This window comes from Streptomyces sp. NPDC029041 (assembly GCF_040637515.1).
Lineage (GTDB): Bacteria > Actinomycetota > Actinomycetes > Streptomycetales > Streptomycetaceae > Streptomyces.
Map to the genome: position 1 here is coordinate 414479 of NZ_JBEZWO010000007.1, position 113719 is coordinate 528197.

Annotated in this window: 102 protein-coding genes and 4 pseudogenes (2 of these 106 cut by a window edge); 56 read left to right on the plus strand and 50 right to left on the minus strand. The window is 71.0% G+C overall.

Annotated features, from left to right (window positions below; all coding sequences use genetic code 11):
- The 6 genes from AB0F04_RS20505 to AB0F04_RS20530 all read left to right on the plus strand — a co-directional run.
- Positions 1-186, plus strand: partial view of a hypothetical protein gene (locus tag AB0F04_RS20505; protein WP_362043379.1) — the 3' end only. The gene continues 252 nt to the left of window position 1, outside the view; only the last 186 of its 438 coding nucleotides appear in the window; its start codon lies off the left edge, out of view; the stop codon is at positions 184-186.
- On the plus strand, positions 183-995 hold the full coding sequence (locus AB0F04_RS20510; RefSeq protein WP_362043380.1) for a hypothetical protein: 813 nt from the start codon (positions 183-185) through the stop codon (positions 993-995). The genes AB0F04_RS20505 and AB0F04_RS20510 overlap by 4 nt, the downstream gene beginning before the upstream one ends.
- Before the next feature lie 38 nt (positions 996-1033).
- The gene (locus AB0F04_RS20515) at positions 1034-1555 is read left to right on the plus strand and encodes a roadblock/LC7 domain-containing protein (RefSeq protein ID WP_362043381.1); all 522 of its coding nucleotides are present in this window, start codon (positions 1034-1036) and stop codon (positions 1553-1555) included.
- A gap of 61 nt (positions 1556-1616) precedes the next feature.
- Positions 1617-1991 (plus strand): hypothetical protein, encoded by a 375-nt coding sequence (locus AB0F04_RS20520; protein WP_031136637.1) that lies wholly within the window; start codon positions 1617-1619, stop codon positions 1989-1991.
- A gap of 107 nt (positions 1992-2098) precedes the next feature.
- Positions 2099-3223 (plus strand): FAD-dependent monooxygenase, encoded by a 1125-nt coding sequence (locus AB0F04_RS20525; RefSeq protein ID WP_362043382.1) that lies wholly within the window; start codon positions 2099-2101, stop codon positions 3221-3223.
- Positions 3220-3612 (plus strand): hypothetical protein, encoded by a 393-nt coding sequence (locus AB0F04_RS20530; protein WP_362043383.1) that lies wholly within the window; start codon positions 3220-3222, stop codon positions 3610-3612. The genes AB0F04_RS20525 and AB0F04_RS20530 overlap by 4 nt, the downstream gene beginning before the upstream one ends.
- 34 nt (positions 3613-3646) lie before the next feature.
- On the opposite strand, the gene AB0F04_RS20535 is transcribed toward AB0F04_RS20530, so the two are convergent.
- The 5 genes from AB0F04_RS20535 to AB0F04_RS20555 form a co-directional block, all read right to left on the minus strand.
- Positions 3647-4141: a lamin tail domain-containing protein gene (locus AB0F04_RS20535; RefSeq protein WP_362043384.1), complete on the minus strand. Its 495-nt coding sequence runs from the start codon at positions 4139-4141 to the stop codon at positions 3647-3649.
- A gap of 153 nt (positions 4142-4294) precedes the next feature.
- On the minus strand, positions 4295-5659 hold the full coding sequence (locus AB0F04_RS20540; RefSeq protein WP_362043385.1) for an FAD-dependent oxidoreductase: 1365 nt from the start codon (positions 5657-5659) through the stop codon (positions 4295-4297).
- Positions 5660-5787: 128 nt separating this feature from the next.
- Positions 5788-8523, minus strand: a complete 2736-nt coding sequence (locus tag AB0F04_RS20545; protein WP_362043386.1) for a SpoIIE family protein phosphatase — start codon at positions 8521-8523, stop codon at positions 5788-5790.
- A gap of 128 nt (positions 8524-8651) precedes the next feature.
- The gene (locus AB0F04_RS20550) at positions 8652-9197 is read right to left on the minus strand and encodes a hypothetical protein (RefSeq protein WP_362043387.1); all 546 of its coding nucleotides are present in this window, start codon (positions 9195-9197) and stop codon (positions 8652-8654) included.
- Between the two features lie 28 nt (positions 9198-9225).
- A complete protein-coding gene (locus tag AB0F04_RS20555) occupies positions 9226-9852 on the minus strand; it encodes an ATP-binding protein (RefSeq protein WP_362043534.1) in 627 nt (208 codons plus the stop codon).
- A gap of 206 nt (positions 9853-10058) precedes the next feature.
- Here AB0F04_RS20555 and AB0F04_RS20560 point away from each other — a divergent pair, with 206 nt between their 5' ends.
- Entirely contained in the window at positions 10059-10289 is a 231-nt protein-coding gene (locus AB0F04_RS20560; RefSeq protein WP_362043388.1) for a DUF397 domain-containing protein, read from the plus strand.
- A gap of 151 nt (positions 10290-10440) precedes the next feature.
- The gene (locus AB0F04_RS20565) at positions 10441-11355 is read left to right on the plus strand and encodes a helix-turn-helix transcriptional regulator (protein ID WP_362043389.1); all 915 of its coding nucleotides are present in this window, start codon (positions 10441-10443) and stop codon (positions 11353-11355) included.
- A 49-nt stretch (positions 11356-11404) separates the two neighbouring features.
- Here AB0F04_RS20565 and AB0F04_RS20570 read toward each other — a convergent pair whose 3' ends face one another.
- Positions 11405-12232, minus strand: a complete 828-nt coding sequence (locus AB0F04_RS20570; RefSeq protein ID WP_362043390.1) for an SAM-dependent methyltransferase — start codon at positions 12230-12232, stop codon at positions 11405-11407.
- 240 nt (positions 12233-12472) lie between these two features.
- Here AB0F04_RS20570 and AB0F04_RS20575 point away from each other — a divergent pair.
- Together AB0F04_RS20575 and AB0F04_RS20580 are read left to right on the plus strand one after the other, a co-directional pair.
- A pseudogene (locus AB0F04_RS20575) lies at positions 12473-12787 on the plus strand (molybdopterin dinucleotide binding domain-containing protein); the annotation flags it as partial.
- A gap of 2 nt (positions 12788-12789) precedes the next feature.
- Positions 12790-13071: pseudogene (locus tag AB0F04_RS20580) on the plus strand (hypothetical protein); the annotation flags it as partial.
- 9 nt (positions 13072-13080) lie between these two features.
- Here AB0F04_RS20580 and AB0F04_RS20585 read toward each other — a convergent pair.
- The gene (locus tag AB0F04_RS20585; RefSeq protein ID WP_362043391.1) at positions 13081-14460 is read right to left on the minus strand and encodes a GH1 family beta-glucosidase; all 1380 of its coding nucleotides are present in this window, start codon (positions 14458-14460) and stop codon (positions 13081-13083) included.
- Between the two features lie 138 nt (positions 14461-14598).
- Here AB0F04_RS20585 and AB0F04_RS20590 point away from each other — a divergent pair, with 138 nt between their 5' ends.
- The 3 genes from AB0F04_RS20590 to AB0F04_RS20600 all read left to right on the plus strand — a co-directional run bounded on the left by AB0F04_RS20590 (position 14599) and on the right by AB0F04_RS20600 (position 20110).
- Positions 14599-16281 carry a hypothetical protein gene (locus AB0F04_RS20590; RefSeq protein ID WP_362043392.1) on the plus strand — a complete coding sequence of 561 codons (1683 nt, stop codon included), beginning with the start codon at positions 14599-14601 and terminating at the stop codon, positions 16279-16281.
- A 111-nt stretch (positions 16282-16392) separates the two neighbouring features.
- Positions 16393-16566 carry a CsbD family protein gene (locus AB0F04_RS20595; protein WP_078885282.1) on the plus strand — a complete coding sequence of 58 codons (174 nt, stop codon included), beginning with the start codon at positions 16393-16395 and terminating at the stop codon, positions 16564-16566.
- Positions 16567-16927: 361 nt separating this feature from the next.
- On the plus strand, positions 16928-20110 hold the full coding sequence (locus tag AB0F04_RS20600; RefSeq protein WP_362043393.1) for a glycoside hydrolase: 3183 nt from the start codon (positions 16928-16930) through the stop codon (positions 20108-20110).
- A gap of 67 nt (positions 20111-20177) precedes the next feature.
- On the opposite strand, the gene AB0F04_RS20605 is transcribed toward AB0F04_RS20600, so the two are convergent.
- On the minus strand, positions 20178-21623 hold the full coding sequence (locus AB0F04_RS20605; protein ID WP_362043394.1) for a glyceraldehyde-3-phosphate dehydrogenase: 1446 nt from the start codon (positions 21621-21623) through the stop codon (positions 20178-20180).
- Positions 21624-21784: 161 nt separating this feature from the next.
- Between AB0F04_RS20605 and AB0F04_RS20610 the strand changes: the two genes are divergently transcribed.
- From AB0F04_RS20610 to AB0F04_RS20625, 4 genes are all read left to right on the plus strand, one after another.
- Positions 21785-22657: a hypothetical protein gene (locus tag AB0F04_RS20610; RefSeq protein WP_362043395.1), complete on the plus strand. Its 873-nt coding sequence runs from the start codon at positions 21785-21787 to the stop codon at positions 22655-22657.
- Between the two features lie 179 nt (positions 22658-22836).
- Complete coding sequence (locus AB0F04_RS20615; protein ID WP_053668911.1) at positions 22837-23274, plus strand: Fur family transcriptional regulator; 438 nt, start codon at positions 22837-22839, stop codon at positions 23272-23274.
- An 83-nt stretch (positions 23275-23357) separates the two neighbouring features.
- Positions 23358-25583 (plus strand): catalase/peroxidase HPI, encoded by a 2226-nt coding sequence (gene katG, locus AB0F04_RS20620; RefSeq protein ID WP_362043396.1) that lies wholly within the window; start codon positions 23358-23360, stop codon positions 25581-25583.
- Positions 25584-25747: 164 nt separating this feature from the next.
- Positions 25748-26533, plus strand: a complete 786-nt coding sequence (locus tag AB0F04_RS20625) for a carbonic anhydrase (protein ID WP_362043397.1) — start codon at positions 25748-25750, stop codon at positions 26531-26533.
- 50 nt (positions 26534-26583) lie between these two features.
- Here the strand turns inward: AB0F04_RS20625 and AB0F04_RS20630 are convergent, their stop codons facing one another.
- Positions 26584-27975: a Tat pathway signal sequence domain protein gene (locus AB0F04_RS20630; protein ID WP_362043398.1), complete on the minus strand. Its 1392-nt coding sequence runs from the start codon at positions 27973-27975 to the stop codon at positions 26584-26586.
- Between the two features lie 116 nt (positions 27976-28091).
- Positions 28092-29810 carry a VanW family protein gene (locus AB0F04_RS20635; RefSeq protein ID WP_362043399.1) on the minus strand — a complete coding sequence of 573 codons (1719 nt, stop codon included), beginning with the start codon at positions 29808-29810 and terminating at the stop codon, positions 28092-28094.
- A gap of 216 nt (positions 29811-30026) precedes the next feature.
- Here AB0F04_RS20635 and AB0F04_RS20640 point away from each other — a divergent pair, with 216 nt between their 5' ends.
- The 3 genes from AB0F04_RS20640 (at position 30027) to AB0F04_RS20650 (ending at position 33008) form a co-directional block, all read left to right on the plus strand.
- Complete coding sequence (locus tag AB0F04_RS20640) at positions 30027-31292, plus strand: glycosyltransferase family 4 protein (protein ID WP_362043400.1); 1266 nt, start codon at positions 30027-30029, stop codon at positions 31290-31292.
- On the plus strand, positions 31289-32158 hold the full coding sequence (locus tag AB0F04_RS20645) for a transferase (protein ID WP_362043401.1): 870 nt from the start codon (positions 31289-31291) through the stop codon (positions 32156-32158). Before AB0F04_RS20640 ends, AB0F04_RS20645 begins: the two co-directional genes overlap by 4 nt.
- 190 nt (positions 32159-32348) lie before the next feature.
- Positions 32349-33008, plus strand: a complete 660-nt coding sequence (locus tag AB0F04_RS20650; RefSeq protein ID WP_362043402.1) for a YceI family protein — start codon at positions 32349-32351, stop codon at positions 33006-33008.
- 15 nt (positions 33009-33023) lie between these two features.
- Here AB0F04_RS20650 and AB0F04_RS20655 read toward each other — a convergent pair whose 3' ends face one another.
- The 6 genes from AB0F04_RS20655 to AB0F04_RS20680 all read right to left on the minus strand — a co-directional run bounded on the left by AB0F04_RS20655 (position 33024) and on the right by AB0F04_RS20680 (position 38112).
- Positions 33024-33521, minus strand: a complete 498-nt coding sequence (locus tag AB0F04_RS20655) for a molybdenum cofactor biosysynthesis protein (RefSeq protein ID WP_362043403.1) — start codon at positions 33519-33521, stop codon at positions 33024-33026.
- Positions 33522-33628: 107 nt separating this feature from the next.
- Positions 33629-34639 carry an MASE1 domain-containing protein gene (locus tag AB0F04_RS20660; protein WP_362043404.1) on the minus strand — a complete coding sequence of 337 codons (1011 nt, stop codon included), beginning with the start codon at positions 34637-34639 and terminating at the stop codon, positions 33629-33631.
- Between the two features lie 51 nt (positions 34640-34690).
- Positions 34691-35521 carry a PP2C family protein-serine/threonine phosphatase gene (locus AB0F04_RS20665; protein WP_362043405.1) on the minus strand — a complete coding sequence of 277 codons (831 nt, stop codon included), beginning with the start codon at positions 35519-35521 and terminating at the stop codon, positions 34691-34693.
- A 127-nt stretch (positions 35522-35648) separates the two neighbouring features.
- Positions 35649-36452, minus strand: a complete 804-nt coding sequence (locus tag AB0F04_RS20670; RefSeq protein ID WP_362043406.1) for a DUF817 domain-containing protein — start codon at positions 36450-36452, stop codon at positions 35649-35651.
- A 27-nt stretch (positions 36453-36479) separates the two neighbouring features.
- Entirely contained in the window at positions 36480-37094 is a 615-nt protein-coding gene (locus AB0F04_RS20675; protein WP_362043407.1) for a hypothetical protein, read from the minus strand.
- Between the two features lie 19 nt (positions 37095-37113).
- The gene (locus tag AB0F04_RS20680; RefSeq protein ID WP_362043408.1) at positions 37114-38112 is read right to left on the minus strand and encodes an inorganic phosphate transporter; all 999 of its coding nucleotides are present in this window, start codon (positions 38110-38112) and stop codon (positions 37114-37116) included.
- Between the two features lie 138 nt (positions 38113-38250).
- Between AB0F04_RS20680 and AB0F04_RS20685 the strand changes: the two genes are divergently transcribed.
- Entirely contained in the window at positions 38251-38850 is a 600-nt protein-coding gene (locus tag AB0F04_RS20685; protein WP_362043409.1) for a DUF998 domain-containing protein, read from the plus strand.
- A gap of 91 nt (positions 38851-38941) precedes the next feature.
- Positions 38942-40147 (plus strand): glycoside hydrolase family 64 protein, encoded by a 1206-nt coding sequence (locus AB0F04_RS20690; protein WP_362043410.1) that lies wholly within the window; start codon positions 38942-38944, stop codon positions 40145-40147.
- Between the two features lie 194 nt (positions 40148-40341).
- Here AB0F04_RS20690 and AB0F04_RS20695 read toward each other — a convergent pair whose 3' ends face one another.
- Complete coding sequence (locus AB0F04_RS20695) at positions 40342-40767, minus strand: DUF6003 family protein (RefSeq protein ID WP_362043411.1); 426 nt, start codon at positions 40765-40767, stop codon at positions 40342-40344.
- 325 nt (positions 40768-41092) lie between these two features.
- Positions 41093-41887: a restriction endonuclease gene (locus tag AB0F04_RS20700; protein ID WP_362043412.1), complete on the minus strand. Its 795-nt coding sequence runs from the start codon at positions 41885-41887 to the stop codon at positions 41093-41095.
- A gap of 423 nt (positions 41888-42310) precedes the next feature.
- Between AB0F04_RS20700 and AB0F04_RS20705 the strand changes: the two genes are divergently transcribed.
- A complete protein-coding gene (locus AB0F04_RS20705; protein WP_362043413.1) occupies positions 42311-42526 on the plus strand; it encodes a hypothetical protein in 216 nt (71 codons plus the stop codon).
- Positions 42527-42796: 270 nt separating this feature from the next.
- Here AB0F04_RS20705 and AB0F04_RS20710 read toward each other — a convergent pair whose 3' ends face one another.
- Positions 42797-43768: a WYL domain-containing protein gene (locus tag AB0F04_RS20710; protein WP_362043414.1), complete on the minus strand. Its 972-nt coding sequence runs from the start codon at positions 43766-43768 to the stop codon at positions 42797-42799.
- A gap of 135 nt (positions 43769-43903) precedes the next feature.
- Between AB0F04_RS20710 and AB0F04_RS20715 the strand changes: the two genes are divergently transcribed.
- Both AB0F04_RS20715 and AB0F04_RS20720 read left to right on the plus strand, forming a co-directional pair.
- Positions 43904-44299 carry a RidA family protein gene (locus AB0F04_RS20715; protein WP_362043415.1) on the plus strand — a complete coding sequence of 132 codons (396 nt, stop codon included), beginning with the start codon at positions 43904-43906 and terminating at the stop codon, positions 44297-44299.
- A 74-nt stretch (positions 44300-44373) separates the two neighbouring features.
- Positions 44374-44856 (plus strand): DUF488 domain-containing protein, encoded by a 483-nt coding sequence (locus AB0F04_RS20720; RefSeq protein ID WP_362043416.1) that lies wholly within the window; start codon positions 44374-44376, stop codon positions 44854-44856.
- 179 nt (positions 44857-45035) lie between these two features.
- Here the strand turns inward: AB0F04_RS20720 and AB0F04_RS20725 are convergent, their stop codons facing one another.
- A complete protein-coding gene (locus tag AB0F04_RS20725) occupies positions 45036-45434 on the minus strand; it encodes a nuclear transport factor 2 family protein (RefSeq protein WP_362043417.1) in 399 nt (132 codons plus the stop codon).
- Between the two features lie 103 nt (positions 45435-45537).
- Here AB0F04_RS20725 and AB0F04_RS20730 point away from each other — a divergent pair, with 103 nt between their 5' ends.
- Positions 45538-45834, plus strand: coding sequence for a hypothetical protein (locus AB0F04_RS20730; RefSeq protein ID WP_362043418.1), 297 nt, complete (start codon positions 45538-45540; stop codon positions 45832-45834).
- Between the two features lie 37 nt (positions 45835-45871).
- Here AB0F04_RS20730 and AB0F04_RS20735 read toward each other — a convergent pair whose 3' ends face one another.
- Positions 45872-46618: a dienelactone hydrolase family protein gene (locus AB0F04_RS20735; RefSeq protein ID WP_362043419.1), complete on the minus strand. Its 747-nt coding sequence runs from the start codon at positions 46616-46618 to the stop codon at positions 45872-45874.
- A gap of 111 nt (positions 46619-46729) precedes the next feature.
- Between AB0F04_RS20735 and AB0F04_RS20740 the strand changes: the two genes are divergently transcribed.
- Both AB0F04_RS20740 and AB0F04_RS20745 read left to right on the plus strand, forming a co-directional pair.
- A complete protein-coding gene (locus AB0F04_RS20740) occupies positions 46730-47212 on the plus strand; it encodes a MarR family transcriptional regulator (RefSeq protein ID WP_362043420.1) in 483 nt (160 codons plus the stop codon).
- Between the two features lie 77 nt (positions 47213-47289).
- Entirely contained in the window at positions 47290-48057 is a 768-nt protein-coding gene (locus AB0F04_RS20745; protein WP_362043421.1) for a class I SAM-dependent methyltransferase, read from the plus strand.
- A gap of 172 nt (positions 48058-48229) precedes the next feature.
- Here AB0F04_RS20745 and AB0F04_RS20750 read toward each other — a convergent pair whose 3' ends face one another.
- Positions 48230-48397: a hypothetical protein gene (locus AB0F04_RS20750; protein ID WP_362043422.1), complete on the minus strand. Its 168-nt coding sequence runs from the start codon at positions 48395-48397 to the stop codon at positions 48230-48232.
- A 58-nt stretch (positions 48398-48455) separates the two neighbouring features.
- Between AB0F04_RS20750 and AB0F04_RS20755 the strand changes: the two genes are divergently transcribed.
- The gene (locus AB0F04_RS20755) at positions 48456-49022 is read left to right on the plus strand and encodes a hypothetical protein (protein WP_362043423.1); all 567 of its coding nucleotides are present in this window, start codon (positions 48456-48458) and stop codon (positions 49020-49022) included.
- A 51-nt stretch (positions 49023-49073) separates the two neighbouring features.
- On the plus strand, positions 49074-49367 hold the full coding sequence (locus AB0F04_RS20760) for a hypothetical protein (RefSeq protein ID WP_362043424.1): 294 nt from the start codon (positions 49074-49076) through the stop codon (positions 49365-49367).
- A gap of 15 nt (positions 49368-49382) precedes the next feature.
- Here the strand turns inward: AB0F04_RS20760 and AB0F04_RS20765 are convergent, their stop codons facing one another.
- A complete protein-coding gene (locus tag AB0F04_RS20765) occupies positions 49383-49976 on the minus strand; it encodes a dihydrofolate reductase family protein (RefSeq protein ID WP_362043425.1) in 594 nt (197 codons plus the stop codon).
- A 220-nt stretch (positions 49977-50196) separates the two neighbouring features.
- Here AB0F04_RS20765 and AB0F04_RS20770 point away from each other — a divergent pair, with 220 nt between their 5' ends.
- The 3 genes from AB0F04_RS20770 (at position 50197) to AB0F04_RS20780 (ending at position 53085) form a co-directional block, all read left to right on the plus strand.
- Positions 50197-50964, plus strand: a complete 768-nt coding sequence (locus AB0F04_RS20770) for a peptidase E (RefSeq protein WP_362043426.1) — start codon at positions 50197-50199, stop codon at positions 50962-50964.
- Between the two features lie 48 nt (positions 50965-51012).
- Positions 51013-51774, plus strand: coding sequence for a ZIP family zinc transporter (locus tag AB0F04_RS20775; RefSeq protein ID WP_362043427.1), 762 nt, complete (start codon positions 51013-51015; stop codon positions 51772-51774).
- A 102-nt stretch (positions 51775-51876) separates the two neighbouring features.
- Entirely contained in the window at positions 51877-53085 is a 1209-nt protein-coding gene (locus AB0F04_RS20780) for an acyltransferase family protein (protein WP_362043428.1), read from the plus strand.
- Positions 53086-53097: 12 nt separating this feature from the next.
- Here AB0F04_RS20780 and AB0F04_RS20785 read toward each other — a convergent pair.
- Positions 53098-54039, minus strand: a pseudogene (locus tag AB0F04_RS20785) (NAD(P)-dependent oxidoreductase); the annotation flags it as partial.
- 89 nt (positions 54040-54128) lie between these two features.
- Between AB0F04_RS20785 and AB0F04_RS20790 the strand changes: the two are divergent.
- Positions 54129-54722 (plus strand): TetR/AcrR family transcriptional regulator, encoded by a 594-nt coding sequence (locus AB0F04_RS20790; RefSeq protein WP_362043429.1) that lies wholly within the window; start codon positions 54129-54131, stop codon positions 54720-54722.
- Between the two features lie 29 nt (positions 54723-54751).
- On the opposite strand, the gene AB0F04_RS20795 is transcribed toward AB0F04_RS20790, so the two are convergent.
- Positions 54752-55282 carry a GNAT family N-acetyltransferase gene (locus AB0F04_RS20795; RefSeq protein WP_362043430.1) on the minus strand — a complete coding sequence of 177 codons (531 nt, stop codon included), beginning with the start codon at positions 55280-55282 and terminating at the stop codon, positions 54752-54754.
- 362 nt (positions 55283-55644) lie between these two features.
- On the opposite strand from AB0F04_RS20795, the gene AB0F04_RS20800 reads away from it, so the two are divergent.
- The 3 genes from AB0F04_RS20800 to AB0F04_RS20810 all read left to right on the plus strand — a co-directional run bounded on the left by AB0F04_RS20800 (position 55645) and on the right by AB0F04_RS20810 (position 61606).
- Positions 55645-57021, plus strand: coding sequence for an MFS transporter (locus AB0F04_RS20800; protein ID WP_362043431.1), 1377 nt, complete (start codon positions 55645-55647; stop codon positions 57019-57021).
- Between the two features lie 181 nt (positions 57022-57202).
- Positions 57203-59284 carry a SpoIIE family protein phosphatase gene (locus AB0F04_RS20805; RefSeq protein ID WP_362043432.1) on the plus strand — a complete coding sequence of 694 codons (2082 nt, stop codon included), beginning with the start codon at positions 57203-57205 and terminating at the stop codon, positions 59282-59284.
- A gap of 171 nt (positions 59285-59455) precedes the next feature.
- The gene (locus AB0F04_RS20810; protein WP_362043433.1) at positions 59456-61606 is read left to right on the plus strand and encodes a SpoIIE family protein phosphatase; all 2151 of its coding nucleotides are present in this window, start codon (positions 59456-59458) and stop codon (positions 61604-61606) included.
- Between the two features lie 73 nt (positions 61607-61679).
- Here AB0F04_RS20810 and AB0F04_RS20815 read toward each other — a convergent pair whose 3' ends face one another.
- Both AB0F04_RS20815 and AB0F04_RS20820 read right to left on the minus strand, forming a co-directional pair.
- The gene (locus AB0F04_RS20815) at positions 61680-62867 is read right to left on the minus strand and encodes a type III polyketide synthase (protein WP_362043434.1); all 1188 of its coding nucleotides are present in this window, start codon (positions 62865-62867) and stop codon (positions 61680-61682) included.
- A 1236-nt stretch (positions 62868-64103) separates the two neighbouring features.
- Positions 64104-64988: an NAD-dependent protein deacetylase gene (locus tag AB0F04_RS20820; RefSeq protein ID WP_362043435.1), complete on the minus strand. Its 885-nt coding sequence runs from the start codon at positions 64986-64988 to the stop codon at positions 64104-64106.
- Between the two features lie 238 nt (positions 64989-65226).
- Here AB0F04_RS20820 and AB0F04_RS20825 point away from each other — a divergent pair, with 238 nt between their 5' ends.
- On the plus strand, positions 65227-65505 hold the full coding sequence (locus AB0F04_RS20825; RefSeq protein ID WP_362043436.1) for a GlsB/YeaQ/YmgE family stress response membrane protein: 279 nt from the start codon (positions 65227-65229) through the stop codon (positions 65503-65505).
- A gap of 112 nt (positions 65506-65617) precedes the next feature.
- On the opposite strand, the gene AB0F04_RS20830 is transcribed toward AB0F04_RS20825, so the two are convergent.
- From AB0F04_RS20830 to AB0F04_RS20870, 9 genes are all read right to left on the minus strand, one after another.
- Entirely contained in the window at positions 65618-66442 is an 825-nt protein-coding gene (locus AB0F04_RS20830; protein ID WP_362043437.1) for an endo alpha-1,4 polygalactosaminidase, read from the minus strand.
- The gene (locus AB0F04_RS20835; RefSeq protein WP_362043438.1) at positions 66439-67101 is read right to left on the minus strand and encodes a spherulation-specific family 4 protein; all 663 of its coding nucleotides are present in this window, start codon (positions 67099-67101) and stop codon (positions 66439-66441) included. The genes AB0F04_RS20830 and AB0F04_RS20835 overlap by 4 nt, the downstream gene beginning before the upstream one ends.
- A complete protein-coding gene (locus AB0F04_RS20840; RefSeq protein WP_362043439.1) occupies positions 67098-68000 on the minus strand; it encodes an NAD-dependent epimerase/dehydratase family protein in 903 nt (300 codons plus the stop codon). The genes AB0F04_RS20835 and AB0F04_RS20840 overlap by 4 nt, the downstream gene beginning before the upstream one ends.
- Positions 68001-68007: 7 nt before the next feature.
- Positions 68008-68721 (minus strand): sugar phosphate nucleotidyltransferase, encoded by a 714-nt coding sequence (locus AB0F04_RS20845; RefSeq protein ID WP_362043440.1) that lies wholly within the window; start codon positions 68719-68721, stop codon positions 68008-68010.
- Positions 68722-68789: 68 nt separating this feature from the next.
- Entirely contained in the window at positions 68790-69791 is a 1002-nt protein-coding gene (locus tag AB0F04_RS20850; RefSeq protein ID WP_362043441.1) for a GDP-mannose 4,6-dehydratase, read from the minus strand.
- 53 nt (positions 69792-69844) lie between these two features.
- A complete protein-coding gene (locus AB0F04_RS20855; RefSeq protein WP_362043442.1) occupies positions 69845-71263 on the minus strand; it encodes a hypothetical protein in 1419 nt (472 codons plus the stop codon).
- Positions 71260-72780 carry a GT4 family glycosyltransferase PelF gene (gene pelF, locus AB0F04_RS20860; RefSeq protein WP_362043443.1) on the minus strand — a complete coding sequence of 507 codons (1521 nt, stop codon included), beginning with the start codon at positions 72778-72780 and terminating at the stop codon, positions 71260-71262. The genes AB0F04_RS20855 and pelF overlap by 4 nt, the downstream gene beginning before the upstream one ends.
- A 97-nt stretch (positions 72781-72877) precedes the next feature.
- Positions 72878-75007: a hypothetical protein gene (locus tag AB0F04_RS20865; protein ID WP_362043444.1), complete on the minus strand. Its 2130-nt coding sequence runs from the start codon at positions 75005-75007 to the stop codon at positions 72878-72880.
- Positions 75008-75402: 395 nt separating this feature from the next.
- Positions 75403-75927 (minus strand): hypothetical protein, encoded by a 525-nt coding sequence (locus tag AB0F04_RS20870; protein ID WP_362043445.1) that lies wholly within the window; start codon positions 75925-75927, stop codon positions 75403-75405.
- Positions 75928-76378: 451 nt separating this feature from the next.
- On the opposite strand from AB0F04_RS20870, the gene msrA reads away from it, so the two are divergent.
- From msrA to AB0F04_RS20890, 4 genes are all read left to right on the plus strand, one after another.
- Positions 76379-76888 carry a peptide-methionine (S)-S-oxide reductase MsrA gene (msrA, locus tag AB0F04_RS20875; RefSeq protein WP_362043446.1) on the plus strand — a complete coding sequence of 170 codons (510 nt, stop codon included), beginning with the start codon at positions 76379-76381 and terminating at the stop codon, positions 76886-76888.
- 186 nt (positions 76889-77074) lie between these two features.
- Positions 77075-77266 carry a hypothetical protein gene (locus AB0F04_RS20880; RefSeq protein WP_362043447.1) on the plus strand — a complete coding sequence of 64 codons (192 nt, stop codon included), beginning with the start codon at positions 77075-77077 and terminating at the stop codon, positions 77264-77266.
- A 335-nt stretch (positions 77267-77601) separates the two neighbouring features.
- Entirely contained in the window at positions 77602-80214 is a 2613-nt protein-coding gene (rph, locus tag AB0F04_RS20885; RefSeq protein WP_362043535.1) for a rifamycin-inactivating phosphotransferase, read from the plus strand.
- A 104-nt stretch (positions 80215-80318) separates the two neighbouring features.
- Positions 80319-81005 (plus strand): hypothetical protein, encoded by a 687-nt coding sequence (locus AB0F04_RS20890; protein ID WP_362043448.1) that lies wholly within the window; start codon positions 80319-80321, stop codon positions 81003-81005.
- Positions 81006-81057: 52 nt separating this feature from the next.
- Here the strand turns inward: AB0F04_RS20890 and AB0F04_RS20895 are convergent, their stop codons facing one another.
- The gene (locus tag AB0F04_RS20895; protein ID WP_362043449.1) at positions 81058-82041 is read right to left on the minus strand and encodes a helix-turn-helix domain-containing protein; all 984 of its coding nucleotides are present in this window, start codon (positions 82039-82041) and stop codon (positions 81058-81060) included.
- 71 nt (positions 82042-82112) lie between these two features.
- On the opposite strand from AB0F04_RS20895, the gene AB0F04_RS20900 reads away from it, so the two are divergent.
- Complete coding sequence (locus AB0F04_RS20900; RefSeq protein WP_362043450.1) at positions 82113-83423, plus strand: MFS transporter; 1311 nt, start codon at positions 82113-82115, stop codon at positions 83421-83423.
- Positions 83424-83551: 128 nt separating this feature from the next.
- On the opposite strand, the gene AB0F04_RS20905 is transcribed toward AB0F04_RS20900, so the two are convergent.
- The 3 genes and pseudogenes from AB0F04_RS20905 to AB0F04_RS20915 all read right to left on the minus strand — a co-directional run bounded on the left by AB0F04_RS20905 (position 83552) and on the right by AB0F04_RS20915 (position 85700).
- Positions 83552-84733 carry a serine hydrolase domain-containing protein gene (locus AB0F04_RS20905; protein WP_362043451.1) on the minus strand — a complete coding sequence of 394 codons (1182 nt, stop codon included), beginning with the start codon at positions 84731-84733 and terminating at the stop codon, positions 83552-83554.
- A 124-nt stretch (positions 84734-84857) separates the two neighbouring features.
- Positions 84858-85013, minus strand: a pseudogene (locus AB0F04_RS20910) (FAD-dependent oxidoreductase); the annotation flags it as partial.
- 75 nt (positions 85014-85088) lie between these two features.
- Complete coding sequence (locus AB0F04_RS20915) at positions 85089-85700, minus strand: TetR/AcrR family transcriptional regulator (RefSeq protein WP_362043452.1); 612 nt, start codon at positions 85698-85700, stop codon at positions 85089-85091.
- 379 nt (positions 85701-86079) lie between these two features.
- On the opposite strand from AB0F04_RS20915, the gene AB0F04_RS20920 reads away from it, so the two are divergent.
- The 3 genes from AB0F04_RS20920 to AB0F04_RS20930 all read left to right on the plus strand — a co-directional run bounded on the left by AB0F04_RS20920 (position 86080) and on the right by AB0F04_RS20930 (position 89650).
- Entirely contained in the window at positions 86080-86751 is a 672-nt protein-coding gene (locus tag AB0F04_RS20920) for a pyridoxamine 5'-phosphate oxidase family protein (RefSeq protein WP_362043453.1), read from the plus strand.
- A gap of 109 nt (positions 86752-86860) precedes the next feature.
- Positions 86861-89065, plus strand: coding sequence for a helix-turn-helix domain-containing protein (locus tag AB0F04_RS20925; protein WP_362043454.1), 2205 nt, complete (start codon positions 86861-86863; stop codon positions 89063-89065).
- A 27-nt stretch (positions 89066-89092) separates the two neighbouring features.
- A complete protein-coding gene (locus AB0F04_RS20930) occupies positions 89093-89650 on the plus strand; it encodes an XRE family transcriptional regulator (RefSeq protein ID WP_362043455.1) in 558 nt (185 codons plus the stop codon).
- A 215-nt stretch (positions 89651-89865) separates the two neighbouring features.
- Here AB0F04_RS20930 and AB0F04_RS20935 read toward each other — a convergent pair whose 3' ends face one another.
- From AB0F04_RS20935 to AB0F04_RS20945, 3 genes are all read right to left on the minus strand, one after another.
- Complete coding sequence (locus AB0F04_RS20935) at positions 89866-90342, minus strand: ATP-binding protein (protein ID WP_362043536.1); 477 nt, start codon at positions 90340-90342, stop codon at positions 89866-89868.
- 114 nt (positions 90343-90456) lie between these two features.
- Positions 90457-90948 (minus strand): DUF2975 domain-containing protein, encoded by a 492-nt coding sequence (locus AB0F04_RS20940; RefSeq protein WP_362043456.1) that lies wholly within the window; start codon positions 90946-90948, stop codon positions 90457-90459.
- Positions 90949-91051: 103 nt separating this feature from the next.
- Positions 91052-92869, minus strand: coding sequence for a S8 family serine peptidase (locus AB0F04_RS20945; RefSeq protein WP_362043457.1), 1818 nt, complete (start codon positions 92867-92869; stop codon positions 91052-91054).
- Positions 92870-93842: 973 nt separating this feature from the next.
- Here AB0F04_RS20945 and AB0F04_RS20950 point away from each other — a divergent pair.
- On the plus strand, positions 93843-94838 hold the full coding sequence (locus tag AB0F04_RS20950; protein ID WP_362043458.1) for a phosphotransferase: 996 nt from the start codon (positions 93843-93845) through the stop codon (positions 94836-94838).
- An 88-nt stretch (positions 94839-94926) separates the two neighbouring features.
- Here AB0F04_RS20950 and AB0F04_RS20955 read toward each other — a convergent pair whose 3' ends face one another.
- The 3 genes from AB0F04_RS20955 to AB0F04_RS20965 form a co-directional block, all read right to left on the minus strand.
- A complete protein-coding gene (locus tag AB0F04_RS20955; RefSeq protein WP_362043459.1) occupies positions 94927-97668 on the minus strand; it encodes a hypothetical protein in 2742 nt (913 codons plus the stop codon).
- Positions 97669-97976: 308 nt separating this feature from the next.
- On the minus strand, positions 97977-98858 hold the full coding sequence (locus AB0F04_RS20960; RefSeq protein WP_362043460.1) for an alpha/beta hydrolase: 882 nt from the start codon (positions 98856-98858) through the stop codon (positions 97977-97979).
- Positions 98859-99029: 171 nt separating this feature from the next.
- On the minus strand, positions 99030-99608 hold the full coding sequence (locus AB0F04_RS20965) for a TetR/AcrR family transcriptional regulator (RefSeq protein WP_362043461.1): 579 nt from the start codon (positions 99606-99608) through the stop codon (positions 99030-99032).
- 244 nt (positions 99609-99852) lie between these two features.
- On the opposite strand from AB0F04_RS20965, the gene AB0F04_RS20970 reads away from it, so the two are divergent.
- Positions 99853-100287 carry a VOC family protein gene (locus AB0F04_RS20970; RefSeq protein WP_362043462.1) on the plus strand — a complete coding sequence of 145 codons (435 nt, stop codon included), beginning with the start codon at positions 99853-99855 and terminating at the stop codon, positions 100285-100287.
- Positions 100288-100342: 55 nt separating this feature from the next.
- On the opposite strand, the gene AB0F04_RS20975 is transcribed toward AB0F04_RS20970, so the two are convergent.
- Positions 100343-101218 (minus strand): alpha/beta hydrolase, encoded by an 876-nt coding sequence (locus tag AB0F04_RS20975; protein ID WP_362043463.1) that lies wholly within the window; start codon positions 101216-101218, stop codon positions 100343-100345.
- A gap of 503 nt (positions 101219-101721) precedes the next feature.
- Between AB0F04_RS20975 and AB0F04_RS20980 the strand changes: the two genes are divergently transcribed.
- From AB0F04_RS20980 to AB0F04_RS20995, 4 genes are all read left to right on the plus strand, one after another.
- Positions 101722-102642, plus strand: coding sequence for a glutathione S-transferase C-terminal domain-containing protein (locus AB0F04_RS20980; protein WP_362043464.1), 921 nt, complete (start codon positions 101722-101724; stop codon positions 102640-102642).
- Between the two features lie 183 nt (positions 102643-102825).
- On the plus strand, positions 102826-104148 hold the full coding sequence (locus AB0F04_RS20985; protein ID WP_362043465.1) for an aldehyde dehydrogenase family protein: 1323 nt from the start codon (positions 102826-102828) through the stop codon (positions 104146-104148).
- A 230-nt stretch (positions 104149-104378) separates the two neighbouring features.
- A complete protein-coding gene (locus tag AB0F04_RS20990; protein ID WP_362043466.1) occupies positions 104379-105815 on the plus strand; it encodes a protein kinase in 1437 nt (478 codons plus the stop codon).
- Between the two features lie 102 nt (positions 105816-105917).
- Positions 105918-106373 carry a hypothetical protein gene (locus AB0F04_RS20995; RefSeq protein WP_362043467.1) on the plus strand — a complete coding sequence of 152 codons (456 nt, stop codon included), beginning with the start codon at positions 105918-105920 and terminating at the stop codon, positions 106371-106373.
- Between the two features lie 72 nt (positions 106374-106445).
- Here AB0F04_RS20995 and AB0F04_RS21000 read toward each other — a convergent pair whose 3' ends face one another.
- The gene (locus AB0F04_RS21000) at positions 106446-107174 is read right to left on the minus strand and encodes a beta-glucanase (RefSeq protein ID WP_362043468.1); all 729 of its coding nucleotides are present in this window, start codon (positions 107172-107174) and stop codon (positions 106446-106448) included.
- Between the two features lie 847 nt (positions 107175-108021).
- Here AB0F04_RS21000 and AB0F04_RS21005 point away from each other — a divergent pair.
- Complete coding sequence (locus AB0F04_RS21005; protein WP_362043469.1) at positions 108022-109380, plus strand: NlpC/P60 family protein; 1359 nt, start codon at positions 108022-108024, stop codon at positions 109378-109380.
- An 87-nt stretch (positions 109381-109467) separates the two neighbouring features.
- On the plus strand, positions 109468-109704 hold the full coding sequence (locus AB0F04_RS21010) for a hypothetical protein (RefSeq protein WP_362043470.1): 237 nt from the start codon (positions 109468-109470) through the stop codon (positions 109702-109704).
- A 437-nt stretch (positions 109705-110141) separates the two neighbouring features.
- Here AB0F04_RS21010 and AB0F04_RS21015 read toward each other — a convergent pair whose 3' ends face one another.
- Positions 110142-111650 (minus strand): DUF4246 domain-containing protein, encoded by a 1509-nt coding sequence (locus AB0F04_RS21015; protein ID WP_362043471.1) that lies wholly within the window; start codon positions 111648-111650, stop codon positions 110142-110144.
- A gap of 692 nt (positions 111651-112342) precedes the next feature.
- Positions 112343-112489, minus strand: coding sequence for a hypothetical protein (locus AB0F04_RS21020; RefSeq protein ID WP_362043540.1), 147 nt, complete (start codon positions 112487-112489; stop codon positions 112343-112345).
- A gap of 211 nt (positions 112490-112700) precedes the next feature.
- On the opposite strand from AB0F04_RS21020, the gene AB0F04_RS21025 reads away from it, so the two are divergent.
- Positions 112701-113150, plus strand: coding sequence for a VOC family protein (locus AB0F04_RS21025; RefSeq protein WP_362043472.1), 450 nt, complete (start codon positions 112701-112703; stop codon positions 113148-113150).
- A gap of 81 nt (positions 113151-113231) precedes the next feature.
- Positions 113232-113719 carry the start of an APC family permease gene (locus AB0F04_RS21030; RefSeq protein ID WP_362043537.1) on the plus strand. Its footprint extends 838 nt past the window's final position, so the window shows 488 of its 1326 coding nt (coding positions 1-488); its start codon is at positions 113232-113234; its stop codon lies off the right edge, out of view.

Genomic DNA, 113719 nt, shown 5'->3' on the forward strand with positions numbered 1-113719 from the left:
GGCAAGGAACCCCCGGTACAGGACCTGATCATCACGAACGCCGACTCGTACCACCTGCTCAGGTTCGTCACGACGACCTTCGACAGCACCGTGTTCGTGCACCTGTGGCTCGACCGCAGCGAGGGGAACCTGGCCCTGGCCCGCATCCGGCTGGCCGAGCTGACGGACCGGCTGGTGCTCGGATGACCACTCCGACCCGGGTCCCGCGCACGGACGAGCCCGCCTCGGCCCGGCTGCGCACCCTCGCCGCACAGGGGGCGACCGGTGCCCTGTCCACCGAGTCGGGGATCGTCTACCTCGCGACCGGACACGTCGTCCACGTCGAATCCGCCGTCACACCAGACCTCGGCGACCTGCTCACCCACAGCGGTGCGCTCGCCCCGGACGGCTGGTGGGAGGCGATCGACCGTGCCGGGCGCCGCTGCCGCGTCGGACGGCAACTGGTGGACAGCGGTCAGCTCGCCGCCGGCGCGCTGGAGCTGTGCCACCTGGGCGCCCTCTTCGACGCGGCGTACTTCGTCCTGGCCCACGACGGACCGGCTCTCCGGTTCCGCCCCGGAGCCGCACACTGGCTCGGCGCAGTCCGGTCCGTGCCGGTGGACACCGTCCTGCGCGAGTCCAGACGCCGCCGCGAACTGCTGCACCGCATATGGCCCGAACCCGCCGTCGACCGCGTGCCGCTCGCCCGTCTGCCCGGCCCGGACGCCGCCGACCTGCCGGCCCGCCGCGGCCGGGCCCTCGCCCAGGTCGACGGAGTCCGCACCGCCGCCCAGATCGCGACGGCCCTGGCCTGCCGCACCTTCCACACGCTCGTCGAACTCCGTCGCCTCGCCGCCGCCGGACTGGTGGCTCCCGTGGCCCCCGCCTCTTCCCCCACCCCAGTCCCTCCCGCCCCCGTGTCCGCCGAGCCGGGCCCCTCTCCTCGTCCCGCCGCACCGGACGAGCCCGACACCGCACTGCTGCGACGGCTCCTGCACGCCTTGGAGGCACTGTGATCCGCGCGCGAAGACAGCGTGCCGAAAGGAGACTGCTCATGGCCGTCGAGACCGACGTCCTGGACGAACTGCGTCGGCTCCGCACCCGCGTACCCCGGCTGACGGGCTCCCTCGCCGCCACCGTCGACGGACTCGTCCTCGCCCACGACGTGCCCGACACCGAGCCGGAGGGACTCGCGGCGCTCACCGCCGCCGCCCTCGGCGTCGCCCACCGCATGACCGACGCCGCCGCCCGCGGCGACTTCCGGGAACTGCTGGTGCGGGGCTCCGGAGGCTACGTCGCCACCTATGCCGCCGGCACCACCGCCGTACTCACCCTCCTCGCCGAGGACCGCGTCAACGTCGGCCGCCTCCACCTCGAAGGCCGCCGCAGCGGCGCCCGGATCGCCGACCTGCTGGCCACAAGCGTGGGTCCGGGCACCGGCCGTCACGCCGACCGCCCGGCGCCCGAAGAGCACCTCGCCACGGTGCCCCCGGCCACGGAACGCCCCATCGGCACCCTCCCGGTCCGCAGTCCGCAGCGGCCCACGCACCTGCCGCGCCCGCAGACCGGCATCTGAGCCCACCCGAACTTCCCGACCCGCCGAAGCAGAAGAAGACCGAAGGAAAGGAACCGAGCGCATGGCCAACACGGAGACCGCGCTGAAGGAATGCCTGAGCTCCATCGACGGAGCGACGGCCGTCGCCCTCGTCGACTACACCAGCGGCATGGCCCTCGGCACCCTCGGCGGCGGCAAGGACTTCAACCTGGAAGTCGCCGCCGCGGGCAACACCGACGTCGTGCGGTCCAAGCTGCGCACCATGGAGCACCTGGGCCTGAAGGAGGAGATCGAGGACATCCTCATCACCCTGAACACCCAGTACCACCTCATCCGCCTCCTGAAGGGCCGCGGTGGCAGCGGACTCTTCCTCTACCTCGTGCTCGACGGGAGCAGGGCCAACCTCGCGATGGCCCGCCACCAGCTGCGCCGCATCGAAGCCGATCTGGAGGTCTGAACCGGCACCACCGGACGGGAGCCCTCCGCCACGCATGCGTCGCGGAGGGCCCCGGCGTGCCGCACGGCGACGGCACGCCTCCGCCGGCCGCGTCTACGGTGAGTGTCATGACGGCACCCCTGGACGTGCTCGTGGTGGGCGCGGGTCCCACCGGACTCGCGCTCGCGACCCAACTGCGCTCCTGCGAAACCCCGTTCCGGATCGTGGACCGCTCACTTCACCGCGCCCGGGAGTCACGCGCCCCGGCGATCCAGCCCCGGACCCTGGAGATGCTGTCCGCGTTCGGTGTGGCGGACGATCTCGTCGACCGGGGCAACACGACGGTCGGGCTGTACCTGCACCTGTCCCGGCGGGTGCTGCGCGTGCCGGTGTTCGACGTGGGCTGCGACGACTCGCCGTACCCGTTCCTGCTCTTCCTCCCGCAGTCGGAGACCGAAGCCACCCTGACGGCTCATCTGGCCGCGCGGGACGTGACGGTCGAGCGCGGCACGCAGTTGCTCAGCGCCGAGCCCGAGGGAGAGTACGTCAGCTGCCGCCTGCGGCACCGGGACGGGAACGAGGAGACCGAACGGGCCCGCTACGTCGTCGGCTGCGACGGCGCACACAGCACCGTGCGCTCCCAGGCGGGTATCGGCTTCGAGGGGTACGCCTATCCGCAGACGTTCCTGCTCGCGGATCTGGAGGCCGACGGACTCGAGCCGGGTGCCGCGCACACGTTCATGACCGCGGCCGGGCTGCTGTTCTTCTTCCCCCTGGGCACTCCGGCCACGTGGCGGATGATCGCGATGCATCCGCCGGGCGCCCCCGGCGACGAGGTGAGTCCGGACCTCCTCCAGAGGATCGCGGACGACTGGACCCCCGGCAGGCTGTCCTTGCGCGATCCGGTCTGGATGACGAGCTTCCGCATCCACAACCGCGGCGCCACCCACTACCGCAGGGGCCCCTTCTTCCTCGCCGGCGACGCGGCGCACATCCACAGCCCGGCCGGGGGACAGGGCATGAACACCGGCATCCAGGACGCGCTCAACCTGGGCTGGAAGCTCGCCCAGGTCTGCCGCGGCGCGGCGCCCGAGGAGTTGCTGGCGACGTACGAGGCGGAGCGCGCCCCGTCGGCCACGGGGTACGCCGCCTCACCGACCGTGCCTTCACCGTCGGGACGAGCAGTCACCCGGCCCTACGGCTGGCTCGCGGGCATCTCGCCCCGCACGTGGCTCCGTTGCTCCTGCATGTGACCGGCGCCCGAGCACGTCTGTTCCGTACGGTGTCCGAACTGGGCGTCCACTACCGCCATGGACCCGCGTCCGTCACCGGGCGACACCGCCCGCGGCAGGGCCCACGCGCCGGAGACCGCCTGCCCGACGCTCCGGCCGGACTCCAGCGACGCGTCGCCGGAGCGGGCTACCACCTGCTGCTCTCCGGCCCCGCCCCTCTCTGGCCCGAGGACCTGGCCCCGGCCGGACGGCCCGGCCTGCTGACCGTGCACCACCTGGGCCCGCGAAGTCCGTGGCCCGGCCTCACCCACGCCCTCGTGCGGCCCGACGGATACGTGGCATACGTGGCCCGGGGCACCGACCTCGCGGGCCTGCGCGCCTACCTGGACCGCTGGCTGCCGGCCCCCTGAGGACGGCGGGCCGGGCGGCGGCCCGGCGAAGGGATCAGCCGTGGTACGTGATGTACCCGTTGCGGTCCGGGTCGGAGCCGCTCCTGGTGTACGAGTGCACGTCGGCACGGGCGCCGGACGGCTTGTACACGTAGATGGTGTCCTTGTCGTTGTTCCACATGAAGTTGCAGTTGTCCCGGTACACGACGTTCTTGGTGTCGGAGTCGGCCCCGTTGCCGCCGCGCAGCTTCACGTAGTCACCCGGCTGGAGGGTGTGGCTCGCGGTGAAGGCGAACCTGTTGCCCGCGGCGTCCTTCACGACGTACCCCTTGAGGTTCACCGTCGTGGAGCGCGAGTAGTTCTTGATGGTCAGGTACTCCTCGGCGGTGTTCCCGCCCGAGCACCGGTTGGAGTCGCTGCCGGGAGCGTCGTACTGAATGCCCCGGATCTTCAGCGCGGAGTCGTACTCGGCGGCCTGGGCCGGAACCGCCGACAGGGCGGTGAGTGCCCCGGCGGCGACGGCCGTGGTGGCGACAAGGCGTATACGCATGGACGTTCGTCCCCCCTGCATGGCCTTCAGGTGAAGGCGATGTGATGGTTCGGTGAAGCATCCGGATCGTACACGCTTCAAGTACGCAGCAGGGCGGGTTCGGTGACATGGCCACCGAACCCGCCCCGCGGGAGGTAAAACGTCAGGTGAGCGTCAGGCGCCGCTGGCCCGCAGCATGTCCTCGCGCTCGACGATCTTCACGCGCTCGCGGCCCTCGGGCTCGCCCAGAGCCTTCTCCGCGGCGTCCAGCTTGTACCAGCCGTCCCAGGTGGTGAAGCGGATGTCGCGATCGGCGAGGAACGCGTCCACGGCCTCGGGGTCGGGGCTGGCGGGCGTGTGCAGCCGACCGCCCGCGTAGTCGGCCAGCAGGTTCGCCACCGTCTCGTTGGCGTCGCCCTTGGTGTGCCCGATGAGGCCGATGGGGCCGCGCCGGATCCAGCCGGTGACGTACGTGGACTGCAGGTGCTCGCCCGTCTCCTGCATGACCCGGCCGCCCTCGTCCGGGACGGTGCCGGAGTCGATGTCCCAGGGCAGCTTCGGGAGTTTGTCGGACAGGTAGCCGACCGCGCGGTACACCGCACCGACGTCCCAGGTGTGGAAGGTGCCGGTGCCCCTGACGTTGCCGGTGCCGTCGAGTTCGGTGCGCTCGGTGCGCAGACCCACGACCTTGCCGTCCTCGCCGAGGACCTCGACCGGCGACTCGAAGAAGTGCAGGAAGAGCTTGTGGGGCCGGTCGCCGACGTCGCGGATCGCCCAGTTCTCCAGGGTCTTGGCCACCATGTCGGCCTGCTTGTTGCCGCGCCGCGTGGTGATCGAGCCCTCGTCGTAGTCGATGTCCTCGGGGTCGACGATGACCTCGATGTTGGGGGAGTGGTCCAGCTCCCGGAGCTCCATCGGGCTGAACTTGGCCTGGGCCGGGCCGCGTCGGCCGAACACGTGGATCTCCTTGGCCCGGTTGGCCTTCAGACCCTCGTAGACATTCGCCGGGATCTCGGTGGGCAGCAGCTCGTCCGCCGTCTTGGCCAGGACGCGCGCGATGTCGAGCGCGACGTTGCCGACGCCGAGCACGGCGACCTTCTCCGCCTCCAGCGGCCAGGTGCGCGGGACGTCCGGGTGACCGTCGTACCAGGACACGAAGTCCGCGGCGCCGTACGAGCCGTCGAGGTCGATGCCCGGCAGCGAGAGCGCCCGGTCGGCCGTCGCGCCGGTGGCGAAGATCACGCCGTCGTAGAACGCGCGCAGGTCGTCCAGGCCGATGTCGGTGCCGTAGTCCACGTTGCCGAAGAGCCGGATCTGCGGCTTGTCGAGCACCTGGTGCAGGGCGGTGATGATGCCCTTGATCCGCGGATGGTCGGGGGCGACGCCGTAACGGATCAGTCCGAACGGTGCCGGCATGCGCTCGAAGATGTCTACGGACACACCGGGTTCGGCGGCCACCTCGGACTTGAGCAGGGCGTCGGCGGCGTAGATCCCGGCGGGGCCGGATCCGACGATGGCGACCCGCAGGGGGCGGGGCATGGTCAGGTTCCCTTCGAGCGGCGACAAGCGATCTCTGCGGGAAGCTTAAACTAAGGCATGCCTAACCCGGTATGAGGGTCCGGTCTATGAGCCCATAAGGCTACTTTATGGGTGCTCCGCGGGCGTGCTCATGGCAGGGGCTGCTCCGCCCAGATCACCTTCCCCGCGGGCAGATAGCGCGTCCCCCAGCGCTCCGCGAGCTGTGCCACGAGGAACAGGCCCCGCCCGCCCTCGTCCGTCATGGTCGCGTACCGCAGGTGCGGCGAGGTGCTGCTGCTGTCGAACACCTCGCAGATCAGGTTGCGGTCGCGCAGCACCCGCACGCGTATGGGGCCGCCGCCGTACCGCAGCGCGTTGGTGACCAGTTCGCTCAGGATCAGCTCCGTGCTGAACGTCAGCTCCTCCAGGCCCCACGCGGCCAGCTGCCGGCTGACCGCCGCCCGCACCTCGCCCACGGCGGCCGGGTCGGCCGGCACCGGCCACTCTGCGACGTGGTCGGCGGTCAGCGCCCTGGTGCGGGCCACGATCAGCGCGACGTCGTCGCCGGAGTGGGCCGTGAGCTGCGAGTCGAGCACGACCCGGCAGGTGTCCTCGGAGGACTGCCCCGCCCGGCCCAGTGCCTCGCGCAGCATCTCCAGCCCGACGTCGATGTCCCGCTCACGGTCCTCCACCAGCCCGTCGGTGTAGAGGACGAGCCGGCTGCCCTCCGCCAGCTCCAGCTCCGCCGTCTCGAACGGCAGGCCGCCGAGTCCCAGCGGGGGGCCGGCGGGCACGTCGGGGAACTCCACGCTGCCGTCGGGGTGGATCAGCGCCGGCGGCGGGTGTCCGGCCCGCGCTACGGTGCAGCGCCGGGAGACCGGGTCGTAGACGGCGTACAGACAGGTCGCGCCGGTGACCGGGGCGCTGCCGTCCTCCTGCGTCTCGTCCTGGTCGATCCGGCCGACCAACTCGTCCAGCAGGGCGATGAGTTCCTCGGGGGGCAGATCGAGGGCGGAGAAGTTGTGCACCGCGGTGCGCAGCCGTCCCATCGTGGCCGCGGCGTGCAGCCCGTGGCCGACCACGTCGCCGACCACGAGCGCGACCCTGGCCCCCGACAGGGGCAGCACGTCGAACCAGTCGCCGCCCACACCGGCCTGCGCCGGCAGATAGCGGTAGGCGATCTCCAGGGCGTCCTGCTCGGGCAGATTGCGGGGGAGCAGGCTGCGCTGGAGTGTCACCGCCATGCTGTGCTCACGGGTATAGCGGCGGGCGTTGTCGATGGACACGGCGGCCCGGGCGACCAGCTCCTCCGCCAGCGCCAGCTCGTCGGTGTCGAAAGGCTCCTGCTTCTCGGAGCGCCAGAAGCTCACCACGCCGAGGATCAGGGTGCCGGCCCGCAGCGGCACGGTGATCAGCGAATGGATGCCGTACGCGACGATCTGCGCGGAGCGCTCCAGGTCCTGCGCCCGCCAGCCCGGGGCCTCGCCCAGCCGGGGCTCCAGGACGGGGCTGCCCGTGGCGAGGCTGCGGCCCTGCGGAGAGGACTCGACGAACCTGATCCGCTCCCCGGCCGGGTAGAGCGGCGCGTCCTTGCGGATCCCGTTCACCGCCGTCCGGCTGAGCCTCGCCGCCGCGTTCGGCTGCCCGCCGCCCAGTACGGCGTCGAACAGGTCCACGGTGACGAAGTCGGCGAACCGGGGCACGGCCAGCTCGGTCAGCTCCTCGGCGGTGCGGGTCACGTCCAGGCTGGTCCCGATGCCCACTCCGGCGTCGTACAGCATGTTGAGCCGCTCACGCGCGGTCTCGGCCCGCCCGGACAGGGCCCGCAGCTCCGTGGAGTCGCGCAGGGTGGCGACGCTGCCGGGCGGGACACCGGCGCGGTCCGTCGTCCGCTGGTTGACGGCGAGGAGACGGTCGCCGACCAGGTGCACCTCGTCCGTGGCGACCCGGCCCGAGGCCAACAGGTCGGCGATGCCCGGGTCGAGACCCAGACCGAGGACGTGCCGGCCCTCGGCGTCCGCGGGCAGCCCGAGCAGACGCTGCGCCTCGTCGTTGGCGAGCAGCAGCATTCCCCCGTCGTCGACGATGAGCACGCCCTCGCGCACGGCGTGCAGCACGGCGTCGTGGTGTTCGTACATCCGGGTCATCTCGTGCGGCCCGAGCCCGTGGGTCTGGCGCAGCAGCCGACGGCTCACCAGCGCGGCACCCGCCGTCGCGAGGGCGAGAGCGGCTGCGGCGGCCGCGAGTACGAGCGGCAACTGGCGGTCGGCGGTCCCGCCCACGTTCTTGGTCGTGATCCCCGCGGAGACCAGGCCCACGACCCGGCCGCCCTGGTCCTTCACCGGAACGACGGCCTGGACGAGCGGGCCGAGGGTGCCGTCGATCTCCTCGGTGAACGACTTCCCGGCCAGCGCCGGCGCGATCGTCCCGACGAACTTCTTCCCGATCCGGTCCGGCTTGGGGTGGGTGTAGCGGATGCCCTCGGTGTTCATGACGACGACGAAGTCGACCTTCGACCGCTCACGGGCTGCTTCGGCGCGTGGCTGGAGCACGGCGGTGGGATCAGGGCCCTGCAGTGCCTCGACGGTGCCCGGCGCGTTGGCGAAGGTCTCCGCGACGGCGAGCGAACGGTTGCGCGCCTCCCGCGTCGTGTCGTGCCGCACCTGCAGCACCAGCGCCACGACGGCCGCCACGACCAGCAGCAGCACGATCACCACGACGAGCAGGAACACCTGTCCCGCGACGCTGCGTCCGCCCAGCACCGACCGCAGCCCCGCCGCCGGTTGCCACCGGGACGAGCCCGCCTCCCGCCGCTGCCGTGCCGACGGCGCAGCGCCGGGCCGCAGGGGCGATCGGGTCCCGGATCGACCCAAGAGTCGGACCATGTGCCATGTCTACACTGCCGGGCTCCGGGAGGCGAGGGGCATCACCCATGGTGACAGGGGGTTCTCACCGTTTCATCACGTCCCGGACCCGCACGGGCTCCCTGCCACCCGCACACCGTACGACGGTGTCATGCGCCCAGCGAGCGGGCCAGCTCGTTCGTGGCCCGGGCGATCTCACGGTCCTCGTCCGCCAGCAGCCGGCCGAGCTCGCCGCGCCGGGCCCGCACGGCCTGCCGGGCCGCACGCTCCCACACCACCGGGTTCTCGCGATGGTTCAGCAGTTTCGGATAGACGGCGGCGGTGTTCTCCCACTGCCGGGCTTCGGCGATGCTCTTCAGCAGCCGGATGATCTGAGCACGGCAGGTCACCTGCGGCAGCTTGGCCAGCTCCCACAGGAACGGAACGGTGGCCGCGGTCGCCTGCTCCACGACGAAACCGAACTGGCAGATCCGTTTCCGCAGGTCGTCGAGGGCGGAGCGGGCCGTGTCGGCATCACCTCCGGCGATGCCGTTGAGCAGGAGGGGAATGGCGGCCGCCGAGCCGGTGGAGTCCTGGATGTCGCCCCACGGCACGTGGTCCAGTGCCGTGAGCGGTGTGTCGCAGGCCGTCCCGGTGGGGGCGTCGGGGCGCTGGGGGCGCTCGCTGCTCGGGTGTTCCGTCGAAGCGCTGCGCATGGCGAGGGGCCTTTCCGCGGCAGTCGAGTCAGATGGGGGGACAGGGCGTGGCCGGCCGGGTCGACAACCGGGCCCAGACCGTCTTGCCCGCCGGGGCACCGTTGTCCGCCGGGGCACCGGGGGACCAACCCCACTCCTCGGACAGGGCGTCGACGATGCACAACCCCCGCCCGTGCTCCTCCAGGGCGGCACCGGTCGGCGCGAACACGGGCGGATGGTCGTCGAGGTCGTAGACGGTGACCAGCAGGTGGCCGGGATCCAGGACGAATCCGAGCCGGATCTCGGGCACACCGGGGGCTCTCGGCGCCGCGTGCGTCGCGGCGTTGGCGGCGAGTTCGGTGATGACGAGGGTCGCGTCGTCGCAGCGGTGGTCGAGCGACCAGCCGTGCAGGGTGTCGCGCGTGAAGCAGCGCACCCGAGCGAACCCCTCCCGGCTGCACTCGACCCGCAGGGTGGCCGAGGCGGACAGGTCGCCCGAGAACTGCGGAAGCGCCTTCGGTACCGAGGGCGGGACCCCGTACGGCAGGACCGGGTGCGGGTCGGCCGGCACGGTGTGCCCCGCACCGGGTGCGCCTGCGTGTGCCGCAGCCCCACTCGGCGGCCGGAGCACGTGCTGCGCAGGTGATGACACGGCATCTCCCCGATGCGACGTCAGGACGCGGCGGCAGCCCGGGGGTTGACGCCGCAGCTATTATCCACGCTGAAGGCGCTCGCGTGCAATTGCACGAGAAATTGCGTGACTATTGCGCCATCGTGGGTACGCGAGCCGGAACGAGCGCGGTCGAAGGGACGCGGCCGCCCTCGGGCGAACAGCCGGGCACACCGTGCGCGGCGGGGTACGAGAACAGCAAGGAGACTGCGGTGCCACCAGTGCGGAACGGAGTGCAGGCAAGCTCGTTGGACGCCTGCTGGATCAAGAGCCGGCACAGCAACGCCGAGGGCAACTGCGTCGAAGTCGCCCCTCTCGTGGACGGCGGGATCGCCGTACGCAACTCCCGTGACCCCGACGGTCCCGCCCTGGTCTACACGTCGGCGGAGGTGGCGGCCTTCCTGGCCGGAGCGAAGGACGGCGAGTTCGACCACCTGCTCTGAGGGCGGTTCCGCCTCACGCGCGGTGTCACACGTCTGGGGGAGAAGCGGAGCCCAACTCCCTGCTTTTGTCGGGCTGCTTGGGTTGATGCGTGAAGACCCGGTGAAGTGGCATAGTGTAAGTCGCCCTTGTGCCGGTCTGCTGGGAGTCAGGATGTCCGCCGCGTCGCATCGCATCTCCCGTCTGGAACCTTACCTGGACAGGTCCGAGCCGGCGCCGACTCTGCTGAAGATGCTGGTCGGTGTACAGCTCGCCGGCTTCCGAGAGGACGCCGGTCTCGCCCAGGACCAGGCGGCGCGCGCCGCCGGGTTCAGTGCCGCGAAGTTGTCACGCATCGAATCGGGCAAGGGCCGCCGCCCGCCGACGGAGAGCGACGTCCGCACGCTGCTCGAGCTGTACGGCACCGACGACTACGAGGTCTCGGTGCTGCTCAAGCTGCTGCAGCGGGCCGGTGAGCCGGGCTGGTGGCAGCGGTACGACAAGCGGCTGATGCCCGAGTGGTTCGACCGGCTGGTCGGACTGCAGGAGGCCGCCGCCACCATCCGTACCTTCGAGATCCAGTACGTGCCCGGTCTGTTGCAGACTCCCGCCTACACCAGGGCCGTGGTGGAACGCGGCCTGCCGAACGCGCCGGCCGGTGAGGTGGAGCGACGCGTCGAACTGCGCAGGCACCGGGCCCGATTGGTGTCGCGGGCCGATGCCCCGCAACTCTGGGCGATCATCGACGAGTCCGTGCTGCTGCGCGTCCTCGGCAGCACCGAGGTGATGCGGGAGCAGCTCGCGCACCTCGTGGGCATGGCCGAACGCCCCAACGTGACGCTGCAGATCGTGCCGCTCAGCGTCACCAACGCCTCGGCACCGGCCATCCCGATCACGTATCTGCGCTTCGGCGGCCTCGATCTGCCCGACGTGGTCTACCTGGAGCACATCAAGAGCGCGAACTTCCTCGAGGACCGCGACGAGACCGAGGAGTACCGCATCGCGCTGGACCGGCTCGCGGACGAGGCACTCAAGCCCCGTGACTCGCTGGAGCTGCTGCGGCAGACGATGGAGCAGCGCTACCCCTGACACGAGGATGCCCGGCGGGGCACGACGACCGTCCCGCCGGGCATCACGGTCACTTCTCCAGCGGAACCCGCCCGACTCCGCCGAATTCGATCCATTCGTGCGTGAGCTGACGGGGCGCCACTTCGGTGTCCGGGCGCCAGGTCGACACCTCCACGAGCCCGGGCCGGAGAATCTCCAGGCCCTCGAAGTACGTCTCCACGTCCTTCGGTTCCCGCACGCGGCCCCATTGGCCCTGGGTCACCTGGTCCATGAAGTTCGTGACGAAGGTGCGGACTTCGGGATCCTCGCTGACCAGCTGGCACATCACCATGAAGCTGCCCGGAGCGAGCCGCTCCCGTACGCGACGGGCGACCGCGAGCGGCCCGTCGGTGTCGCTGTCCGGGATGCAGTGGAACACGGAGTTGAAGAGCACGCACACCGGCTCGTCGAAATCGATGAGCCGCTTGGTGTCCGCGTGGCCGAAGATCAGGTCGGTCTCGCGCATGTCGGCGTGGATGACGGTCGTGCGCTCGTCCTGCTCCAGCAGCGCACGGCCGTGGACCAGCACCATCGGGTCGTTGTCGACGTAGACCACATGGGTCGTGGGGTCGATGCGCTGGGCGACCTGGTGCACGTTGTCCTGCGTCGGCAGACCTGACCCGTGGTCCAGGTACTGCCGGATGCCGTACTCCTCGGAGAGGGTCTTCACGACCCGCTGGAGGAAGCGCCGGTTGTTCAGGGCCAGGCGGCGCGTGCTGGGGACGACCTTGTCGAGTTCCTCGCACGCCGCGCGGTCGGCCGCGTAGTTGTCCTTGCCGCCCAGGTAGTGGTCGTACATGCGCGCTGCCGTCGGCACGTTGGCGTCGATCTCGGTGGACAGCTGCTTCTCGGAGTGCATCGTTCCCCCTGCAAGGTGCCGCGCCAACGGACTGGCTGGACAGGAAGTACATCCTAGGGAGCGGGAGTTGAGCGGACCAGCCCACTGGCCGAGGTCCCCCGATCGAACGACAAAATGATGGACGCCCGCGCCGCCGATTGTGCACTGTGTGGCGATCCGTGCACTTTGTGTCACAGGCGCTCGGGCGGGTACTCGCGGCCCACGGTGTCGTCATCGGTGAGAGGTGGAACTGTCGACACCTCCGCCGATCACCTCCTCCAGCTGATCACCGGGCGCACGGTGTGCCACGTCCACACTCGTACGAAGACCGCCCGCGCCCCCGAGCTGAACGCCGCCGCGCCGGACGTCTGGGCGGAGATGTCGCCCGCCGAGGCGTCGGCCCAAGGCCTCGCCGACGGTGACCTGGTGCAGGTCACCACCCCGCGCGGGGCGATCCGGGCCAGGCTGCGCACCGCCGCGATCCGTGACGGCATGGTGTTCCCGCACCTCCACTCTGGCAATTGGGACACCCCGGCGGGCCACCGGCCCCCCGACGACGGCCCGGCCCGCGCGGCCACCCGTCCCCCGGGGCGCTGGCCGCCCTGAGGGAGAAGGCTTCGGAAGCCCTCGGCCGACGCCCCGAGACCGGACTGCTGCTTCTGAACGATCTGCGGGACCTGCACCTGGCCGCCGCGCGCAACTCGCTGCACTGGGAGATGCTCGCCCAGGTGGCCCGGGCAACCCGGGACGAGCCGCTCCTGACGCTGACCGGCGACTGCCACCCGCAGACCCTCCGGCAGCTGCGCTGGACCAACACCATGGTCAAAGTCCTGGCGCCACAGCTCCTGACCAGCGTCTGACCGGGCCGGTCACCGCCGCTGTGCGGCGATCATGGACCGGTACCAGTGGTAGCTGTCCTTCGGTGTCCGCCGCTGGGTGGCGTAGTCCACGCGGACGATCCCGAAGCGCTTGTCGTAACCGAAGGCCCATTCGAAGTTGTCCAGGAGCGACCACACGTAGTAGCCGCGCACCTCCACGCCGGCGTCCATCGCGGCCCGCAGCGCGGTGAGGTGGTCACGCAGGTAGGCGACCCGGTCCGGGTCGTGGACGGCCCCGTCCGGGCTCACCTCGTCCTCCTCCGCGGAGCCGTTCTCGGTGATGAGGACGGGCGGCAGGGCCTGGCCGTACCGCTCTCCGAGCCCCACGAGCAGGTCGGTGAACGTGTGGGGCGCGACGGCCCAGCCCATGGCGGTGCGCCGCACGCCGGGCATCGGCACCTCCGCGTACCGGTTGTCGGTCGCGACGCGCCGGGCCGGGTCGCTCTCACGGTAGGGGGCGTCGGCCACGACGATCGGCCGGTAGTAGTTGATGCCGAGGAAGTCCAGGGGCCGGGAGACCAGTTCGAGGTCGCCGTCCCGCCGGAAGCCCTGACCGCTGATCAGCTCACCCCACGTCTCCTCCTCGGCCGCCGGGTAGCGGCCCGCGAGCAGCGGCTCGGTCCACACCAGGTTGTGCAGGGTGTCCGCACGGGCGACGGCGGCCCGGTCGGCGGGGGAACCGGTCGCGGGCAGGTGGTGGTCGAGGTTGAGGGTGATACCCACCTCGCGCACCCCGGTCGCCCGGAGCGCCCGTACGGCCAGGCCGTGCCCGACCAGCAGATGGTGGGCCGCGGCCAGGGCGCCACGGCCCTCGCGGGCGCCCGGGGCGTGCCGCCCGACGGAATACCCGAGGAAGGCACTGCACCACGGCTCGTTGAGGGTGATCCAGCGCGGCACACGGTCGCCCAGGTGCTCCGCGACGACGGCCGCGTACTCACCGAACCGCTCGGCGGTCTCCCGCACCCGCCAGCCGCCGCGGTCCTCCAGCGCCTGCGGAAGATCCCAGTGGTAGAGGGTGGCGGCCGGCTCGATCCCCACGTCGAGGAGCTCGTCGACCAGCCGCGCGTAGAAGTCCAGCCCCTTGGTGTTCACCGGGCCGGACCCGTCCGGCACGATCCGCGGCCAGGCGATCGAGAACCGGTACGAGCCCACGCCCAGCTCACGCAGCAGCGCCACGTCCTCGGGGTACCGGTGGTAGTGATCACAGGCGACATCACCGGTGTCCCCGTTGGCCACCAGCCCCGGCGTGTGGCTGTAGGTGTCCCAGATGGACGGGCCGCGTCCGTCCTCCTGCACCGCCCCCTCGATCTGGTAAGAGGCGGTCGCGGCCCCGAACACGAAGCCGGGCGGAAAACTCGGGAAGTCAGTCATGCCCTCCACCATGCCCGGGGCCGCGGGCAGCCGTGCCGAGAACCGCTAATCTGGACATACGAGAATTCTTCGAAAGTCTGCAGGCGTGTCCGCAACCGCTGTTCTCACGGCCCCGGCCGCTTTTCCCAGGAGAAACTCATGGGCGACTATTACGACCTCGGCACGTACCGCCGTCCCGTCACCACGTCCTCTCCCGATGCCCAACTCTGGTTCGACCGCGGCCTGATGTGGACGTACGCGTTTCACCACGAGGAAGCCGTCGCCTGTTTCGAAAAGGCGGCCGAGGCCGACCCGGACTGCGCCATGGCCTATTGGGGTATCGCCTACGCGCTCGGCCCGAACTACAACAAGCCCTGGGAATTCTTCGACGGCGAGGAACTGGCGCATACCGTCGAGCGCACGCACGCCGCTGTGGAAAGGGCTCACGAGAAGGCCACCCGCGCCACCCCGGTCGAGCGGGCCCTCATCGGCGCACTGCGGGCGCGCTATCCGCAGTCGCGGGCCGTCGAGGACTGCTCGGTGTGGAACGAGCCCTACGCGGACGCCATGCGTGTCGTCTACGAGCTGGCGCCCGCCGACCCGGACATCGCCACCCTGCACGCGGATGCCGCGATGAACCTCACCCCGTGGCAGCTGTGGGACCTCACGACGGGCCGGCCGGCCGAGGGCGCCCGGACCACCGAGGCCAAGGCCGTGCTGGAGGGCGCTCTCGCCACCGATGCCGGCTTCCGCCATCCCGGCGTCCTGCACCTGTACATCCACCTGATGGAGATGTCCCCGGCGCCGGAGCAGGCCCTCACCGTCGCCGACCGCCTGCGCACACTCGTGCCCGACGCCGGGCACCTGCTCCACATGCCCTCACACCTGGACGTCCTGTGCGGCGACTACCGCCAGGTCGTCTCGGCCAACAGCGACGCGATCGCCGCCGACGAGAAGTACCACCGGCAGGCCGGCGCGATGAACTTCTACACCCTCTACCGGGCGCACAACCACCACTTCAGGATCTACGGCGCGATGTTCCTCGGCCAGGCGCAGGTGGCCCTCGACAGCGCCGCACAGCTGGAAGCCGCCATTCCCGAAGAGCTGCTCCGGGTCCCGAGCCCGCCGATGGCCGACTGGCTGGAGGGGTTCCTGGCCATGCGCGTCCACGTCCTGATCCGCTTCGGCCGCTGGAGCGAGATCCTGGACCTGCCCGTCCCCGCCGACCCGGAGCTCTACGCGACGACCGTGGCCATGCGGCACTACGCCCGGGGCGTCGCCCTCTCCGCCCTCGGTGACGTCGACCGGGCGGAGACCGAGCGCGGACTCTTCCGCGAGGCGGTGAGCCGGGTGCCCGAAACCCGGATGCTGTTCAACAACACCTGCCACGACATCCTCGCCATCGCCTCCGCCATGCTGGACGGCGAACTCGCCTACCGCAGGGGCGAGTACGACCTCGCCTTCGCCGCCCTGGAGCGCTCCATCCACCTGGACGACAACCTGCCCTACGACGAGCCCTGGGGCTGGATGCAGCCCACCCGCCACGCCTACGGCGCACTGCTGCTGGAACAGGGCCGCGTGGCGGAGGCGGAGGCCGTCTACCGTGCCGACCTCGGACTCGACGACAGCCTGCCCCGCCCCCTCCAGCACCCGGGCAACGTCTGGGCCCTGCACGGCTTCCACGAATGCCTGCTGCGCAGTGGCAAGACCGGCGAGGCGGCCCTCGTGGCCCACCAGCTCAAGCTCGCGAGCGCGCTGGCGGACGTCCCCATCCAGGCGTCCTGCTTCTGCCGCCTCGACACCGCCCCTGTCCCGCAGGAGGCCGACGGGTGCTGCCACTGATCCGGGGAGCGGCTCTCACGGCACGGCGACCCCGTCGCACGTTTGAGCTGTTGCCTTGCGGTCACTCGGTGCGGTGACCCCGTAGTCGGATACGACGTGGAGTGAACGAACGTGGCTGGAGACCAGAAGGGCAAGGCGAAGGCCGAGCAGGCCAAGGGCAAGGCCAAGGAGACGATCGGCCGCGCGGTGGGCAACGAGCGGCTGACGGCCGAGGGCAAGGCCGAGCAGTCGAAGGGCGACGCCCGGCAGGCCAAGGAGAAGACCAAGGACGTCTTCAAGCACTGAGGTCACGTGACGGTGCCGCGTCCCCGGGCGGGGCGCGGCACCCGAGCATGCCGGTCCGCCCCGCTCCGAGCGGCGGACCGTACGCCATGCTCCCTGGACGCGCGCGGCCTGGACATCCGCTCCGTCCGGGTCGACGGCCGCACGGCCGCCATCGTTCCCCTCGTCGAGCCCGGCCGCGCCTGCACCGCGCGCAGCAGCACGCCCGCTCGTTCCTCGTCCCCGGACTCCATCACCGGCGGGGGCAGTCCGCAGCGCGCCGGTTCCCAACTCGCCCCAGCTCTTGACGTGTTGATTGCCGTCCTCAAACATTCGGGAAGCTCGATCGACTCTGCGCGGTTCTGTTCGCTCCCGAAGGGAATCCATGTCCAGCAGACATCGCCTCGCCCGGACGGCACTGGCGATCACCGTCCCCTTGGCCCTCGGCGCGAGCCTCGTCGCCGTGCCTCCTGCCACCGCTGCTGCAGCGGATCCGCCGGCCGACGCGGTGACGGTGCGGATCGACCCGTCCTACCGGCAGCAGGAGTTCGAAGGGTGGGGGACGAGCCTCGTCTGGTTCGCCAACATCACCGGCCGCTACCCGGAACCCATCCGGCAGAAGCTGGCCGACATGCTGTTCGGCGAGGACGGACTCCGCCTCAACATCGCGCGCTACAACATCGGCGGCGGCAACGCCCCCGACGTCCGCAAGGACTACATGAAGACCGGCGCGACCATGGACGGCTTCTGGAGGGCTCCCGAGGGCACCACCAGGGAGGACACCGACTGGTGGAACCCGGACGACCCCGGGCACTGGGACTGGTCCGCCGACGCGGGCCAGCGCTGGTGGGTGGACCGCGTCAAGAGCAAGGTGACCCGCTGGGAGGCGTTCAGCAACTCACCGCCCTGGTTCCAGACCGTGAGCGGCTACGTCTCGGGCGGCTTCGACGCGGGCACCGACCAGATACGGGCGGACCGCGTCGACGACTTCGCCGCCTACCTGGTCAAGGTCACCGACCGGTTGGAGAAGAAGCACCGCATCCGGTTCGACACCATCGCCCCGCTCAACGAGCCCAACACCAACTACTGGGGCACTCAGATAGGCCCCGACGGGCAGCCCACCGGCGGCCGTCAGGAGGGCGCACACGCCGGCCCCGAACTCCAGCAGAAGGTAGTGCTGGCCCTGCAACGCGCGCTGGAGAAGGCGAGCACCCGTGCCACGATCTCCGCGATGGACGAGACCAACCCCAGCACCTTCGTCCGCAACTGGAACGCCTACGGCAGCTCCGCCCGGGCCGCCGTCGGCCAGCTCAACGTGCACACCTACGGCACCGGCATGCGCACCAGCGCCCGCGACAGCGCCAAGGCCGCCGGCAAGCCGTTCTGGATGAGCGAGGTCGAGGGCACCTGGGGGACCGGCACCGACTTCACCGGCATGGAACCCGGGCTCGGCATCGCCACCCGGGTCGTCGAGGACATCCGTGAACTGGAGCCGTCCGCCTGGGTGTTGTGGCAGCCGGTCGAGGACTCCATCCCCCAGGCGCAGGCCGGCAGGAACTGGGGCAGCATCCACATCCCGTTCGACTGCACCTCCGAGGACACCTTGGAGACCTGCCCGATCAAGACCAACACGAAGTTCCACACCCTGCGCAACTTCACCCATCACATCCGCCCCGGCGACCACTTCGTCAAGGTGGACGACCCCTCCAGCGTCGCCGCGGTACGCGAGTCCGGCCGCGGAGCGACGGTGGTGCACGTCAACAGCGGCACGACCCCGCGTGCGGTGACCCTCGACCTGACGAAGTTCCGGCGGGTCGCCCGCGGTGCCACCGTGACGCCCGTGGTGACCAGCGACGATGGCGCCCTCGTGCGCGGCAGACCCGTCAAGGTCGAGGACGCCTCCGCCACCGTGACGGTCCCCGCCAAGTCGGTGACCACCCTCCTCGTCGACGGCGTGTCCGGGACCGCGAAGGACGCCGCGCTGGTCCGGGCCGGCCACGTCTACCGCCTCCAGGGCACCCAGAGCGGCAAGTCCCTGGCCCCGTCCGCCGAGGGCGACCGCGTCGTCGTGCGCACGGCCGACCCGGCCGCCGCGTCGCAGCTCTGGTCCGTCAAGCGGCTGACGCGCGGCAACGGCAACCGTGACCGGTACGCCCTCGTCAACGCCGCGGACGGCAGGCACCTCGCCGTGCGCGATGACGAGGCCGTTCTCGAAGACGGGGACACTCCGGCCGCACACTGGATCATGTCGACCACCGGGGACGGCAGCTGGACCTTTGTGAATGCCGCGACGGGCCGTCTCCTCGATGTCGTCGGCCAGTCGACGGCTGACGGCGCCCGGGTCTCGGCCCACCTCCCGACCTCCAACGCCAACCAGCGCTGGGGCGTGAGCGATGAGACGGTGCTCCGCACCGAGCCGGCCAAGGCCTTCACCGTCCCCGGGCGCACCCCCGAACTGCCCCGGACCGTGACACCCGTGTTCCGTGACGGGGCCCGGGGCGCGCTCCCCGTCGAGTGGACGCCGCCCTCCGCATCGCGCTGGCGTGAACCCGGGACCGTACGGGTGAAGGGCCGGGCCACCGATGCCCTCGGCCGGACCGTCCGCGCCGAGGCGGTCGTCACCGTGGACACCATCGCCGCCACCCAGCCGGCCCGCGCCAAGACCTACACCGGCGGACGGCCCGGCCTGCCCGCCACGGTCACCGGCGTGGGACGGCACGGCGGAACCGCCGACCTCCCGGTCACCTGGGACCCCGTGCCCGAGGGCGCGTTCGACGAGACCGGAGTGGTGAGCCTGCGCGGCACCGCCCGGATCCCCGGCGGGGACAAGGCGACGGCGAGCGTACGCGTCCAGGTGACCAGCCCCGAGGAGACCAACGCCGCGCGCGACGAAGGCGTGACGGTCGCCGCCACCTCCACCGAGAGCGGCTACTCCGCCGAGGGCCTGCGCAACGGCACCACATCCGAGAAAGCCTGGTCGAACTGGAGGTCCGGCACGAAGAACCCGTCCGACACCATCACCTTCACCTTGCCCGAAGCACGCGATCTGACCCGGGTCGTGACCCACTTCCACCGTGACGGCGGCACCGATGCCGGCTTCGCGGAGTCCCTCAAGGTGCAGGTGCGAACCTCCGACGGCGCCTGGTCCGACGCGAGCGACCAGGTCGCCGTCGGCGCCGAGGGGACGTCGGTGGCCGACGTTCCGGTGCGGGCGACGGGCCCGGCGACGGGCGTGCGGGTCGTGATGACCGCCCGCCCGGGCGGCTACCTCACCCTCGGCGAGATCGAGGTCCACGCCAAGGCGCCGGGCGTCTCCGCGGACGCGGCCGCCGCGTCGGTCGAGGTGAACGGCGCGCCCGTGGCCGGCTTCGACCCGGAACGGACGAGCTACCGGGTGGCCGTCGACCGCCCGGACCGGGCCCGGATCACCGCCACGCCGCGTGACCCCTATGCGAGGGTGACGGTCCGGCCGGACGCGGCCGGGGGCAGGACGGCCCACATCGTCTCCGTGACCAGCGAGGACGGCGCACGATCACAGACGTACAGGATCGAGCTGACCCGCCGCTGACACGGAAGGACAGCCGAAAGCGCGGGGCCCGCACGCCCCGCGCTTTCGTGTTCCGGCATCAGAGGGATCAGACCGCCGGAGCCGGGTACGTCGGGTACTCCACGCCGGACACGTGCTGCACCACACGGATGACCTGGCACGAGTAGCCGAACTCGTTGTCGTACCACAGGTAGAGGATCGCGTTGTCGCCGTCGACCTTGGTGGCGCCGGCGTCGACGATCGAGGCGTGGCGCGAGCCGATGAAGTCGCTGGAGACCGCGTCCGGAGCCGTGGTGAAGTCGATCTGGCGCTTGAGCGGCGAGGTCAGGGAGACGTCGCGGAGGTGGTCGAGGACCTCCTCGCGGGTGGTCTCCCGGCCGAGCCGCAGGCTGAGGATCGCGATGGAGACGTCCGGCACCGGGACACGGATCGAGCTGCCGGTGATCGGCGCCTTGAGGTCGGGCAGCGCCTTGGCGACGGCGGAGGCCGCACCGGTCTCGGTGATGACCATGTTGAGCGGCGCGGACCGGCCGCGGCGGTCGGCCTTGTGGTAATTGTCCAGCAGGTTCTGGTCGTTGGTGAAGGAGTGAACGGTCTCGACGTGGCCGCGCAGGACCCCGAACTCGTCGTCCATCGCCTTCAGCGGCGGCACGATCGCGTTCGTGGTGCAGGACGCGCAGGACAGGATCTGCTCGTCCGGCTTGATCGTGTCGTGGTTGACACCGTGCACGATGTTGGGGACGTCGCCCTTGCCGGGCGCGGTCAGCACGACCTTGTCGATACCGGGGCGCAGGTGCTCGGACAGGCCCTTGCGGTCACGCCACTTGCCGGTGTTGTCGATGAGGATGGCGTCCTTGATGCCGTACGCCGTGTAGTCGACCTCGGACGGGTCGTTCGCGTAGATCACCTTGATCGCGTTGCCATTGGCGACGATCGTGCTGTTGGCCTCGTCGACGGTGATCGTGCCCTGGAACTGGCCGTGGATCGAGTCGCGGCGCAGCAGCGAGGCGCGCTTGACGATGTCCTGCTCGCCGCCGCCGCGCACCACGATGGCCCGCAGCCGCAGACCGTTGCCCGAGCCGGACTTCTCGATGAGCAGCCGGGCCACGAGCCGCCCGATGCGGCCGAAGCCGTACAGGACGACGTCCCGGCCTTCGCGGCGCTCGATCTTGTCGGCGCCCGTGGCACCGGCGACGGCCTCGGCGGTGAACTCCGCCACCGACAGACCGCGGTCGTCCTCGCGGTACGTCGCGGCGAGCATGCCGATGTCGATCTGGGACGGCCCGAGGTCGAGCTCGGAGAGGGTCTGCAGGAACGGCAGCGTCTCGGTGACCGAGAGCTCCGCGCCGGCGATCTGCCGGGCGAACCGGTGGGTCTTGAGGATGCTGACCACCGACTTGTTCACCAGGGAGCGGCTGTGCAGCAGGACCGTCACGTCCCGCTCCCGGTGCAGCTTCCCGATGATCGGGATCATCGACTCCGCGATCTCCTCGCGGATCTTCCAGTTGGTGAACGAGTCGTCGTTGACAGTCACGAGTCCATCTTTCGAGCTAGGCGGCGCTCATATGTTAAACCGTCGATTTTCCGGGTCGTGAACGGGGTGCCTCCGATGCGTTCGGCCACCCGCTCCGCGCGCCTCGACGGGCCGTGCCTGAGACGATCGAAACAGGATCTTCCGGGGTGAAAGGGGTGACCATGGACTACGACTCGGTCGCCGACGAGCTGTACGCCCTGCGCCCGGATGAATTCACCGCCGCCCGCGCCTCCGCGATGGCCGCGGCCCGCACCGCCGGCGACCGGGAACTCGCCGAGCGGATCCGCGGGTTGCGCAAGCCCAGCCTCGCCGCCTGGGTCAGCAATCTCCTGGTCCGCGGCAGCCCCGACGAGGTCGAGCCCCTGTTGCGCCTGGGGGAGGGGCTGAGGCAGGCCCATCAGGACCTGGACGGCGCACAACTGCGCGAGCTGAGCCGTCGGCAGCACGCACTCATCCGAGCCCTGTCCCTGCAGGCGCGGCAGCTCGCGAAGGAGGCCGGGCATCCCGTCGGCGAGAGCGTGCAGCGCGAGGTCGAGAACACCCTGCACGCCGTACTGGCCGACGCCGAGGCCGCCCGGGCCTGGGCCGGCGGCCGTCTGGCCAAGCCGCTGAACGCGGCCGTCGGCTTCCCCGCCGTAGCCGAGGGCGCCCGGCCGCAGCGCCCCGCACCCGCACCAGGGCCCGCGCCCTCCCGCCCCGACGACAAGGCGAGCGAGCAGCGTCGGCGCCGACTGGACCGGGCCCGCGAGGAGGCCGAAGCCGCCGAGCGCGCGCTGCGGGAGCTGCGGGGCGAGGCGGAAGCGGCGGGCCGGGCGGCGACGGAGGCGAAAGAGCGGGTCGACGGCCTGCAGCAGCGCGTGGAGGAACTCGCCGGGGAACTGGAACGCGCCAGGAAGGAGCACCAGCAGGCCCGCTTCGCCGAACGAGCCGCCCGGGAGGAGGCGCGCACCGCCGACCGCCGGGCCCGCGAGGCCGGCCGCAAAGCCGCGAGAGCCGCCGCCCAGCTCGAACGCCTGGCCTCGCCTGACGCGTGACCCGCGTGACCGCAACGGCGGTGCGCGGCGCCCGACGCCCGCGAGGGCGCGATCATGGACCTGTGACGGAGTTCACAGGCCTCAAGTAGCCCGCCCCACACAGGGCTCACCCTCCCGACACCAAAATTGAACCGTTCGTTTTCTTGAATCAATCGTGTTTGTGTGGCTAGGTTGATCCCATGACCGCAACCGGGAACCCGACCACCGCCGAGGAGCTGCGAGGTGCCGGCCTGAGGGTGACGGCCGCCCGTGTCGCGCTGCTCGAGGCCGTGCGGGACGGTGACCACCTCGGTGCCGAGGCCATCGCCTCCGAGGTGCGCGGCCGTGTGGGCCACATCTCCGTCCAGGCCGTCTACGAGGGGCTGCACGCCCTCACCGCGGCGGGGCTCATACGCCGACTCGACCCACCCGGCAGCCCGGCGCTCTACGAGGGGCGGGTCGGCGACAACCACCACCACCTCGTGTGCCGCTCGTGCGGAGCCGTCGCCGACGTCGACTGCGCGGTCGGCCACGCCCCCTGCCTGACCGCGTCCGACGACCGCGGCTTCGCCGTCGACGAGGCCGAGGTCATCTACTGGGGCCTGTGCCCCGCCTGCTCCACCGCCCGCAGTACCTGAGCACTCGATCCACCGAGCACCGCGATCCACCGAGCACTGTGATCCCCCGAGCACTGTGATCCACCCCGTCCGGAAGGATTTCCATGACTGAGAACCACGACGCGATCGTCACCGACTCGAAGTCGGAGGAGACGGGAGGCGGCTGCCCCGTGGCGCACGGCCGCGCCCTGCACCCGACCCAGGGCGGTGGCAACCGCCAGTGGTGGCCCGAGCGGCTCAACCTGAAGATCCTCGCCAAGAACCCCGAGGTCGCCAACCCCCTCGGCGGGGACTTCGACTACGCCGAGGCCTTCAAGAACCTCGACCTCGACGCCGTCAAGCAGGACATCGCCGAGGTGCTGACCACCTCGCAGGACTGGTGGCCCGCCGACTTCGGCAACTACGGCCCGCTGATGGTCCGGATGGCCTGGCACAGCGCCGGTACGTACCGCATCAGCGACGGCCGCGGCGGTGCCGGCGCCGGACAGCAGCGCTTCGCCCCGCTCAACAGCTGGCCGGACAACGGCAACCTCGACAAGGCCCGCCGTCTGCTGTGGCCGGTCAAGAAGAAGTACGGCCAGTCCATCTCCTGGGCCGACCTCCTGATCCTCACCGGCAACGTCGCCCTGGAGCAGATGGGCTTCGAGACCTTCGGCTTCGCCGGTGGCCGCGCCGACGTCTGGGAGGCCGAGGAGGACGTCTACTGGGGCCCCGAGACCACCTGGCTCGACGACAAGCGCTACACCGGCGACCGCGAGCTGGAGAACCCGCTCGGCGCCGTCCAGATGGGCCTCATCTACGTCAACCCCGAGGGCCCGAACGGCAACCCGGACCCGATCGCCGCGGCCCGCGACATCCGTGAGACGTTCCGCCGCATGGCGATGAACGACGAGGAGACCGTCGCCCTGATCGCCGGCGGTCACACCTTCGGCAAGACCCACGGTGCCGGCCCGGCCGACAACGTCGGCGCCGACCCCGAGGCCGCCTCCATGGAGGAGCAGGGCCTGGGCTGGCGCAGCACCTACGGCACCGGCAAGGGCGGCGACACCATCACCTCCGGCCTGGAGGTCACCTGGACGAGCACGCCCACCCAGTGGAGCAACGGCTTCTTCAAGAACCTCTTCGAGTTCGAGTACGAGCTCGAGCAGAGCCCCGCCGGCGCCAACCAGTGGGTGGCCAAGGACGCCCCGGAGATCGTTCCGGACGCGCACGACTCCTCGAAGAAGCACCGTCCGAAGATGCTCACCACGGACCTGGCGCTGCGCTTCGACCCGATCTACGAGCCGATCTCCCGCCGGTTCTACGAGAACCCGCAGGAATTCGCGGACGCCTTCGCCCGCGCCTGGTTCAAGCTGACCCACCGTGACATGGGCCCGAAGTCCCTGTACCTCGGACCGGAGGTCCCGCAGGAGACCCTGATCTGGCAGGACCCGCTGCCGCAGGCCGAGGGCGAGACCATCGACGCCGGTGACGTCGAGACCCTCAAGACCAAGCTTCTGGAGTCGGGCCTGTCCGTCTCGCAGCTGGTGTCCACCGCGTGGGCCTCGGCGTCCACCTTCCGCGGCAGCGACAAGCGCGGCGGCGCCAACGGCGCCCGTATCCGCCTGGAGCCGCAGCGCGGCTGGGAGGTCAACGAGCCCGACGAGCTGGCTCAGGTCCTGCGGGTCCTGGAGGGCATCCAGCAGGAGTTCAACGCCGGCGCTGGCCACAAGAAGGTCTCGCTGGCCGACCTGATCGTCCTCGGCGGCACCGCCGCCGTCGAGAAGGCCGCCAAGGAAGCCGGCTACCAGGTGGAGGTCCCCTTCGCCGCGGGCCGTGTGGACGCGACGGAGGAGCACACCGACGCCGAGTCGTTCGAGGCGCTCGAGCCGACCGCCGACGGGTTCCGCAACTACCACGGCAAGGGCAACCGCCTGCCGGCCGAGTTCCTGCTGCTGGACCGCGCCAACCTGCTCACCCTCAGCGCCCCCGAGATGACCGTCCTGGTTGGTGGCCTGCGGGTGCTGGGCGCCAACTACCAGCAGTCCCAGCTCGGCGCCTTCACCAAGACGCCCGGCTCGCTGACCAACGACTTCTTCGTCAACCTGCTCGACCTGGGCATCGAGTGGAAGTCGACGACCGAGGACCAGACCACGTTCGAGGGCCGCGACGCCGCCACCGGCGAGGTCAAGTGGGCCGGCTCCCGCGCCGACCTGGTCTTCGGCTCGAACTCCGAGCTGCGCGCCCTGGCCGAGGTCTACGCGAGCGACGACGCGAAGGAGAAGTTCGTCAACGACTTCGTCGCGGCGTGGGTCAAGGTCATGAACCTGGACCGGTTCGACCTGGTCTGATCATCCCCGCACGACAGGAGGGCCGGGCCGGCAGGCCGGGCCGTCCTGTCGGTTGTCTGAGGGATCGTCAAAAGGAGTTCAAGGTAAGAACATCACTTACCCAACTCTCACCATGAAACGGCAAGGACCGCGGCTTGCCGCGCATTCGGGCATACGTTCTGGCCGTGAACTCATATGCCACCTCCCACAGAGGTACCGGCCCTGAACCGCACCCCGTCGCCGGTTCACGGCCCTCCACCGGTGGTACCGTCCGCCGGACCCTGCTGCGCACCGCGCTGACCGGGGCCGCGGCCCTGGGCGCGGGTCTCGGTGCGGCGCGCCCGGCCACCGCCGCGCCGGCCGGCTCCGGGCCCGCGGAGCCACGACCCGGCACCCCGGACGAGGCCCTGCGGGAACTTGCCGCGGGCAACCGCCGCTGGCGCGCCTTCCGGGAACGCCACCCGCACGAGAACCCGGCCATCCGGCGGACGCTGGCCACCGCCCAGCACCCCTTCGCGGTCGTGCTCGGCTGCATCGACTCGCGTGTCCCCCCGGAGCTGGTCTTCGACCAGGGCCTGGGCGACCTGATGACCGTCCGCACCGCCGGCGAGGTCCTCGACGAGGCCGTGCTCGGCAGCGTCGCCTACGGCGTCCTGGAGCTCGGCATACCGCTCGTCGTCGTCCTCGGCCACCAGTCGTGCGGCGCGGTGCGTGCCGCCGTGACGGCGGAGCAGTCGGGAGAGCACCTGCCCGCCCACATGCAGTACCTCGTCGACCAGATAGGCCCCGTCATAGACCACGGCAAGGAAGGGGACGCCCGGATCGACGCGACCGTGAGCGCCAACGTCCGGCTCGTGCGCTCCCGGCTGGCCGCGGAACCCGAACTCGCCGCCAGGATCGGCACCGGCAAGCTGGCGATCGTCGGCGCCCGCTACGAGCTCACGACCCAGGCGGTCCACCGCCTCGCCTGAGAGGCAGCCGGCCCGGTCCGCCACCCACGACGGCGGACCGGGCCGCTGCGTCACACCTGGAGCGGATTGAACCGGGCCGCGGCCATCAGGTACCAGGCCGTCGCCCCGGTGTGCCGGTAGGGGTAGTAACCGAAGCCGAAGCCCGTGTCCAGCGGACTGCTGGCGGACACGACCCCACTGCGCTCGGGCAGAACCTTCCCCCCGACGGTCTGGTCCTCGCCCAGCAGATCCTGCGCCCGCTCGATCGAGGTGAGCAGACGCCGGGCGTCCGCCTCGTCACCGCGGGCCCCGCGCTCACGCAGGGCGAGCGCGAGATGCGCCGTCCCCTCGAACCACACCCCGTTGCGGTCGGGCCTCGGCTGGCCTTCGGCGATCGGAGCGTCCTCGTTCGCGAGGAGGCTCGCCGAACTGAAGGTGACCCCCTCGTACGACTGCCCCACGGGCACCGTGCTGTTCGTGCGCCCGGAGTGGTCCCGGACGGACAACTCGGCCAGGGCCCAGTCCAGCGAACGGGAGTGGCGGCGGGAGCCCAGCGCGAGGTGCGTCCAGGTCTGCGTGTCCTCCGGGACCGGGAACTTGTTGACCGTCACACCGTCGTTCGTGCCGGTGTAGAAGAACCCGCCGGACGGCTCCCACATCCGGCGCACGAACGCCCCGGCCCGCCCGCGGCGCTCCAGCCACACCCGGTCGCCGGTCAGCCGGGCGAGCCTGCCGAAAAAGCAGACCAGGTCGGTGTTGTGCTCGGTCGAGGTGAACGGCAGCTTCTGATTCGCCCCGTTCACCCCGAACTTGTAACCGCCGAGGGGCTCGTCGGTGCGGCCGGTGAGCTCGATCCACTCGCCGATGCGCACGGCGCCCTCGACGAAGCGGCGTGCCCCGGTACGGCGGGCGAGGGCGCCGAGCGCGATACCCGCCCAGGCCATGTCGCCCACGGCCGTTCCGGTGAAGCCGAACTGCGTCCCGACGTTGGCCGTTCCGTCGGCCCGTACGAAACCGTCGGGCTGGAGCGAGCCGTCGTAGAAGGTGTACGGCCCGACGTTGTAGGCCTGCCGAAGCCTGCCGTCGTCGTACGCCGGGTCGTGGCTCTGGGCGTGGAGCAGGGCGTCGCCCAGCGCCTTGGCCCTGGCCAGTCCGGCCGGGGTGCGGGCCGCGAGGTGGGCCAGGAGCGCGAGGGCGTTGTCGTAGGTGAACGCGGTGCTGAACAGCCCGGCCTGGTCGGTGTAGCTCTGGGTCAGGCGGAGGTCGCCGTGGTCGGGGTAGGCGTCCATGGCGGCGGCGAGAAAGGCATGCCCCCGGACCGGGGCCGATGCCGGGCGGGACCCGGTGGAGCCGGCCGCGAGGGCCTGCGCCGGGGCGGCGGTGGTGAACCCGGCGGCGGTGATGCCGAGCCCGGCACCGATGAGCGAACGCCGGCTGAGCGCCGGGCCTTGTCTGCCAGTCATGGATCTCCCTTGAGAGCGCTCTCAGCCAGTGGGCGCCTATTGTGCTGGCCCGCCGTGGCCGGGTCAACGCTCGGTTCGGCAGGGAGAGTTGTGGATCTGAATGACGGGGGAGCGGATCACTCGCAGACGATCTCGTCCCGCGGCGTGTAGTGCGTGCGGTACGGCTCCCGCTTCACTTCCCGGCCCTCGTCGTAGAAGACCCGTTCCACGGTGACGTCGAACCCCTCGAGCGGTGTCTGCGGCACGCACTCCTTGTCGTGGCTCACTTTCTTCTCCGGCTGCTTCACATGGGTGCGCGGGCCCGTGACGGACTTGATCTCGTCGTACGTGCGGGTGCCGAGGAAGGAGACGGTGACGGAGGTGTCGGTGGACTCGGCCTGGATGTAGACGGCCTTGCCGGAGTCGTTGGTGAACCGCAGGTCCAGGCTGCCCCAGGCGACCGTCGCCTCGCGGCCCTCCGGGTAGCGCTCGATGTAGAACGAGTGCGCTCCGTGCTCCACGGGCTTGACCCCCGCGAAGAACAGCGCGTTGTACACGGTCGTCGCCACGGAGGAGACCCCGCCGCCGGACGCCTTGGTGAACTTGTCGTCGAGGATGATGATGCCGTCCATGAAGCCGTTGGCCTGGGTGCGCTCACCGACGGTCCGGTTGAAGCTCCAGGTCTCGTCCGGCTCGACGACGGAGCCGTTGATGAGTTCCACGGCCCGGCCTATGTTCTTCGTGCGGTACTCGGCCGGCTCGAAGTGGACGGTGAAGGAGGACATCTTCTCCGTCAGCCCCAGCCGCGCGGCGTTCTCGCGGGTCACCTCCGGCTGGGTCCGGAGTACCGCCACCTCGCCGCTGCGGCCGGCGCCCGATGCGGTGAGCAGGGGCAGTACGGCCTTCCCCAGGGCCTTGTCCGTGACCGACCGGCCCACGGTGGCGTCCTGGACCACCACGGCCTTGTCGCCCTCCGGCCTGAGCTTCGCGTTCTCGGCGGTGGTGGTGATGTCGTCCAACGGGCCGGCCACGGAGGGCTCGCCGCGCAGGCCCTTGGCGTCGAGCTCCGGTACGAGTCTGCCGCCGGTGTCCGGGCGCATGGCCAGGTGCGCGCCCAGCACGTCCTGCCCGACGGTGAACCGCTTGCCGGCCGCGGTGAGCGTGACGGGATGCGACATGGCCGGTTCCGCGAAGGTGCGCACCGCCCGCCGCACCTCGTCGGCGGTGACCTTCGGCCGGGTCTCGCGGCTGGGCAGGGGAGTGACCGTACCGGTGTCGCCCCGCAGGAAGGAGGCGCGCAGGGCCCCGACCGCGGCGTTCACGTCCAGGGTGTACCCCGTCCGTGGTGCGACGGTCTTCACACGCCCGTCGTCGAAGGTCACGGCACCGTCCCTGACCTTCTGGCCGAGCCGTTTCGACAGTTGCCCGAGGGCCGTGCGGGCCTTGCCCTCGTCGAGGCGCACGACCGGTTCGATGTCCCCGCCCGAGCGGAAGAACCCGCCGAACACGCTGACCGGATCGGCGCCGGTGCGCGCTGCCCGGTCGACGGTCTCCCGGACGTCGTAGGACAGACCCGCGCGCTGCGGATCGACCCTGCCGGTCCGGTCGCCGACCTTCACGGGCAGCTCCCGGGTGCCTGCCGGTTCCAGCTCCCGTTCCAGCTTCGCCACCGCCTCCGACCGGCTCAGCCCCCCGATGTCCACCCCGCGCACGGTCGTGCCGGAGTCGATGTGACCGCCTGTGAGGAGCAAGCCGGCGACATACAGGCCGCCGACCCCCACAGCCAGCGCGCCGCCGGCCAGGGCGACGGGCGGCAGGGAGGTGATGCGCGGGACGAGGGCTGTGCGGGGGCGCATGGGTCTCCTGAAGATCGATACGAGGGTGCACCCGAGAACGCGACGATGCGCGGGCAAACACATCAAGCTATCCACACATCAGGGGCAAACCGATATGGCCCAGACCACTTATGTCCGAGATCATTCCGGAAACGGTGAATCCGGCCCGGCGGCGGGCATGGGCACAGAGTGGTAACGACGAACAACGAACGGGGCGTTGACACGGTCTAGGCCACCATGAAGATCTCTTTCCTGATCCACAACGCCTACGGAATCGGAGGCACGATCACCACCACGTTCAACCTGGCCGGGGCCCTGGCCGAGCGGCACGACGTGGAGATCGTCTCCGCCTTACGGCACCGGGAACGCCCCAACCTCGTTCTGGACCCACGGGTGCGGCTGCGGGCGCTGGTGGATCTGCGCAAGGAGGCGGACGACCCGCTGCACCACAGACCGGCGAAGATCTTCCCGCCCGCCGAGTACCGCCACCACCAGTACAGCGAGCTGACCGACCGGCGTATCGGCGAGTGCCTCGAAGGGCTCGACGCCGACGTCGTCATCGGCACCCGTCCGGGCCTCAACGTGCACGTCGCCCGCCAGGCCCCGCAGCACATCCTGCGCGTCGGTCAGGAGCACCTCACGCTCGACAACCACTCGCCGCGACTGCGCACCGCCCTGCGCCGCGCCTACCGCCGGCTCGACGTGATCACCACGGTCACGGAAGCGGACGCCGCCGCCTACCGGCGCAAGATGTGGCTGCCCGGCGTCCACATCGAGGCCCTCCCCAACAGCGTCCCCGACCCGGGTCTGCCGCCCGCGGACAGCACCGCCAAGGTGGTGATCGCCGCGGGCCGCCTGGTGCCGGTCAAGCGCTACGACCTCCTCATCGAGGCGTTCGCACAGGTCGCCGCGGCGCACCCGGACTGGCAGCTGCGCATCTACGGCAAGGGCGAGGAGCAGGCCGACCTGCGCCGGCTCATCGAGCGGCTCGGATTGTGGAACAACGTGTTCCTGATGGGGGCCGCCACCCCCATGGAGGCCGAGTGGGCCAAGGGGTCGATCGGCGCGGCCGCGTCCAACTTCGAGCCGTTCGGCATGACCATCGTCGAGGCGATGCGCTGCGGGCTGCCCGTCGTCAGCACCGACTGCCCCTACGGCCCCGGCGAGATCATCGAGGACGGCACCGACGGCCGGCTCGTACCGGTCGGAGACCGTGACGCGCTCGCCGCGGCCCTGCTGGAACTCGTCGGCGACGACGAACGGCGTCGCCGTATGAGCCGAGCCGCCCTGGACAACGCGCGCCGCTTCGCCCCCGGCCCCGTCGTCGCCCAGGCCGAACGCCTCCTGGAGGCCGCCGCCCACGCCAAGGGCACGGGCCGCACGGCCGCCCCGCACGACCACCGCACCCACAGCCCCCTGGCCGGCCGCGGCCACGCGGCCCGCGACGCCGCCCACGCCGCAGCCGCCGGGGTACTGCGCTCGATACGGAAGGGACACCGATGAGCACCCCGGAAGACCGGCACGGCAACCCGCACGACGACACGCCGGAGAGCGCGACGACGAGCCCGCGGCCCGACATCGACCCTCGGGCGGACTGCACGATCGACACCGACGGCCGCATCGCCTTCCGGCTGCCGCCCACCGCCGCCGTCCGCCCCCGGCTGCTGCTGCGGCTGCGGCCCAAGAAGGGCCTGCCCGAGACGACCGTCCACGTCCTCGACCTGGAGACCGACAGCACCGACGGCCACCGGCACGCCGTGCTGGAACCCCGGCCGGTCCTCGACGAGGGCCGCTGGGACGTGTACCTGCTGCCGGAAGCCGGTGCCGAGCGCCGACGGCTGCGCCCCGGGCTGCGGGACCTGCGCACCCTCGTCGACGGCCACCTGCGCGACCGCCCCTCGCCGGTCGCGGTCCGGATCCCGTACGCCACCAAGGACGGCTTCCTCGCCCTCAGGGCCTGGCGGCGCACCGCCCACGCGGAGGCCCGCGGCATCGACCTCACGGACCGCACCATGACGATCAGGGCCCGCCTGCACGGTGCGGAGCTCCACGAGGACGCCAGCGTGCGCCTGCGCCTGCGGGGCACCGGCACCGTGCGCACCCTCGTCCCCCGGCTCGACGGTGACGGCAGGGGCCTGTCCTTCACCGCCGGTCCAGGGGACCTGACGGGCGGCAGCGGGGGAGCGACCCGGATCTGGGACGTCTTCGTCCGTCCCACCGCCGAGGCGCGGCCCGTCAGGGTCGGCCGGCTGCTCGACGACGTGGCGGACCGCAAGCACGTGTACGTCTACCCGCCGATCGAGGCGGACGGCCGCACTCTTCGCCCTTACTACACCGTCGACAACGACCTCGCGATAGAAGCGACGTAAGACCGATTCACCGAAATGCCCGAAATGAAAATTCCTGGAGTTTCGGATGGTCGTTTCGGTGGCGCGTCGCGACAGCCGTGTGTGGATTTTGTGCAAAGCGGCGGCAAAAGGGGGAAGGGGCTCGTTCTCAACAGCCGCAAAACGGAAGGGGACTTGCGGCTATAACCAAACTCAAGTACCTAGATGAATCATGAACCTGTTCAGCCGCGTCGTGCCGTCCCGCCGGCAGGCACCGCTTCCCCCACAGCGCCCCACCGGTGCACCGGCATCCTCCACTGCCGTGCTGCCGGACCCTCACCTGGCGAATCTGTCCGGTGAGTGGGTCGTCGACCCCGCTCACAGCAGGATCGGCTTCTCCGTCCGGCACGCGATGGTGACCACCGTGCGCGGTTGTTTCCTGGAGTACGAAAGCCACCTGTACTTCGACGCGTACGACCCCGCACGGTCACGGGCCGACATCACTCTGTTCACCTCCAGTGTCGATACCGGGGTGGAGCAGCGGGATGCGCATCTGGTCGGCCGTGACTTCCTCGACGCCGCGACCTATCCGCGTATGCGCTTCACCAGCACGGCGGTGGAGCAGACGGGTGCCGACCTGTTCAGCATGTCGGGCGAGCTGACCATCAAAGGCGTTTCCCGCCCTGTGGTGCTCGACATGACGTACATCGGGAATGTCACCGACCCCTTCGGCTACGACCGCGTCGGCTTCGACGGCACCACCACGATCAACCGCTCGGACTGGGGCCTGACCTACAACAGCAGGCTGGCCGAGGGCGGCGCGATGGTGAGTGAGAAGGTGCGCCTGCAGCTCGACATCGCCGCCATCCGTACTCCACCGTCGGGCGGCTGACCGCCTCGGGGGGTCTCACGACCCCGCGTCGGCCCCGGTCACGACCTGGAACGTGGCCGGGCCGAGCGTCAGTACCCCGTCGCTCAGCGGTGTGCACCGCACACCGCCGCGGCCACGCAGGGCGCGCTGCGCGCCCGGGCCGATGGTGACGTCCATCCAGGCGCAGGGCCGGGCGGGGCGCTTCACGGCGAACACAACCGGCCCGGTGCCGCAGTCGAGTGAGATCGTCGCACCGACGCAGGAGTCGATGTCGACGCCGCTGAGCAGGATGTTCCGCCGGGTGTGCCGCAGATCGGCGCCGGCCGGGAGGCTCTCGGAGGCCATGATGGTGACCGCGGCGTTGCGGTGGGCGGGCCGGGCGTAGTAGCGGTCGCCGACCAGCCCCAGCTCACGCCTTACCTCCACCCGGGTGACGCGTTCGTCGGCCGGGCCGGGGGAGGGTCCGTCGGCCGGCCGCCCGGCCAGCCGGTGCGCGGACGAGACCAGCAGTTGCAGCACCTCGACCTGGGTCATGACGCCCAGCCTAGGGTCTGTCGTTCGGATCGGATCGGCTGAGAGTGACTGCGCCGTTCGGGTCGGCATGATCCGGACGGCAGGTCCTCGGGGCGGCGGGCGGGCGGTCACTCCCTGGGCCGTTGCCCGAGGCCGCCGTCCTCCACGGGTGCCCGGCCGTCCGCCGTCTCGCCCGCGGTGAGGTGCTCCAGAACCTCGACCAGTTCCTGACAGGCGCGCTCCACGGAACGCCGCGTGTAGATCTGCTCGGTGATCACCGCCGAGAGGATCAGCGCCGTGAGCGCCATCGCCCCGTTGAAGGCCTGCAGTTTCATCATCACCTCGACCCGGCTGAGCCGTTCGAACGGTCCCACCCGGTCGGTCGCCGCCACCGTGGTCATGACCGAGGCGAACAGGGCGCACAGCAGGCTGCCCGCCAGCTGGAACCGCAGGGCGGCCCAGATCAGCAGGGGATAGACGAGGAACAGCAGACTGATCGAGCTGTGGGCGGCCACCGGCACCAGACCACACGCGATGACGGCCAGCCCCACGGCCTCCTTCCAGCGCGACAAGGGCAGGGGGAAGCGCACGCGGGACAGCAGGAGCAGCACCGGGGTGACGATCAGGACGCCCATCGCGTCACCGACCCACCAGGCCAGCCACACCGCCCAGAATCCGGGCCACTCGATCCGGTCGGTGGCGAGCAGGATGCCGGCGCCGGTGGTGGAGCTGATCAGCATGGCGGCGAAGGCACCCAGGAAGACCAGGGCGAGGCCGTCCCGCAGCCGAGCGAGGTCGGTGCGGAAGCCGGCCCGCCGCAGCAGCAGGTACCCGGCCACGGGGGCCGCCGTGTTGCCCGCCAGGACGCAGAGAGCCGAGGGCGTCAGGGAGGTGAGGGACAGGATGACGAAGAAGGCGCCCAGGGCGATCCCCGGCCAGCAGCGCAGTCCGAGGATCAGCAGGCAGGCGACCGCGACACCGGTGGGAGGCCAGATGGGCGTGACGACCGCGCCCTCGACGACCAGTTCCCGCAGCAGTCCCAACTGCGCGGACACGTAGTAGCAGGCGGCGACGGCCAGCGTCCGCAGAGCGACGACGGCCTGCGTACGCAGATCTTGGCTACCCACCACAGCAGCCATGAGACACCGGGGCCGACGCCTCGGCGAGGCGGGAGCGGGCGTCGTGCCGCCCTATGGCTGAGCGTCCGGCCCGTCGAGACCGACCACCAGGACGGCGGCGTCGTCGTCGTGCCCCACACGCTCTGCACCCTTGATCACGGCGGCAGCGAGCGCGTCCACGTCCATGCCCGCCACGGCCGCGATGCCCGCGAGTCGCGTCACCTGGTCGAGGCCTTCGTCCAGCCGCATGGACGGCCCCTCCACGACACCGTCCGTGAGCAGGACGAACACGCCGCCCGTGGTGAGCTGGTACCGGGTCACCGGGTAGCGTGTCCCGGCTTGCACCCCGAGGGGCGGCCCGCCCTCGTCCTCGGTGAGGCCGGACTTGCCGTCCGCCGTGGCCCAGACGCAGGGCAGATGTCCGGCCCGGGCGCTCTCCAGCACCCCGGCACACGGGTCGAGCCGCATGAACGTGCAGGTGGCGAAGAGGTCGGAGCCCAGGGACAGCAGCAGGTCGTTGGTGCGGGCCAGTACCTCACCCGGATCGCCGGTGACCGATGCCAGTGCCCGCAGCCCGGCCCGCACCTGCCCCATGAAGGCCGCGGCCTCGATGTTGTGGCCCTGTACGTCCCCGATGGACAGACCGATCCGGCCGTCGCCCAGAGTGAAGGCGTCGTACCAGTCGCCCCCCACGTTGAGGCCCCGGTAGGCAGGCGCGTACCGCACGGCCAGGTGCAGTCGGCGGGCCAGGGGCAGGTCCCGCGGCAGCATGCCGCGCTGCAGGGCGATCGCCAGCTCGACGCGGGACCTCTGCATCTCGGCCTGCGCACGCGCCTGGGCCGTCAGGGCCCCGAGCCTGGTCAGCAGCTCGTCGCCGTCGTCCGTCGTGCCGGTGCGGGACATGGTTCACTCCGGCGAGGATGGCCACGGTAGGTGACGACCCGCGAAGGCAAATCACCCGAATTACGTCCATAGGATGATACTCAGGCGAACGCTTCCGCGACGACTTCGTGCCTCCCGGCAGCAGCCCTCAGCTCCCTTCCGGCGAAGCTCCGAAATCCGTACGCCGCCCGACCGCCGCCAGCACGAACGTCACGCTGATCAGCAACGCCCAGGCCCCGATCTTCTGCACCCCCACCGGCTGCCATGCGTGCTCCTGATACGGGTACCGCCATGCGCCGGCCAGGGTCGCGAGATTCTCCGCCACCCACAGGAAGAACCCGATCAGCCCGAACGACAGCGCCAGCGGCATCCGCAGACGCACCCCGCGTACCGTGAACCGCACCGACGTCCCCAGCGTCACGGCCACGAGCAGTCCGGCCAGCACCCAGCGCACGTCGGGCAGCCAGTGATGGGTGAAGAAGTTGACGTAGACGGCCGTTGCGACCACGGCGGTCGCACGCGGCCGGTAGCGCACGAGCCCCAGATCGAACAGACGCCAGGCCCGGCAGACGTAGCTGCCCACCGCCGCGTACAGGAACCCGCCGTACAGCGGGACCCCGGCGAACTTCAGCACGGCCGGTTCCGGGTAGCTCCACGAGCCGAGCGACACCTTCACCAGTTCGAAGGCGAGTCCGATGACATGACAGACCGTGATGACGACGACGTCCCGCCCGCTCTCCCAGCCGCGCGCCCAGAACAGCATCGTGAGCAGCACCCCGTAGACGACCAGCACGTCGTAACGCGCCACCGGCAGATCGGGCAGCAGCGCGGACACGGCCACGCCGGACAGCAGCGCGAAGGCGAAGGCGCAGGCACGCGTCTGGATCCAGGCGAAGGCGAGCAGCCGGCGAACCGGTGTGGCCGAGGGACCGGTGATGTCGGCGGGGATCATGGTGCCCTGTAGGACGGCCCCTCGTGCCTAACGGTTGCAGGGAACCTCGCCGCGCGGGGATCCGTCGTCCGCATACTTCCGCGCCTGCGCCACGGCCTGCCGCAACAGCCCGGCCAGCCGCTGCTCGGCGTCCGGGGCGGTGCACAGCACCCGGAGCGCGTGTTCCAGGTGCCGGCGCCCAGGCCCGCGCCACCACAGCAGATCGGCGATCCGGGCCGCCGCACTGTCCGCCGGCGCGCGGGCGGTCCCCTCCGCCCTCCGGCGGCACGCGCGGCCGTACCGCGCCAGAGGCCGCGACGAGGGGCGCACCAGGCGCGCCGCGTCCACGACCGTGCCGACCAGCAGCGGTGTGTAGGCGCGGCCCGGGGGGCGGGCGTCCGCGAGGTCGGCGGCCAGCGGCCACAGGGCCTGCCGGGTGCCGTCACCGACCCTGTCGTTGACCACCCGGGCCAGCGCCGCGAGCGCCGGATGCGTCCCTGTCGGGCTGTCGGTGAAACGGCCGGAGGCCAGCAGGGCCGCGGCCTCCATCAGACAGGCACCGTCGGCCGGGTGCAGATGGGCGAAGCGCCCGGGCAGCGGAAGGCCGTCCGGGGTCCCGGAGGGGGACTCCGCGGACCATGGGCGGCCGGGGAGAGCGGTCATGGACGGCCTCCGGCTGTGATCACAGATCGCTGACGGCGTGCAGGAGCAGGTAGAGCGCCGCTGCCGGGATCCCGGCGCCGGGAAAGGTGAGGATCCAGGCGGTACCGATCGAACGGGCCACCTGCCAGCGTACGGCCGAGAAGCGCCGGGTGGCACCGGCACCGAGGATGGCGGCGGTGATCGTCTGGGTGGTGGAGATCGGCGCCTTCACCAGAAACGCGGTCGTGTAGAGGACGGCCGCGGCAGCGGTCTCGGCGGCGAACCCGCGCGGCGGGTCGAGGTGCACGATCCGCCGCCCGAGGGTGGTGATGATGCGCCGCCCTCCGGCGTACGTGCCGGCCGCCATGGCGAGCGCCACGGCGGCGATCACCCACACCGGCACCGAGAAGTCGTCCTGCCACCCGGCCGTGACCAGCGCGAGCACGATGACCCCCATGGTCTTCTGCGCGTCCTGCAACCCGTGGCCGAGACCCATGGCGGCGGCTGATACGGTCTGCGCCGCACGGAAGCGCCGCATGGTGCGCCGGGGGGCCGAACGCCGGAAGACCCACAGGATGCCCGTGTGCAGGAGGTATCCCAGCACCACGCCCACCAGCGGGGACAGCAGCATCGGCAGGACGACCTTGTCCAGGATGCCCGACCAGTGCACCGTGGCCGACGCGGCGAGCGCGGCACCGACCAGCCCGCCGATCAGGGCGTGCGAGGACGAGGTGGGCAGACCGCGCCACCAGGTGAAGACGTTCCACCCGATGGCGCCCAGGAGCGCGCACAGGACGAGCAGCAGCCCGGAGGTCGCCTCGGGCGCCCCGATGATGCCGCTGCCGACGGTCTGGGCGACTCCCGTACCCAGGAAGGCGCCGCAGAAGTTCATCACCGCGGCCATGGCGAGTGCCACGCGAGGCGTCAGGGCCCTGGTGGAGATGGAGGTGGCGATCGCGTTCGCGGCGTCGTGGAAGCCGTTGGTGAAGTCGAAGGTCAGACCCACGATGATGATCAGTACCACGAGAGTGAGCTCCATGCCCGATCACCTTCCGACGCCCGGTCGCACGGTTCCATCGTGCGCTTCCGGGGCGGAGCGGGCCGTGCGACTACGCCACGTGAGGCGGCCCGGGGGACGGAACCCGGAGGACATGACGCCCGCCTTTACGGTGTCATGATGCGATCTGTACCTACATGGGCGCTGGTGTCGTCGGGGTGCGCCCCGGTCTTCCTCGTCATGGGCTGGCTGATGGCGGCATCTCTCCAAGGGGCCCCCTACGACCCGGCCGCCCAGACGATCAGCGTCCTGGCGGCTCCCGGGAACTCGGGGTCCTGGGTGATGACGGCGGCGTTCATCGCCCTCGGGTTCTGCCATCTGCTGACGGCCTGGGGACTGCGCCCGGCCGCGACGGCGGGGCGGACGGCCCTGGCGGCCGGAGGCGTGTCGGCGCTGGCAGTGGCCGTGTTCCCGGCGCCGAGCAGCGGCGGTTCACTGGGCCACGGTTCGGTCGCCGCCGTGGGCTTCGCCGTCCTGGCGGCATGGCCTGTGCTGGCCGCCCGGGCGGGCACCGCCGTCCCGTGGGCGCTGCGCCCCTTTCCCTCCCTGGGGGCGACCGCCGTCATGGCGGCCGGCGCGGCGTGGTTCCTGATCGAGCTGCATCTCCATGGCGCGGCCGGCGTGGCCGAGCGCGCCGTGACGACCCTTCAGTCGGTCTGGCCCTTCGTGGTCGTCGTCTCCTGCCTGCGCGGACCCCTGGGCGACGGACGTCCGAGCTGACCGGGGTCTCCCGATGTGTTGACAGGTACGTACCAAAGCGCAACGCTGAGAGCGCTCTCAGAATCGGTCGAATGTCGAACGGAGGCAGAGCGTGTTGCGAACTCTCAGGCGCCGGGCCACGGCCGCGGGGCTGTCCCTGGCCACGGTCCTCGCCGGCTCCCTGCTGGCGACCGGAACGGGTGCGCCGGCCCATGCCGCCGTCCCGGCGACGATCCCTCTGAAGATCACCAACAACTCGGCACGCGGCGAACAGCTCTACATCTACAACCTCGGCACGGAACTCTCGACCGGACGCCAGGGCTGGGCCGACGCGGGCGGCACCTTCCACCCCTGGCCGGCCGGCGGCAACCCGCCGGCCCCCGCCCCCGACGCCTCGATCCCGGGCCCGGCGGCAGGGCAGTCGACCACGATCCGCATGCCCAAGTTCTCCGGCCGCGTGTACTTCTCCTACGGCCGGAAACTGGTCTTCAAGCTCACCACCGGAGGCCTGGTCCAGCCCGCCGTGCAGAATCCGGCCGACCCCAACCGGGACATCTTGTTCAACTGGTCGGAGTACACGCTGAACGACTCGGGTCTGTGGATCAACAGCACCCAGGTCGACATGTTCTCCGCGCCCTACGCGGTGGGGGTGCAGCGAGCCGACGGCAGCACCGCGAGCACCGGACGGCTCAAGGCCGGTGGGTACCACGGCTTCTTCAATGCCCTCAGGGGGCAGCCAGGGGGCTGGGCCAACCTGATCCAGACCCGTCCGGACGGCACCGTACTGCGCGCTCTGTCGCCGCTGTACGGCCTGGAGACCGGCGCGCTGCCGGCCACCGTCATGGACGACTACATCAACCGCGTCTGGCGGAAGTACGCCACCTCGACCCTGACGGTCACCCCGTTCGCCGACCGGCCCGGCACCAGGTACTACGGCCGGGTCTCCGGTGGCGTCATGAACTTCACCGACAGCGCCGGCGCGGTCGTCACCAGCTTCCAGAAGCCGGACGCCTCGTCCGTCTTCGGTTGCCACGGACGGCTCGACGCCCCGAACGACCAGGTGCGCGGCCCGATCTCACGCACCCTGTGCGCCGGGTTCAACCGCTCCACCCTGCTGGTCAATCCCCACCAGCCCGATGCCGGCGCCGCCGACTTCTACCAGGACGACGTCACCAACCACTACGCGCGCAAGATCCACGCCCAGATGGCGGACGGAAAGGCCTATGCCTTCGCCTTCGACGACGTCGGCCACCACGAATCACTCGTCCATGACGGAAACCCCCGCCAGGCCTATCTCACGCTCGAACCACTCAACTGACCTGATGGTGCGTGATGCTGGTGCCGCGAGGAGAGCGCGGCACCAGCGGCTTCTCAGGATGCCTTCTCAGCCGCCGACCCGGTCCGCCCGGGCGCGGGGCTGGCTGCTCGGGGACACGCTGATCGGCCCCGCCGGACGGGTCTCGCCGGCGGGGCCGATCAGGGGCGGGGGCGGGTGGGTTACCCGCGGGGTCGTCACCGGCTCGCGGCGGCTGTCACGGTCGCGGGGTCCACCCCGGTCAACTCGACGATGCGGTGCGGTGCCACACCGGCTGCGAGTGCCTTGCCGATCAGGCCGTCCCGCCCGTCGGCGCAGTCACGGTAGGCGAGCAGCTCCTGCTCGACCCCGGCCAGCGGCTCCGGGACCATCTGGTGGCGCAGAAGGTTCAGCTCCTCCTCGCTCAGGGGGACGGGCAGCCGTTCCGCTCCCTCGGGCACGGCCGCCGTCTCCTCCGGCGGCAGCAGGCGCAGGTGGGGCGAGGTGGGCGTGGTTCCCTGGGCATCGAGCCAGGCGCGGACGGCGGGCGTTTCCATGCAGGCGAGTTCACCGACGGCGGCCGGCGACACACCGAGCTGCGCGGACGCGTCGTCAATCAGGAACAGGTAGGCGTCGTCGGTCATCCTCGGCTCCTTCTCCACACGGTGTTGAACGACATCCCATTACCCCGCCGCGTCCGCTTTACCGCCGGATGGCCAGGCACTCGATCGAGTGAGGCGGCACGGCTCGGGTCCCGGTGAGGTGGAGTCCAACGACGAGGCGACGGTCACCGCTCCCTGCTCGCCACCGTCAGGAGCCTGCTGCCACGGCAGGCCCTCACGCGCCGTCGGCCGGCGCCCGAGGTGGTCCGCCAACGGCTCGCCGGACGATGCGCCGTCAGCCGGCCGCCGGTCGGGCCCCGTCAGCCGCCGGACGATGCGCCGTCAGCCGGCCGCCGGTCGGCGCCCGTCAGATCCCGGCTCCGGCAGCCTCCCGGCCCGCCTCGCCGCCGGCCACGGTGGCGTCCCACGGGCGCGGGCCGGTGCCGTCCGTCCAGGCCTCCAAGGCCTCCCGGTTCACGCACACGATCCCGCACTGCTCGGCGTACTCCACCGCCGGCGCCGTGAAGTCGCTCGTGCAGACCAGTACGGCGACGTCGGCCTCGTGCACGGTGAAGCAGGTGCCGCCGAAGCGCTGCAGGTCCTGGGACCCGACCCGATGCGACTCGCCGTACTGCTTGCACTGGATGACGACGCGGCGCCCGTCGGGTGTCACGGCCAGGACGTCGGCGCCCAAGTCACCGGCACCGCCGACGACTTCCGCCTCGGTGCAGCCGTCGCGTTCGCAGAGTCCGGCGATCGCCTCCTCGAACCCTTCCGGCGTCAGCGCGTCGTAGTCGACGGCCAGGGTGTCGGCTTCGGCGTCGGTGGGAGCGGGGGTGGGCATCCGCGGGGTGGGGACCGCCGGAGCTTCCAGCACCTCGGCCGCTTCCCTGGCCGCCTCGTCGAGCGCCGCCGCGGCCCGGCGTGCCGCGCCGGCCAGGCGCCAGCGGCGCCGCAGGCCGAGGCAGCACGCGACAGCTATCGCGAGGAGCACGAACATCCAGGCGGGACGCCTTTCGACGGCGCCCGCCGCCACCCGAACGGCGAGTCCGAGGACGCTCACGAGCACGGCGAGGAACACGAAGAACAGAGCCGTCGACCGAAGATCGAACCCATAGCGGCGCCTGTTCGCAAACGGCGTACGACGCACAGGCGTTGTCACGACATCCCCCCTCATCAGAGTCCCCTCATGGGACCGACAGCAAGATCACCCCCACCGTCTTCCCAAGATCACCTCCTTCATGAGGGCATGGGCGGAGCAGCAGGATGCCGGAGACAGCACGAACCGGTCCCGACAGCCGGGAGATAGGGTGGCCCGCATGGGCAACGCACGTTCGACCGGTCCGACGGGCTTCAGGTAGCCCGCCAGGAGACGCCTGGCGGTTGCTGCGATCGGAGCCCCGTGACCCGTACCGCCCACCATCTGCCTTCTTCGCTCGGCCGAAGTGCACGCAGTGCACACGACCGCCCGCCAGGAGCCCCTTGGCGTTCAGTGGTTCTCTACGGTCTCAGGTACAGCGCACGCAGCTTCACCGATGCGGCGCGAGAGTCCCGCAGGCCGCAACCTCGCCTGGTCCGCCGCACCGTGGAGGTCCACTCGTTCGCTCGGCGCCGACGCGACCGCTCCATCGCCGAGTGGTCCGCACGCGAGGAACGCCGGGCACGGCAGCGGCTGCGGTCCCGACTGGCGACTCTGAAGGGGCTGGTGCACGACGGCGTCGACGCACTCGCCCTCGAAGCCGCGGACGCGGTGGACATCCCGCCGACGCGTCATCGGCGCAGCTCGCTCTGGCACGCATAGCCGTAGCCCCACGGCGACCACGGCGGCAACCGCTGCCGGGCCGGGGCCCTCGACGCCGCCAGGGCCGACAGCGCCTTCCGGTCGACGGTTCACGCCACGCTGCGCGGATGGAGCACGCCCACGGTGTTCGGCCGCCTTCGCGGAGAGGAACAGGGGCCCTGACCCTGCGGTCGCGGGCGCGCTCGCTGGTTCATCAGGCGGAATGCCGGAGAGCGCGCAAGCGGCTTGGGGCCATGGAGCGGGCCGGAGCCGGCAACCACCGGTCAACTGTCAGGAGGGGGCCGCGTAGTGGGCCGACATCGCGGCGGCCCGGTCGCGCAGGGACGTGCGTAACACCGCCGGGGCCAGGGCTTCCGCGTCCGTGCCGAGCTGCCACAGCGCCCACTCGGCGTGTCGTAGATCCTCGAACGTCACCTCCAGCCGCAGCCGGCCGTCGGCATCGCGTTCTGCGGTGCGGACGGCTACCGCACTGCTCAGCAGTTCCTCGCGCCGCTCCGGGACCACCCGTACCCGTACGGCGATGTGATCAGTGGACAGAAACCGCGCGCAGCGTTCCCGCCAGACCCGGTCGAGGTCGACATCACCTGGTCGCTGTGCCGGTTCGGGCAGTTCTTCGGCGGCCAGGACCCTCGACAACCGGTAGGTGCGGTCCGCGCCGGATCTCGTGGCCAGCAGATAACCCCGGCCGCGTACGGTGACCAGGCCGATCGGATCCACCGTGCGCCACTGCGGCGTCCGGTCCGCGGCCGCGTAGCGGATGCGCAGTTTGTGTCCGGCGAGCACCGCGCGCCGGATCTCGGTCATCGTCCTGCCCGGCACGTCCTCCGTCACCGGCCGACGTGAGAGCAGGTCGGTCTCCGGTTCGACGAGAAGGCGCCTGGCCGCGTCGTGCGCGGTGGCGCGATGACTCTCAGGCAGCGCGTCAGCAATTTTGCGCAGCGCCGAAGCGAGCGCCGGGCCGAGGCCGAAGGCCCGCTCCCCGCGCCCCGATCCGGCGGTCAGCAGAGCAAGGGTCTCGTCGTGGTTCAGCCCGGTGAGCTCGGTCCGGAAACCGGGCAGCAGGGCGAACCCGCCGCGCCGTCCGCGTTCGGCGTAGACCGGGACACCGGCCGCGGACAACGCCTCGATGTCGCGCAGCACGGTACGGGTGGAGACCTCCAGCTCGCGGGCCAGCGCCCCGGCGGTCAACCGACCGCGCTGACGCAGCAGCAGCACCAGCGATACAAGCCGATCAGCGCGCATGCGAGAACCGTATCGAATACATGACAGAGGGTGTCGTGATGGGTCGGCAGACTCATCGGCACAGGATCGGGGAGGGCGGCAGCCACCTCGATGGACGTACCTGACCCCGGTGAGTCGAACGGAGCTGATGTGGCAGTGGAACGAACAGCGGTCAACCCGGTGACGTGGTCGATGGCGATGGGGTTCAACCAGGGCGAGATCGTCTCGGGTCACACCCGGACCCTCTACTGCTCCGGACAGACCGCCATGGGCGGCGACGGCAAGCCCCGCCATGACGGTGACATGGCCGCACAGCTGGCACTGAGCCTCGACAACGTGGAGGCCGTACTCGGCGAGGCCGGCATGTCCCTCGCGAACCTCGTCCGGCTCAACGTCTACACCACCGACGTCGATCTGCTGCTCCCCAACTACGGCGTACTGGCGTCGCGGCTGGGCGCCGCCGGAGTGGCACCGACCACCACACTCCTCGGAGTGACACGGTTGGCCGTCCCCGGCCAGATGGTCGAACTCGAGGGGACCGCGGTCGCGTGACGCGACCTCGCCGACTCTGCTCGTGCCGGGCGACCGGCACGAGCAGCAGGCAGATGGATGAGGGGTGATGTCCGATGCTCGCGATGGTGACCATCGGCGTCTACGGCTTCGACGGCGAGTCCTTCCTGCAACGGCTGCGGCATGCCGACGTCCGCCTTCTGCTCGACGTCCGTCAGCGCCGGGGTGTGCGCGGACCCCAGTACACCTGGGCGAACTCACTCCGGCTGCAGGCGGCCCTCGCCCATGCCCGGATCACCTACGAGCACCACCCCGAGCTCGCCCCGACCACCGAACTGCGTCGGCTCCAGTACGCCGAGGACGACCGCCGAGGGGTCGGCAAGCGCTCGCGCCACGAGCTCGCCGCCGAGTACACCCGCCGCTACACCACCGAGATCCTCGACCGCGCCGATCTCAGCCGGATCGTGTCGGCGCTGCCGGTCAGCGGAACAGCGGCGCTCTTCTGTGTCGAAAGCGACCCGGAGGCATGCCACCGCTCGTTGATCGCCCAGCGGCTGGCCGAGAGGCACGGCGTCACGGTCGAGCACCTGCGCCCGTGACGGGAGCGGGCTCCATCCCCGCACGGTCGCTACTCGTCCTCGGCCCGCGATCGGTGATCTGCCTGAGCAGGGTGAGCGCTTCCCGCAACTGCTTCGTCCGCCGCTTGCCGAGGCCCGCGGTCTGCTCGGTGATGTTCGCCTACGCGCGGCGCGGTGTGTGGAAGCCTCTGCGAGCATGCTCAGCGGGTCACGGTGTCAGCGTGACGGTGGGCCACCCTCCACTGGCCGTCCTCACGCCGGTACACCTGGGTGGCCCGCAGCGTGTAGGTGCGTGGCTCTCCGTCCACGGAGGCGGAGGTGTGCTCGAGGCCGGCCGTGTAGGCCATGTCCCCTGAGACGTCGTAGGCCCGCACCTCGAACACGTACGCCGTGCAGTCGGAAAAGCTCCTCCCCAGGGTCGTGAAGAGTCTGTCCAGCTCCTTCTGCCCATGGGCGTTGCGCCATGCCCCCAGGACACTCACGGGCTCGTGGCGCGACCAGAGCGCGCGGCGGGGAGCCGGATCGCCGTTGTGCAGCGCAAGCTCCGCCTCGTACAGGGCGGTATCGACCCACTCCAGGAATGCGTCACGATCGGTCATACGCCCATCATGGGCCCGGCGGACGAGATGCCCCCGCATTCGACCGGTGGCACGTGGTGGCTGCACGATCCGCGTTGTCAGAGGCGGCTGAGAGGCTGAACGGATGAACGGCGACGAGCAACTGCTGCGCGGCCGGGTCTACGGCCACGACCACGACGACCCCGATCCGGGCCCGCGTTCCGGGCGGACCTATGCCCAGCTCATCGGAGGGCCGCTGGACGGGCTGCTGCTGGACGTCACGGGCTGGACGCAGGAGGAGATCGGTGCGGGAGCCGCCCTGCCCACCGAACTCGGGCAGTTCCCCGGCGGCCGCGCGCTGTACGACCCCGGCCCGGGCACGCCGTGCGCACCGGGCCCCGGAGTGACGTGCCGCTTCCATCACCGGGGGGACGCTCCCTGACCGCTCCCGCCCACGGCAGGCCGGCGCGCCGCAGGCGTCAGCTCCTGGCCAGGCTGCGGTCCAGGAGAGGGAGCAGACGGTCCCAGTGGCGCTGCAACGCGGAAGGGTCGAAGGCGTCGGTGTCCGACATGGTGAAACCGTGCACCGTGCCGGGATAGATCTCGGAGGTGTAGTCGAGACCTGCCGTGTCCAGCGCCTGGTTGAGCTCGCCGAGAGCCTCGGTTGTCAGGTCGGATTCGGCGTGGCCGAGGTGGACCTCTGCGGTGATCGGGGACAGCAGGCGATGCAGGCCGTCAGGCCCCCCACCCCCCACGGGGCCGTGAAAACCGGCGACGGCGGCCACCCGGCCCGGGTGCGCCGCGGCGGTGCGCATCGCCAGGAGGCCCCCGAAGCAGTACCCGGTCACCGCCACCGGCCCCGTGGCCACCTCGGGCCGACTGGTGAGGAACCTGAGGTAGGCGTCGGCGTCGCTCAGCACGCGTTCGTCGGTGTGGGTCTCGATCAGCGGCATCAGCCGGGCGATGAGCGCGGGCCGGACCTCTTCTCCGATGTGACCGGGCAGCTCGATCACCGGCGCCGGTCCGTGCCGGTGGAAGACGTTCGGGACGAGGACGTAGTACCCGTGCCCGGCGAGTTCGCGGGCCATCTCCCGCAGCACCGGCCGGATGCCGAATCCGTCCATGTACATCAGCACCCCCGGGTGCCGCCCGCCCTGGCCGGGGAAAGCGGCGAAGGCGTCGGCCGGGCCGTCAGCGGTGGGGATCCGGAGTGGCTGGATGGGCAAGATCTGCCTTTCTTCGTCGTCTCGCTCGGTCGGCTCAGTCGCTCCGACGCTTCAGGCCGGAGTGTGAACCTATATCGTTAGTCCCACTAACACAACGATAGGGTCGGCCGCATGATCACAGGCGAGGCAGCGGGCGAACCCGGCGACGGCGCGCGGAAGACGCCCGACAGGCTGCGTCGGCGGGCGAGCCGGCTGCTGTCCCGGCTGACCGTGCGGTCGGACCGGCTGATCACCGACGGGCTGGCCCGGGCCGACGCCCGCAAGTGGCACTACGCCGTGCTCGCCTCACTGCAGGAGTACGGGCCGGCCAGCCAGGCGGAGCTGAGCGTGCGCTCCGGCATCTACCGCAGCGACATGGTGGGCGTGCTGAACGAACTGGCCGGGCGGGACCTCGTCGAGCGGTCGCCGGACCCCGGCGACCGGCGCCGCAACGTCATCACGATCTCCCCGCACGGAAGCCGCCACCTGCGGCGGCTCGACAAGGTCCTGGACGACGTGCACGACGAACTCCTCGCTCCATTGAGTCCGGCCGAACGCGAGCACTTCGTGGAGCTGCTCACCCGCCTGCTGGACCACCACACCCGACCCTCCTGAGGCCTGGCACATCGGCCTTCGTCCAGGCTGTGCAAAAAGCCGCCACCGGCGGTGCGGCTCGTGTCAGGATGCTCGGCATGCCTGATCGCGCGTTGAGCTTCGGAGCGGTGGCGGAGGCATACGAACGGTTCAGGCCGGAATATCCCGTCGAGCTGTCCGACCTGGTGACGGCGTATGCGGGCCGTCCGCTCCGGACCGCACTCGAGATCGGCGCCGGGACCGGCAAAGCGACCCGGCTCTTCGCTCGGCGGGGACTCAGGGTCACCGCGACGGAGCCCGACGGGGCGATGCTCGCCCAGCTGCGCAAGCACGTGCCGGCGACCGTCGGGACGTTGCGGGCCGCGCTCGAGGAGCTTCGACCGGGTGAGCGGTACGGGCTGGTCTACGCGGCCGCCGCGCTGCACTGGACGAACCCGGAGGGCCGGTGGTCACGCATCGCCGCACTACTGGAGCCGGGTGGGGTGTTCGCCTCGTTCGGCGGCCCGTTCCGGCCGGCCGACCCGGCAGTGCAGGAAGCCGTACGCGCGGCGAGAGCACCGTTCTTGGAGAGCGACGAGGTACCGTCGCCCGACGGGACCCCTCCGGACCATCGGATGCAGTGGCCGGGTACCGAGCTGCAGCGGTCCCAGTGGTTCACCGACACCCAGCAGTCCACGATCGAACGGCGCTTGACGATGAGCGCGCGCGACTACATCGGGCACCTCTCCACCGTCTCCGCCTATCTCGTCCTGCCGACGGCGGAGCGCGAAGAGGTCCTCAGCGGGATCATGCGGGTTATTCCGCACCGGATCGAGATGATCGCCGACCTCACCGTCCACCTCGCGCGTCGACGCTACGAGGACTGATCACCGACCGCAGGTCCTCGGGGACTCCGGGGCATTCACGGACTGCTGCTCTGCGCTCTTCGCCGGTCGCCCGGTCGGAGTCCCTCAGCAGGCAGCCATGTCTCGCCACCAGCGACCTGGTGTCCGCCGTCGCAGCAGAGGTCTCGAGCCACTGGGACGACTTCCCGCGTCATCACCGCCGTCTGACGCCGCGCACCATCCGCGCCGCCGTCACCGGCCGGCTCCGCGTCGAGCCTCCCCGGAGCTGCTGGGCCGGCTCCTGAAGGACGTGCGCGACCGCGCCGACGACGCTCGTCTCGATGAGCCGTACGTCCTCGCACATCGCCGGGCGAGAACTCACCCCGGCAGGCAGAATCACGTCAGCACATGCGCGGTGAACTCGGACGAGCGTGGGAGGCATGCTGGTGTGCAAGCTGGATTACCAGGCCGCGGCGGTGAGCGCGACAGCGGCTCTGACGGCGGCCCACCCGCATCTGACGCACGAGGCCGCACCGCATCCGGCACTGGACGGGTGCGGGGACGTGGAATGGTTGTCCCTTACCGGCTGCCCGGTCGACGTCCCGGTCGTTCTGCGCGGGCTGCTCGATCCTGATGCGGCCGAGATGGCCGAACGAGCCCTGGACTGGCTCGTGATGTCAGGACCGATGTCCATCAGTGCCACGATGCCGGCGGTCGTCCCGTACCTGCTGCGCCTCGCCGCTGATCCGTCGACTCCGCGCCGCGACGAGCTGTTCGGACTGCTTCTCGTGGCCGCAGCCCTGTCCGCCCCGACCGATCCGGACAACCCGAGGGACCTGGCGGTCAACGGACCCGAGGAGGACCACCCCGAACGGGCCCTGTGCCGTGCGGCATTCGTAACCGACGCGGCATGGGTGCGGCGTCTCCTGGCCGACGACGAGCTGCTGGACGGCCTCCAGCTGGGCGAGGACGAACGCGTCTTGCTGATCCAGGCTGCTGGACTGTGATGCGCAGACCTCTGGCTGATAGGTCGCGCGGATCGGGGTACCTGCGTCGGCATGGCTTCGGAAAACGATCACGCTGAGTCCGTACGCGCCCTGCGGCAGCTGCGCCGGATGCGCACCTTCTACGCCGGGGGAGCCGTCCTGTGGGCCGCTTCGGCCGCATCGGTGGGATGGGCCGACCCGGGAAGCAGGCAGATGTGGGTGTCGGTGGCACTCCTGGTGGTCTTCGCCTCGTTGCTGACGATGACGTCCCTGTGGCTGAGGCGTCAGCAGGCCGGCGGGACCGACGAGCCCGTACACCATGCCGCTCCGCGCAGGACGGCGTGGCGTCGCCACGCCAGCGCCTGAGGGAGGCCGTTTCGGCTACCGCCGCACGAGGGGCCGATGCAGCGTGGGGCGGTAGACGAGCTCCTGGATGTGACCGTCGAGCGTGCGGTGCTCGATCAGCTCCAGGTCGAAGTCCGCCGCATCCCGGAAGACCGGGTCCAGCCCGGTCCGGCCGGTGATGACGGGGAAGAGCGTCACCTGCAAGCGGTCGACCAGGCCGGCGGCCATCAGCGCCCGGTTCAGCGCCAGGCTGCCGTGCGAACGCAGCGGCACATCGGACTCCTCCTTCAGCCGGGCGACGACGTCGAGGGCGTCACCGTTCGCGACGGTCGCGTCCGGCCAGTCGAGGGGGCCTTCGAGCGTCCTCGACACCACGGTCGTCGGCAGGTTCCTCATCCTCGTCACCCAGGGATCTCGTACGTCGGACTGCTCCGTGCTCGTGGCCAGCATCTGCACGAAGGCCCGGTAGGTGTTCGCTCCGTAGACCATCCGCTGCTCCTCGCTGTACTGGGCGAGGCGGTGGCCGAGCAGCTCGGGCCCTTGCTTGCCCCAGTAGCCGGTCCAGTCGCCGCCGGCGGCGCCGTATCCGTCAAGGCTGGAGAACACGTCGAAGGTGTAGGTGGCGGCCATGTCGATCTCCTTGTGAGTGGTTGAGCGGTGTGAGCGGGAACCGGTGATCTCTGCTCCGGGTCTGGTGCCGCGACCGTTGCACGCACGGACCCGGCGCACCCGCGGAACTCATCGCTGTGACCACCGGCAGCGGTCCCGAACCCCTCGAACGGCGGAAAACCCGGACCGTGCCGGACGGTAATCCGGTTGTCTGCGGCCCACCTCCTGCGGCACGGTCCGCATGACTCATTCCGCAGCACCCACGTCTCGGGAGGCACTGGTGGTGGTCGCCACGGTTCGTCGGCTGGCTCTCCTCGGGGGAGGTTTTTCGACGGACGAGGACGGTCTGCTGGACGACTGGTTGCTCGGCCACGCAAGGGGTGACCGCCCCACGGTGTGCTTCGTCCCCACGGCCAGCGGCGACGCGCCCGCATACATCGATCAGTTCGCGCGTGCGTTCGAGTCGCGCGACTGCGAGCCCTCGGTCCTGCCGCTGTTCCGGCGGGAGTTGGACGACAAGGCGCTGCGGACGTTTCTGCTCGGCCAGGACGTCGTCTACGTAGGCGGTGGCAACACCGTGAACCTGCTGGCGGTGTGGCGCGCGCACGGAGTCGACCGGATACTGCGTGACGCCTACGACCGCGGGACACTGCTCTGCGGTATCAGCGCCGGCGCCAACTGCTGGGCCGAAGGCTCGCACACCGACTCCTTCGGCCCGCTGACGTTCCTGCGCGACGGACTGGGCCTCCTGCCGGGGTCGGTGTGCCCGCACTACGACAGTGAACCAGGGCGCCGCACCTCCTACCGGGAGGCCGTGGGAGCCGGGATGCTGCCCCCCGGGTGGGCGGTCGGGGACGGGGTGGGGGCCCTGTTCGTGGAGGGACGTCTCGAGGAAGCGGTCAGTACGACACCGCAGGCCCGTCTGTACCGGGTGGAGGCGGACGGAGACGGAGGTCACGAGGCCCGTGAGCGGGCGCTGCCGTGCCGCCTGCTCGACCGTTCCGGTTGACGCGAGGCGAGGAGGTGCCGATCACACGCTCGTGGGTACACGCGCGGCATGTCCGAGGTGATCCAGGCAGGCGGTTGGGGGTTGCTGGCAGGAAGTGCTCTCCTGCTGGGAGCGGTGATCGGCTACGGAATGCGCGTGTCGCAGAAGGTCATCGCGCTGGTGATGGCCTTCGGTGCCGGCGTGCTTCTCTCGGCCGTCTCCTTCGAACTGGTCGGTGAGGCCTACGAACAGGGCGGGCTGGGCCCGGCGGCCGTGGGGACACTGGCCGGTGCGGCGGCCTACACGGGAGGCAATCTCTGGCTGGCCCACCGAGGCGCTCGCCATCGCAAGCGGTCGGGCCATCACACGGACCAGACGCAGCCTTCCGAGGGACAACAAAGCGGCTCCGGCCTGGCGTTGGCGCTGGGCGCGCTGCTGGACGGAGTGCCCGAGTCGGCGGTGATCGGCGTCAGTCTGCTCGACGGCGGGGCAGTCAGCCTCGTGACCGTCGCGGCCGTGTTCATCAGCAACATCCCGGAAGGCCTGTCCAGCTCGGCCGGAATGAAGAAGGCCGGACGCGGCAAGGGATACGTCTTCGCCGTGTGGGGCGCCATCGCGGTCGCGAGCACCGTGTCCGCCGTCCTCGGGTACGCCGTCCTGGGCGGCTTCTCGTCCACGGTGATCGCGGGAGTGACGGCCGTGGCCGCCGGTGCGATCCTGGCCATGATCGCCGACACCATGATCCCCGAGGCGTTCCAGGAGGCGCAGCTGGCGATCGGGCTGGTCACGGTCAGCGGCTTCCTCGTCTCCTTCGCGCTGTCCCACGCCTGACGTCACACCCGCGAACCACGCGCGTGGGCGGGTATGGTCCTCCACGGCCCTCCCCGCCACCATGGGTGCCACGCATGCGTGCGAGTCGGGGGAGGACGCGGCATGGCGACGCCTGGGGAATCACCGTCCGGATCGTCGGAGCGGCGGCCGGAGCTCGACGCGATACGCATGCTGGTGGTGATCGGACTCGTCTTCTTCCACTCGGCCCTGGTGTTCGCGACCGAGGGCGACTTCTACGTCACCAACTCCGACACCACGGAAGTCGTCACCGTCATCGCCGGGTTCGGAGTGGTCTGGGCGATGCCGCTGCTGTTCCTGATCTCCGGCCTCGGCGCCCGGCACTCGCTTCAGCGCCGCGGCGAGGGCGCCTTCGTCGCAGAGCGCCTGCGGCGTCTGGGCGTTCCCCTGCTCCTCGCAACCGTCCTTCTGAACCCGCTGCCGCAGTGGCTGCGACAACGCCCGTCCGACCCCGGCCACCAGGAGTCGTACGCGGCCTTCCTGCCCCGCTTCTTCGACGTGCACGTGGAACTCGACGAGTTCCCCTTCCTGATACAAGGGCAGTACTTCGAGACCGGCCACCTGTGGTTCGTCGTGCTCCTGCTGACGTTCTCCCTCACGCTGGCGCCCCTCCCTCGCCTGCTGCCACGTGAGCCTGCCCGACGCGCGCTGGCTCGCGTGGCGGCCGCGACGCTACGCCGGCGAGGCGCCCTGCTGACACCGGCCCTCCTCTTCGCCGCCTTCTGCGCCTTCGTCGGCATGGAGGAGGACTATGCGGGCTGGCACCGCTGGTCGTACCTGCTCTTCTTCGCCGCCGGTTTCCTGCTGGCCGCCGACACCCGCTTGCGCACCGCCATGCGGCGTGAGGCACGCGCGGCGGCCTGCCTCGGCGTGCTGCTGTTCATCTCGGCGGCCCCCGGCTTCATCACAGCGGACGACCCCTTCACGCAGGCGACCCCCCTGGCCGTCGCTTCGCGCGCCCTGTTCGGAGCGGCCGGATGGTGCCTGGTCGTCGCCATCCCCGGCCTCCTCGACCGTCCCGGACGACAGCCGTCCTCGAGGCCGGTGGCACCGGCGGACATGACGTCGCGTCAGCGCGTCCACGGCTACCTCGCCGCCGCCGTACTGCCGCTGTACGTTCTCCACCAGCCGATCGTCGTCGCCGTCGCCTACTTCGTCGTGCGGTGGTCCGCGCCGATCGCGGTCGAGTACGGGGTGCTGGTGGCGACATCCCTCGCCCTCACCCTGGCCGCCTACGAACTGCTGGTGCGCCGGACGCGTGTGACGCGCTTCCTGTTCGGGATGCGGACCTGAACCGAAGTCGGCTCAGCAGCGCCGCCCTTGCGCGGTCCGGACCTCCAGGGCGCGCAGGACGGCCACCATGTCCTCGCCGCCGTGGCCCTGCTGGACGGTCTCGGCGAAGAGGGCGTGACACACGTCGAGAAGCGGGGACGTCAGCTCCGCCGTGCGGGCGGCCTCGGCGATCAGGCGGTTGTTCTTGAGGACGTCCGCGGCGGCCGCCTGGACGGAGAAGTCACGCTCCAGCAGCTTCGGCGCCTTGCCCCGGGAGACGGCGCTGGCCATGGGACCGGCGTCCAGGACGTCCCGGAGGAGATGCCGGTCCAGCCCGTGCCGCTCGGCGAAATGGAACGCCTCGGCGAGACCCGTGACCAGGGTGATCAGGAAAAGGTTCACCGAGAATTTCAACAGCAGCGCGCCGGGGACGGCGCCGCAGGTGAACGTCTCGCGGCACACCGGGGCGAGCAGAGGCCGTACGGTCGCCAGGGTTTCGTCGTCGCCCGCCAGCATGCCCACCAGTTCGCCCCGCTCGGCGGGGACGCGGCTGCCGGAGACCGGGGCCTCGACGTAACGCCCTCCCGCGGCCCGGATGTCTTCCTGGAGGTCGTGGGAGTACGTGGCCGAGGTCGTGCCCATGTGGACGACGGCATGGCCGGCGACGCGCCGGGCGAAGTCCGGTGTGCCACGCCCCAGCACCGCGTCCACGGCCTCCTCGTCGGCCAGCATGAGGAACACGGTCCCCGCCCGGTCGAAGACCTCGGCCGGGCCCGCCACCACCTCGGCGCCGGCTGCCCGCAGCACCTCGCATCGCTCGCGAGTGCGGTTCCAGACCACCAGACGTGTCCCGGCCCGGGCGAGGTTCAGGGCCATGGGCTGCCCCATGACTCCCAGACCGATGAAACCGACGTACATGCCGTACCGCCTTCCCGGGCCCGCGGGGTCGGGCCGCCACCCTCGCCCTCGACTATGACGGCGGTCATAGTAGCGGCGGTTATGACGGCCGTCATAGGCTGTGGCACGGCAGTAGGACGCGAGCGAGCGGACGGGGGAGGCCGGCGATGGCGAAGGCCGAGAGGGGACCGCGCGAGCGGATGGTCTTCAGCGCGGCCCAGCTCATCCGTCGCGACGGAGTCCACTCCACCGGGATGCGCGAGGTCGCCGTCGACGCCGCAGCACCACGCGGATCCCTCCAGCACTACTTCCCCGGCGGCAAGACGCAACTGGTCGACGAGGCGGTGGGGTGGGCAGGGCGATACGCGGCAGGCCGTGTCGCCCGTTTCCTCGCCGCGCTGCCCGAGCCGACGCCGAGCGGGCTCTTCGCCGAGATGGTGCGTCAGTGGACCGACGAGTACCGGACGGCCGGCTTCGCCGGCGGCTGCCCGGTGGCGGCCGCCACGGTCGACTGCGCGGAGTCGGCCCCCTCCACGCGGACGGCCGCATCCGCCGCATTCGCGACCTGGACCGGTGCGGTAGCCGCAGCCCTCACCGAGATGGGCGTGCCCGCGGAACGGGCCGGCGCGCTGGCCACGCTCATGATCAGCAGCCTCGAGGGGGCGATCCTCCTCGCCCGCGCCGAGCAGGACGTCCGGGCCCTGACGACCGTCGCCCGGGAGCTGGGCCCTCTGCTCGACGCGGCCGCGCGCCCCCGCTGACGGCCCTGCGGTCAACCGCGGTCGGAGGATTACCGGTACTGCGTCAGGTCGATGCCGTACACCGCGAGGTCGTGGTCGTGGTCCGGATGCCCGGCGGCTGCCTCCCTCTGCATGCCGAGCTTGCCGAGTACGTTCGCGGAAGCCCTGTCGCCCGTGCCGCAGACGGCGACCACCCGGTCGAGACCGCGGTCCTGCACGGCGAACTCCAAGGTGGCTTGCGCCGCTTCGGAAGCGTATCCCTGCCCCCAGAACACCCGCCCGAGCCGCCAGCTGATCGCGACCTGGCCGGCGATCCCGGCCGGTGCGTCGGCCACCGACAGGCCCACGGCGCCCGCCAGCTCACCGGATCCCAGTAGCTCGACCGCGAACACCCCGAAGCCCTCCTCGTCCCACTCCTCCTCCCAGGCCTCGATGTCCTCGGCGGTCTGCTCCAGGGAGCGCGGTGAGCCGTCGCCGATGCGTCGCATCACCACCGGATCGGCGTGGATCTCGGACAGGGGGACAAGGTCGTCCTCGAGCCATCGACGCAGCAGGAGACGGGGTGTGCGGATCTCGGTCATGGCCCACATCCTGCCGAGACGGCACCGGGAGCGCGAATCACGGACCTCGGACTCCTGCCACACCGACGCTTTCGTCCGCCCCTGAAGTGCCGAGCGCCCCGCCGGTGCAAGGTCCGAGAAAGGTCGCCGCCTTCCGTACTGTCGCTCCGCCGGTCAGGGTTCGGGCGCAGCTGATCACTCACGAGGAGCTGAGGCATGGTCGGTCTCCCGAGCGCGCGTTGACGTCGTCGGCCGTGTGACGGCCTGTCATCGCGTGCTGCCCTCGACGTTGCGGCACAGCGAGCCTTCTCCTGCCCGAACCGCCGGATCGCCTTTTCCGTACCCGGTGGCGGGCCTCGTTGTCGGCAACACGAGGGATTCCCATGCCGTCGGCTGCATCCGGTTCCGCTCGACCCCGTCCCTCCGGTCTGTGGCGGGACGCCGACTTCCGCAGACTCTGGTGGGGCCAGACGGCGTCCCAACTCGGCGAGCACGCGACTCTCGTCATGCTGCCGCTCCTTGCCGTCCTGACGCTCGACGCCGGGGCCGGGCAGCTGGGTGCCCTGCGCGCGGCGGGCCAGGCACCGGTCCTGTTGCTCTCGCTGTTCGTCGGCGCGTGGGTCGACAGATGGCGCACCCGCACGACGATGGTGCTCGCCGACGCCGGCCGGGCCTTGGCCTTGGGTGCCCTCGCCCTGGCCGGCCTCGCCGGCGGGCTCGGCATGCCGGGCCTGCTCGCGCTCACCTTCGCCGTCGGCGCCCTGTCCGTGTTCTTCGACGTGGCGTACCAGGCGTCTCTCGTGCGACTGGTGGAACGCGGCCGACTGGTGCGGGGCAACAGCGCGCTCGAGGGCAGCCGGTCCGCCGCGCAGACCGGCGGTCCCGCTCTCGGGGGTGCGCTGGTGTCCTCGCTGTCGGCACCCCTTGCCGCCGCCTCCGGCGCGCTGTTCTTCGCCTTGTCGTTCCTGTCGATCCGGCGCATCCGCCGGGCCGAACCGATGCCGGCGCGCCAGGAGAAGCCTGTGCGGGTCCGGCGGCGGATCAATGAGGGCGTGCGCTTCGTCGTCGGCGACCCCTTCCTTCGAGCGGTCTGCCTGGCCTCGGCGGCGTTCCAGTTCTCCTTCGCGGCCACGATGACCGTCTACCTCGCGTTCCTGCCCCGGGAACTGCATCTGTCGGGCGCCGTCGTGGGACTGGCGCTCGCCGCGGCGGGGCCGGGTGCGCTCCTGGGCTCGCTGCTGGCCGCCCGCCTGCCGGACCGGTTCGGCCACGGCAGGGTGGTCATGGGTGCTGCGGCCGTCGGCGACGGCGTGTTCCTGTGCGTGCCCGCGCTGGACCGCTCCTCCGCCGTCACCGTTCCCGTGCTCCTCGCCGCGGGCTTCGTGTTCGGGGCGGGAGGCCAGCTGGTGAACGTCACGCTCATGGCCGTCCGGCAGGCCGTCACCCCGGACGGGATGCAGGGACGTGCGGCGGCGACGATCACGTGGGCGGGCATGGGGCTCACCCCGCTCGGGTCCCTGGCCGGCGGGTTCCTCGCGGGGGAGTGGGGGCTGCGTACCGGTCTGCTGGTGACTGCCGCAGGCATGGCGCTGTCGCCCGTGATCATGGCGCTGTCCCCGCTCGCCCGCTTGGGGCGCCGGCTTCCCAGCCCGCACGACGGGCTGCCGAGCGCCGCCCACTTCGGCGCCCCCGGGGGCACCACGGCGGCTGTGCCGGACCGAGGCATCCGGCCTCGCCCGCCGGGCCGATCTGAAGAGTGACCCTGGCGGACCATGATCTCCTCGGTCGAAGGCGAGACCTGTGGAAGGCTGGACGGGTAAGGACCGACCTGCGAGCCGGACCCGGATCCTGAACGGCCGCCGACCTGCGGCCGGCCGCTGTGAGCGGCTGCTCGGGCACAAGGTGCGCCGGAGGGGTCGACAGGCCTGAGGGGCGAATGAGATGAGCCGAGCGAACCAGCCCTCGGAGCGGGCGGGTGATCCGCAGGACCCGGCATCCGACCCGAGCGGTCTGATCGACCTGCTGGGTGTCGCCGCGGTCCTGGTGGAGGCCGACGGCCGCATCGACATGTGGAGTCCGCAGGCCGAGGAGCTGTTCGGCTACACCGGTGAAGAAGCGGTCGGACAGTACGCGGCCGCCCTGCTGCTCCACCCCGAACACCGGGAAGCGGGGATGGGGCTGTTCGCCGAGGTGATGGCCACCGGCAGGGGCTGGGCCGGACCGTTCCCCGTCCGGCTCAAGGACGGCAGCACCCGGACGGTCGAGTTCCGCAACATGCGGCTGACGGACAACCTCGGCGACCACTACGCACTCGGGCTGGCCACCGACCGGGCCACGGTGCGGCAGGTGGAGCGCAAGGTGGCCCTCTCCAGCCAACTGGTCACCCAGGCGCCGATCGGACTGTCCGTCCTGGACACCGAATTGCGGTACGTGGCGGTCAACGGCGCCCTTGCCTCGATGCACGGCGTCCCCGAGGCCGACCACGTCGGCCGCCACTTCCGGGAGATCCTGCCCGGCGCGCCCTTCATGACCGCCGAGAACCAGATGCGGGAGGTCCTGGAGACCGGCCTGCCCCTGGTGGACGAGCAGGTGGTCGGCCGGACCCGGGCCGACCCGGACCACGACCACGCCTGGGCCGTGTCGCTCTACCGCCTGGAGGACCAGAGCGGGCACGTGCTGGGCATCGCCAACGTGGTCGTGGACGTCACCGACCGGTACGAGGCGGCCCGGCAGGCCGACCGGGCCCAGCAGCGCCTGCGCCTGATGGCCGACGGCTCGGCGCGCATCGGGACCACCCTGGAGGTGGAGCGGACCGCCCAGGAGCTGGCGGACGTCCTGGTGCCCGACCTGGCCGACATGATCGCGGTGGACATCCTGGACTCCGTCCTGCGGACGGGCCGCCCCGACCGCGGAGAGGGCCCGGCGCTGTTCCGGGCGCTGGCGGTGAAGACCGCCTACCCCACCGGGGCCTCCGAGGCGATCATCGCGCCCGGCCACCTCACCACCTACCACGCGGACCATCCGGCGGCCCACTGCCTGCGCACGCGCAAGCCGCTGCTGATCACCCACCTCGACAGCGGCGAGCTCAGCCGAATCGCAGCCGACGACGCCGCGGCCGGACTGCTCGCCGAGGCCGGTGTCCACACCGACATGGCCGTCCCGCTCATCGCCCGCGGAGAGATCATCGGCGTGATGGGCCTGGCCCGTGCACGCAACCCGCAGCCCTTCGACGAGGACGACCTCACCCTCGCCTGCGAACTGGCCTCGTCCGCCGCGCTGAGCATCGACAACGCCGTCCTGCACCAGCACATCCGCAGCGCCGCCGAAACCCTGCAGCGCAGCCTGCTGCCCCGGCCCTCGCCACGCCGCCCCGGCCTGGAGATCGCCGCCCGGTACCGGCCCGCGCAGGCCTTCAGCGAGGTCGGCGGCGACTGGTACGACATCATCCCGCTCAGCGGCGACCGAACCGCCCTGGCGGTGGGCGACGTCATGGGCAGCGGAATCCCGGCGGCCACCGCCATGGGCCGGTTGCGTACCGCGACCTCCACCCTCGCCGACCTCGACCTCGCCCCGAGCCGCATCCTCACCCACCTCGACCGGATCACCCAGGGCCTGGACCCCTACATCGCCACGTGCGTGTACGCCGTCCACGATCCGCACGCAGGTCGCTTGCAGGTGGCCTGTGCGGGCCATCTGCCCCCGGTTCTGGTGCGGGCCGGCCGACCGCCCGAACTGCTCGACCTGCCCACCGGCACCCCGCTGGGAGTCGGCAGCGGTTCTTTCGAGACCTCCGTCGTCGCCATGAACCCCGGTGATCAGCTCGTCCTGTACACCGACGGACTGGTGGAGACCCGGGACGACCCCATCGACGAGCGCCTGGACGAGCTCCTGCGCCTGCTGTCCCCGCCGTGCCGCTGCGCGGAGGAGACCTGCGACCGGTTGCTCCGGGAACTGCGCCACCCCGCCGACCATGACGATGTCGCGCTGCTCATCGCTCATGCGCAGCCGCTCACCTCGCTCTGAGTGGGGGAGGGGTCCGCTTCGCCCCGTGCCCGGGTGCTCGCGCAATCGCTGGTGTGTGCGAACCGGCCCCCGGTGTTATTCAATGAGGTGTGCGGTCAGGGACTCGGGGCCCCACCGCACGGGTCCGAACAAAGCCCCGGCACTCATGCCGGGGAATGCTGAGAGAGCCGCATGGACTCCACACCCCCGCCCTCGTCCTCCTCGGCGTTCGAGCTGGTCAGTCGCGCTCTCGGCCGCTACATCCCGCAAGGTGGAGCGTCAGCGGCCGACGCGCGGGGCGACCGTGCCACCCGTCGGCGGGTTCCCGACCCTCCGGGGCCCGGACAACAGGAGCAGATCCTGGGTGCGGTCAACCTGGACACGGATCTGATCATCACCCGCTGCAACCTCGACGCCCCGGTGTTCGCGGGTCTGGAGGCCGGCGCCGGGAAACCATTCGTCGATCTCCTTCCCCCGGGCGACGTACCGACGGTCACACGCAGGCTGCGACAGGTCGTGGAGAGCGGTGAGGCGCACGTCGCCCGGATCCAGCGGCTGAGGCGGCACGACGGATCCGAGCTGGTCGTGTCGATGAGCATCCTGCCCGCCGCGTCGCCGGAGGAGGGCCTGACCGTCTCCGTGATCGCCATGGCCAGGCGGCTGCACCTCTACGCCGCCGAGACCGCGATCGGCACCTCACTGGACATCGGCGAGACCGCGCAGTCGCTGGCGGAGTCCCTGCTGGCCTGGGGAGACGTCGCCGCCGTCGACCTCGACTTCGCCGTGTGGACGGGCGAGGGAGTCACCGGCAAGGCCCAGGGGCGGATCCACCTGCGGCGGGCGGCCCTGGTCCCGGACCGGGTGTGGCCCGAGGGCTACACGACACCGGGCGACGATCTGCCCGGCGACGCGAGCCGTCTGCTGGCTCAGGCGGTCCTGCGGGACGACGCCCCGCAGACGATCGTCATCCCCGACCGCCAGGCGGTCGAGCGGGTCTTCGGCAGCCCCCGCGTGGTACGCGCCCTGGTGCCCGGCGGCCGGTCGGCGGGTGTGGCGTGCATCCCCCTGGTCCTGGACGGCGCGCCGCCCGTCGTACTGGGCGTGGCGGAGGTGTGGCGGCGGGCGGACTGCCCCTTCCGCGACAGCGAGCTGTTCGACCTGCAGGAACTGGTGGCCAGAACCGCCCACCACGTGGACCTGGCCCGCCGGCACCAGCGCGAACACACACAGGTGCTGGCCCTGCAGCGCCGGCTCCTGCCCCGGTCCGGCGGCGACACCATCGAGATCGCCAGCGTCTACCAGCCCGCCACCCCCGACAGCGCCGGCGTCGGCGGCGACTGGGTGAACAGCTTCCCGTTGCCCGACGGCCGTACCGCGCTGGTGGTCGGTGACGTCGTCGGGCACGGTCTGGGAGCCGCCGCGACCATGGGGCAGCTGAGCATGGAGGCCCGCGCGCTGCTGTCCGCGGGGCTCGCACCCGACCAGGTACTGGAACACCTGGACGAGACCGTGACGCTGCTGGACGACGCGGAGTCCGGGCTGGCGGCCGGTTACAGCGCCCTGGGGTCGACCTGCTGCATCGCCCTGTACGACCCGGTGGGTCACCATGTGACGCTGTCCAGCGCCGGCCATCTGCCCCCGATCCTGGTCTCCCCGGACGGCCGCGCGGGGGCGCTCTCGATCCGGCCTCACCCGGGCCTGGGCGCCGAGTTCGCGCTGCGGGAGCCGTTCGACGTGTACACCATCGGCGTGCCTCCGGGTTCCGTGCTCGCCCTGTACACCGACGGGCTGGTGGAGGACCCCGCCCTCTCGATCGACGAAGGCATCGACCGGCTGGCGGACATCGTCTCCCACATTCATCCCTGGGACGCCCTGCAGCAGACGGCACGGGACGTCGTCTCCGCACTGGCACCCGCGCCCCAGCGCGACGACGTGACCCTGCTGCTCGCCCGGATGATCGGCTACCGCAAGGGGGACACGGCGACCTGGCGGCTGCCCGCCCGCAGCGATGCCCCCGCCCACGCCCGGGAGCGGGTCGCCGCGCTGCTGAGTCAGTGGGGCACCAGGGACGACACCAGGGACAAGACACTGCTGCTGGTCAGCGAGCTGGTCACGAACGCCGTGCGCTTCGCGACCGGACCCGTGACGGTACGGCTGATCAGGTCGGGTCACGGCCTGCTGTGCGAGGTGGGCGACACCGGCAACGGCAGGCCGCGCCTGAGGCGCGGCGACCTGCTCGACAACGGCGGACGTGGCCTGAGCATCGTGCACCGGCTCACCACCCGGTGGGGGGTGCGGTGGACGGACACCGGCAAGATCGTCTGGGCGGAGGTCGCGAGGTGACGTGACCGGCCCAGGGGGGCGCGGCGCAGGGAGGCGCACTTCCCAGGGGCCACCGCCGGCACCCTCCGGCGTGCTACAGCCACTGCCCTTCCAGGGCGGTCGCGGTGAGGCCCGGTGCCGCGGCGTACAGCACGGCGCGATGCCCCGCCTCGAGCCGGCCCGCGTCATGGGCCCGCCGCAGGATGTCGAACACCGCCGCGCCTCCGCGGTTGCCGCTGGTGTAGCTCTCCCGGCTGTAGTCCAGCAGCCCCGACGGCCACCCGTCGGGCATCGTCTGCTCCATGTACTCCAGCACCCGGGTCCCTCCGGGGTGCGCGAGCAGTACGTCGGGGTGCCAGGAGTCCGGGTCGTCCTGGTACCGGGTGCGCAGCCACTCCCACATCGCGGTGACCGTCTCCTGTACGGCGCGCGGCCCACGCCGGTCCATCACGAAGTGGGTGCCGTCCGCGCGCGTCTCCAGCCGGTGCAGGTCCTGGGTGCCGGGCAGAGTGTGGTGCCAGGCCGCGTCCAGCCGCAGCACCGACTCGGGCCTCCGGCGGCCGGTGACCACCGCGGCGACCGCAGTGTCCGCGAACAGCAGCCGGACGATCAAGGACTCGAGCGTGTCGTCCCCCGGCTGGTAGGTGGTGCTCAGCGCCTCCGAGATGACGACCAGGACCACCCGGTCGGGGTCGGCCGCGACCAGCTCCGCCGCCAGCGCGAGGGAGCGCGTACCCGCGATGCACGCCCATTGGGTGGCCGGCAGCAGCATCGCGTCGCTGCGCAGCGACAGCCTGTTGGCCAGGGCGATATCCAGGCCCGGCAGCGCCGGGGTGGTGGAGTGACTGGTGATCAGGCAGTCGACGTCCGCGGCGTCCAGTCCGGCGGTCTGCAGGGCCCCGCGCGCCGCGCGCTCCCCGTAGGACTGCACGGCCTCCCACGCGGGCGCGGTGCGCTCCTGGACGGTCTGCGGGACGGGTATGGACTCGAGTGCGGCGATCGCGCGGTCCACGTCCTGCTGCGCGAACCCGCCGTGTGCCAGCGCCTGTTGGGCCGGCTCGATGCCGACGGCGTGCAGAGCGCTGCCCTTGCCGGGCGCGACGGCGGTCTCCAGCGGCAGCATCCAGCCGCGGGTCTCGATGCCCGTACTGGCGGCGATGCCGTCGATCCGCGGCGCCCACGCCGCATGCCGGTGCCGGTCGCTCACCTCCGCCACGATCTCGCTGGTCTTCACGGCGTGCTCGCCGTGAATCACGGCTGGCGGGCAGAGGTATGCGGCCATGCTGGGGAACCTTCCGAGGGGGGAATGTCGCGCGTGCTGTGTCGTGGGTCACTTTGAACTGCGTGCCCAAGAAGGTGGAGATGAGCCCCACTTCGGGGGCTGACGTCCGATTCGAGCATGGACGCGATATGGACAATTCCGCTGTGATGCAGACAACTTAGGCGGGCCCGGAAAGGTGTGACACGGCACACACCGTCGAAGCGGAAAGGCGAGCTGCCGTTCTCGCCGTGGGACACGTTCCGGCGTGCAGGGGAAGTGGCCCGCAGACGTAGGCTGTTCGCGAGGCAGGGCGAGCGCCGCCCACCCGTACGCGCACCGCTGGACGCCGAGGAGTACGGCCGACCGGTCCCGGGGCGCGTCCGGTGAGGACACTGAGCCGGGCCCGGCGGGCCGGCTTCCGGCACCCGGACCTCCGCGTGTCCGCGACCGTCTGCGTCGCCCCGCACTACGGGATCGACCCGGAGGCCGGCTTCACCGTCGACGTGGACCTGGGACCGTGGACGCGGGCGCTCCGCCCGGCGACGGCCTGGGGGACCTCTACCTGGACGTACGCTGCGACGGAGTCGGCCGGACCATCAGGCTCTGGCAGATTTCCACGGACGCCGACGGCCGACGGGCCGGCTTCCGGCACCCGGGCCTTCACGTGTCCGCGACCGTCGGCGTCGCCCCGCCCGGGATCGACCCGGAGGCCGGCTTCACCGTCGACGTGGACCTGGGGCCGTGGACGCGGGCGCTCCGGCCGGCGACGGCCCGGGGGACCTCTACCTGGACGTACGCTGCGACGGAGTCGGCCGGACCATCAGGCTCTGGCAGATTTCCACGGACGCCGACGGCCGACGGGCCGCCCCGGCCCGGAGGGAGCGGCCGACGATGTGCCGTCCGGGCACGGACCCGCCACCGCCTGCCCCGTCCTCACCCCCGACGGTCACTTCTCCCTGCGGGTCCGGCGAACGGAGGGGCGACGTCCTGGGTGACGGAAGCCGCCTGGGGCGCCTCCGACCGCGCCACGCTCATCGTCAGCGGCCGTCCGACGGACGGGCCCGGCCCGGTCCCGCCCCCACCGTGCTGCGCGCCCATGCGGACCCGGGCGCGGTACGGGAGGTGCCCCCGCTGTACGCGCGGGACGGGAGTCACTCCTTCACCGCCCGCATGGCGGTCAGGGATCTGAGGGCGGGACGCTGGAGCCTCAGCGCGGGCGATCGGGCCAGGCCACGGCCACGGCGCTCCCTGGTCCACTCAGTCGACGGCAAGGCCCAGCTGCAGCGAGACGGAGCTCAGGGCTGCGCCCAAGGGGAGGGAAACCCGGGTGAGGGCGTACTGGTCGCCGCGGGTCTGGTCCCGGTTGACGATCAGCACCGGCTTCCCCGCCTGCGCCGCCTGGCGGACGAAGCGGAGTCCGGACATCACGGTCAGGGAGGAGCCCAGGACCAGCAGCGAGGTCGCCGCACGGACCAACTCGCGGCAGTGCTCGACTCGCTGCGGCGGAACGGCTTCGCCGAAGAACACCACGTCCGGTTTGAGGATGCCGCCGCATGCCGTGCAGGGAACCACGCGGAAGTCTGCGACCTGATCGTCCGTGAGATCGGCGTCCCCGTCGGGGTTGATTCCTGCGGCCACGGGCTCGAACCCAGGGTTCGCCTCCTCGAGCCGCACGGCGAGTTCGCGGCGCGGGCTGTGGGCGCCGCAGGAGAGGCAGACGACCCGGTCGAGCGTTCCGTGCAGTTCCACGACGTCTTCACTGCCGGCCGCCTGGTGCAGGCCGTCCACGTTCTGGGTGACGACCCCCGCGAGAAGGCCGTGCCGTCCGAAGGCCGCAACAGCCCGGTGCCCGGCATTGGGGCGGGCTCGGCCGAAGGTCCGCCAGCCGAGGTGGCTGCGTGCCCAGTACCGCCGCCGCGCCTGCGCGGCGGCGGTGAAGTCCTGGTAGGTCATCGGGGTGTGCCGGCTCAGGCTCCCTCCCTCGCCCCGGTAGTCGGGGATGCCCGACTCCGTGGAGATGCCCGCACCGCTGAGCACCAGCACTCCTCCGCTGCGCAGCGCATCGGCGACCGGCCCGGGATCCGTGCTGCCCGGCGGCAGGTCCTCGGCAGGGGTCCAGCTCAGGGTGGGACGCATGCGCATGCCGTCAGGGTACGAAACGCGGCCCGCCGACGCGTCGGCCGTCTCTTGAATGCAACGAAGCAAAACGTTGCGTTTGTTTCTTTGGAAACCGTGCGCATCGCAACAGGCCGTCCCGACCGGCAATCGGGTCGCTTCAAGGCGGAGTTGGAGCCGATATCAGAAGGAGACGTTTGATCCGGCGGGATCGGCGTACCCGATGACTTAACAGAATCCTTATACGACGAAGCGGAGACGCACCATGGGCATCATTGCTTGGATCATCATCGGGCTCCTCGCCGGCGCCATCGCCAAGGCCCTGATGCCGGGCAAGGACCCCGGTGGCATCATCGTCACGATGCTCATCGGTATCGTCGGTGGTCTGCTCGGCGGCTGGCTCGGCAAGGTCATCTTCGGAGTGGATTCCCTCGACGGGTTCTTCGAACTCTCCACGTGGATCGCCGCGATCGTCGGCTCCCTCATCCTGCTCGCCCTTTACCGCCTCGTCACCGGCAACCGGCGTACGCACCGGCACGCCTGACCCCGTAGAAGGCGAACGCCTCTGATCACATTCCGCGGCTCCTCCCTTTCCTGAGGGAGGAGCCGTCAGGTTTTGCCCAGTCGCCGTCCGCCCCGTACGGGATCCGACACGCTCAGCAAGAGCTCCGCCACACCCCGAGTTCCGGTTTCTTGCGCATCGACGACAATCCCAGCCGGCGGGACTCGGCACAGAAAGCGCTCCGCGGTTCCGCGTACTCCACGTGGAACACCGCCTTGCCCGCCGCGATGAACGGGGAGAGTTGCCCGCACTCGTCGTACTGGGCGCACTCCTCGTTGACCGCGAAGTCGAAATCGCCCACCAGGCGGGGAATTTGGGGGAGGTCGTTCTTCAGCCCCACCGACAGCCCCCGCTCATGGGCGAGGGCCGCGATCATCCGGTTGTATCTGAGCTGGTGGTGTGCGGTCAGCGGGAAACCGGTGTCATTCGAGTAGCCCTCCACCAGATCGGGTTCCACCGCGTCGAAGCCCTTGTCGCGGCACATGTCGAAACGGCGTTCCATGATCGGGCGCAGAACCTTCAGCTGCCGGATGTCCAGCCACCGCTCGCCCGCCCACCCGTTGGGCTTGCCGAGCACGGAGCGCGGGAAATCGTCCCGGTCCGGCCGGAAGTCCTCCCAGGCGCCGACGTTGACGTAACAGATGACCTTCCTTCCCGCGCGGTGCAGCCGGGCCACGTCCGCCGCGGAGTTCTCGAAGCCGTCGATGTCGTAGACGGGCACGTCGGCCGACGCGTCGACCTTGCCGTCGAGCTGCCACTGCCAGGCCAGGCCCGGACGGGGCTTCCACACGGACCGAGCGGGTGACGGCGTCCCGTGCTTGTCGGCGGGCCGCTCGGTGCTGCCCGAACAGCCCGTCAGCGCCGCGGCCGTCATCGCGGTCAGCAGAGCCGCACACCACACCGCCGCGGGCCTGCTCATCGCCCCTCCCCGGTGAGCGCGGGGGTCAAGCGACCCCAGGGGTTGGGCGGTTCACCGGTCACCGGACCGCAGACCGCCGCGCCGCGCTCGTGCGCGGTGCGCACGGCGAGGGGAACGAGGGCCTCGGGCACGCCGTAGACGAGATGGCACAGCCGCTCGGGCGGGTGCCGTGCGGCCCACGCCGGCCGGCTGAAGGCCGAGACATACGTCGACCAGTGGCCCTCGAAGGTGACGGTCAGGTCGGCGAGGCGGGCGTACCCCGGCGCGGGATGGACCCCGGGATTGAGGACGACCGTCCCCGCACCCAGCCTGCGCACCGTCCGCACCAGCCTGCGGCAGGCCGGCAGCCCGTCCGCGGTCGCCGTCACCCGGTCCAGGAAACAGCCGTCCGCCGCGTACCACTCCCGGTGCCGGCGCACGTCCTCCACGACGTCCGCGGGCTCGCGCACCCCGTAGTCGGTGTCGACGTAGCCGAGCAGACGCGCCCCCGCAGCCCGCAGCGCATCCGCCGCCGCGACGAACGCCGGGTCGGGCGCCTCTCCCGGCCCGCTCGCCGGATTGAGCACGACACCGTAGGTGTGGGGCGCGCCGGTGATCAGCCGGTGCCAGGCACCCGGGTCCTCGGCCGGATGGACGTACAGCGGGATCAGCAGGCTCACGAGGTGCGGCCGCCTTCCCACAGCGCCCGCAGCGCGTCGTCGAGGGAGTGCGCCGGACGCCAGCCGAGGGCCTGCTCGGCGGCGGAGATGTCGCTGCACTGCCATGACACCTGCGCCGAGCGCGCCGAACCCGCTGCGCTCGCCGCGCCTTCCTCGATCCGCCCCCGGAAGCCGGCCAGGCCGGCCAGACGCCGGACCAGGTCGCGCACCGGCACGGCCCCGCCCCCACCGATGTTGAGCACGGGCGGCAACGGGCCCGGTGCCGTGGCCGCGAGCACCGCCGCCCGCGCCACATCACGTACGTCGACGAAGTCGCGGTGGGCGGACAGGTCGCCGAGCCGCAGCACCGGCTCCGGGCCGGAGCCCGCCTCGCGCAGCAGCGCGGCGATCCGGCCGGGCAGCCCCGAAGGCGGAGCTCCGGGCCCCACCGGATTGCCCACCCGCAGCACCACCGCGTCCAGGCCCGAGGCGGTCACCGCGACCGTGCCCGCGAGCTTGGTCGCACCGTAAGGACCGATGGGGCGGGTGGGCGCCGACTCCGTCACCGGCCTGTCCGGCGTGCCCGGGCCGTACTCGGCGGCCGAACCCAGGTGCACCAGGCGGGCCGCGGGCACCGCCTCCCGCAGGGCGGCGCACAGCACCGCGGGCCCGCGGGTGTTGACCTCGGCGAGGGTGACGGCGTCACCGCCGGTCGCGCCCGCGCAGTTGACGACGGTGTCGGGCGCGGCCGACGCGAGGGTCTTCGCCAGCCGCTCCGGACGGACACGGGCCAGATCGACGTCGAAGTCGGCGGCCGGCGACCGGCCACCGCCGATCACCACCGCGTCCGGGAGGGCGCGCAGCCGCTCCACGACGTGAGCGCCGAGATAGCCGGTGAAGCCCAGGACGAGAATGCGCATGACGTGCTCAGGCTCCCTTGAGCAGCAGCGACTTGCGGGTGGTGAACTCGGCGTTGGCCCGGTCGTAGTCGTCCGGGCGTCCGATGTCCAGCCAGTACCCGTCGAAGTCGTAGGCGTGCGGCTGGTTGTCGGTCTTGAGCAGGTCGAGAACCAACTCGTCGAAACCGAGGGGAAGCCCGGGCGTATAACCCTCCAGGGTGCTGCGTGACAGGCCGTAGACGCCCATGGAGACGCGGTAGTCCATGCTCGGTTTCTCGGTGAACGCGACGACCCGGCTGGAGTCGGTGGTCAGTACCCCGAAGTCGATGTGCACCTTGCGAGCGTACGTCGCGATGGTCAGCGGGGCCCCGGACGCGCGGTGCCGGTGCAGGACGTCGGCGTAGTCGAGGTCGGTGAGGACGTCGCCGTTCATCACCAGGAAGGTCTCGGGCAGCCGGTGGCGCAGGTTGAGCAGCGGTCCCATGGTGCCCAGCGGGCTGTCCTCGGTGGCGTAGTCGACGGTCAGGCCCCACTGGGAGCCGTCGCCGACGTAGGCGCGGATGATCTCGCCGAGGTGGCCGATGGCGATGGTGCAGCTGGTGAAACCGGCCGCGGACAGCTGGCGCAGCACGATCTCCAGGATGGCGTGCTGGTCGCCGATGGGCACGAGCGGCTTGGGCAGTGCGGTGGTGTAGGGCCGCAGCCGGACGCCCTTGCCTCCCGCCAGGATCACTGCGTGCATGGGGCTCCTCCTTCGTGAACGCTTCGTGGACGTGCGCAGACGTGACGGACGAGATCCGCTGGGTGGTGTCAGATGTTGTAGATGCCGGTCTTGTACCGGGCGAGGTTGGCCGGGTCGCGGAAGAATGCGACGGTGGCCGCGAGGCCTTCCTCCAGGGTGTGCGCGGGCTGCCAGCCGGTGGCGGCGCCGAGCCGGCTCGCGTCCGCGACCAGCCGCATCACCTCGGAGTTGGCGGGGCGGATGCGGGCGGTGTCCTCGCGGACGTCGAGGGCGGTGTCCATCACCTTGCCGATCAGCGCGACCAGGTCGCCGACCGAGATCTCCCCGCCGGTTCCGGCGTTGAAGGTACGGCCCACGACCCGCTCGGCGGGCGCGGTACCGACGGCCAGGAAGGCCTGAGCGGTGTCCTTGACGAAGGTGAAGTCCCGGGTGGGACGCAGATCGCCCAGAGTGATGGAGCGTTCCCCGGCCGCGACCTGCCCGATGACGGTGGGGATGACCGCCCGCATCGACTGGCGTGGCCCGAAGGTGTTGAAGGGCCGCAGCGTCACGACCGGGGTGTCGAAGCTGGCGTGGTAGCTGTCGGCCAGCCGGTCCCCGCCCGCCTTCGAAGCGGCGTACGGGGACTGGGTGTTGATGGGGTGGTCCTCGGTGATGGGCACGGTCTGCGCGGTGCCGTACGTCTCGCTGGTGGAGGTGTGCACCAGCCGGGGCGTGCCGAGGGCGCGCACGGCTTCCAGCACGTTGAGGGTGCCGGTGACGTTGGTGTCCACGTAGCTGTTCGGGGCTTGGTAGGAGTACGGGATCGCGATCAGGGCGGCCAGGTGGTAGGCGGTGTCGGCGCCGTCGAGGAGGCCGCGGACGGAGCCGGGGTCCCGTACGTCCCCGAGGACGATCTCCACCTGGTCCAGGACGTCCGGGTGCAGGGTCTCCAGCCAGCCGTAGGAGGAGAAGGAGTTGTACTGGGCCATGGCCCTGACCCGGTGTCCGGAGGCGACCAGCGCCTCGGTGAGGTGCGAGCCGATGAAGCCCTCGGCTCCGGTGACGGCGGCGAGCGGTGCGGAGGTCAACTGCGGTGTCCCTTCGGATGGGTGGGATGTGAGCGGGGAGTGGGGCGCGGGGCTCAGGCGTGCGGTGCGGGCCGGCCGAGCAGCCACAGCGCGCACGCCGACAGACACAGGGCGGCGGCGCCGCAGCCGAGCGGCAGGGCCAGGGCGGCGCCCGGTGGCAGATGGAACACGGCCACCGCCCCGGCCCCGCCGGCTGCCGTCAGGCAGATCGCGGCCGACGGCCAGGCCGCCCCGAACGCCTGGAGGAGCAGCGCGGTCCACAGGACGGCGGCGAGCAGCAGCAGGGCGACCGGGTCGGCGTCGGTGAGCAGGGCCGCGGGCAGCAGCGGCGCGAGATAGGCGAAGAGGCAGAGGCCGAGGATGCCGACCGAACGCAGCAGGAACCCGCCGGGCGTGGCGGTGGCGCGCAGCGCGGCTACCGACAGTCCCCGGTAGCGGTACAGCAGCCACTCCGCGGGCCCCATGCTCAGCGTCAGCACGATCACCGCGTACGGCTCCTGCCGCCCCTCCAGCAGCACCAGCACCCCGGCGGCCAGGCCGAACAGGCCGTACGGCAGGGACCACAGGAGGCGCGGCCGGGTCGTGCCGACGGCGGCCGGGACGGCGAGGGCGCCCCGCAGCGCCCAGCCGGTGACGGTGAGGGTGGCGAGCAGCGCCAGCAGGGGAAGCCCGGCCCGGAGCACGGGGCCTGGCTCCCACCACGGCAGGACGGCCGCACCCGCGAGCAGCGGGCTGAGCGCCGCCAGCAGCAGCCGTTCCCGGCCCAGCACCAGCAGCACACCGGCGGCCGCCAGATACGCGGACTGCGCGGCGGCCACCAGGGTCACCGGTCCGCCGCCGGCGGGCAGCGCGGCGACCGCCGTGGCCACCACCGCTCCCACGGGCGAGCCCACGAGGAGGGTACGGCCGGCCTCCCGGCGTCCGGCCGTCATCCGCAGGTGCGCGCGGTGCCCGAGTGCCTGCCCCCACGCCCAGGAGGCAAGCCCGGCCACGATCAGGGCAGGGGCGTACCCGTCGGCGTCCCACAGGGGCGCGGCCAGCAGGTAGGCGAGCCCGGGCAGCGCGAACAGCACGCCCCGCAGCAGACAGCGCAGGGTGTCGGGGCGCCAGGGGTCGGCCGCCGGGGCGGGTTCGGGGAAGGTGCGCGGCACCCGCTCGTAGAGGGCGGAGGCGAGGGAGAACAGGTTCGGGTGACCGTAGCGTTCGCTGATCAGTGAGGCGGACAGTCCCTCCGCCTCCAGCAGCGCGGCCACCTCGTAGGGGTGGACGGCGGGCCCTATGCGGTCGGCGAGTTCGGCGGCGAGCTCGCTGACCGCCTGCTCGTCGGGCCCGTTGCGGGGGAGCCGGATGGCGAGGGTGGCGTCGTCCAGGGCCCAGCGTGGCCGGCGGCGGGCCGGGCGGGCGCCGGCCAGCCGGATGGCCAGCGTGTCCTGTTCGGAGCCCCCGGGTTCGAGGGATATCGGCCCGCTCACAGGGCGAGGCTTCCGGTGCCGTGGACGACCGGGGCGGAGATCCTGACCGTGGTGGTCATGGCCGTCGACTCCTGTTCGGGGTGGGCCAGTTCCAGATAGACGGACCGAAACGTGTCAATGGTCTGCCGGAGGGTGAACTGCTCGATGACCCGGAGCCGGGCCGCCTCACCCATGGCCCTGCGCCGCCCGGCGTCCCGCAGCAGCTTCAGCGCTGCCGTCGCCATCGCCTGCGGATCGCGCGGCGGCACCACCAGACCGGTGTCCCCCACGGCTTCGCGCACCCCGCCCACGTCGGTGGAGACGGTCGCCCGGCCGCAGGACATGGCCTCGATCAGGGTGAAGGGAAAGCCTTCGCTGATGCTGGAGAGCATCACGACGTTCCCGGCGGCGTAGGCGTCCTTGATGTCGTCGACGCGCCCTTCGAAAGTGACGGCATCGGCGTGTCCGAGTTCGGCGGCCAGCGCTTCGCAGCGCTCGCGGTAGGCCTCTCCGCCCCGTGGCGTCCCGCCGAACAACCGCAGCCGAGCGTGCGGGAGTTCGGCGCGGACCAGGGCGAAGGCCCGGATGAGGGTCTCGAGGTCCTTGATGGGGTCGACGCGGCCCGCCCAGCTCAGGGTGGGGGTGTCCGGCTCGGGCCCGGCCGCCGGGAACGCGGCGGGGTCGACGCCGTTGTAGACCGTGCGGATCGACTCCGGGTCGGCGCCGCCCTCCTCCTCCCACAGCCGGTTGTAGCGGTTCCCGGGAGTGATCAGCGCGGCCCGGCGGTAGCTCTCCTGGGCGAGCAGCCGGAAGAACCCGAGGATCACGGCCTTCACCGGCCAGCGGTAGGGCGCGGTGCGGTAGCCGAGGTAGCGCTCCCGGAGGTAGACCCCGTGCTCGGTCAGCAGCAGCGGGACGCCGTGGCGTTCGAGGGCGGCGAGTCCGGGCAGGACCGCCACCCCGCCGCTGACCGCGTGCGCGACCCCGGTCTCGGGAGCCGGGGCGGCCAGCGGGCGCAGGGCGTGCTCCAGCAGGGCGGTCGCGGTGAGCGCGTCGTGCAGGCTGGGCTGTGCCTCGCGCACGGCGAGACCAGGACGGGTCCACAGTGCGGTGAGGATCGAGATCGCCCGGTCTCCGCGCAGGAAGGGGCTCAGCGTCCCGTCCGACGCGGCCCGTGCCAGCACGTAGAGGGCGGGCGCGAACCCGTCCTCGGCGCGCGGATCGAGCAGCGCGGCCAGGAACCGCTCGTAGGCGGCGGCGAGTCGGTTGCGGGACCTGCCCCGGGGCGGGCGGCCCTCAGGGGGGGCGCCCCACATCGGGACGGACAGCACGCCGGCGACGTGCGCGGGCAGGTCCCACACGACCGGCTCACGTCCGGTGCCGGTGACGGCGATGACGTCGAAGGTGAGGTCGGGCATGCCCTGGACGAGCTGGTCGCACCAGACGCTGACGCCTCCGTGGCTGTGCGGGTAGGTGCCTTCGGTGAGCAGGGTGACGCGCGTTGCTTCGGTAGGTCGCGCGCCCTGGGGAACGGGCATCGATGTGCTCCACGGCCGAGGAGTGGGGTGGTTCGGGCCGGCCCCGGCCGCCATTTAGCGGCCAGGACCTGCGGTCGGTCTGGGGTGGATGCGCCGTTCAGCCGTCTGCGGTGTGCCCCACGGGGTCGGTGACGCCCGCGGGGACGCGGGTTCGTGGTGCGGGGCCGGTGGCCGGGGCTCGCCCGGCCGTGTCGCCGGTGGTCGGAGCCGCGGCGGACGCCGGCAGGGTGAGAACGAGCGGCGTGCCTCCGGAGGGCGTCCATCCGGACACGGCCCCGGCGTACGCTTCGCCGAACGCGGCTCCGGCGAGCGTGGTGCCGGTGGGCAGGGTCGCGGTGACGGCCAGCCCGTCCGGCGCGTCGACGGTCACCGTGGTGCCGATGCGGTAGGCGGTGACCTCCCCGGTCCGGAGTGCGGCCTGCCAGTCGGCCCGGCGCCGGAGTTCGGCGCCGATGTCCTTCATCCGCGGGTTCACCACGGGCGTGTTCTCGGCGAACAGCGCCTTGTAGCCGTCCAGGACGCCGTCGAGCACGGGGTAGGCGATACGGTCCTCGGCGAGGTTCGACTGGTGGATGAAGTGCGGCTTGGGGTCGTTGGCCAGGACGTGCCCGAGGGCGATCCGGGTCTCCAGCGGGACGATGTGGTCGGCGTACCCGGTGGCGGGGTTCAGCGGAGCCGGCAGACAGGTCGTGGTGGCCGGGTTGTCCTCGCAGATGCCGCTGCCGCCCTGGGCGCGGCCGGTGTAGATCCAGTTGTACTCGTCGACCTGCTCGGCCGCCCGGCCGGCGTTGTAGAAGACGTTCATGGGATAGCGGGGCACGGTCGTGGCCGGACCGACCCGACGCTGGTCGGGCTCACGGGAGTTGTCGGAGCCGAGCCAGGCGATGTCGTTGTCGTCGAGGGCGAGGGCCAGGTTGGGGTTGTCCTGGGGCTGCTGCGGCAGCACCTTCATGCCGGAGTGTTCGCCCGTGACCAACTCGTCGTTCACCAGGGGCAGTCCGGCTCTCTCGCCCCAGACCCGGTTGGTGGCGATCTCGTCGGAGATGTCGTTGCGGCTCATCCACCGGGTGCTGCCGTCGGCGTTGGTCGCGCATTTCCACGGCACGACGCTGGTGTCCTGCACACAGCCGAGGAAGGGGTGCGAGTAGGTGTGGTTGATCCAGCGGAACTCGCCCCGCCGTGCGATCAGCCGGTCGGCGAGCGGGTCGGCACCGTTGTTGTCCTCGCGGTGGTCGGCGCTGCCGGCGCCGTTGTAGGCGAAGTCGAGGGTGAAGTTCTTGCCGTGCTGCCAGTCGACGGCGTGGTCGACGTCGGCGGGCGTCATCCGGATCGGGTCGGGCGTCGCGTTGGGATCCTCACAGTCGACGTCGCCCGGGGTGCAGTTGAGCTGACTGTTCCAGCGGTCGTCGGCGGCGAACACGTCGTCCACGTGGACGGAGAAGTAGTTCCGTGAGGCGCCCAGGTGCACCCCGCCGGTCATCCACTCCACGATGCCGCGGGCCAGAAGCCGGAACTGCTGCTGGTACCGGTTGTAGACGAAGGTGACGACCAGCTCGCGCCGCCCGTCGTGCCGGTACTCGCCCACCAGCGTGCCCTTGGTCGTCCGCCCGGGGATCGTCGCCTCGACGTACGGGGTGAAGTCGGCCCCCGCCACGGGCTTGGACAGGTAGGCGTAACTCTCACCGATGGCCGGGTCGTTGTCCTCGAAGGGCACCGCCCCGTCGAGGTAGCCGAAGGGGCCGGACCTGCCGGCGGCGGTCACCTCCGCCCGCCTGCCGTCCATGCTGCCGGAGTAGCCGCCCTGGACCGGGTACTGCAGACCGGCTTCGGGACGTGCGTAGGTGTAGGCGTCGACCTGGGGGACGTTGTACGTCCGCTCGTACGCCGTGAGCGCCGCCATCTCGGCGGACCCGGCCGGGAACGGGTTGTCGTTCGGCAGCACCACGGCCTGGAACCTGGCGCGCGGCCTGCCGTCGACGGTGTCCGCGAGGAAGTCGGCGTCGATGACGGCCCGGCCGGTCTGCGTGAGGTCGATCCGGGTGTACGGCGTTCCGGCCGCGGCCAGCTCGGCGGCTATCGCGTCGGTGGACGGGCCACCGTCGCTCACCACCAGCACCCGCAGGTCGACGCGGGGCGTGGTGTCGGCGTGCGCCGCACCGGCCGGCAGGCCCAGTGCGGCGATGAGTGCACTCACCGTGAGCACGGTGGTGCGAAAGGTCCGCTTCATGCGGTGAGGTCCCCTCCCCGGGCAGGGGTGAGCACGGCTCCTGTGGAGCGGACACCCCCTTGCGTGCCGCCGGCGTCCCCCTCAGAAGCCAGTTCGTCACGCATCCGTTCGCGTCACATAGTGATGTCTGTGTGGAGATTTCGCGGTCATGTTGCGGAACATGACGGAAAAGCGCAGGTGTCGAACGGGGTGGTCCCGAAACCGAAACGAGCCGTTCCGTGCTGACGGGTGAGGCCGGACCAGGCGAGCGCTCGGGCCCGGGGTGCTGGTCCGGGGCCCTGCGGCGCACCGGCGGGCCGTGGGGCCCGCCGGTCGGAGTGCCAGTGGTCCAGACCGACGCCGACACCTGACAGCGAAACTTTCAGGTCACGGCCGCCGGCTCCCCGAGTGGGGTGTCAGGAGCAGAGCACTCGGGTGACGGGCGTGTAGACCGGTCCGCCGCTGACGTTCGTGGAGTCGCTGAACTCGGCGTAGAAGTACGAATAGAAGCCGATGTTGCCGTTGCAGCCGGAGTCGCCGGCGACGTCCAGGGTCAGCGTGACCGTGCGGCTCTGGCCGGGCGGAATGGTGGCGCCGTAGTTGCCGCCGAGGTTGGCAGGGCCGGTGCCGGAGCAGGCGGCCGGGCCGTTCGCCGTGGTCAGGCTGCACCCGGAGAAGCTGTACTTGAGGTCGGGGCGCTGCGTGGTCAACCACGTCGGCTCGATCGTCTGGTACACGAACCAGACGTCCTGGGTGTTGTTGTTGGTGAGGGTCATCGACAGCTTGACCGAGCCGCCGGGCGTGGTGGTGGCGCTGTCGGTGGTGAAGGTCAGCTCCGCCGGCGCTGCCGCCGCGCTCGCACTGGGGGCCAGGCCGAACACGGCGAGGGCGAGGGCGAGGACGGCACCGAGGCCGAAACGTCTCATCAGGGGTGATCGCATGGCCTGGGAGGCTAGGCAGGGCCGGGCGCACCGTCTGCCCCGCCGGGAGGGCGCGGCTCGCCGGGCGGCCGGAAGTGTTCGCAGCGTGGTGGAGGTGTGAGGAAATCATGGAGGTGTGGCGGAGGTCGCGTTGTCCCAGGCAGCCGGTGCCTGCCGGGGCGGCGGCCCGGGCCGGACGTCGCGGTTCGCTCTCATGGCGCGAGAAGATGACATTGGCGCATATCGGATCGACCGGACCGCTGTTCCTGCCGGGCTCGCCCCGAGATTCTCGGCCACCTGCCGGGTTTCCGGCCCGCTCGCCACCGGTGAGGTCCGGACGCTCCGCGGATCGCGGGCAGGGGATCGTCGTCGGCCTCGCGACAGGGCCGGCCGTGACAGCTCGGCTCGTCACCTGCCAAGATGGTGACTACATGCGAGTATGGACGAGTACCGGCAAGAAAGGTGATGCGCCATGAGTGATGCCGAGGAGAGGGCGCTGCTGGCGGGTGGCTGCTTCTGGGGCATGCAGGAGCTGATCCGGTCGCTCCCCGGAGTGATCCGCACCCGGGTCGGTTACAGCGGCGACGACGACAAGCCCCACGCCACCTACCGTGACCACGGACGGCATGCGGAGTCGATCGAGATCGTGTTCGATCCCGCCGCTACCGACTACCGGGCGATCCTGGAGTACTTCTTCCAGATCCACGACCCGACCACCCGGAACCGGCAGGGCAACGACATCGGTGAGAGCTACCGGTCGGCCATCTTCTACCTCGACGACGAGCAGCAGCGCGTCGCGCTGGACACCATCGCCGATGTCGAGGCGTCCGGCCTGTGGCCGGGTCCGGTGGTGACCGAGGTCGTGCCGGCCGGTGCCTTCTGGGAGGCCGAGCCGGAGCACCAGGATTACCTCCAGCGCTACCCGGAGGGATACACCTGCCACTTCCCGCGCCCCGGCTGGCGGCTGCCCAGGCGCGGTTGACATTCCCCTTCGACGTGGCCGGGAAGGGTGACACCCTTCCCGGCCACGCGTCGTCCACGGCGGGTGTATGTGGCCGCGGGAGCATCCATACGTTCCCTCTCCGTCACCTGCTTGACCGGTGACGCTAGGGGAGGCATGCTGTTGTTCGTCCAAGGCGACCATGCGATTTCGAGGGGGAGACCGGTCATGGGCAGTGAACCGACGAGGGACAGCGCCGCAGCAGCACGGCAGGCGCGGTACGGAAGGCTCCCCGAGCGCATCCGCTTCGCAGACATGGCTGAAGAGGCGGAGGCTACGCCGCGTGGCGGTGTGAAGAGCCACGAGCGCGAGGGCTCGTGGAAGTACTACTCGTGCCTCGCGCTCGACCTGGGTCTGTAGACCCGGGCTCGCTCCGGTGTGATCGGGCCCCGGCGACGGCATCTCCACCGGACGGCAAGCATCACCGCTTCAGGCGGTCCCGAACGGCCCGCCGCGCGACAGCCGCTTCGCCGGAAAAAAGCTCGAATTCCGGTGACCCCGGAAAGCACGAAGGCAAGGAGATCTCTCCTTGCCTCTCCTAAGTTATAGCGCGCCGGGGGGCTTGCGGCAAGGCCCCGGGGCTGTCGCAGAATCGTCGACCGAAGCCACTACCTGCGGAAACGGGGACAAGAGGGGTGTGTGTCGAAGATGGGGACGTGCTCGACCAGGGGTTCGGCGGAGCCGGAGGTATCGCGTTGACCGGGCGGTACGTGCTGGACCTCCAAGACGTCGACGAGACGCACCTCGCGGTCGTCGGCGGCAAAGGCGCCCACCTGGGCGCCCTCGCGCGGATCGAGGGCGTCAGGGTGCCGGGCGGCTTCTGCGTGGCGACCGGCGCCTTCCGGCGGATCATGGCGGAATCGCCGTCGATCGAGGGTCTGCTGGATCAGTTGTCGCGCACCGACCCGGACGACAGGGAGGCGATCGGCACGCTCAGCGCGCGGATCCGCCGGACCATCGAGGAGATCGCCGTCCCGGAGGATCTCGTGGAAGCGATCACCCGGGCGGTCGCCCGACTCGGTGAGCGCACAGCCTGCGCCGTCCGGTCCAGCGCGACGGCGGAGGACCTGCCGACGGCCTCCTTCGCCGGCCAGCAGGACACGTACCTCAACGTCGTGGGGCCGACGGCGGTCCTCCGGCACGTCAGCCGGTGCTGGGGCTCGCTCTTCACCGAGCGGGCCGTGACCTACCGTCAGCGCAACGGCATCGACCACAAAACCGTCGACATGGCAGTGGTCGTGCAGCGGATGGTCTTCCCGCAAGCGTCCGGCATCCTGTTCACGGCCGACCCCGTCACGGGCAACCGCAAGGTCGCCACCGTGGACGCGGGCTTCGGCCTCGGGGAGGCCCTGGTCTCCGGCCTGGTGAACCCGGACGTCTACAAAGTCCGCCACGGCGAGGTCGCCGAGAGGACGATCGCTGTCAAGCAGCGTGCCGTTCACGCTCTGCCGGACGGCGGCACGCGGCAGGTGACGGTGGATGCGCAGCGGCAGCAGGAGCCGACGCTGACGGATGCACAGGCCGTGCGGCTCGTGCGGCTCGGGCGGCGCATCGAGGAGCACTTCGGCCGCCCCCAGGACATCGAATGGTGCCTCGTCGACGGCGTCTTCCATGTGGTGCAGAGCCGGCCGATCACGACGCTCTTTCCCATCCCCGAGACCGACGACCAGGACAACCACGTCTACGTCTCCGTCGGCCATCAGCAGATGATGACCGACCCCATGAAGCCCCTGGGCCTCTCCGTGTGGAAGCTGACGGCCATGGCCCGGATGACCGACGCCGGCGGCAGGCTGTTCGTCGACGCCACCCGCGCCCTGTCATCACCCGCGAGCCGCGCCGGCCTGCTGGACCTCGTGGGCAGGGGCGACCCCCTGACCAGGGATGCGCTGGAAACCGTCCTCGAGCGCGAGGACTTCGTCCCTTCGCTCCCGGACCCGGGCCCGGGGGCGGCCACCGGCGGACCGCGGGCCGGTGGCGGCGCACCCACCCCGATCGAGACCGATCCGGCCATCGTCACCGGACTGATCGAACGCAGCCAGGCGTCCATCGCCGCCCTGCGGCGCGACATCGGCACGAAGACGGGACCGGCTCTCTTCGACTTCCTGCGGGAAGCCTTCGAGGAGCACAAGCGAGTGCTCGCCGACCCGCTGAGCGTCCAGGCCATCATGGCGGGCATGGAAGCCACCTGGTGGCTCAACGACAAGCTGCAGGAGTGGCTGGGCGAGAAGAACGCGGCCGACACCCTGACGTTGTCCGCTCCCGGCAACATCACGTCCGAGATGGGACTGGCGCTGCTCGACGTAGCGGACACGATCCGCCCCCATGGGCAGGTGGTGGAGTTCTTGCAGCACGCCGACGACGACGGCTTCCTTGACGAGTTGCCGGAACTCGCCGGCGGCGCCGAAGCACGCGACGCCATCGAGGCCTACCTCGACCGGTACGGCATGCGCTGCGCCGGAGAGATCGACGTCACCAGGCCCCGCTGGCGAGAGCGCCCCGTAACGCTCGTGCCGGCGATCCTCGACAACGTCAGGAACTTCGAACCGGGGGCCGCGCGAAAGCGCTTCGAGCAGGGCCGGCAGGAGGCGTGGAAGAAGGAACAGGACGTACTGACACGCCTGCGGGCCCTGCCCGACGGGGAGGACAAAGCCGCTGAGACCAAGCGGATGATCGACCGGGTCCGCACCTTCATCGGGTACCGCGAGTACCCGAAGTACGACATCGTCAGCAGGTACTTCGTCTACAAGCGGGCCCTGATGGAAGAAGCCGACCGTCTCGTGCAGGCCCGGGTGCTCGCGGACCGGGAGGACATCTTCCATCTCACGTTCCAGGAACTCGAGGACGTCGTCCGATCGAAAGCCGTGGACGACGAGCTCGTCCGCCGGCGCAAGGAGGCGTTCCGGACGTACCACGCGCTCACACCGCCGCGGGTCCTCACCTCGGAAGGCGAGACCGTCAACGGGGCGTACCGGCGTGACGACGCGCCGGCCGGTGCCCTGATCGGCCTGCCGGTCTCCGGAGGGACCGTCGAAGGGCGGGCCCGTGTCATTCTCGACATGGCGCACGCCGATCTCGAGGCGGGCGACATCCTGGTCACGGCCTTCACGGACCCCAGTTGGTCGCCCCTGTTCGTCGGGATCGCGGGCCTGGTGACGGAGGTGGGCGGCCTGATGACCCATGGTGCGGTGATCGCACGCGAGTACGGCCTGCCGGCCGTCGTGGGCGTGGACCGGGCCACCCGGTTGATCCGGGACGGGCAGCGGATCCGGGTCCACGGAAGCGACGGCTACGTCGAGATCCTGTCCTGACGGGCCGCCTGCCGTCGTACACGGTGCGCCCTCCCCGGCCCGAGGGAGGGCGCGTCCGGCCGGATTCGTGGTGCCCTGAGGAGCGCACTGGATACTGTGCTCCGATGAAGCTGCCCGCGTACTGGATGACGCGTCCCGCTCCACCTCCGGACCCCACGACGTCGTCTTCCTTCGACCGGCTTCTGCAGCAAGCGCTCGCGGACGGCCCCGGCGAGCCCATCGACTACCGGCTCGACGCGCCGAAATGGCAGTTTCTCTGCCATGCGGCAGACCGAGGCGAGCTGCTGCTGCACGGTTCGGGCGATCCGGCGATCGGCCGCTTCGAACCCCGGCAGCCGGACGACAGCAGCGAGTTCGGCAACCGGCGCGCGGTCTTCGCCGCCGGCGACGGGCTCTGGCCGATGTACTACGCGATCCTGAACCGGGATCACCACCCCATGTCATTGATCAACGGCTGCGCCCGCTTCGCCGACGGAGACGAACGGCTCGGCGAGCCGCACTACTACTTCTCCATCAGCGCACCGGCGCTGAAGCAGCGGCCCTGGCGTCCCGGGACGGTCTACCTGCTGCCCGCCGGCACCTTCGAGTTGCAGCCGCGGATCCGGGTCGGGAAGGTCTCGGTGCAGCCGGCCCAATGGGCAAGCTCCCTACCGGTGCGGCCTGTTGCCAAGCTGGCCGTGCAGCCGGAGGACTTCCCGTTCCTGGACCGGATCCGCGGACATGACGATGACCGGGTCCGGGCCCGTGCCGCAGCCGACCCGGATGGCTTCCCCTGGCATGAGGAGGGCTGAACATGCGTCGCGACGGGGGTGCGGCCCGGTGACGGGGCACCGCGCGTGCCCCTCACCCTCCTCCGCGGAAGGTGTTGCGGTACGCGCGCGGTGACACGCCCAGCACTTCGCGGAAGTGCTGGCGCATCGCGGTGCCCGTTCCGAAGCCGGCCTCGGCCGCGATGCGGTCCACGGGCTCGTCCGTACGTTCCAGCAGCCTACGGGCGTACTGCAGGCGCTGCTGCCCCAGCCACTGCATCGGAGGCACCCCGGTCTCCGCACGGAACCTGCGCGACAGCGTGCGTACGCTCGTCGCCGCCCGCCCCGCCAGGTCCTCCAGGGCGATGGGTTCACCGAGGTGCTCCAGAGCCCAGGCACGGACCGCCGCGATGGGGCTGTCGTCGGTTTCCGGTACGGGACGGTCGATGTACTGCGCCTGGCCGCCTTCGCGGTGCGGAGGTACCACCGTGCCGCGGGCGACGGTGTTGGCGATGTCGGCGCCGTGGTCGCTGCGGATCATGTGCAGGCACAGATCGATCCCGGCAGCGACTCCCGCGGAGGTCAGTACACGGCGGTCGTCGGTGTACAGCACATCGGGGTCCACCTCGATCTCCGGGTACAGGGCTGCGAGTTCGGGGCAGGACTTCCAGTGCGTCGTCGCCCGGCGACCCGCGAGGAAACCGGCGGCGGCCAGCACGAACGACCCGGTGCAGATGGAAGCCACACGCGCCGTTTCCGGCACTTCCTCGAGGGCGGATCGTACCGGCGGACTCACCTGACCCCGCCGCTGGGGACGGTAGTCCTCGACGGCGGCGGGCACGATGACCGTGTCCGCCTGGCGCAACGCCTCAGGTCCCAGCGGCACGTTGACGGTGAAGTCCGCCTCCGTGGAGATCTCACCGGGCTCCGCCGCGCAGGTCACCACCGAGTACAGCGGCCGGTCCGTGGCATCCACCGCAGTGCCGAACAGCCGGTGCACGATCCCGAGTTCCATGGGGAGCAGCCCGGAACGAACCAGGACAACGACCGTGTGCACCCCTTCGCCACTGACCATCATGACCAGATTCTTTCACTCCGTGTCCAAACGGCCAGTGGTTTCGGGCGTCCGTCGCACTCGACGATGAAGACATGTCTGAGACAACCGGCCATCACCCCAAGGAGTCCGGCCGCCGCGCCTGGTGGGTAGCCGCCGTCGCCGGGGTGGCGATCATCGTCGCCGGCGCCTTCTCCACCATGCCGGGCCTTCTGCAGGACCCGCTGCGGCAGGAGTTCCACTGGTCCCGGGGCTCCATCGGCCTGGCCGCCTCGGTCAACATGGTCCTCTACGGCCTCACGGCTCCCTACGCCGCCGCCCTCATGGACCGGTTCGGCATCCGCCGGGTCGTCATCGCCGCGCTCGCAACCGTGGCCGCGGGAGCGATGCTCACCACCGTGATGGACGCCGCATGGCAGTTCACCCTCTTCTGGGGCCTCCTCGTCGGCGTGGGCACCGGATCACTGTCGATGACCCTCGGCACCACCGTCACCAACCGCTGGTTCCACACCCGTCGCGGCCTGGTGACGGGCATCCTCTCCTCAGGCAGCGTCCTCGGCCAGATGGTCTTCCTGCCCGCTCTGTCATGGACCATCGCCCGCCACGACTGGCGGCCCGCCCTCGCCACCCTCGCCCTCGCCGCCGTGGCGATCAGTCCGCTGGTCTTCCTCGTACTGCGCGACCACCCCGCCGACCTGGGACGGCGTCCCTACGGCAGTGACGCCTTCATCCCGCGGCCCGAGCCTGCCCCCGGCGCCGCCCGCCGCACCCTGACCGTGCTGGGCCGCGCCGCCCGGACCGTTCCCTTCTGGCTGCTCGCCGCCACCTTCGCCGTCTGCGGCGCATCCACCAACGGCATCATGTGGACCCACTTCACCCCCGCTGCCCATGACCACGGCATGCCCGTCACCACGGCCTCTACCCTGCTGGCATGCATCGGCGTCTTCAACGTGGCCGGCACGATCGCCTCCGGGTGGCTCACGGACCGCATGGACGCCCGTCGGCTCCTCGCCGTCTCCTTCCTCCTGCGGGGCCTGCTCATGGTCAGCCTGCCGCTGACGCTGACCGCCACGGTCAGCGCACCCATGCTGGTCTTCGTGGTCGCCTTCGGCCTGCTCGATCTCGCGACGGTGCCACCGGTCATCGCCCTGTGCCGGACCTTCTACGGGGAGGACAGCGCCATCGTGTTCGGCTGGGCCAACGCAGCCCACCAGGCCGGCGCCGCGACGGCCTCTCTCCTCGGCGGCGTCGCCCGCGACACGTTCGGCAGCTACGACCCCGTGTGGCTCGCCCTGGGTGCGGCCTGCGCAGCCGCGGCCCTGCTGTCGCTGGTCATCCGTCACCACCCCATCCCCTGTGCCGACGCCGACCAGCAGGCGTACGCCCTGTCGGCCGCGGGGGAGTGACGGTGACGACCGGCAAGCCGATGGACGACCGGCTGCGGCCGGGCATCGGTCGGTGCCCGCGTTGATCTGCCGCACCGGCGAAGCGCCGCGCCGGCGTCACCACCCCCGGTGACGGCCAGTACGTCCGCTCACGAGGTGCTGCGGCCCCCCGCGCACAGTGCGTGGTCGATCAGGGCGCCGGCCGCGTTCTCCTGCTCGAGTATGTGCTTGGGGGTGTCGCCCCGTGCCTCGGACATGGAGACCACGGCGCTCCGCCCGCCGTCGTCGGTGACGCCGTTGAGGGTGATGTAGCCGGCGTCGCCGCCCTCGTGGCTCCAGTAGGTTCCTCCACAGCTCAAAGGGCGTTCGACGAGGCCGAGCCCGTATCGGCCGCCTGGCCAAAGCTGTTGGACCTCCGCGCTGACGGGGACGGTCTGCTTCATCTTGGCCAGCTGTCCTGCCGGGAGCAGGCGGCCGCCGAGCAACGCGCGGAAGAAGCGGTTTTCGTCCCGGGTGGTCGTGACCCATGAAAGGTTCGCGTAGTCCACCGGTATCTGATCGGTGACGTCGACCCGGGACGCGGGGCCGAAGAGCTGGTAAGCCCGGGCATGAGGTCGGGGCGGCGTGGCCGACGTGCCCATCCAACGGGTCCGGTCGAGGCCCAGCGGGTGCAGGACGCGGTTCTGGATCTCTCGGCGGGCGGGACGACCGGTGACCTTCTCGATGATCATGTCGAGCAGGATGTAGCCGGTGTTGGAGTACGCCCAGCCCTTGCCGGGCGGGAAGTCCGGCTCCCGGGCCATGGCGAGGTCGACCAGCTCCCGGGATTCGTGGATGTCGTGGCGTTGCTGGTAGTACTCCTTCGGCGTGGTGTACCCGGGCAGCGCGTCCCGGATGCCGCTGGTGTGCTGGAGCAGTTGACGGATGGTGATCCGGCTGCCGTCGTTGCCGTTGCCCCGCACCACTCCGGGCAGTCGGCGCTCGACCGTGTCGTTCAGCGACAGCCTGCCCTCGGCCTCCAGTTGGAGGACCACCGTGGCGACCAGCGTCTTGGACGTGCTGGCCATGCGGAAGAAGCCGTTGGGAGGGACCGGGCTGCCGGTGTCGAGGTCGGCGGTACCGCTGGTGGCGACCGACTCCCTGCCGTCCGGCGCGATCACGCGGGCCTGCACACCGCTGACACCGAGGGCGTGGATCGCCTCGGTGTCACGGCGTAACCGCTCTGCGGGGGAGGGGCCTGCGGCCCGGGTGCCGGCGGGCACCATGTCGGCGGCGAGCAGCGCAGCGACACCGAGCGCCATGACCAGGTACTTTCGTAGAGTCGACGTCATGACTGGACGCTAACTGCGCTTCCGAGGGGGCGCGATCAGGAAAACCCCAAGATCGGAACGGGGGACAGCCCCCGGCGCGGCAGCGGGCCACGCGCCTCCGCAGATCGTCCAAAGCAGGACCGCATCAGTCCGACGACGGCGGCTCCCAGGCGTGGTGACGCAGGATCATCCGTGTGGCGACCCGGGACGGTGTCAGTCGCATCGCAGTGTTCCGTAGGGTGACAGCCACTGGGTGGGACAGTCCCTGGCCCATTCTCCCGGCCTGCCGGGCGGCCCGGGACGGTGGTCCTCCAACCCCCCTCGAGGAGGCGTTCCTCCACCACGGACCCCATCACTCAACGGTGCGTACTCACTCTCACTCGGCCCCGCCCGAGAGCGCCCCGTGCAGGAACACCTCCACCAGTTCCTGCGGGGTCAGGTCGGGCTCGTCCTCGGTGCGCGGCTGTACGAAGAGCAGTCCGAAGAAGAGGGCCGCGATCTGCTCCGGCGGCCGGCGCAGGGTGGCCTTGTCCGGCTCCAGAAGCTCCGCGAGGGCCGCGCGGATGCGGTTCGTCGACTCGGCACGGCCCGCGCCGCGCACCGTGCCGGGGTGCTTGCCGCCGCGGTGCCCCAGTGAGCCCATGACCGCACCCATCCTGGCGATGTGTGCCTGCAGCGCGTCGGCAGCCTCCGCGAGCCGCTCGGGCAGCGGTCGGGACACGTCGATCGCGTCGAGCTCACGGACCGCGTGCTCGGGGGAGAGGGCCTCGGCCACGCAGGCCTGCAGCAGTTCGTCCTTGTCGGCGAAGACCCGGAAGATCGTTCCCTCGCCGATGCCGGCGGCGCGGGCGATCTTCGCGGTCGTCACCGCGGCGCCGTACTCGGCGATCAGCGGGATGGCGGTCTGGATGATCATTTCGCGGCGCTGCTCCGGCGACATGGCGGGGGCGCGGCGGCGGGTGGTCACGTTCTCCTTGGCTGCTGTCATGCCCGCAAGAATACGGAGTGAGGACTCACTCCGTCAATGAGTGAGTCCTCACTCCGCTCGTACTCGCGGACCGGGCGGCAGGCTCAGGGAGACGCTGACGACCTTGCATACCTCGACATCAGCGACATCGGACGAGCAGCGGCGGACGCGAGGTGACCGGCAGGGCGCCCCCGGTGACGAGGACGGATCGTGGAACGCCGGTCACCTGAACGCGCGAACACCGGGTGCGCGCCGGAACGTGCAAGCGCCTGCTCTACCCTCATGTGCGTGGCCGGTGAGCACCGTTCGGCCTCCGAGGGGATCGGCAGAGTCTCCTGCGCCGAGGGACCACCGGCGCGGGGCTCGGACACAGGCGTTGGTTCGCCTGTCAGGAGGACCGTTGCACCAGGATCCGCGGGCGGACCGGCCCGGAAGCCACGGAGAGCACCAGATCCAGGGCGAGTTGGGTACCACCAGCCGCGCTGACCGCTTCTACGACGAACAGGTTATGGACCGGCTCAACTCCAGGATGAGGGAGTTCGTCGCCCGCCAGGAGATGTTCTTCCTCGCCACGTCGGACGGCCGGGGCGAGTGCGACAGCACGTTCCGAGCCGGGCCGCCGGGCTTTCTCCGGGTTCTCGACGACACGACCCTCGCCTACCCGGAGTACCGGGGAAACGGTGTCATGGCCTCACTCGGCAACATCCGGGAGAACCCGCACGTCGGCCTCCTGATGATCGACTTCTCCGAGGACCGCATCGGCTTGCACGTCAACGGCCGGGCTCGCCTGGTCCCCGATGAGGCCATGCGCCGGAGCCATCCGGGCCTGCCCGTCGATCCGCTGCCCGGCCGCCGCCCCCAGATGTGGGTCGAAGTCGAGGTCGAGGAGGCCTACATCCACTGCTCGAAGCACATACCCAGGCTGGTCAGAGCACCGCTGCGGCCGCATGCCGCGCAGGGCGGCACCACTGCCGCCGACGGGGAACAGGCCTGGGGCACGGACGACGTCAAGCGCAAGGGCGGCGACTACTTCAAGGTGGCGGAGGCACGACGCAACCAGACCGTGCGCTGATCCGCGCACCGGGCCGGGCACCGACACGCGCACCGTCGGACACGGGTTAAGGGACGGGGTAAATCCTGGGCTAAGGTTCGCAGGGTCGGGTGCGTGAGAGGAGTTCGGCATGGCCTCCGAGGAAGAGCTGTTCGCGTCCGTCGACGCGCTGCTTGAGGAAGAACCGCAGCTCCCCCCTCCGGCGGAGCGGGCCAGGCTGAGGGAGGCAGCGGGCATCACCCAGGCGCGCCTCGCGCTCGCGCTGAAGACCTCCACTCAGACGGTGAAGAATTACGAGAACGGCAGGTCGGAGCCGAAGTCGCCGCGTCTGGAGGCGTACCAGAGGCTGCTGAAGGGCTGGGCGGCGAGGTACCCCGCCCACGGCGCCCCCGTCCCGCCTCCCGCCTCGGCTCCTCCGACTTCCCCATCAGGCGGGCCCGTCCTCGCGTCACCCACGCCTGCTCTCGCGCGGGCGCAACCTGCCCCCACCGATACGCCCCGGCCGGAGACCCCTTCGCAGCCGCCCCCTCCCGCGGCCGAGTCCTCACCACCCGGTGCGGCACCCGCGCCGACGCCGCCGCATGCGCCGACCGCGCCGGAACGCCCTTACCGACGGCCGTCGGCGTCTTCGCGGCGACCTGCCACCAGGACGGTCGCGATGCCCGCCGCCGACCCGCGGTACCCGCACGGGCCGCTGCTCGTGCTCGACGGTGACGGTTCGGCGTACGGCGTCGACGGCCTCGTCCTCGAATGCCCCGCCACCTCCGTGCCGGACCTGATGGAGTGGACACTGCGCGAGTCCGGGGTCGGCGCACCGCGTCTGCACCGCAGCGGCAAGGATTCCGACCCGCTGGTGGTGCTCACCCCGGCGGCGGCTGTCAGGCTCGGGTTGCCCGAGCGTCTGGAGGGCCGTGAACAGCGCCGTTCGCTGCGCCTGCCCCATGACCATCCGGTCGTCGTGCAGGTGACGAAGGCGGGGTGGCAGCTGACGCAGCGTGGGTTCGGCCCGTGGGCACGGATCTACCGCAAGGCCCGGGAAGACCGGCGGCAGTGTGTGCAGTTGGCGGTTCTGTCGTGGGACGCCTTGGACGAGCGGTCCTGGCCGGGCGTGACAGCGATGGAACCCGCCGACATCGCCCGGGTGCTCGGCCTCTACGCGCGCCGCGTCCTCACCCCCCGTGGCAGTACCGCCGTCTCGGGCCTGGAGCTGATGACGGCGCTGCGGCCGCCGACCCGTGCTGTCCGCGACGAGACCACGGGCAACTGGGTGCCGGGCCACAACCCCGGCTCGCTCGGGACGCAACCGGTGGACCCGGCGCCGCCCGAGGCCACCCCGGAGCATCCCGTGGTCGTCGACTCGGGCTGGAACGGAGGGTTCCTCGACGAGGAGGCCTATCAGTGGGTGCGCGACGTGGACCTGCTGAGCGACGAGGAGTGCCATCTGCCCTACGCGGTCGGTCTGGACCTCAACACCGCCTTCCTCGCCGCCGCCGCACGGCTCACGGTCGGGCTGTCGGGCCCGGAGCACTTCGTCGGCCCGCAGTTCAATCCGAAGATCCCCGGCTCCTGGCTGGTCGACCTGAGCCACGTGGAGCTGGACCCACGCCTGCCCAGCCCTTTCACTCCGAGCGGTGAACGGCCGTCCGGCCCCGCCTGGTACCAGACCCACACGGTCGCCTACGCCCAGGAGCTGGGCTACAACGTGCGGCCCCTGGAGGCCTACCTGCGCCGTGCGACGGGTGCGTACCTGGACCCGTGGCACGACCGGCTGAAGGCGGCCTACGTCGACACCCTGGCCGACCTCGGTGTCACCCGGGACCTGGACGACCGGGAGTTCCTCGTGGCGATGGTGCGGCACAAGGACACCGATCCGGCCTTGGCCGCCGTCCTCGCCGCGATCAAGGCCACCGTCAAGGGCGGTATCGGCAAGCTCCGAGAGCGCCCCCAGGGACGCCACTACAAGCAGGGGGAGCGGTGGCCGGCTCTGGAACGGCCCACCTGGCGGCCCGACATCCGTGCCGCCGTCATCTCCAAGGCCCGGGTCAACATGCACCGCAAGCTGCTGAACATGGCCAAGCTGACGGGCCGGTACCCGCTCGCCGTGCTCTCGGACTGCGTCGTCTACCCCAGCCCCGGCCCCTCGCCGCTGGACTTCCTCCCCTACGCGGCCTCCGGCAAGCCCCAGCCCGGCGGCTTCCGCCTCGGGCCCACGCCGGGCCTGGCGAAGCCGGAGGGCGTCCAGGAGATGCTCTGGGCGGTCGACCTGATGGAGAAGGGCCTGAATCCCGCCCGCCACGTCAAGGGCGTCGACGCCGTCCTTGACGACGGCGAGTAGGGCTGACCTGCGAGAGGAGCGGAAGCCGTGGGAGAGATCGACGACGCCATCGAGCGCGCCGACGAGGAGGCCTTCACGCGCGATCCACCCAAGACCCTCAAGGGCCGGATCAACTTTCTGCTGAGGCAGCTGAAGACGACCCGGGCCGTGGCGGAGGAGCTGGGAGTGAGCCAGCGGTCCGTGGAGCGCTACCGCACGGGTGAGCGCAAGCATCCGCCGAAGGAGATCCAGCGGAGGATCGATGCCGCCGTCCGGACCCGGTGGCAGCCTCAGGTCCGCAGGCGCCGCCGCAAGGAGGCCGCTTCGACAGGCGGGATCACGGTGGAGACGAGGGCCCGATTCGGCTACACGGCACCGATCGGCACGACCGACGACGGCCGTTTCCGCCGGCTCACGGTGCACCTCCCCCCGGCGTACGCGCAGCAGCTGTTCGACGCCCGCGAAGCAGGCGCCGGCGACCAGCGGCTGCGGCAGATCATCGCCGACGGATTCAGGGAGATCTATTTCCAGGACGGTGGAGCCCGGGCACTGGGACTCTCGGACGTCTCCCTCAACGACATCGATTACATCGACCTCGACTACTGAGGCCGATCGACCACCGGCCCCCGGGCAGCGGCGGGCGAGGCGGGTGAACGAGGGCCCGCCGGGCCAGGCGGGCCGCCCGGCGACTTCGAAGAGCGACGGCCGCGGTGGAACGCGTCGTCGCGGCCGACCAGGCGCCGGTACGCCCGGCCGCTGCGGACGTGCTCCGGACCCGGCACCGACGCCTGCGGTGCCCGGCCCCGCGTCGCGCGTCGGTCCTACAGCACTTGGTGGCCGGCCGCCGACCCGCCGGGGTCGTCGGCGAGTACGACATCGGCGGTGATGCGCTTGCCGACAGGCTCGCGTTGGATGGCGAAGCCGACGCAGACAGCGGCGACGATCTCAAGGCCGTGCTGTCCGATCCGGCTCGGATCGGGCGCCAGGATCGCCGGCAGCGTGGTGCTGCTGTCCCACACGCTGATCCGTACGGCCCCGTCCACGATGTCCAGGGTCAGCAGACACGGGCCGGGGGCGTATTTCCGGGCATTGGTGACCAGCTCGCTGACCACGAGCTGAACCATCCCCATGGCCCGGCTGGAGACCGGCAGGCCGTGCACCGCCTGCACCCGGGTCAGGAAGGTCCGGGCCAGGTCGCGGGCTTCGGCGATCCCGGTGTCGCCGTCGAACGCCGCGGACACGGAGATGACGCCGGCGGACAGCGGATCCGGGCGGTTTCCTCCCCTTTCCCGATCCATGGGGGCCGCCGCGTTCTTCGAGTATTCGTCCAACACGAGCCGCGTCTACCCACAATGCGCCGGACAATGCCAGTGAGCCGCTGGCCGCACGGGAAGGTCCGGCGGCGAGCGGTGTCAGATCACCTCGTCCAGTTCGGCCTGCATCTGCGATGCCTCGACATCGCGGGCGACGGCCTGCGCGAGCAGCATCCGCAGCACCAGCACGATGAGCGCGACCCCCAGGATGGCCAGACCGATGCCGCCCATGATGACGGTGACGCCCGGGTCGTCCCGCTGGCCCGGCGCGTTCAGGATCGTGACCGCGAACCATACGAGGGCGGCCGCCACGATCGAGCCGATCACGACATCCACGTACCGGAAGGCGGCGGGGGAGAACACGGTTCTGCGGCGCACCATCGTCACCAGCCGCCATACGCAGACCAGCACCGCCTGAGCCGCCGCCAGGCCCAGGATCGTGATCACGCGCAGCGGGATCAGCGGGAGCGACCCGTCCTCGGGGTCGTTCCCGCTGACCAACGCCCACACCATCGATGCCTGGACCAACACGGTGCCGACGAGCAGCACCACGAGCACGGTGCGCAGCGCGCACACTGCCGGCTTCCCCATGACCCATCCTTCAATCGACTTGCGATGGGAACCTATCGAGTTTCGATAGATCAAGCAAGGGGTGGCAGTGCCGGCGCGTACGCCCCCCAGGGGCCCTCTCCCCCTAGAAGGTCAGATTCCAGGTGTCGATCCGGCCGGTGTCCTGGGTCGCGATGTCGCGGACACGCAGCTTCCACGTACCGGACGCGGTTTTGGACGAGGCGTCGACGGTGTACGTCTTCACCACGTCGTCCGCGCTGTCGCCGTCGGCGAAGTCCTCCAGGGGGTAGACCGATCCGTCAGGGGCGACCAGCGACAGCACCAGGTCGCCGCGGTAGGTGTGCTTGACGTCCACGCCGACCTTGAGTGCGGCCGGGGCGTTCCCCGGCACACCGGTCACGGAGATCGCGGACTCCACCGTGGCGTTGTCGGCGACGGTGACATCGGTGGCGTTCTCGAAGTACCGGCCCGGCTGCGGCGTGGTGCCGCCCACGGCCTTCAGCGCGTCGACCTGGCCCTCCCCGAAGAAGGCGTTCCTGGCCGTCGTGCCGGTGCAGCGGCTGTCGGACGGGCACGCCGTGTCCGTGGCCTGGGTGCCCAGCCGTGCGCGGAGGTCGGCGGGGGTGGCGGCCGGGTCGGCGCTCTTCAGCAGCGCGGCGACGCCGGCCACGTGCGGGGAGGCCATCGACGTGCCGTTCATGTTCCCGTACTTGCCGCCGGGGAGCGTGGAGTAGACGCCGTACGCTCCGTCGCCGCCCGGGGCCGCGACGTCGATGACGTCCCGGCCGAAGTTGGAGTAGGACGCCTTGATGTTCCCGTTGCCCATCGCCGCCACGGTCACGACGCCCGGCAGCTCCGTGGGGATGTCGACGCAGGCGTTGGTGATGGTGCGGTTGACGGGCGTGGAGTCGTTCGGGCTCGAGTTGTCGGTGCGCTTGTTCGCCAGGTCGTAGTTGGAGTTGCCCGCTGCCGCGACCTGGAGCGAGCCCTTGCCCTCCGCGTACTCCTGCGCCCGGCGCACACCCTCGATGATGGCCGCCTGGTCCGGGTCGTCGGGGCAGTTGAACATCCACGGGTCCGTGTAATAGCTGTTGTTGGTGACGTCGAAGCCGTGGTCACCGGCCCACATGAAGCCGCAGATCGTGTTCTCGGCGAAGAACATGCTCGTGTTCGGCTCGGCGATGCGCACGGAGGCGATCTTCACGCCCGGTGCCACGCCGACCACTCCCTTGCCGTTCTTCGCGGCGGCGATGGTGCCCGCCACGTGCGTGCCGTGCGTGCCGACGTCACGCCAGGCGCCGGTGCGGGTGTCGGCCTTGCCGTAGGCGCAGGAGGCGGAGTCCGCCGCGTCGAAGTTGGGTGCGATGTCCTGGTGCCGGTCGTCCACGCCGGTGTCGAGGACACCCACCGTGACGGACGGCGATCCGGTGTTGACGGCCCAGGCCTTGTCGGCGTTGATCCTCGTCATGTCCCACCGCGCGGACTCGGTGAGCGTGGTGGGCGACTGTGCGGGAGCACCCGGCACGCTGGGGGAGTAGGCGTCCGCGGGAACGTCCGAGGTGCGGGTCGCCCCCACCTTCTGCACTCCTGTCGCGGAGCGCATCGCGGTGGCGAAACCGGCCGACGAGGAGTGGGCGACCACCACGCCGATCGCGTCGTAGTACGCGAAGACCGAACCGCCGTTCGCCGTCACGGCGCCGCGTGCGGTCGAGGTGTCACCGGGGGCGGTGATGACGAGGTAGGAACGGGTTCCGGCGGCCCACCCGGCGGCGGACTGGGTGGGCGTGGCCGCGCGGGCGGCGGCCGGGGCCGGGCCCGGAGGAAGGCCGGTGTCGACCTCGGCCGCGCCGGCGGGGGTGGCGAGCGTGAGTGCCGCTCCGGCAGCGGCTACGGACAGCAGCGACCGTCTGAGACGGTGCCGGGATATGCGGGGGGTTGTCACAGCATCCTCCGAGAGCCCGGGGCATGGGGTGGCGCCGACCGGGCCGTGGGTCGAACGGGTCGAATGGGTCGACGCAAGATTTCAGATGAGTGCATGACAAGGGAAGGGCCTTCGGTGCATCAATGGCTGTGAGCAGGCAAGTGGTTGGCTCCGCTCCGGATCAGTTCCGGACACGACCGGTCCGGCGACCGGTCCGGCGACCGGTCCGGCGACCGGTGGCGTGGCCTGCCGCCGCTCCCCCCAGCAGGGGAGCGCTGACGCATCCCAGGGCCAGTGCGCCCGCGAAAGCGACTGCCACCGCTGTCGAAGAACGAACACCGGGTTCGTTAAGGGCGGTGAAGTCGAGAATCCAGAGGGACGGCCCCGCGGCGCCACACGCCGCCACCAGCCACCAGGCGTGAGCGCGCCCCAGCACGGCCCCCAGCAGGAAGGACGGAACAGGGCCGAAGAGCAGCATGCTCAGGACGGCGGTCACGCCTGTCAGATCCGCGACGCCCATGGTGCTCGGCAGCCAGGGGCTCACGGTGATCAGCGCCGCCCACAGCAGGCACGCCGTGATGAGCCCGGCAACCTTCCCCGGGGTCCTCGCCCCTGGACGCGCTGCCTCGTCCAACATCCTCACCCACCCCCTGAGCGGTTGAGGACGATACGGATCACCCCACCCCCACAGGGACGATCGTTCGGCTGAAGCCCTGTGGAGCCTTTCGCCGAGAGGCGACCGCCATCCGCACCCGCCACCGGACCGCCCCGGCCGTGATGTCCCCCGTCCGGCCGGGGCTTTGCTCTGGGTGAGACCCGAGGAGGTCGACCAGCCCTGCCCCGCCCGGATCCCCTCTGAGCTGGATGCCGTCGCCCGCCGACCCCGCGCAACGACGTCGCGGCTTCAACGCCCCGGCTCCGGCGCTTCGTTCCGCGAAGTGTGGTGGCTCGCGTAGGGTGCCCCGGTTGTCGAGTGGGAAGGCGGAACGTGGGCATGGCACCCCGAACAGTGACACGGGACCGGCTGGCTGGGGCGGCGCGGGCCGCTCTGGGGGGCGGGCGGCGGCTGGAGACGGTCGAGCGGCTCGCGGGCGGCAGCAAGAAGGGCGTCTACCGGCTGACGATGGACGACGCCACGACGGCTGTCGCCTATCTCTGGGACGCGTCGGAGAACTACTGGCCGACCGTCGAGGGCGACGACGACCCCACGAACCCGTTCGCACCCGGTTGCGGGATCGACCTGTTCGAGGCCGCTCGCGCGCGGCTGGACTCGTTGGGCCTGCGGGTCCCCGAACTCCACCTGACCGACCGCGATCACACCCACTACCCGGCCGACCTCGCGATCCTGGAGGACTTCCCCGGCGAGCACCTGCTGGAGCTGCTCGACCGCGATCCGCACGCTGCCCGACCCGTCATGGAGCGCCTAGCCGACGCGCTGGCAGCCATGGGACGTCACCGGGGCCCGTCGTTCGGCAAGGTCGGTCTGATCGATGCGGGCGGGGTCTCAGGGGCCGCGTCGTGCGAGCAGGCCGCGCTCGACTTCGGGCTGCGCTGCCTGACCGAGGCGGCTTCCCGTGACGGGAGGATCGCTGGCGCCCGGGAGCGGCTGGAGCAGCGACTCCGCGAATACGCGGCAGCGGTGCGACCCCGAGCGGAGTACGCCGTCGTGCATGGCGAGTTGGGACTGGACCACGTACTGATCGACCGGGACGGCAACCCCGTTCTCATCGACATGGAGGACCTGATGTACTTCGACGTCGAGTGGGAGCACGTGTTCCTGCGAATCCGTCATCCCCACGGGCAGGTGCGGCGTTTGGCGGTGGGAGGGCTCGACGAGGAGAGGCTCGCGCTCTACACACTCGTCCAGCGCCTGTCACTGACGGCGGGTCCGCTCCGCCTCCTCGAGGGAGACTTCCCCGACCGGGCATCCATGCGGGCCATCGCCGAGCACCACGGCAACGAGGCGCTGGCGCTGGTTGCGGTGCTGTAGAAGGGACCGGCGTCCTCGCGCGGCGCGGGGCCCGGACGAACCGGACCCCGCACAAGAGGCTGTTTCACGATGCCTCGTCACCGGGGGCTTACGGCTTGTCGAGCACCGTCCCCGTCAGCACCGGCCTGCCGGGCAGCGGCTCGGCGCGGCGGTCGGTCAGTGCGAGGCGCATCGACTCGGCCGGTTCGGCCACCGCGTCCTGGACGGTCGGCACGACGAAGTCCACGCCGGTGTTCCCCGCCGGAATGGACAGCCACACCCACAGGTGGGCTTCGGACAGCGGCCGCTCCGGGTCCGGCGCGTCACCGGACGAGTCCTTGAGCCACTGCGGGTCCACGTCCTTGGTGGAGAGTTCCGTGCCGTCGGCGGCCGGCAGCACCCGCACCGGGTGCCAGAGGTCCGCCGCTGCGGGCGTGGCCACGGACAACCGCCAGGTCAGCGCCTCTCCCTCGGTCACCCGGTCCGCGACCGGTGACAGGGTGATCTCCGGCTCGGGGTCGTCGTTCTCGACGGTGAGCCCGCCCCGGTGCTTGCCGACGACGGCGCCCTGGACGGCCTTGACGGCGATGTCGTGCGCCACGTCGTCGCCGTAGACGGTGTCGCCCTTCACCTCGACCGGGACGTCGACCGCGCCGCTGCCGGGCCCTACCGTCACGAGACGGTGCGCGGCACGGTCGCTGTCGGGGTCCAGGACGTACACGCGGACCTGCCCGCTGCCGTGCCCGGAGATCTCGACCGGGATCCGGTAGGTGCGGGTGCCCGAGTGACCCTCCTTGACGATCGTGCGGCCCACGTCGACACGCGCCAGTGCGGCCGCCTTGACCGCCGGAGTGCCGGGGGCCCAGCCCCAGGCGTCCATGAGCCAGGCTCGCCCGGACGGTGAACGGGGCGTCAGGGAAAGTGACGTGACGTGTGTGAGATCGAGCCCGGCCCGGGTCCCGGCGGACAGCGGGACGCGCAGCTCCTGTGCCCAGTAGGACGCGCCGGCGGCGGAGCCGGGCAGCCCGGCCACCGTGACCCGTCCAAGCGTGGCCGTGCGGTTCCGGGAGTCCGTGAGGGACACGTCGAACTTCGTGCCGGTGGTGTTCGGCGGCACGAAGACCCGGAGCGCGAGTTTCTGCGACCCGCGCAAGGAGAGCGGCTTGGCCGCAGTGATACGCGCGGCCCTGCCCGGCGCGGACCACTTCAGATCCACCGCACTGCGGCCGGTCTCCTGTTTCGTCTCCCACGACGCGAAGTGCGGTGACGATCCGAGGGGCTCCGGGTGGAGACAGGCCACGGCCGGGTCGGGGTCGATCGCCGAACAGAGCCGGGCGCCGGTCACCTTGACCCCGCCGTCCGGAAGGAAACCACCGTTGCGGCGACCGCCGACGGCGTGGGTCAGCACCCGGGCCGGGTCCGCGGACGGGGCCCGCTTGCCGGAACCGTCGAGCAGTGGACGCACCCGATCGTCCCCGGCGAGGAAGAGCCGGGCCGCGGCGGCGATGTACGTGGCGCCCGCCCTGTGCTGCTGCGCGGCGGACAGCCGGGTCGCGGCACCCGGTGTGCACACCGGATCCGGCTGGTCCGGGTCGGTTCCGAAGTCGTCACTGGCTGGTGCGACGGCCTCGCCCGGAGTCCACTCGCTGTTGAAGTAGTTGTGGTTGGCGCCGACCATGTAGACCGCACTGTGCAGTGCCGTACCCCGGCCGATCCCGCGCGTCCCGTCGACGTAGTCCTCACCCTGCAGGTCCGACACGTCGCCGTCGCAGCCCGGCAGCAGCGTCACGGACGGCACGTCGGCGAGGGGATTCTGCCCGAAGATCGTCGGTGCGATGAGCACGGTGCCGCGCACCTTCCACCGGACCGGGCCCTGATAGCCGTCGTCGGCGGCCGGCGGCCGGTGGAGGCTGTCCATGGCGGCCCGGTTGACGCCCTCGCCACCGCGCGAATGGCCGACGAGCAGGACCCGGGACAGGTCTGCCTTCGGCGCCTTGCGTACGACGGCCGGGGCGGAGGAGCGACGGGCGGTCCAGGCGGCCCAGCGGGCGAGGTGCTGCCGCACCAGCGAGGAACGCGCCTGCGCGCCGGCGTCCTCGGTGTCGTCCTGGGCGTTGATGCCGTTCGCCGAGATCGACACCGTCACATAGCCCTGGGATGCCAGCAGTCGCTGGTCGCGGAGATAGCCCAGGTGGCTCGGGATCGGCTTGTAGCCGTCCGCACAGGGCCATTCGCCGGTCACGTCGTCCTCGGAGCCCGGTCTGTAGCAGGTGTTGTGGCGGCCGTGCAGGAACAGCGCCAGCGGCCGGCTGCCGGTGACACCCTCGGGTGCCACCACCTTGGCGGTCATCTCCACCGGGGCGGCGTACCCGGGCAGGTGCACCGGGGCGAGGTCGTACTCCCCGCTGACCGTGCGGTACGAGCCGGGCTTGCCCGGATCGACGCCGTTCGCCGGTGCCTGCGCGGGCATTCGTCCCACGCGCGAGCCGGACCCGTGCGTGTCGTCGGCCGGCGCGTCCAGCCGACGGCCCGCGGCCGTCACTTGCAGGTCCGTCAGCTGCTCGGGCCGCGTCCCGCCGAGGGCGAGCCGGAAGGTCCGCCCGTCCCTCGCCGGCTTCGGCACCCCGAGCAGCCGGTCCTCGGTACGGAACTCGACCCGCGCATCCCCCATGGGTACGGCCTTCGGCGCGCGCCAGACCAGCTCACGCGCTCCGACCCCTCCGTCGATCCGCCACCCCGGCGGAAGAGGGTTGGTCTCCGTAGCGCCGAACAGCTCTGACGGGTGGGGTTGTTCGGCCTGTGCCGGTCCGGGCGAGCCGGCCAAGGCCGCCAGCACCGCCACGGCCGTCACACATATTCGCCGGGCACGGATCAACGATGTCTCCTCAGAACCCCGTGCGCAGACGTCCCGTCGGTCCCGGGCGCCTCTCGCGTCACCTAGGATGGAGAGGGATGCCTGTGGGTTGTCTGTGCGGAGGGCCGAGACGCCGGGCGAGTGAGGCAGTCCCGCCGGGCAGTCGAGCGCTTGGGCGCCACGTTGTCGTGAGGGTCCTGGTCGCTGTCTCCGGCCGACACCCCCGGCATCCCGGTCGGGGCGAATGCAACATGCCGGTCCGGTTCCGGCCGCCGGGGCCTCCGGACCCGACGGCCGGGTGCCTGCTACCGGTGTGCGGCCAGGAAGGGCAGGACGACGTCGGCCATCTCGTCGGGTACTTCCTCCGCGAGGTCGTGGCCCGCGTCGAAGACGTGACCGGTGACGTCATGGGCCACGAGCCGTGCCTGGGACTCGTTGCGTTCACCGATGAAGGCGGAGCCGCCGAGCGCGAGGACGGGGATGTCCAGCTTCCGCCGGGCGGCCCGCCGGTTCTGTTCGGCGTCGGTGAGCACCGCCCGGTAGACGGCGAGCATCGCGCGGATGCCGCCGGGCATGGAGTAGCAGCGCACGTACTCTTCGATGGCGTCGGGGGTGGCGGTGTCCGGGTGGCTCCGCTCGTTCTTGATCATGTAGGTGATCAGTTCGCGTTCGTGCCCGGCGATCAGCATTTCGGGGACGTCGGGCTGGAAGTAGAAGCCGAGGTGCCACAGGTGCATGCCACCGGAGACGTTCTCGGGCGTGAGGGCCGTGTGGTCCTCGAAGCCGAAGCCGGGGAACAGGGCCTCGGTGAAGACCAGGGTGGTGACGTGGTCGCGGTGGCGGGCGGCGAGCTGATAGCCGATCACCGCGCCCCAGTCCTCACCGATCACGGCGTAGGTCTCGTGTCCGAGTCGAGCCATCAACTCGGCGATGTCGTCGCTCATCGTCGCGGAATCGTAGCCGTCCGCGGGGCGGGCGGAGTCGCCCAGACCGCGCAGGTCGGGCACGACGACCGTGTGGTGGGGCGTCAGCTTCGGGACGAGGTGGCGCCAGTGGTAGCCGGTCTTGGGTACACCGTGCAGCAGCACCAGTGCGGGGCCGGACCCGGCCGTCCGGTAATGCAGGCTCGTTCCGTTGACGGCCGCACGGCCGGTGCGCAGGGGAGTTGCGGTGTGGTCGTACATCATGACGTCGTGCTTCCTGTCTTGGGTGCAGTGGTCGAAGAGGTCGGCAGGCGGCTCGGACCGTCACCACTGGTGGGTGATCCGTCGTCGTCGCAGGCGGTACAGGTGACGTTTTCTTGATCGCACGTTACAGATTAGGGGCATGGGAAACGCCCGGCCGGGGCAGCGGGGCCCTCAGCCGAGAGCGGTCAGCGCGACCTCGACGAGGGGTTCGAGGGCGGGCGCGTCGGGGGTGACCTTGGCGGAAACCAGCAGACCGTTGAGGAAGGTGACCAGGAACCCGGCGAGGGTGTGCGGGTCGTGCCGCGCCGCGATCTCTCCCCGGTCCATCCCGGCCCGCAGTACCTCGGTGAGCGCTTCCCGGCTGGCGTCCTGCATGTCACGCACGGTCCGCCGGGTCACCGGGTCCTGAGGCAGCCGCTCGCAGACGGCGTTGACGGCCAGGCAGCCCTGGCCGCCGCTCCTGACGGCGATGCGGATCCGCTCCGTCAGCAGCGTACGGATCGCCGCGCGGGCGTCCGCCCCTTCCTCCAGGCTGCGCAGGGCGGCTGCGGCGAGGGTGGTGCGGTAGTGCTCGAGGGCGGCCCGGTACAGACCGTCCTTGTCGCCGAACGCGGCGTACAACGATCCCTGCCCGATCCCCAGGTGCTGGGTCAGATCGCGCACCGAGGTCGCCTCGTACCCGCGCGTCCAGAACAGGTCCATGGCGCGGCTCACCGCCGCCTCGGTGTCGAATTCCCGGATCCTTGCCATGACTTCACCGTAACCTATCTGGATCGCTCGCTCAAGAAAGGTGTGGGGTGCTCCGCGAGGGCGTCGCCGAGGCGGACCCGCCGGCCGTCCACGGCTTCCGAAATGCTTCGTCAAACCGGGCAGTCCCGCGGGCGCTGCCCCTGTTGCGCGCATCCGAAGTCGAACAGCCCGAGCCGGAGGGCATGCTCAACGTCGGTGCCCACGGCGGGAGATGAGCGGCCGGGTCCCTTGCTATGGTGCGCCGATGGCATCGATCAGGCAGTTCCAGGTCACATTCGACTGCGCGCAGCCCGCGCGCCTCGCCGGCTTCTGGTGCGAGGTCCTGGGGTACGTCGTACCACCGGTCCCGCAAGGGTTCGCCACATGGGAGGACTACCACCGCTCGCTGCCGCCTGAGGAACAGGTCGTCTACTTCGCGTGCAGCGACCCCTCGGGCGTGGGCCCGCGCCTGCTCTTCCAGCGGGTCCCGGAGGGGAAGGTCGTCAAGAACCGCGTACACCTCGACGTGCGAGTCGGCACGGGTCTCGTCGGCGAAGAGCGCCTCGCCACACTGGAGGCCGAGTGCGCACGACTGGTCGCGCTCGGAGCGGTGCACGTACGGACGATGGTCGCCGATGAGGAGAACGAGTCGTGCATTCTGATGCGGGACATCGAGGGCAACGAGTTCTGCCTCGACTGAGCACCCTGCGCGACGCCGGGATCGCGCGGTCCGCGTGGCTGTCGCGCCGACGGCCCTACTCCACGTCTGAGCCGGGCCGAAGGAAGTCGGTGAGTGCGGAGGCCAGTGCCTCGGGGGCCTGTTCTGCGACGTGATGCCCCGAGTCGATGCCGTGGCCGCGGACATGGTGGGCCCACCGCCGCCAGATCGCGCGGGGATCTCCGTACAGATCCTCCAAGTCGTCCTGCAGCGACCACAGAACCAGCGTCGGGCAGATGACGCGCGCACCGGCGGCGAGGTCGGCCTCCTCGTGCCGCCGGTCGATCGTGAGGCCGGCGCGATAGTCCTCGAGCATCGCCCGCACCACATCGGGATCGCGTGTGGCCTGCCGCCACTCGTCGTGGTTCTCGCGTCCCATCGACTCGGGGTCGCCGCGGTACCAACCGTCCGGGTCGGCGGTGATGACCCGCTCGGGGATGCCGGGCTGCGCGAAGAAGAACCAGTGCCACCACTGGGTCGCGAACTCCACGGTGATGCGCGACAGATGCTCCGTCAGCGGCAGACAGTCCGCGAAGACCACCTGGGAAACGGTCCGGGGATGGTCGAGCGCGAGGCGCAGGGCCACGTTCCCTCCACGGTCGTGCCCGACCACTGCGAACCGGCGATGTCCGAGGTGGCGCATCACGGCCACCACGTCCCCGGCAACCGCGCGCTTGGAATAACCCGCATGATCCGCAGTGAAACCCGGCCCTCTGGAGCGCCCGTATCCGCGCAGGTCCGGGCAGACCACCGTGTGGCCGGCGCGCACGAGCAGCGGAGCGACCCGGTGCCACGTCGCCGATGTACGGGGATGGCCGTGCAGCAGCACCACCGGCGGACCGTCCCCGCCGAAGCGGACGAAGACGCGGGCCTCACCCACATCGATCTGCGCCGTCTCGAACCCCTCGAACACCCCGGCCTCCCTGGGCTCGGCCCACGCACCGCGACCCGCCGTCGGCACGGCACCACCGGGTGCCCCGGCCTGCAACGGCTATGTGTCCGCTTGTCCTGGGCTCGCACGCCGAACGACCATCGGCGTCAGGGGCACCGCTGAAGTCACCGGCGTCCCGGGCTCCGGACGCGACAACGGCAGCCCTCTTGACGTGGCGGGAAAGCCCCCTGACACTCCACGAGAGGGGTTCCCTAGTGCATGGGTAGGAAACGATGGAGCGTCCGGAGCCGACCGCCGACTGCGCCCCGCGCGTCGGCCGGTCTTCCCTCCTCCTCACCTCCCGCCGGCACATCGATCTGCTGCGTGTCTGCAGCGCCGCGAGCCCTCGGCGCTGAACCCGGGGTGCCCTCAGACACCGCACTCCGCCGCATGCGGGTGTGTTCCATCCCCCGCGTGCCCATTGCGTGCGCCGCCCGCCGCACCTCCCAGAGCCAGCAGCCGGAATCCGGAACCCAGGGAGACACATGCCGTCCACACCCCTGACCACCGTGCCGTCCCTCGCGTCCTCGCGGTCGTTCCACGGCAGGATCGGCTGCGACGCGAACAGCGGCTATCACGCCGTGCCGCGCCGCTACCGCCTCCACCTTTCGTTGTCCTGCCCGGACTGCCTGCAGATCGCCATCACCCACAGCCTGCTCGGTCTGGAGGACACACTCCCCGTCGTCCTGCTCCCGGCGATCCCCGACAGGCCCGACGGCGGACACTCCGCGTTGCACGCCCTGTACGAGGCCAGCTCGCACCGGCACCCCGGACCGGCCGTGGCACCGGTGCTGAGCGACAGCTGGACGGGCCGGATCGTCACCACGCACTCCTCGCACATCCTCCGGGACCTGGCCCGTCACTTCGGCGGCGACGCCCAGGACCGGCCCCTCCTCTACCCGCAGGGCGCGGAGGGAGAGATCGAGGCCGTGGAACGCCTCTGCGAGGACCGCATCGACGACGCCGCTCAGGTCGCCGGGAAGGCCGACACCGACGACACGGCGCGCCACCGCGCCCTCGGCTCCCTGCTCCGCGTCCTGGGCTCACTGGAGTGGCGTCTCGCCCACCGGAATTTCGTCCTCGGCGACGAGATGACCGCCGCCGACGTACGGCTGTGGGTCGCCCTGGTCCGGCTCGACACCGTGCACCGCCTGCACCTCGACGCCGCCGCGGTCCACCGCATCGCCGATCATCCGCACCTGTGGAGCTACGCACGCCGCCTCGCCGCCCACCCCGCCTTCGGCCGCCATCTCGACCTGGACGGCATCGCTGACCGGCACCACGCCCGATGCCGGGGCCTGGAGGCAGCAGGGGCAGCCGTGCGGATCCTGGACTGGGAGATCCACGTCGCGGACAGTCCAGGACGAGGGCCTGTCCCTGCCGGTGCGGACGGCCGCCCGGCCTGACCATGCCTGATCTGCCTGCTGTCTCTCAGGATCCGCGGGCCGGTGACCATTCCCCGGTCTCGTGAGCCTCATCACGAAACGTGTCGCCGGGATGCGTCGGAGGCACAAGAAAGGTTGGCATATACATCTGATCGAGTTTCCGCGCCGGGCGGGTGACCACCCGGCGCTCACCGGAGAGGCGCCATGAGCCACCACACACCCGAGAAGCCCGCCGACGTCGTGGCCCGGCTGCGCACGACCTTCCGCACCGGACGCACCAAGCCCGTGCAATGGCGCACCGGCCAGTTGCGCCGCATGCGGGCGATGCTCACCGAGCGGGGCGCCGACCTGGCCACCGCCCTCCACACCGACCTCGGCAAGAGCAGTACCGAGGCCTACCGCACCGAGATCGATTTCACCATCCGGGAGATCGACCACACCCTGGAGCACCTCGAGGGGTGGCTGCGCCCCGAGCCCGCCCCCGTCCCCGCGCGCCTGGGCGCCGACGCGACCGCCTGGACGCGGTACGACCCCCTCGGTGTCGTACTCGTCATCGCCCCGTGGAACTACCCGGCCCAGTTGCTGCTCGCCCCGGTGGTCGGCGCGCTCGCCTCCGGGAACGCGGTCGTGGCCAAGCCGAGCGAGCTGGCCCCGGCCACCTCCGCCGCGCTGGCCGACCTCCTTCCTGCCTACCTCGACACCGACGCGGTCGCCGTCGTGGAGGGCGGTGTCCCGGAGACCACGGCCCTGCTGGCGGAGCGGTTCGACCACGTCTTCTACACCGGCAACGGCACCGTGGGCCGCATCGTGATGCGCGCCGCCGCCGAACACCTCACCCCGGTCACCCTGGAACTCGGAGGCAAGTCCCCGGTGTTCGTCGACGACCACACCGACCTCGACGTGGTCGCCGGCCGGCTGGCCCGCGGCAAGTTCATCAACGCCGGGCAGACCTGTGTTGCCCCCGACTACGTCCTCGCCACCCCGGAGACCGCGGCCGCCCTGGAGTCCGCCCTCGTCCGCGCCCTCGACGCCCTGTACGGGCCGGACCCGGCCGCCTCGCCGGAATACGGCCGGATCATCAACGAACGGCATTTCGACCGGCTGTCCGCTCTGCTCGACTCAGGGCGTGTGGTGACAGGCGGCGCCGGCGACCGCACCGGCAAGTACATCGCGCCCACGGTGCTCGCGGACGTCGACCCGAAGTCCCCCGTGATGCAGGAGGAGATCTTCGGGCCGATCCTGCCCATCGTCACCGTGTCCGGCCTCGACGAGGCGATCGACTTCATCAACGACCGCGACAAGCCCCTCGCGCTGTACGTCTTCAGCGAGTCCGGCGAGACGCGCGACCGGATCGCCACGGAGACCTCCTCCGGCGGCCTCGGGTACGGCCTCCCACTGGCCCATCTCACGGTCTCCGACCTGCCGTTCGGCGGGGTGGGGGAGAGCGGCATGGGCAACTACCACGGGCGGTACTCCATCGAGACGTTCAGCCACCGCAAGGCGGTCCTGGACAAGCCGCTGGGCTGAAGTCGTCGTCCGGGCGCGCACCGCACCGCCATCTCCCATCGCCGTTCGTGAGGATTCCGGCGTGTCCTGACCGCGGCCCGGCCCCGCCTGAGCGCTCGTCCCACCCGCGGAACGAAAAGGCGAAACGTTCCCGCTGTTTGTGCAAGCGGCGGATGGATGGGTACCTGCGTGCGGCGGCACGTCGACGGCGGGCCTGTGAGCGATCGAGTGCGCGGAGTGGGGAGATCGAGGTGGGACTGCGCGAGGTGCGGGGCGCCCGGGCCTTTCGAGGCTGTGCCCGGATACTGGCGGGCCGCTACCGTCTGGATGCGCTGATCGGTTCGGGTGGGGCGGCCGACGTGTACCGCGGGTTCGACCTCCGGTTGCGCCGGCCGGTCGCCGTGAAGGTCTTCCGCCCCGGTACCGGCTTCGACACGGAGGAGGCCTTCCGGAGCGAGGCCGTGATCCTCGCCCGACTGCAGCACCCCGGACTGGTGACCGCCTTTGACGCCGGGCGCGATGACGGCGATGCCTTCCTGGTCATGCAGCTGATCGACGGACGCACCCTGAAGTCCCGCATCGCCGAGGGGCCCCTGCCGTGCGCGGAGGCGGCCGCGCTCGGGGCGTCCCTGGCCATGGCTCTGGCCCATGCCCACGAGGAGGGCATCGTCCATCGGGACGTCAAACCGTCCAACATCCTCCTCGACTCCTCCGGCCACGCCCACCTGACGGACTTCGGCATCTCCCGGATGGTGGATGCGACCACCCGCACCGCCACCGACACCCTGACCGGCACGGCGGCCTATCTTTCCCCCGAGCAGGTGCTGGGCCGGCCGGTCGGCCGGCCCGCCGACATCTACGCACTCGGCCTGGTCCTCCTGGAGAGCCTCACCGGCCGACTCGAGTACGACGGCGGCCCCCTGGAGTCCGCCGTAGCGCGCCTGCACCGCCCGCCCGTCCTGCCCGACTTCCTGCCGGAGGACTTCGCCACCCTCCTTCGGGACATGACCGGTCTGGAAGAACATGTCCGTCCCGGGGCGTACGACTGCGCACAGACCCTGACCCGTCTCTCCGGAACGAGCGCAGAGGTGCCTGCCGTACCCGTTTCCCGGCCCGCACACAGCGTCGTACCCCTCACGGCCACGGATCGCGCCGACCGTACACACCGAAGCGTGTCACCTGCTGCGCAGGCGCCCAGCAGGCCGAATACCACGACAGGACGTCCCCCCGAGGTGTCCCGGTCCGCCTCCGTACGCGGCCGCCTGCGGACGCGTGGGGTGGCGGCTGCGCTGGCCGCCCTTCTCGCCACTGGTCTGGTCGTCACGGACGGCTTGTCACAGCACGACGCCGCAGACGAAGCGGCCCCGTCCGCCCCGGACCCGGTCGCTCCTGCCACCCCGCGGGACACCGCCGCTCGCAAGGACGACACGCCCGCCGCGTCGGTGACCGGGCCCTCGCGCGGCCCTTCCGATTCCGCCCAGCCGCCGGAGAACGATTCCGCTCCCGTACGCGCCGCTCATCCGCGCTCTGCCGAGCCAGAGCCGGGTGCCGACCGCGCCGCCACCGCCGGCGCCCCCGAACCCGCGACGGCCCGCGCGGTCGCCAAGGACAGGGCGAAGACCCCCGGCAAGCCGTCGGGGCAAGCACGAGGCAGGCAGGGGGGAAAGAAAGCAGCACCCGCCAAGTAAGGTGCGCAGCCGAACGGCACGTGCTGACCGCGGCGAGGGAGAAGACGTACATGCCCGATCTGGACTTCTACGCCCACGTGGCGACGCGCGGCGATGTGCTGGGTGGGGATCGGTGCGCGGCCCGCCGAGTGGGAGGCCGTGCTCGGCACTGATTTTCTGGACGTCGAGGACAGGGGGCTGCTGCGGCGGGACTACGGGCTCGTGGAGCTGTCGTTCCAGGAGGACGACGGCGCCTGGCCCTGCTTCAGGGTGAGCGTGCAGGTGCACCGTCTGCGGCAGGGCACGGAGTCGTCGGTACCGGCGGCCCTGCGCAGCGTCTACGGCGCCTTCACGGCCACGCCGAGCTTCGAGGACCTGGCCCCCGCCATCGCCGAGCGCGGCTGCTCGGTGGAAGCCGAAACGGACGAGAACGGCACGGCCGGCGACATCCACCGCTACCGTGTGCCCGAATCCGGAGTGAGGATCTTCGTCTGCGCGGACGAAGAGGACGCCCAGGGACAATCGGGTGAGATCTGGCGCCTCAGCGTGCCTCCCACGTGGTGGTGTGAGGCCGGCTGATCAGACGCTCGGGCTGGACCGTGTCACCGCCCGGGGCCCGTCCCTGCTTCCTGTGTGCCGCCTCATGTGCCTTCACGCGTCCGGTCGCTGGTCGCTGGTGGTCGGTCGCCGTACGAGCAGGTGGCTCACCTCGTATGACATCTCAGTCGTTCCCGGCTGCGGTGCGGGGTGGTATCTCCCCGCGCAGACCGAGAGGTTGACGATGAGGTAGGCGTGCCAGCTCCGGCCCACGCCTCGCCCGTCGGTGAAGACCGGTCTGCCGTTGAGCCACCAGTCCACCGAGCGGCTGCCGAAGACGGTGCGCAGGTTCACCCATGCGCCCGGGCGGATCGCCTGGTCACGGTGGTAGCGGTTGCTGCCGCGGACGTGGTTGGTGAATTCGAGCAGGTCGGGGTTGTCCGGGTGGTACTCGAAGACGTCGATCTCCTGGTCGCCGTCGCGCCAGGTCCAGATCGCAGGCCAGGCCCCGATCTCCGTGGGCAGTCGTACCCGGGCTTCCAGTACGTCCCCGGCACGGACGGTGAAGCCCTCCTCGCTGCCCTCGGTGGTGAGCAGTCCGGTGTCCCACCGGCCGTCCTGTCGTCGTGTGGCACGGAAGACGCCGGAGCGGCTGTATGCGGCGTCGGCCACCAGATGGTCGAGCTTGTCGTCGAGCGGGTTGACCGGGCCTCCACCGGGATAGGCCCAGGAACGCCCCGCGACCCACTGGGTGGTGGAGGTGAAGTCGGCGGTGAAGGCGACCGGTGTGGAAAGCGGGTGCCCGGGAACGGGAAGTGAGCCGGCCGGTGAGGGTTCGGTCATGGCGGATGTCTGACCGCTCGGAGGTCGCCTATGCGCCCGGCCCACGGCTTCGGTTCAGAGATGACCCTTTCAGGCGAACGTCGCGCTTCAACGGGCTCTCCCCTGCAAAATCGGAGACGGCTCGTTCGAGGGCGAAGGTGTGCCGGACGGGCGCCGGTGTTCGCAATCGCCCGATGGTGGAACTGATCTTGGGTGGGAGACACTTCATCCTGGAAGGTTGTCCGGGAGTGGAGCCCGCGGGAGAGGCGGTGACGACGAGTGGGTGAGCAAGGCGGCCGCGACTGGGTGGGCATGACTCCGGACGACTTCGACCGTGAAGCGCCGCCCCGCCCGGAGGTCGACGGACGGATACCGGCCGAGTTGGACGAGTGCGGCACGGCTCCTCTCTTCGGTGACGAACCAGCGCCGGCAACCACAAGCCGGCCCGCCCCGCGTTCTCTTCGTCAAGGCCTGCAGGGTCGGCTGTTCTGACTCCCGGGCCGGCTTCGCACGCAGTGCGTGGGCCGTTCGACGCCCGCCTCCGCGGTGCGCCCCGGAAACCGCGCCGAGAAGTCCGCGTGCGACGCGGTGGGCGAAGAGACGGGGCGAAGATCACAACGGCATATCAGGCATTTCACTCTTCGATCTTCACGGAAGGCGCACAAGTTAGCTAAGTTGGTCACCGTGTGCACAACTCTCGCCGATCGGTCGGTGGTTTCGTGCGCTCGGAACGGAAGGAGTGCCCTTCTCATGGCACTTGAACGAACCTCGCGTCCCGGAGTGACCGACTTCCCGGACAGGGCCGACTCCTCTGCCGCGGCGGCTCTCACCGCCGGGGCCCGGCTCTCCCAGCTGGCTGGTGCCCGCGTTGGCGACTGAGGCCGAAGGGCCGAGCCCTGACGAGGTGCGGCGGTGGGTCGACAGGCTCTACGACCGGGCCGAGAGCGACACCGGTACCTTCAACGCGACCCGTGCCGCCGCCATCCCGCGGCAGCGGGACGCGGCCACCCGGGGCCGGTCCCGTGACGACGCGGAGCCGGCGGTCGGAACCCTGGCCCGGAAGTGGTTCGACGCCGCCCGCACCAAGTTGGGCCCGACCGTGCCGGCCTGGCACACGGGCCAGAAGGCGTCGGCCCGGCCCGACCGCGCGCCCCAACCGGCACGCCCCGTGCGCCAGGCGGAACGGCCCGCGGAACCCCTCGCCCTCGAAGCGCCCCCGACACCCACCCGTGCCGTTCTCGAGCTGCCCGGCGGATCGGCGGAGGCACGGACCACTGGCTTCCTGCCGGAGTTCCCCGAGCAGCGTGCCGCACCGGCTGCGGCAGGCAACGCCCGGCAGGACGAGGGTGTCTGGCGAACCGGTGCACAGCCGGTGCTCGACGAAGGCATGTCGGCGTGGCAGCCGTACGAGCCCTCACCGACGCCCGGCCTGCCGGCCACCACAATGCTGCCCGTCGTTCCGGATCCCGCTGCGGCGCTGCCCGCCGTACCGGCCCTCGGCGCGGGTGCTCAGGCGGACCTTCCAGCAGGTGTGACGGAGGCGTACGGTGCCGGTCCGGCGGCCGTCGCGACCACACCGTACGCCGCGGCTCCGGCAGCCGATCTCACCGCGTACCGCCGCGCCGATCCCCTGGCCGAGGCGACCACCGCGACCTACGGCGCAGGGCTGCCGGACACCCTCGCAGCGACCCTGGCGGCTCCTGCCGCACCGGTACCCACCGGACCGGTCACCGCACTCGCCCCCGCACCGCCGACGTCTGCTGCCGCCGCACCGGCCCCGGACATCCCCACGGCCCGGGAAACGCCCACCACCCCCTACACAACCGGCGCCTACGGTGGATCCTGGTCGTCTCCGGAACACGGTCACAACACCCGGATCGAGCGGGTGATCGCCTTCGCCCGCGCGCAGACCGGTCGGCCCTGCGTCTGGGGCGCGGTCGGGCCGGGATCGTACGACGCGCCGGGTCTGACCCAGGCGGCGTGGAAGTCGGCGGGTGTCACGCTTCCTCGGACCGTCCAGGCCCAGTGGGAAGCGGGGGTGCAGGTCTCGCTCGCCGAGGCCCAGGTCGGGGACCTGGTCTTCTTCCATGACGACCTCAGCCACGTCGGCATCTGGAGCGGCGACGGCATGATGATTCACGCCCCGGGGCCAGGAGCGCTGATCCGTGAGGAATCGGTGTTCTTCGCCGGCCAGTCGGCGATCAGGGGCGCCATCCGCCCGGCCTGACACACCTCACCACCGGTGTGCAGTCCGGGAAGAAGTGAGGTGGGGGATTCCGCCATGTGCCCGAGCGATCAGGGCACTTGGCGGTGCATGACACTGCCCACACCGTTGAAGACCGTCCTGCTCGTCGTGCTGACCTACGCCTTTCTCGTACTGCTCCTGCGCTATCGAGGAGACGGCATGGACTGGGGCCCGGCCCTGCTGATCGGGCTGCTCGCCACGCCTCTGACTCTCCTGCTGTCATGGGGGCGGGACCGGTTCATCGGCAGGGCGCGGAGAGCAGGCGAACGGGCGCGGGCTCGCCGTCGAGGCGCATCGGCCGAGTAGGGCCGGGCGGGCACCGGCACGGAGAGCCGTACCTCCTGTGCCTGGAAGCCGTTGAGGTCTGGTCTTGTCCAGCTCAGCCACCAACTCCGTCCGGAGCACAGGGGGTCATCAAGTGACCAGCGACATTGTCCCGAACCGCCGGTTCTACCCGCTCGGTTACTGCGCCGTCTTCGGGCCGAGTCCGGACACGCTGCCCGGCCTGGCGACCCCCGTGGCTTCGGCGAAGCAGGGGATCGTCTACTTCTTCAACCCGGCCGCAGACCTGTCCGGACTTGACCTGAACACAGGTCGACAGCGGCAAGACGAGGCCCGGCTTCGCCGGGCACGCCCCAACTCCTCCTCTACGAGGATGGGCTCGTCGTCCGGAACGGCAGCAAGATGGTTTCCCTGCCTTCCTGGGCCTCGCCGCCCATCTCCGGTCCGCCGGGAGAAGGGGCTCAGTGCTCGCAAAGGGAAAACTCTCGTTCGTACAGCTGCTCGTTGTGTTCGTCGACGAAGAACTTGCGTTCCTGCATGAGCTGTTCGCGGTAGCGCTTGGCTTCTTCAAGCGTCATGGTCGAGGTGTCGGACCAGGGTTGCTGCGGTGGCACATCGGATGTCGAGACGATGGTCTCTGACGGGTCCACCAGGAAGAACGCGAGGATCTTGCGGTAGCCAGGGCGCGTGGGGTCCACGAGGCGGAATGAGCCGACCCGGTGTTGCAGGACGTTCGGGAACGCAAGGCAGCGGCCCGCCGGGGTCGCAGCCGATCCCAGCATCTGGTTCAGCGCGTCCTCATCCTCCAGGCCGTAGACCTCGCGAAGGCCGTTGTCGTCGTTCTGTTGGTAATCCGGGTCGTCGAGCGCCGCCCGGAAGCCCAGCTGGCTTTCGGTGATGTTCTCACTGTCCCAGTAGTAGATGCCGGTGGAGACGATCCGCTCGTTCAGCATCCCTTCTACGTGCCAGGACCCGCCGGGGTACTCGGGCTTACCGGGCGTGAGGTGAATCGTGGCGAGCTTGACGATGACCTGGAGGCGGCGGCCGCGCAGGTCGACGCGGGCGGATTCATCGGGCCGCTCGGGCGGGGTGAAGGCAGGTGCGTCCGGGACGACCGGGCGGCGGTCTTCCCACCATGCGTCATGAGCCTCGGCCCATGCGTGGCGGGCTTCTTCGTAGGCCCCGTCATCACTGTAGGAGGATCTGTCCGGGTACTCGGGCTCCGAGTCGTACCAGCCGTAGGGATCGGCCTCGATCCGCAGGGGCCGCGGATGGCGTAGATCGGTGAGGACGTTCTCCAGCAGCGGGCGCATTCGCGCGAACACGTCCGGCAGGACGGAGGCCAGTTCCTGGTGGGCTTCGGGGTGGACATTGTTGACGTACGACCGGAAGACGACATCGCCCTCGTCACTGACATCGACGTCCGTGGGAAGCCACTGGAACTTCTCCGAGAACTCGTACTTCGAGTAGTGGTTCGTCGGGTTCCGCCAAGCCCGCTCAGGCGCCCCGCTCACCCCCCGCACCAAGCAGAAAAGTGAGGGATGAACCAGATCCAATACCTGTCCGTCCGAGCCGGGATGCCAGTCCCGCTCTTCTTCCGGAACCTGCTCCAGGACCTCAACCGCCTTGCGCAACCGGGATCTGAGAATGTCGTCGACCAGCGTGTCCGACTGCCACACCCCGTCGACGGCGGACACCTCGACGCCGGTCCGCTCATCTCGCAGGGCGGCGTAATGCGCGAGTTCGTCCACCACATAACGAACTTGGGCTTCGGTGAGCCCATGGGAAACCGCTTCTTGCGTCCACCTCGCGACGATGCCCGCGTCATTCCGCTTGTCGAACCACCCCGCCTTCGCCCTGATGTGCGCGCTGCACTGCATCATCTGGAGCTCCCGCAGCGTTCGCGGTGGCGTGAACGATATGGAACGGGCAGCCTGAAACGGCAAAGGGAAGGCAGACGAGCCGGTCAATTCTCTCGGTCCTCACAGTCGGTGCGGGTGGCCGGAAGGATACGTCAGCGGACTGACACTGCCTCCGGATCCCTGCCACCGCTGGTCCGACCGCCGGGCGCTGCGGAGGGCCCCGGGGACTTCCTGGACGTCCCCTGCCTCCCGGGAAGCGGTGCGAGCCGTCGACGTCCTGCGAGACGAAGCGGGGCGAAGCTCTGGACTTGCTCAAGAAGCGCTTCAGGCCACGACAACGCCGGTCATACTGCGGGCAATCCGGGCACAGCTCGGCGGAAGGGGGCGTCGTGTTGATCGCATTCGTATTGGTGGGCGTACTGGCAGTCGTCACCGTGGTCACCTGGATGGTGCGCCGGGCATGGCGTCGTGCGTGGGAGGATCTGTCCCTCCGGGCAACCGCGCACGGGTCGAGCACCGGGCCGGGCTGGGGAACCTGGCCGACCAGCACCGGAACGCACAGCGCGACGACGACGCACGAGGGCTGCAGCCCGGTCGACTCGTCCTGGTGGGTGGCAGGAGGGAGCGAGGGCACGTCGAGTGACTGCTCCAGCGGTGGTTCCTCATCCTGTGGGAGCAGCTCGTCGTCCTGTGGGAGCAGCTCCTCCTCGTGCGGCAGCAGCTCGTCGTCTTGCGGGAGCAGCTCGTCGTCCTGCAGCAGTTCCTGCTGACCGGAACCATGCCCTTCGACGACCGGGGCGTCATACTCCCCGGTCGACGAAGGGTTCGAGACGCACGACGACGCCCTTCGACGTGGACTGGTTGCTGATGCCGGCGACGCTGTCCAGCGGCACGAGGACGTTCGTCTCCTGGGAGCAGGCGGTGGCCGGCGGACGGTGACGCGTCACGCTGTCACCGCACGCGCGCGCCCTCGTCATGCGTGCATCCGACTTCGCGTCACGCCGATGTCCGCGGGCGCCGCCCCACGCGTACACAGCCGACGTCCTTCAGTCAGCCGGCAGTGTCAGGACAGTCAGGGTCGAAGAGCTGCTCGGGCACACGACCTTCGTTCCCCCGAGTGGGTCGTTCGGGCGGGGCCGGGCCGGGCACCTGGAGTTTATGACTAACGACGCAGGCCGCATCCGGCTGGTGCAGACCGTGCTCGACAGCACCGACGCCCGCAAACTCGCCGAGTTCTACCGGTCCCTGCTGGGGCTCGATTACGCGGAGGGGGACGAGCCGCCTTCGGCCGGCCAGCCGGACGAGCACGGCCGGGACTGGCTCGTCCTGCGCCATCCCGGCGGTGGACCGCGGCTCGCCTTCCAGCAGGTGGACCGCCTTCGCGAACCGGACTGGCCCGACGGCCAGGTGCCCCAGCAGATGCACCTGGATCTGAGTGTCGCCTCGCTGGAGGAACTGCGCGGCCAGCACGAACGCGTGCTCAACCTCGGCGGCAGCCTGCTCAGCAACCGGGACCGGCCGGATCCTGACGACGAGGAGCGCTTCCGGGTCTACCGGGACCCCGAGGGCCACCCGTTCTGCGTCTTCGTCGCAGAGCGGGACGAGTAGCCCCGCATGAGCACAGGGGGCAACGACGGCGCGAGGACACGAGGCGGTATGGCGAGAGAAGTCGGGAACAGAGGGCCGGCGATGTCGGCGGAACGGGGAGGGGCGCCGGAAGGAGCCGCGCTCAAGCGCGCGCTGACGACGCCGCTGTTGTACTTCTTCATCCTGGGTGACGTGCTCGGCGCCGGCGTCTATGTCCTGATCGGCCAGGTCGCGGCCGACGCCGGGGGAGCGGTGTGGGTGCCGCTGGTCGTCGCCCTGATGCTGGCACTGCTGACCGCCGCCTCCTACGCCGAGCTGGCGACGAAGTATCCGCGGGCGGGCGGAGCCTCCCACTACGCGACGCGCGCTTTCGGACCGCTTGCCGGCTTCGTCGCGGGGTGTTGCATGCTGGCCGCCGGTCTCGTCTCCGTGGCCGCTCTCGCCCGCGGCTTCGGCGGTGACTACCTGTCGGCCTTCGTGACCCTGCCCGTGGGACTCGTGGCAGTGCTGTTCCTGGGACTGCTCGCCCTGGTGAACGCCCGAGGCATCAAGGAGTCGACCCGAGCCAACGCCGTCGCCACGCTCGTCGA

Coding starts and splice junctions, on each gene's coding strand:
- AB0F04_RS20510 (WP_362043380.1), top strand. CDS start 183: ATGACCACTCCGACCCGGGTCCCGCGCACGGACGAGCCCGCCTCGGCC.
- AB0F04_RS20515 (WP_362043381.1), top strand. CDS start 1,034: ATGGCCGTCGAGACCGACGTCCTGGACGAACTGCGTCGGCTCCGCACC.
- AB0F04_RS20520 (WP_031136637.1), top strand. CDS start 1,617: ATGGCCAACACGGAGACCGCGCTGAAGGAATGCCTGAGCTCCATCGAC.
- AB0F04_RS20525 (WP_362043382.1), top strand. CDS start 2,099: ATGACGGCACCCCTGGACGTGCTCGTGGTGGGCGCGGGTCCCACCGGA.
- AB0F04_RS20535 (WP_362043384.1), bottom strand. CDS start 4,141: ATGCGTATACGCCTTGTCGCCACCACGGCCGTCGCCGCCGGGGCACTC.
- AB0F04_RS20540 (WP_362043385.1), bottom strand. CDS start 5,659: ATGCCCCGCCCCCTGCGGGTCGCCATCGTCGGATCCGGCCCCGCCGGG.
- AB0F04_RS20545 (WP_362043386.1), bottom strand. CDS start 8,523: ATGGTCCGACTCTTGGGTCGATCCGGGACCCGATCGCCCCTGCGGCCC.
- AB0F04_RS20550 (WP_362043387.1), bottom strand. CDS start 9,197: ATGCGCAGCGCTTCGACGGAACACCCGAGCAGCGAGCGCCCCCAGCGC.
- AB0F04_RS20565 (WP_362043389.1), top strand. CDS start 10,441: ATGTCCGCCGCGTCGCATCGCATCTCCCGTCTGGAACCTTACCTGGAC.
- AB0F04_RS20570 (WP_362043390.1), bottom strand. CDS start 12,232: ATGCACTCCGAGAAGCAGCTGTCCACCGAGATCGACGCCAACGTGCCG.
- AB0F04_RS20585 (WP_362043391.1), bottom strand. CDS start 14,460: ATGACTGACTTCCCGAGTTTTCCGCCCGGCTTCGTGTTCGGGGCCGCG.
- AB0F04_RS20590 (WP_362043392.1), top strand. CDS start 14,599: ATGGGCGACTATTACGACCTCGGCACGTACCGCCGTCCCGTCACCACG.
- AB0F04_RS20600 (WP_362043393.1), top strand. CDS start 16,928: ATGTCCAGCAGACATCGCCTCGCCCGGACGGCACTGGCGATCACCGTC.
- AB0F04_RS20610 (WP_362043395.1), top strand. CDS start 21,785: ATGGACTACGACTCGGTCGCCGACGAGCTGTACGCCCTGCGCCCGGAT.
- AB0F04_RS20615 (WP_053668911.1), top strand. CDS start 22,837: ATGACCGCAACCGGGAACCCGACCACCGCCGAGGAGCTGCGAGGTGCC.
- katG (WP_362043396.1), top strand. CDS start 23,358: ATGACTGAGAACCACGACGCGATCGTCACCGACTCGAAGTCGGAGGAG.
- AB0F04_RS20630 (WP_362043398.1), bottom strand. CDS start 27,975: ATGACTGGCAGACAAGGCCCGGCGCTCAGCCGGCGTTCGCTCATCGGT.
- AB0F04_RS20635 (WP_362043399.1), bottom strand. CDS start 29,810: ATGCGCCCCCGCACAGCCCTCGTCCCGCGCATCACCTCCCTGCCGCCC.
- AB0F04_RS20640 (WP_362043400.1), top strand. CDS start 30,027: ATGAAGATCTCTTTCCTGATCCACAACGCCTACGGAATCGGAGGCACG.
- AB0F04_RS20645 (WP_362043401.1), top strand. CDS start 31,289: ATGAGCACCCCGGAAGACCGGCACGGCAACCCGCACGACGACACGCCG.
- AB0F04_RS20650 (WP_362043402.1), top strand. CDS start 32,349: ATGAACCTGTTCAGCCGCGTCGTGCCGTCCCGCCGGCAGGCACCGCTT.
- AB0F04_RS20655 (WP_362043403.1), bottom strand. CDS start 33,521: ATGACCCAGGTCGAGGTGCTGCAACTGCTGGTCTCGTCCGCGCACCGG.
- AB0F04_RS20660 (WP_362043404.1), bottom strand. CDS start 34,639: ATGGCTGCTGTGGTGGGTAGCCAAGATCTGCGTACGCAGGCCGTCGTC.
- AB0F04_RS20665 (WP_362043405.1), bottom strand. CDS start 35,521: ATGTCCCGCACCGGCACGACGGACGACGGCGACGAGCTGCTGACCAGG.
- AB0F04_RS20670 (WP_362043406.1), bottom strand. CDS start 36,452: ATGATCCCCGCCGACATCACCGGTCCCTCGGCCACACCGGTTCGCCGG.
- AB0F04_RS20675 (WP_362043407.1), bottom strand. CDS start 37,094: ATGACCGCTCTCCCCGGCCGCCCATGGTCCGCGGAGTCCCCCTCCGGG.
- AB0F04_RS20680 (WP_362043408.1), bottom strand. CDS start 38,112: ATGGAGCTCACTCTCGTGGTACTGATCATCATCGTGGGTCTGACCTTC.
- AB0F04_RS20685 (WP_362043409.1), top strand. CDS start 38,251: ATGCGATCTGTACCTACATGGGCGCTGGTGTCGTCGGGGTGCGCCCCG.
- AB0F04_RS20695 (WP_362043411.1), bottom strand. CDS start 40,767: ATGACCGACGACGCCTACCTGTTCCTGATTGACGACGCGTCCGCGCAG.
- AB0F04_RS20710 (WP_362043414.1), bottom strand. CDS start 43,768: ATGCGCGCTGATCGGCTTGTATCGCTGGTGCTGCTGCTGCGTCAGCGC.
- AB0F04_RS20720 (WP_362043416.1), top strand. CDS start 44,374: ATGCTCGCGATGGTGACCATCGGCGTCTACGGCTTCGACGGCGAGTCC.
- AB0F04_RS20725 (WP_362043417.1), bottom strand. CDS start 45,434: ATGACCGATCGTGACGCATTCCTGGAGTGGGTCGATACCGCCCTGTAC.
- AB0F04_RS20730 (WP_362043418.1), top strand. CDS start 45,538: ATGAACGGCGACGAGCAACTGCTGCGCGGCCGGGTCTACGGCCACGAC.
- AB0F04_RS20740 (WP_362043420.1), top strand. CDS start 46,730: ATGATCACAGGCGAGGCAGCGGGCGAACCCGGCGACGGCGCGCGGAAG.
- AB0F04_RS20745 (WP_362043421.1), top strand. CDS start 47,290: ATGCCTGATCGCGCGTTGAGCTTCGGAGCGGTGGCGGAGGCATACGAA.
- AB0F04_RS20755 (WP_362043423.1), top strand. CDS start 48,456: ATGCTGGTGTGCAAGCTGGATTACCAGGCCGCGGCGGTGAGCGCGACA.
- AB0F04_RS20760 (WP_362043424.1), top strand. CDS start 49,074: ATGGCTTCGGAAAACGATCACGCTGAGTCCGTACGCGCCCTGCGGCAG.
- AB0F04_RS20765 (WP_362043425.1), bottom strand. CDS start 49,976: ATGGCCGCCACCTACACCTTCGACGTGTTCTCCAGCCTTGACGGATAC.
- AB0F04_RS20770 (WP_362043426.1), top strand. CDS start 50,197: ATGACTCATTCCGCAGCACCCACGTCTCGGGAGGCACTGGTGGTGGTC.
- AB0F04_RS20775 (WP_362043427.1), top strand. CDS start 51,013: ATGTCCGAGGTGATCCAGGCAGGCGGTTGGGGGTTGCTGGCAGGAAGT.
- AB0F04_RS20780 (WP_362043428.1), top strand. CDS start 51,877: ATGGCGACGCCTGGGGAATCACCGTCCGGATCGTCGGAGCGGCGGCCG.
- AB0F04_RS20790 (WP_362043429.1), top strand. CDS start 54,129: ATGGCGAAGGCCGAGAGGGGACCGCGCGAGCGGATGGTCTTCAGCGCG.
- AB0F04_RS20795 (WP_362043430.1), bottom strand. CDS start 55,282: ATGACCGAGATCCGCACACCCCGTCTCCTGCTGCGTCGATGGCTCGAG.
- AB0F04_RS20800 (WP_362043431.1), top strand. CDS start 55,645: ATGCCGTCGGCTGCATCCGGTTCCGCTCGACCCCGTCCCTCCGGTCTG.
- AB0F04_RS20805 (WP_362043432.1), top strand. CDS start 57,203: ATGAGCCGAGCGAACCAGCCCTCGGAGCGGGCGGGTGATCCGCAGGAC.
- AB0F04_RS20810 (WP_362043433.1), top strand. CDS start 59,456: ATGGACTCCACACCCCCGCCCTCGTCCTCCTCGGCGTTCGAGCTGGTC.
- AB0F04_RS20815 (WP_362043434.1), bottom strand. CDS start 62,867: ATGGCCGCATACCTCTGCCCGCCAGCCGTGATTCACGGCGAGCACGCC.
- AB0F04_RS20820 (WP_362043435.1), bottom strand. CDS start 64,988: ATGCGCATGCGTCCCACCCTGAGCTGGACCCCTGCCGAGGACCTGCCG.
- AB0F04_RS20825 (WP_362043436.1), top strand. CDS start 65,227: ATGGGCATCATTGCTTGGATCATCATCGGGCTCCTCGCCGGCGCCATC.
- AB0F04_RS20830 (WP_362043437.1), bottom strand. CDS start 66,442: ATGAGCAGGCCCGCGGCGGTGTGGTGTGCGGCTCTGCTGACCGCGATG.
- AB0F04_RS20840 (WP_362043439.1), bottom strand. CDS start 68,000: ATGCGCATTCTCGTCCTGGGCTTCACCGGCTATCTCGGCGCTCACGTC.
- AB0F04_RS20845 (WP_362043440.1), bottom strand. CDS start 68,721: ATGCACGCAGTGATCCTGGCGGGAGGCAAGGGCGTCCGGCTGCGGCCC.
- pelF (WP_362043443.1), bottom strand. CDS start 72,780: ATGCCCGTTCCCCAGGGCGCGCGACCTACCGAAGCAACGCGCGTCACC.
- AB0F04_RS20865 (WP_362043444.1), bottom strand. CDS start 75,007: ATGAAGCGGACCTTTCGCACCACCGTGCTCACGGTGAGTGCACTCATC.
- AB0F04_RS20870 (WP_362043445.1), bottom strand. CDS start 75,927: ATGCGATCACCCCTGATGAGACGTTTCGGCCTCGGTGCCGTCCTCGCC.
- msrA (WP_362043446.1), top strand. CDS start 76,379: ATGAGTGATGCCGAGGAGAGGGCGCTGCTGGCGGGTGGCTGCTTCTGG.
- AB0F04_RS20880 (WP_362043447.1), top strand. CDS start 77,075: ATGGGCAGTGAACCGACGAGGGACAGCGCCGCAGCAGCACGGCAGGCG.
- AB0F04_RS20890 (WP_362043448.1), top strand. CDS start 80,319: ATGAAGCTGCCCGCGTACTGGATGACGCGTCCCGCTCCACCTCCGGAC.
- AB0F04_RS20895 (WP_362043449.1), bottom strand. CDS start 82,041: ATGATGGTCAGTGGCGAAGGGGTGCACACGGTCGTTGTCCTGGTTCGT.
- AB0F04_RS20900 (WP_362043450.1), top strand. CDS start 82,113: ATGTCTGAGACAACCGGCCATCACCCCAAGGAGTCCGGCCGCCGCGCC.
- AB0F04_RS20905 (WP_362043451.1), bottom strand. CDS start 84,733: ATGACGTCGACTCTACGAAAGTACCTGGTCATGGCGCTCGGTGTCGCT.
- AB0F04_RS20915 (WP_362043452.1), bottom strand. CDS start 85,700: ATGACAGCAGCCAAGGAGAACGTGACCACCCGCCGCCGCGCCCCCGCC.
- AB0F04_RS20925 (WP_362043454.1), top strand. CDS start 86,861: ATGGCCTCCGAGGAAGAGCTGTTCGCGTCCGTCGACGCGCTGCTTGAG.
- AB0F04_RS20935 (WP_362043536.1), bottom strand. CDS start 90,342: ATGGATCGGGAAAGGGGAGGAAACCGCCCGGATCCGCTGTCCGCCGGC.
- AB0F04_RS20940 (WP_362043456.1), bottom strand. CDS start 90,948: ATGGGGAAGCCGGCAGTGTGCGCGCTGCGCACCGTGCTCGTGGTGCTG.
- AB0F04_RS20950 (WP_362043458.1), top strand. CDS start 93,843: ATGGCACCCCGAACAGTGACACGGGACCGGCTGGCTGGGGCGGCGCGG.
- AB0F04_RS20960 (WP_362043460.1), bottom strand. CDS start 98,858: ATGATGTACGACCACACCGCAACTCCCCTGCGCACCGGCCGTGCGGCC.
- AB0F04_RS20965 (WP_362043461.1), bottom strand. CDS start 99,608: ATGGCAAGGATCCGGGAATTCGACACCGAGGCGGCGGTGAGCCGCGCC.
- AB0F04_RS20970 (WP_362043462.1), top strand. CDS start 99,853: ATGGCATCGATCAGGCAGTTCCAGGTCACATTCGACTGCGCGCAGCCC.
- AB0F04_RS20980 (WP_362043464.1), top strand. CDS start 101,722: ATGCCGTCCACACCCCTGACCACCGTGCCGTCCCTCGCGTCCTCGCGG.
- AB0F04_RS20985 (WP_362043465.1), top strand. CDS start 102,826: ATGAGCCACCACACACCCGAGAAGCCCGCCGACGTCGTGGCCCGGCTG.
- AB0F04_RS21000 (WP_362043468.1), bottom strand. CDS start 107,174: ATGACCGAACCCTCACCGGCCGGCTCACTTCCCGTTCCCGGGCACCCG.
- AB0F04_RS21010 (WP_362043470.1), top strand. CDS start 109,468: ATGACACTGCCCACACCGTTGAAGACCGTCCTGCTCGTCGTGCTGACC.
- AB0F04_RS21025 (WP_362043472.1), top strand. CDS start 112,701: ATGACTAACGACGCAGGCCGCATCCGGCTGGTGCAGACCGTGCTCGAC.